101 protein-coding genes and 1 tRNA gene (2 of these 102 cut by a window edge) are annotated in these 114837 nt (G+C 57.7%); 53 read left to right on the top strand and 49 right to left on the bottom strand.

The features are described 5' to 3' along the window. From yidC to WF513_RS17465, 20 genes are all read left to right on the top strand, one after another. Positions 1 to 1700, top strand: partial view of a membrane protein insertase YidC gene (gene yidC, locus WF513_RS17560; protein ID WP_339080696.1) — the 3' portion only. 52 nt of this gene lie to the left of the window's left edge; the window shows 1700 of its 1752 coding nt (coding positions 53-1752); the start codon falls outside the window, past its left edge; its stop codon occupies positions 1698 to 1700. A gap of 75 nt (positions 1701 to 1775) precedes the next feature. After that, positions 1776 to 3143, top strand: coding sequence for a tRNA uridine-5-carboxymethylaminomethyl(34) synthesis GTPase MnmE (gene mnmE / locus WF513_RS17555; RefSeq protein ID WP_339080695.1), 1368 nt, complete (start codon positions 1776 to 1778; stop codon positions 3141 to 3143). Between the two features lie 641 nt (positions 3144 to 3784). Next, positions 3785 to 5677, top strand: coding sequence for a tRNA uridine-5-carboxymethylaminomethyl(34) synthesis enzyme MnmG (mnmG, locus tag WF513_RS17550; protein ID WP_339080694.1), 1893 nt, complete (start codon positions 3785 to 3787; stop codon positions 5675 to 5677). Continuing rightward, complete coding sequence (rsmG, locus tag WF513_RS17545) at positions 5677 to 6324, top strand: 16S rRNA (guanine(527)-N(7))-methyltransferase RsmG (protein ID WP_339080693.1); 648 nt, start codon at positions 5677 to 5679, stop codon at positions 6322 to 6324. The genes mnmG and rsmG overlap by 1 nt, the downstream gene beginning before the upstream one ends. Positions 6325 to 6337: 13 nt before the next feature. Continuing rightward, positions 6338 to 7126 (top strand): ParA family protein, encoded by a 789-nt coding sequence (locus WF513_RS17540; RefSeq protein ID WP_339080692.1) that lies wholly within the window; start codon positions 6338 to 6340, stop codon positions 7124 to 7126. A gap of 10 nt (positions 7127 to 7136) precedes the next feature. Beyond that, a complete protein-coding gene (locus tag WF513_RS17535; protein ID WP_339080691.1) occupies positions 7137 to 8009 on the top strand; it encodes a ParB/RepB/Spo0J family partition protein in 873 nt (290 codons plus the stop codon). A 138-nt stretch (positions 8010 to 8147) separates the two neighbouring features. Further along, complete coding sequence (locus WF513_RS17530) at positions 8148 to 8537, top strand: F0F1 ATP synthase subunit I (RefSeq protein WP_339083651.1); 390 nt, start codon at positions 8148 to 8150, stop codon at positions 8535 to 8537. Positions 8538 to 8561: 24 nt separating this feature from the next. Next, a complete protein-coding gene (gene atpB / locus WF513_RS17525) occupies positions 8562 to 9380 on the top strand; it encodes a F0F1 ATP synthase subunit A (RefSeq protein ID WP_339080690.1) in 819 nt (272 codons plus the stop codon). 68 nt (positions 9381 to 9448) lie between these two features. Next, positions 9449 to 9688: a F0F1 ATP synthase subunit C gene (gene atpE, locus WF513_RS17520; RefSeq protein ID WP_339080689.1), complete on the top strand. Its 240-nt coding sequence runs from the start codon at positions 9449 to 9451 to the stop codon at positions 9686 to 9688. Positions 9689 to 9781: 93 nt separating this feature from the next. Continuing rightward, positions 9782 to 10252: a F0F1 ATP synthase subunit B gene (locus WF513_RS17515; RefSeq protein ID WP_339080688.1), complete on the top strand. Its 471-nt coding sequence runs from the start codon at positions 9782 to 9784 to the stop codon at positions 10250 to 10252. Positions 10253 to 10264: 12 nt separating this feature from the next. Then, positions 10265 to 10801: a F0F1 ATP synthase subunit delta gene (locus WF513_RS17510; RefSeq protein ID WP_339080687.1), complete on the top strand. Its 537-nt coding sequence runs from the start codon at positions 10265 to 10267 to the stop codon at positions 10799 to 10801. Positions 10802 to 10816: 15 nt separating this feature from the next. Beyond that, positions 10817 to 12361 carry a F0F1 ATP synthase subunit alpha gene (atpA, locus tag WF513_RS17505; protein WP_339080686.1) on the top strand — a complete coding sequence of 515 codons (1545 nt, stop codon included), beginning with the start codon at positions 10817 to 10819 and terminating at the stop codon, positions 12359 to 12361. Positions 12362 to 12411: 50 nt separating this feature from the next. Next, positions 12412 to 13275 carry a F0F1 ATP synthase subunit gamma gene (gene atpG / locus WF513_RS17500; RefSeq protein ID WP_339080685.1) on the top strand — a complete coding sequence of 288 codons (864 nt, stop codon included), beginning with the start codon at positions 12412 to 12414 and terminating at the stop codon, positions 13273 to 13275. A gap of 29 nt (positions 13276 to 13304) precedes the next feature. Continuing rightward, on the top strand, positions 13305 to 14681 hold the full coding sequence (atpD, locus tag WF513_RS17495; protein ID WP_339080684.1) for a F0F1 ATP synthase subunit beta: 1377 nt from the start codon (positions 13305 to 13307) through the stop codon (positions 14679 to 14681). 80 nt (positions 14682 to 14761) lie between these two features. Continuing rightward, on the top strand, positions 14762 to 15187 hold the full coding sequence (locus tag WF513_RS17490; RefSeq protein ID WP_339080683.1) for a F0F1 ATP synthase subunit epsilon: 426 nt from the start codon (positions 14762 to 14764) through the stop codon (positions 15185 to 15187). A 142-nt stretch (positions 15188 to 15329) separates the two neighbouring features. Further along, positions 15330 to 16694 (top strand): bifunctional UDP-N-acetylglucosamine diphosphorylase/glucosamine-1-phosphate N-acetyltransferase GlmU, encoded by a 1365-nt coding sequence (gene glmU, locus WF513_RS17485; protein ID WP_339080682.1) that lies wholly within the window; start codon positions 15330 to 15332, stop codon positions 16692 to 16694. Positions 16695 to 16867: 173 nt separating this feature from the next. Continuing rightward, positions 16868 to 17635 carry a DeoR family transcriptional regulator gene (locus WF513_RS17480; RefSeq protein WP_339080681.1) on the top strand — a complete coding sequence of 256 codons (768 nt, stop codon included), beginning with the start codon at positions 16868 to 16870 and terminating at the stop codon, positions 17633 to 17635. A 14-nt stretch (positions 17636 to 17649) separates the two neighbouring features. Beyond that, positions 17650 to 19485 (top strand): glutamine--fructose-6-phosphate transaminase (isomerizing), encoded by a 1836-nt coding sequence (glmS, locus tag WF513_RS17475; protein WP_339080680.1) that lies wholly within the window; start codon positions 17650 to 17652, stop codon positions 19483 to 19485. Positions 19486 to 19499: 14 nt separating this feature from the next. Beyond that, positions 19500 to 19730, top strand: coding sequence for a hypothetical protein (locus WF513_RS17470; RefSeq protein WP_339080679.1), 231 nt, complete (start codon positions 19500 to 19502; stop codon positions 19728 to 19730). 9 nt (positions 19731 to 19739) lie between these two features. Beyond that, positions 19740 to 20501 (top strand): YoaK family protein, encoded by a 762-nt coding sequence (locus tag WF513_RS17465; protein WP_339080678.1) that lies wholly within the window; start codon positions 19740 to 19742, stop codon positions 20499 to 20501. A gap of 112 nt (positions 20502 to 20613) precedes the next feature. On the opposite strand, the gene WF513_RS17460 is transcribed toward WF513_RS17465, so the two are convergent. Beyond that, on the bottom strand, positions 20614 to 21093 hold the full coding sequence (locus WF513_RS17460) for a DUF2314 domain-containing protein (RefSeq protein ID WP_339080677.1): 480 nt from the start codon (positions 21091 to 21093) through the stop codon (positions 20614 to 20616). A 560-nt stretch (positions 21094 to 21653) separates the two neighbouring features. Here WF513_RS17460 and WF513_RS17455 point away from each other — a divergent pair. Next, positions 21654 to 23321 carry a BCCT family transporter gene (locus WF513_RS17455; RefSeq protein ID WP_339080676.1) on the top strand — a complete coding sequence of 556 codons (1668 nt, stop codon included), beginning with the start codon at positions 21654 to 21656 and terminating at the stop codon, positions 23319 to 23321. A 165-nt stretch (positions 23322 to 23486) separates the two neighbouring features. Here the strand turns inward: WF513_RS17455 and WF513_RS17450 are convergent, their stop codons facing one another. Both WF513_RS17450 and WF513_RS17445 read right to left on the bottom strand, forming a co-directional pair. Further along, on the bottom strand, positions 23487 to 24206 hold the full coding sequence (locus WF513_RS17450; protein ID WP_339080675.1) for a 3'-5' exonuclease: 720 nt from the start codon (positions 24204 to 24206) through the stop codon (positions 23487 to 23489). Then, the gene (locus WF513_RS17445; RefSeq protein ID WP_339080674.1) at positions 24206 to 26077 is read right to left on the bottom strand and encodes a DUF294 nucleotidyltransferase-like domain-containing protein; all 1872 of its coding nucleotides are present in this window, start codon (positions 26075 to 26077) and stop codon (positions 24206 to 24208) included. Before WF513_RS17445 ends, WF513_RS17450 begins: the two co-directional genes overlap by 1 nt. A gap of 175 nt (positions 26078 to 26252) precedes the next feature. Between WF513_RS17445 and WF513_RS17440 the strand changes: the two genes are divergently transcribed. Both WF513_RS17440 and WF513_RS17435 read left to right on the top strand, forming a co-directional pair. After that, positions 26253 to 26816: a LemA family protein gene (locus tag WF513_RS17440; RefSeq protein WP_339080673.1), complete on the top strand. Its 564-nt coding sequence runs from the start codon at positions 26253 to 26255 to the stop codon at positions 26814 to 26816. 1 nt (position 26817) lies between these two features. Then, positions 26818 to 28731: a DUF2207 domain-containing protein gene (locus WF513_RS17435; protein ID WP_339080672.1), complete on the top strand. Its 1914-nt coding sequence runs from the start codon at positions 26818 to 26820 to the stop codon at positions 28729 to 28731. A 139-nt stretch (positions 28732 to 28870) separates the two neighbouring features. Here WF513_RS17435 and WF513_RS17430 read toward each other — a convergent pair whose 3' ends face one another. The 8 genes from WF513_RS17430 to folE2 form a co-directional block, all read right to left on the bottom strand. Beyond that, positions 28871 to 29107, bottom strand: coding sequence for a hypothetical protein (locus tag WF513_RS17430; RefSeq protein WP_339080671.1), 237 nt, complete (start codon positions 29105 to 29107; stop codon positions 28871 to 28873). Continuing rightward, positions 29104 to 29442 carry a GNAT family N-acetyltransferase gene (locus WF513_RS17425; protein ID WP_339080670.1) on the bottom strand — a complete coding sequence of 113 codons (339 nt, stop codon included), beginning with the start codon at positions 29440 to 29442 and terminating at the stop codon, positions 29104 to 29106. The genes WF513_RS17430 and WF513_RS17425 overlap by 4 nt, the downstream gene beginning before the upstream one ends. Positions 29443 to 29677: 235 nt before the next feature. After that, entirely contained in the window at positions 29678 to 29860 is a 183-nt protein-coding gene (locus tag WF513_RS17420; RefSeq protein ID WP_339080669.1) for a DUF1289 domain-containing protein, read from the bottom strand. A 3-nt stretch (positions 29861 to 29863) separates the two neighbouring features. Continuing rightward, positions 29864 to 30235 (bottom strand): hypothetical protein, encoded by a 372-nt coding sequence (locus WF513_RS17415; protein WP_339080668.1) that lies wholly within the window; start codon positions 30233 to 30235, stop codon positions 29864 to 29866. Between the two features lie 98 nt (positions 30236 to 30333). Next, positions 30334 to 31206, bottom strand: coding sequence for a metal ABC transporter substrate-binding protein (locus WF513_RS17410; RefSeq protein WP_339080667.1), 873 nt, complete (start codon positions 31204 to 31206; stop codon positions 30334 to 30336). Between the two features lie 10 nt (positions 31207 to 31216). Continuing rightward, positions 31217 to 32038, bottom strand: a complete 822-nt coding sequence (locus WF513_RS17405; protein WP_339083649.1) for a metal ABC transporter permease — start codon at positions 32036 to 32038, stop codon at positions 31217 to 31219. A gap of 41 nt (positions 32039 to 32079) precedes the next feature. After that, complete coding sequence (locus WF513_RS17400; RefSeq protein WP_339080666.1) at positions 32080 to 32751, bottom strand: ATP-binding cassette domain-containing protein; 672 nt, start codon at positions 32749 to 32751, stop codon at positions 32080 to 32082. Further along, positions 32748 to 33644 (bottom strand): GTP cyclohydrolase FolE2, encoded by an 897-nt coding sequence (gene folE2, locus WF513_RS17395; RefSeq protein ID WP_339080665.1) that lies wholly within the window; start codon positions 33642 to 33644, stop codon positions 32748 to 32750. Before folE2 ends, WF513_RS17400 begins: the two co-directional genes overlap by 4 nt. Positions 33645 to 33735: 91 nt before the next feature. Here folE2 and dksA point away from each other — a divergent pair, with 91 nt between their 5' ends. The 3 genes from dksA to WF513_RS17380 are packed head-to-tail and all read left to right on the top strand — an operon-like array spanning position 33736 to position 36010. Then, positions 33736 to 34146 (top strand): RNA polymerase-binding protein DksA, encoded by a 411-nt coding sequence (dksA, locus tag WF513_RS17390; protein ID WP_339083647.1) that lies wholly within the window; start codon positions 33736 to 33738, stop codon positions 34144 to 34146. A gap of 14 nt (positions 34147 to 34160) precedes the next feature. Then, positions 34161 to 35366 (top strand): zinc metallochaperone GTPase ZigA, encoded by a 1206-nt coding sequence (gene zigA, locus WF513_RS17385; protein WP_339080664.1) that lies wholly within the window; start codon positions 34161 to 34163, stop codon positions 35364 to 35366. Next, positions 35366 to 36010, top strand: coding sequence for a DUF1826 domain-containing protein (locus WF513_RS17380; RefSeq protein ID WP_339080663.1), 645 nt, complete (start codon positions 35366 to 35368; stop codon positions 36008 to 36010). The genes zigA and WF513_RS17380 overlap by 1 nt, the downstream gene beginning before the upstream one ends. Positions 36011 to 36111: 101 nt before the next feature. Here WF513_RS17380 and WF513_RS17375 read toward each other — a convergent pair whose 3' ends face one another. Next, positions 36112 to 36465: an NADH:ubiquinone oxidoreductase gene (locus tag WF513_RS17375; protein ID WP_339080662.1), complete on the bottom strand. Its 354-nt coding sequence runs from the start codon at positions 36463 to 36465 to the stop codon at positions 36112 to 36114. Positions 36466 to 36607: 142 nt separating this feature from the next. Here WF513_RS17375 and WF513_RS17370 point away from each other — a divergent pair, with 142 nt between their 5' ends. Both WF513_RS17370 and WF513_RS17365 read left to right on the top strand, forming a co-directional pair. Next, the gene (locus tag WF513_RS17370) at positions 36608 to 37618 is read left to right on the top strand and encodes a CobW-like GTP-binding protein (protein WP_339080661.1); all 1011 of its coding nucleotides are present in this window, start codon (positions 36608 to 36610) and stop codon (positions 37616 to 37618) included. Between the two features lie 56 nt (positions 37619 to 37674). Beyond that, a complete protein-coding gene (locus WF513_RS17365; RefSeq protein ID WP_339080660.1) occupies positions 37675 to 38553 on the top strand; it encodes an alpha/beta hydrolase in 879 nt (292 codons plus the stop codon). 29 nt (positions 38554 to 38582) lie between these two features. Here the strand turns inward: WF513_RS17365 and WF513_RS17360 are convergent, their stop codons facing one another. From WF513_RS17360 to WF513_RS17345, 4 genes are all read right to left on the bottom strand, one after another. Further along, the gene (locus WF513_RS17360) at positions 38583 to 38987 is read right to left on the bottom strand and encodes a DUF3301 domain-containing protein (protein ID WP_339080659.1); all 405 of its coding nucleotides are present in this window, start codon (positions 38985 to 38987) and stop codon (positions 38583 to 38585) included. 30 nt (positions 38988 to 39017) lie between these two features. After that, the gene (locus WF513_RS17355; RefSeq protein ID WP_339080658.1) at positions 39018 to 39503 is read right to left on the bottom strand and encodes an acyl-CoA thioesterase; all 486 of its coding nucleotides are present in this window, start codon (positions 39501 to 39503) and stop codon (positions 39018 to 39020) included. A gap of 128 nt (positions 39504 to 39631) precedes the next feature. After that, positions 39632 to 40999, bottom strand: a complete 1368-nt coding sequence (locus tag WF513_RS17350) for a glutamine synthetase family protein (protein ID WP_339080657.1) — start codon at positions 40997 to 40999, stop codon at positions 39632 to 39634. 205 nt (positions 41000 to 41204) lie between these two features. Next, a complete protein-coding gene (locus WF513_RS17345) occupies positions 41205 to 42596 on the bottom strand; it encodes an aspartate aminotransferase family protein (protein ID WP_339080656.1) in 1392 nt (463 codons plus the stop codon). A gap of 122 nt (positions 42597 to 42718) precedes the next feature. Between WF513_RS17345 and WF513_RS17340 the strand changes: the two genes are divergently transcribed. Together WF513_RS17340 and WF513_RS17335 are read left to right on the top strand one after the other, a co-directional pair. After that, a complete protein-coding gene (locus WF513_RS17340) occupies positions 42719 to 43489 on the top strand; it encodes an SDR family NAD(P)-dependent oxidoreductase (protein ID WP_339080655.1) in 771 nt (256 codons plus the stop codon). Between the two features lie 208 nt (positions 43490 to 43697). Further along, entirely contained in the window at positions 43698 to 44357 is a 660-nt protein-coding gene (locus WF513_RS17335; RefSeq protein ID WP_339080654.1) for a GntR family transcriptional regulator, read from the top strand. Between the two features lie 9 nt (positions 44358 to 44366). On the opposite strand, the gene WF513_RS17330 is transcribed toward WF513_RS17335, so the two are convergent. Further along, positions 44367 to 44777, bottom strand: a complete 411-nt coding sequence (locus WF513_RS17330; RefSeq protein WP_339080653.1) for an SMI1/KNR4 family protein — start codon at positions 44775 to 44777, stop codon at positions 44367 to 44369. A 132-nt stretch (positions 44778 to 44909) separates the two neighbouring features. Here WF513_RS17330 and WF513_RS17325 point away from each other — a divergent pair, with 132 nt between their 5' ends. Next, positions 44910 to 45503: a hypothetical protein gene (locus WF513_RS17325; protein ID WP_339080652.1), complete on the top strand. Its 594-nt coding sequence runs from the start codon at positions 44910 to 44912 to the stop codon at positions 45501 to 45503. A 4-nt stretch (positions 45504 to 45507) separates the two neighbouring features. Here WF513_RS17325 and WF513_RS17320 read toward each other — a convergent pair whose 3' ends face one another. The 4 genes from WF513_RS17320 to uvrD form a co-directional block, all read right to left on the bottom strand. After that, positions 45508 to 45876 carry a VOC family protein gene (locus tag WF513_RS17320; RefSeq protein WP_339080651.1) on the bottom strand — a complete coding sequence of 123 codons (369 nt, stop codon included), beginning with the start codon at positions 45874 to 45876 and terminating at the stop codon, positions 45508 to 45510. Positions 45877 to 46013: 137 nt separating this feature from the next. Beyond that, positions 46014 to 46862, bottom strand: a complete 849-nt coding sequence (locus WF513_RS17315) for a TIM44-like domain-containing protein (protein WP_339080650.1) — start codon at positions 46860 to 46862, stop codon at positions 46014 to 46016. A gap of 128 nt (positions 46863 to 46990) precedes the next feature. Continuing rightward, on the bottom strand, positions 46991 to 48079 hold the full coding sequence (locus WF513_RS17310; protein ID WP_339080649.1) for a TRAP transporter substrate-binding protein: 1089 nt from the start codon (positions 48077 to 48079) through the stop codon (positions 46991 to 46993). A gap of 440 nt (positions 48080 to 48519) precedes the next feature. Beyond that, positions 48520 to 50724 (bottom strand): DNA helicase II, encoded by a 2205-nt coding sequence (uvrD, locus tag WF513_RS17305; RefSeq protein WP_339080648.1) that lies wholly within the window; start codon positions 50722 to 50724, stop codon positions 48520 to 48522. 222 nt (positions 50725 to 50946) lie between these two features. Between uvrD and WF513_RS17300 the strand changes: the two genes are divergently transcribed. Continuing rightward, positions 50947 to 53826, top strand: a complete 2880-nt coding sequence (locus tag WF513_RS17300) for an EAL domain-containing protein (RefSeq protein WP_339080647.1) — start codon at positions 50947 to 50949, stop codon at positions 53824 to 53826. 147 nt (positions 53827 to 53973) lie between these two features. Further along, on the top strand, positions 53974 to 55206 hold the full coding sequence (locus tag WF513_RS17295) for an NADH:flavin oxidoreductase/NADH oxidase family protein (protein WP_339080646.1): 1233 nt from the start codon (positions 53974 to 53976) through the stop codon (positions 55204 to 55206). Here the strand turns inward: WF513_RS17295 and WF513_RS17290 are convergent. The 4 genes from WF513_RS17290 to WF513_RS17275 form a co-directional block, all read right to left on the bottom strand. Further along, the gene (locus WF513_RS17290) at positions 55203 to 55859 is read right to left on the bottom strand and encodes a cupin domain-containing protein (RefSeq protein ID WP_339080645.1); all 657 of its coding nucleotides are present in this window, start codon (positions 55857 to 55859) and stop codon (positions 55203 to 55205) included. The genes WF513_RS17295 and WF513_RS17290 overlap by 4 nt on opposite strands. 58 nt (positions 55860 to 55917) lie before the next feature. Beyond that, a complete protein-coding gene (locus tag WF513_RS17285; protein ID WP_339080644.1) occupies positions 55918 to 56601 on the bottom strand; it encodes a type 1 glutamine amidotransferase domain-containing protein in 684 nt (227 codons plus the stop codon). A gap of 242 nt (positions 56602 to 56843) precedes the next feature. After that, positions 56844 to 58415 carry a methyl-accepting chemotaxis protein gene (locus WF513_RS17280; protein ID WP_339080643.1) on the bottom strand — a complete coding sequence of 524 codons (1572 nt, stop codon included), beginning with the start codon at positions 58413 to 58415 and terminating at the stop codon, positions 56844 to 56846. Positions 58416 to 58698: 283 nt separating this feature from the next. Next, positions 58699 to 59814, bottom strand: a complete 1116-nt coding sequence (locus WF513_RS17275) for an FAD-dependent oxidoreductase (protein WP_339080642.1) — start codon at positions 59812 to 59814, stop codon at positions 58699 to 58701. 164 nt (positions 59815 to 59978) lie between these two features. Here WF513_RS17275 and WF513_RS17270 point away from each other — a divergent pair, with 164 nt between their 5' ends. Next, a complete protein-coding gene (locus tag WF513_RS17270; protein WP_339080641.1) occupies positions 59979 to 60443 on the top strand; it encodes an isoprenylcysteine carboxylmethyltransferase family protein in 465 nt (154 codons plus the stop codon). Here WF513_RS17270 and WF513_RS17265 read toward each other — a convergent pair. The 5 genes from WF513_RS17265 to arsS are packed head-to-tail and all read right to left on the bottom strand — an operon-like array spanning position 60440 to position 66622. Continuing rightward, the gene (locus WF513_RS17265; RefSeq protein WP_339080640.1) at positions 60440 to 61165 is read right to left on the bottom strand and encodes a DUF3047 domain-containing protein; all 726 of its coding nucleotides are present in this window, start codon (positions 61163 to 61165) and stop codon (positions 60440 to 60442) included. The two genes, WF513_RS17270 and WF513_RS17265, sit on opposite strands and share 4 nt — an antisense overlap. Then, the gene (locus WF513_RS17260; protein ID WP_339080639.1) at positions 61150 to 63291 is read right to left on the bottom strand and encodes an FAD-dependent oxidoreductase; all 2142 of its coding nucleotides are present in this window, start codon (positions 63289 to 63291) and stop codon (positions 61150 to 61152) included. Before WF513_RS17260 ends, WF513_RS17265 begins: the two co-directional genes overlap by 16 nt. After that, on the bottom strand, positions 63284 to 64252 hold the full coding sequence (locus WF513_RS17255; protein WP_339080638.1) for a hypothetical protein: 969 nt from the start codon (positions 64250 to 64252) through the stop codon (positions 63284 to 63286). Before WF513_RS17255 ends, WF513_RS17260 begins: the two co-directional genes overlap by 8 nt. Next, the gene (locus WF513_RS17250) at positions 64252 to 65643 is read right to left on the bottom strand and encodes a sodium:solute symporter (RefSeq protein ID WP_339080637.1); all 1392 of its coding nucleotides are present in this window, start codon (positions 65641 to 65643) and stop codon (positions 64252 to 64254) included. The genes WF513_RS17255 and WF513_RS17250 overlap by 1 nt, the downstream gene beginning before the upstream one ends. Positions 65644 to 65653: 10 nt before the next feature. Next, entirely contained in the window at positions 65654 to 66622 is a 969-nt protein-coding gene (gene arsS / locus WF513_RS17245) for an arsenosugar biosynthesis radical SAM (seleno)protein ArsS (RefSeq protein WP_339083645.1), read from the bottom strand. Positions 66623 to 66846: 224 nt separating this feature from the next. Between arsS and WF513_RS17240 the strand changes: the two genes are divergently transcribed. The 4 genes from WF513_RS17240 (at position 66847) to WF513_RS17225 (ending at position 71931) form a co-directional block, all read left to right on the top strand. Next, positions 66847 to 67263 (top strand): hypothetical protein, encoded by a 417-nt coding sequence (locus tag WF513_RS17240; protein ID WP_339080636.1) that lies wholly within the window; start codon positions 66847 to 66849, stop codon positions 67261 to 67263. Positions 67264 to 67295: 32 nt separating this feature from the next. Further along, the gene (locus tag WF513_RS17235; protein WP_339080635.1) at positions 67296 to 67730 is read left to right on the top strand and encodes a BLUF domain-containing protein; all 435 of its coding nucleotides are present in this window, start codon (positions 67296 to 67298) and stop codon (positions 67728 to 67730) included. Between the two features lie 85 nt (positions 67731 to 67815). Next, positions 67816 to 70704, top strand: a complete 2889-nt coding sequence (locus tag WF513_RS17230; protein ID WP_339080634.1) for an EAL domain-containing protein — start codon at positions 67816 to 67818, stop codon at positions 70702 to 70704. Between the two features lie 144 nt (positions 70705 to 70848). Continuing rightward, positions 70849 to 71931 carry a methyl-accepting chemotaxis protein gene (locus tag WF513_RS17225; protein ID WP_339080633.1) on the top strand — a complete coding sequence of 361 codons (1083 nt, stop codon included), beginning with the start codon at positions 70849 to 70851 and terminating at the stop codon, positions 71929 to 71931. A gap of 103 nt (positions 71932 to 72034) precedes the next feature. Here the strand turns inward: WF513_RS17225 and gabT are convergent, their stop codons facing one another. Further along, the gene (gene gabT / locus WF513_RS17220) at positions 72035 to 73315 is read right to left on the bottom strand and encodes a 4-aminobutyrate--2-oxoglutarate transaminase (RefSeq protein WP_339080632.1); all 1281 of its coding nucleotides are present in this window, start codon (positions 73313 to 73315) and stop codon (positions 72035 to 72037) included. Between the two features lie 325 nt (positions 73316 to 73640). Beyond that, positions 73641 to 75089 carry an NADP-dependent succinate-semialdehyde dehydrogenase gene (gene gabD / locus WF513_RS17215; protein WP_339080631.1) on the bottom strand — a complete coding sequence of 483 codons (1449 nt, stop codon included), beginning with the start codon at positions 75087 to 75089 and terminating at the stop codon, positions 73641 to 73643. Positions 75090 to 75435: 346 nt separating this feature from the next. Between gabD and WF513_RS17210 the strand changes: the two genes are divergently transcribed. Next, positions 75436 to 75512, top strand: a tRNA-Arg gene (locus WF513_RS17210). 166 nt (positions 75513 to 75678) lie between these two features. Beyond that, a complete protein-coding gene (locus WF513_RS17205; protein WP_339080630.1) occupies positions 75679 to 76914 on the top strand; it encodes a tyrosine-type recombinase/integrase in 1236 nt (411 codons plus the stop codon). Positions 76915 to 77118: 204 nt separating this feature from the next. Here the strand turns inward: WF513_RS17205 and WF513_RS17200 are convergent, their stop codons facing one another. Together WF513_RS17200 and WF513_RS17195 are read right to left on the bottom strand one after the other, a co-directional pair. Beyond that, positions 77119 to 77808 carry a hypothetical protein gene (locus tag WF513_RS17200; protein WP_339080629.1) on the bottom strand — a complete coding sequence of 230 codons (690 nt, stop codon included), beginning with the start codon at positions 77806 to 77808 and terminating at the stop codon, positions 77119 to 77121. Positions 77809 to 77888: 80 nt separating this feature from the next. Further along, positions 77889 to 80999, bottom strand: a complete 3111-nt coding sequence (locus WF513_RS17195; RefSeq protein WP_339080628.1) for an ATP-dependent helicase — start codon at positions 80997 to 80999, stop codon at positions 77889 to 77891. 11 nt (positions 81000 to 81010) lie between these two features. On the opposite strand from WF513_RS17195, the gene WF513_RS17190 reads away from it, so the two are divergent. Further along, positions 81011 to 82161, top strand: a protein-coding gene (locus WF513_RS17190) for an IS3 family transposase (RefSeq protein WP_339080610.1) whose coding sequence is annotated in 2 segments (ribosomal slippage) — positions 81011 to 81257 and positions 81257 to 82161 — 1152 coding nt in all. Because the reading frame shifts where the segments join, the coding sequence is not laid out codon by codon here. On the opposite strand, the gene WF513_RS17185 is transcribed toward WF513_RS17190, so the two are convergent. The 9 genes from WF513_RS17185 to WF513_RS17145 form a co-directional block, all read right to left on the bottom strand. Continuing rightward, positions 82158 to 82742 carry a hypothetical protein gene (locus WF513_RS17185; protein ID WP_339080627.1) on the bottom strand — a complete coding sequence of 195 codons (585 nt, stop codon included), beginning with the start codon at positions 82740 to 82742 and terminating at the stop codon, positions 82158 to 82160. The genes WF513_RS17190 and WF513_RS17185 overlap by 4 nt on opposite strands. A gap of 171 nt (positions 82743 to 82913) precedes the next feature. Further along, positions 82914 to 85964 carry an HsdR family type I site-specific deoxyribonuclease gene (locus WF513_RS17180; protein ID WP_339080626.1) on the bottom strand — a complete coding sequence of 1017 codons (3051 nt, stop codon included), beginning with the start codon at positions 85962 to 85964 and terminating at the stop codon, positions 82914 to 82916. Positions 85965 to 85967: 3 nt separating this feature from the next. Beyond that, positions 85968 to 87125 (bottom strand): restriction endonuclease subunit S, encoded by a 1158-nt coding sequence (locus tag WF513_RS17175; protein WP_339080625.1) that lies wholly within the window; start codon positions 87123 to 87125, stop codon positions 85968 to 85970. Next, a complete protein-coding gene (locus WF513_RS17170) occupies positions 87125 to 88648 on the bottom strand; it encodes a class I SAM-dependent DNA methyltransferase (protein ID WP_339080624.1) in 1524 nt (507 codons plus the stop codon). Before WF513_RS17170 ends, WF513_RS17175 begins: the two co-directional genes overlap by 1 nt. Further along, entirely contained in the window at positions 88641 to 89681 is a 1041-nt protein-coding gene (locus WF513_RS17165; RefSeq protein WP_339080623.1) for a virulence RhuM family protein, read from the bottom strand. The genes WF513_RS17170 and WF513_RS17165 overlap by 8 nt, the downstream gene beginning before the upstream one ends. Further along, a complete protein-coding gene (locus WF513_RS17160) occupies positions 89678 to 91177 on the bottom strand; it encodes a class I SAM-dependent DNA methyltransferase (protein WP_339080622.1) in 1500 nt (499 codons plus the stop codon). Before WF513_RS17160 ends, WF513_RS17165 begins: the two co-directional genes overlap by 4 nt. Before the next feature lie 417 nt (positions 91178 to 91594). After that, on the bottom strand, positions 91595 to 93181 hold the full coding sequence (locus WF513_RS17155) for a DUF927 domain-containing protein (protein WP_339080621.1): 1587 nt from the start codon (positions 93179 to 93181) through the stop codon (positions 91595 to 91597). 293 nt (positions 93182 to 93474) lie between these two features. Beyond that, entirely contained in the window at positions 93475 to 94338 is an 864-nt protein-coding gene (locus WF513_RS17150) for a toprim domain-containing protein (protein ID WP_339080620.1), read from the bottom strand. A 22-nt stretch (positions 94339 to 94360) separates the two neighbouring features. Next, positions 94361 to 94576 (bottom strand): AlpA family phage regulatory protein, encoded by a 216-nt coding sequence (locus WF513_RS17145; RefSeq protein ID WP_339080619.1) that lies wholly within the window; start codon positions 94574 to 94576, stop codon positions 94361 to 94363. A 414-nt stretch (positions 94577 to 94990) separates the two neighbouring features. On the opposite strand from WF513_RS17145, the gene WF513_RS17140 reads away from it, so the two are divergent. The 6 genes from WF513_RS17140 to WF513_RS17115 all read left to right on the top strand — a co-directional run bounded on the left by WF513_RS17140 (position 94991) and on the right by WF513_RS17115 (position 103801). After that, a complete protein-coding gene (locus WF513_RS17140; protein ID WP_339080618.1) occupies positions 94991 to 96019 on the top strand; it encodes an IS30 family transposase in 1029 nt (342 codons plus the stop codon). A gap of 485 nt (positions 96020 to 96504) precedes the next feature. Next, entirely contained in the window at positions 96505 to 97287 is a 783-nt protein-coding gene (locus tag WF513_RS17135) for a hypothetical protein (protein ID WP_339080617.1), read from the top strand. 233 nt (positions 97288 to 97520) lie between these two features. Further along, a complete protein-coding gene (locus WF513_RS17130; protein WP_339080616.1) occupies positions 97521 to 101123 on the top strand; it encodes an ATP-binding protein in 3603 nt (1200 codons plus the stop codon). After that, positions 101113 to 101733 carry a hypothetical protein gene (locus tag WF513_RS17125; protein ID WP_339080615.1) on the top strand — a complete coding sequence of 207 codons (621 nt, stop codon included), beginning with the start codon at positions 101113 to 101115 and terminating at the stop codon, positions 101731 to 101733. The genes WF513_RS17130 and WF513_RS17125 overlap by 11 nt, the downstream gene beginning before the upstream one ends. Further along, positions 101730 to 102959, top strand: coding sequence for a hypothetical protein (locus tag WF513_RS17120; protein ID WP_339080614.1), 1230 nt, complete (start codon positions 101730 to 101732; stop codon positions 102957 to 102959). Before WF513_RS17125 ends, WF513_RS17120 begins: the two co-directional genes overlap by 4 nt. Continuing rightward, positions 102944 to 103801, top strand: a complete 858-nt coding sequence (locus WF513_RS17115; protein WP_339080613.1) for a hypothetical protein — start codon at positions 102944 to 102946, stop codon at positions 103799 to 103801. Before WF513_RS17120 ends, WF513_RS17115 begins: the two co-directional genes overlap by 16 nt. 169 nt (positions 103802 to 103970) lie before the next feature. On the opposite strand, the gene WF513_RS17110 is transcribed toward WF513_RS17115, so the two are convergent. Beyond that, positions 103971 to 104504: a 3'-5' exonuclease gene (locus WF513_RS17110; protein ID WP_339080612.1), complete on the bottom strand. Its 534-nt coding sequence runs from the start codon at positions 104502 to 104504 to the stop codon at positions 103971 to 103973. A gap of 185 nt (positions 104505 to 104689) precedes the next feature. Continuing rightward, positions 104690 to 105295, bottom strand: a complete 606-nt coding sequence (locus tag WF513_RS17105) for an AAA family ATPase (RefSeq protein ID WP_339080611.1) — start codon at positions 105293 to 105295, stop codon at positions 104690 to 104692. An 85-nt stretch (positions 105296 to 105380) separates the two neighbouring features. On the opposite strand from WF513_RS17105, the gene WF513_RS17100 reads away from it, so the two are divergent. Next, positions 105381 to 106531, top strand: a protein-coding gene (locus WF513_RS17100; protein ID WP_339080610.1) for an IS3 family transposase whose coding sequence is annotated in 2 segments (ribosomal slippage) — positions 105381 to 105627 and positions 105627 to 106531 — 1152 coding nt in all. Because the reading frame shifts where the segments join, the coding sequence is not laid out codon by codon here. 15 nt (positions 106532 to 106546) lie between these two features. Here WF513_RS17100 and WF513_RS17095 read toward each other — a convergent pair. Next, the gene (locus WF513_RS17095; RefSeq protein ID WP_339080609.1) at positions 106547 to 107131 is read right to left on the bottom strand and encodes a hypothetical protein; all 585 of its coding nucleotides are present in this window, start codon (positions 107129 to 107131) and stop codon (positions 106547 to 106549) included. 105 nt (positions 107132 to 107236) lie between these two features. Between WF513_RS17095 and WF513_RS17090 the strand changes: the two genes are divergently transcribed. Both WF513_RS17090 and WF513_RS17085 read left to right on the top strand, forming a co-directional pair. Continuing rightward, on the top strand, positions 107237 to 107977 hold the full coding sequence (locus WF513_RS17090; RefSeq protein WP_339080608.1) for a hypothetical protein: 741 nt from the start codon (positions 107237 to 107239) through the stop codon (positions 107975 to 107977). 491 nt (positions 107978 to 108468) lie between these two features. Next, the gene (locus tag WF513_RS17085) at positions 108469 to 109725 is read left to right on the top strand and encodes an MFS transporter (protein ID WP_339080607.1); all 1257 of its coding nucleotides are present in this window, start codon (positions 108469 to 108471) and stop codon (positions 109723 to 109725) included. A 96-nt stretch (positions 109726 to 109821) separates the two neighbouring features. On the opposite strand, the gene zwf is transcribed toward WF513_RS17085, so the two are convergent. After that, positions 109822 to 111309: a glucose-6-phosphate dehydrogenase gene (gene zwf, locus WF513_RS17080; protein ID WP_339080606.1), complete on the bottom strand. Its 1488-nt coding sequence runs from the start codon at positions 111307 to 111309 to the stop codon at positions 109822 to 109824. Between the two features lie 111 nt (positions 111310 to 111420). Here zwf and hexR point away from each other — a divergent pair, with 111 nt between their 5' ends. After that, positions 111421 to 112287, top strand: coding sequence for a transcriptional regulator HexR (hexR, locus tag WF513_RS17075; protein WP_339080605.1), 867 nt, complete (start codon positions 111421 to 111423; stop codon positions 112285 to 112287). A 161-nt stretch (positions 112288 to 112448) separates the two neighbouring features. Here hexR and WF513_RS17070 read toward each other — a convergent pair whose 3' ends face one another. Beyond that, positions 112449 to 112646, bottom strand: a complete 198-nt coding sequence (locus WF513_RS17070) for a hypothetical protein (protein WP_339083675.1) — start codon at positions 112644 to 112646, stop codon at positions 112449 to 112451. On the opposite strand from WF513_RS17070, the gene WF513_RS17065 reads away from it, so the two are divergent. Next, a complete protein-coding gene (locus WF513_RS17065; RefSeq protein ID WP_339083643.1) occupies positions 112572 to 112733 on the top strand; it encodes a transcriptional regulator in 162 nt (53 codons plus the stop codon). The two genes, WF513_RS17070 and WF513_RS17065, sit on opposite strands and share 75 nt — an antisense overlap. Here WF513_RS17065 and WF513_RS17060 read toward each other — a convergent pair. Further along, positions 112675 to 113637, bottom strand: a complete 963-nt coding sequence (locus tag WF513_RS17060) for a LysR family transcriptional regulator (protein WP_339080604.1) — start codon at positions 113635 to 113637, stop codon at positions 112675 to 112677. The genes WF513_RS17065 and WF513_RS17060 overlap by 59 nt on opposite strands. A 190-nt stretch (positions 113638 to 113827) precedes the next feature. Between WF513_RS17060 and WF513_RS17055 the strand changes: the two genes are divergently transcribed. Next, positions 113828 to 114837, top strand: the 5' portion of a protein-coding gene (locus WF513_RS17055) for an acetyl-CoA carboxylase biotin carboxylase subunit (protein WP_339080603.1). The gene runs 409 nt beyond the window's last position; 1010 of the gene's 1419 nt are visible here — the first part of the coding sequence; it begins with the start codon at positions 113828 to 113830; the stop codon falls past the right edge of the window.

Raw genomic sequence — 114837 nt, 5'->3', positions numbered from 1 at the left:
TGATGGTTCTCCAGTGGAACCAGGATTACGGTCAAGCTGCCCTGCCGACAGAAATTGCCGCGACCAGCAGTACCGTGCCTGGGTTACCGGATACCACTGCTACGACCGCTTCCCCAGCGAGTAACGACGATATCCCGAGCGCCACATCTGCTGTTGAACCGAGCGCCATCAGTGCCGCCCCGGTAGCAGCCAGTGATGAGTTGATTCGGGTCAAAACTGATGTACTCGAATTGGCAATTGACCCGCGTGGTGGTGACGTCGTGCAACTGCGCTTGCCGCAGTACCCACGCCGACAGGATCGTCCTGACGTGCCGTTCCAGCTGTTCGACAATGGCGGTGAACGCACCTATTTGGCACAGAGTGGTTTGATCGGCGTCAATGCACCGGACAAATCAAGCGGTCGTGCCCTGTGGAGCAGTGCGCAACAGCGCTATGAATTAGCTGACGGCCAAGATCAACTTCAAGTTGACCTCACACTCAGCGAAGACGGCATCAACTACATCAAGCGCTTCACCTTCAAACGTGGCCTCAATGCTGAGTGTTCAGCTAAAGAGCAGCAGCAGAAGAAACCGGGTTGCGTGGATCCGTCGTCCTACCAGTTAACGGTCAGCTACCTGATCGATAACCAGAGCACTGCAACCTGGACCGGCAACATGTTTGCCCAGCTCAAGCGTGATGGCAGCGGCGATCCGTCCTCCACCACGGCGACTGGCACGGCGACCTACCTCGGTGGTGCGCTGTGGACAAGCGAAGAGCCGTATAAAAAAGTGTCGATGAAAGACATCGATAAACAAGCCTTCAAAGAAACTGTTCAAGGAGGCTGGGTTGCCTGGCTACAGCATTACTTCGTCACTGCCTGGATTCCAAGCAAAGACAGCACTAACCAAGTTCAGACCCGAAAAGACAGTCAAGGCAACTACATTGTCGGCTTTACCGGCCCGGCCATTCAGGTTGCTGCCGGCGCTCAGGGTGAAACCAGTGCAATTTTGTATGCCGGCCCGAAGCTACAAGGCCACCTGAAGACCCTATCCCCAGGTCTTGAGTTGACAGTTGATTACGGGATTTTGTGGTTCCTTGCGCAGCCTATTTTCTGGCTGCTGGAACATATCCATAGCCTGCTCGGTAACTGGGGCTGGTCGATCATCATGTTGACGGTGATCATCAAGCTGATCTTTTTCCCGTTGTCCGCCGCCAGCTACAAATCTATGGCCCGCATGCGCGCCGTAGCGCCTAAGTTGGCAGCGCTGAAAGAGCAGTTTGGCGAAGATCGCCAGAAAATGTCGCAGGCGATGATGGAGCTGTACAAAAAAGAGAAGATCAATCCCCTAGGTGGTTGCTTACCGATTTTGGTGCAGATGCCCGTGTTCCTCGCGCTTTACTGGACCTTGCTGGAAAGCGTAGAAATGCGCCAAGCGCCTTGGTTGCTGTGGATAACCGATCTGGCGATTAAAGATCCGTACTTCATCCTGCCGATCATCATGGGCGCCACCATGTTTATTCAGCAGCAGCTCAACCCAACACCGCCAGACCCGATGCAAGCTAAAGTGCTGAAGATGATGCCAATCATCTTTACCTTCTTCTTCCTCTGGTTCCCGGCTGGTCTGGTGCTGTACTGGGTGGTCAACAACGTCTTGTCCATCGCTCAGCAGTGGTACATTACGCGCAAGATTGAAGCCGCCGCCAGAGCCGCAGACGCTTAGGCAGTGATAGCTTCTACGCTGTAACAAACGCCCCTTTTCAGGGGCGTTTTGCTATGCCGCATTCAGGAGAACCGTATGCCAACCGTGACTGAAACCATTGCCGCTGTCGCCACCGCCCAAGGGCGCGGTGGTGTGGGGATCGTGCGTGTTTCCGGGCCTCTGGCAAATCAACTAGCACAAGCTATTTGCCAGCGTCGGTTAAAACCGCGTTACGCCCACTACGGACCGTTCTTTGCGGATGCCGAACAGGTCATCGATGAAGGCCTGGCGCTGTACTTCCCGGGGCCTAATTCTTTTACCGGTGAAGATGTGCTGGAATTGCAGGGCCACGGTGGGCCGGTGGTGCTCGATTTACTGCTGCGCCGCTGTGTACAACTGGGCGCCCGTTTAGCCCGACCGGGTGAATTCAGCGAGCGTGCGTTCCTCAATGACAAACTCGACCTGGCCCAAGCCGAGGCTATTGCCGATCTGATCGAAGCCAGCTCTGAGCAGGCCGCGCGCAATGCCTTGCGCTCGCTGCAGGGAGAATTTTCACGGCGCGTGCATGGCCTGACAGAACGTCTGATTAGCCTGCGGATCTATGTCGAAGCGGCCATCGACTTCCCGGAAGAAGAAATCGACTTTCTCGCGGATGGCCATGTTCTGAGTCTGCTTAATGGCGTTCGCGACGACTTGGCAGGCGTTATACGCGAAGCTGGGCAAGGTGCTTTGTTACGCGATGGCATGACCGTGGTGATAGCAGGTCGACCCAACGCCGGTAAGTCCAGCTTGCTCAATGCGTTGGCCGGTCGTGAAGCGGCCATCGTCACTGAGATCGCCGGCACTACGCGTGATGTACTGCGCGAGCATATCCACATAGACGGTATGCCACTGCACGTGGTCGATACCGCTGGCTTGCGTAATACCGATGATCAGGTTGAGCGTATCGGTGTGCAACGTGCGCTAAAAGCCATTGCAGAGGCGGATCGCATATTGCTGGTGGTGGATGCAACAGCGCCAGAAGCTGACGATCCTTTTGCCCTGTGGCCTGAGTTTCTTGATCTGCGTCCTGACCCGGCTAACGTCACCCTGATCCGCAACAAGGCAGACCTATCTGGTGAGTCGGTGATGCTGGAAGTGTGCAATGACCGCCACGTCACCATCAGCCTGTCAGCAAAATCCACTGAGGGCCTGGACCTACTGCGCGAACATCTAAAAGCCTGCATGGGCTATGAGCAGACCTCAGAGAGCAGCTTTAGCGCTCGTAGGCGTCACCTAGAGGCGCTGCAACAAGCCTCCACCCATCTCGAACATGGTCATGCACAGCTGACCCTAGCAGGGGCTGGTGAATTGCTCGCTGAAGACCTACGCATGGCTCAGCAAGCACTGGGCGAAATTACCGGAGCATTCAGCTCCGATGACCTGTTAGGTCGGATCTTCTCCAGCTTCTGTATCGGTAAATGACCGGTGTATGGGTTAGCGGTCAGAGCATTGAGCGTCTATTCAGTACAAATCTCACGTGCTGCGACACCCATCAATGTGCGATGAGTGTCGCGGCGCATTGAAACTTCCCCTGTCTTCAACATTTTCTCCCCGCGCCTGACCAATCCTACGTTTTGATATCTAACTTATGTCGTTCAGGCAGGTATCTGCCTGGGCGAAAAGCAGCTCGTCCACCTACATATATATCCACCTAAGCTCTGTGGAAAACCCAGCCTAAACCCTGCCCATAACCCGGTGATAAAACGGAGGATAACCACCCTTGTGGATAACTATCAGTTTAATCCACAGCTTGCGTACGGCAACTGAACAGGCAGATGGCAGGATTAGCACAGAGTTTTAAAACGCTACAGGCTCCGAATATAGTGGCTTGTAGCAATCTATCCACAGAAAGGTGCTGACACAGTAGTAATCATAAAAATAAAGATCTTTAAAGATTCTCTCTTTTAATCTTTGTTAACCAAAATACATAAAAGGCTTAAAAGCAGGCTGGCTATTTTTTGTGCAAAAGGCTTCTTTCACACCAGCTAACTCCCTATACTTGCCGCCTTTCCCGCTTTTCAACCCAAAAAGCCCCCCATTTCTCAACAGGCACGAGGTGCGTGGTGGATTTCCCTTCCCGTTTTCAGGTGATTGTCATCGGCGGCGGTCATGCCGGTACCGAAGCTGCATTGGCAGCTGCACGCATGGGGGTAAAAACCCTGCTGCTAACGCACAACGTGGAAACGCTGGGGCAAATGAGTTGCAACCCAGCGATTGGCGGGATCGGCAAAAGCCACTTGGTAAAAGAAATCGACGCGCTGGGCGGCGTGATGGCTGCAGCCACCGACAGAGGCGGTATCCAATTTCGTGTACTGAACAGCCGCAAAGGCCCAGCAGTCCGCGCCACTCGCGCCCAAGCTGATCGCGTGCTGTACAAAGCCGCGATACGCGAGACGTTGGAAAACCAAGCCAACCTGTGGATATTTCAACAAGCGGCTGATGATCTGATCGTCGAAAACGAGGAGGTCAAAGGCGTAGTCACCCAAATGGGTCTGCGTTTCCTCGCAGATTCTGTTGTGTTGACCACAGGCACCTTCCTCGGCGGACTTATCCACATAGGCATGCAGAACTACTCAGGGGGCCGTGCGGGTGATCCACCTTCAATCGCACTTGCACACCGATTACGAGAGTTACCACTGCGCGTCGGTCGTCTGAAAACCGGCACGCCGCCACGCATTGACGGCCGGTCTGTGGATTTTTCGCTAATGACCGAGCAGCCGGGCGATACGCCAACGCCGCTGATGTCTTTCCTCGGCCGCGCCGAGCAACAACCTCGTCAAATCAGTTGTTGGATCACCCACACTAACGCGCGAACCCATGAAATTATTGCTGCCAACCTTGATCGATCGCCGATGTATTCAGGCGTGATCGAAGGTGTCGGCCCGCGTTACTGCCCATCGATTGAAGATAAGATCCATCGTTTTGCAGACAAAGACAGCCATCAGGTATTTATCGAGCCAGAAGGCCTGAATACCCACGAACTGTACCCCAATGGCATTTCCACTTCGTTGCCGTTTGATGTGCAGTTACAACTGGTACGCAGCATTCGCGGGATGGAAAACGCCCACATCGTTCGACCTGGCTATGCCATCGAATACGACTACTTCGACCCCCGCGACCTCAAGTACAGCCTAGAAACCAAGGTGATAGCCGGGCTGTTTTTCGCCGGGCAGATCAACGGCACCACAGGCTACGAAGAAGCTGGCGCCCAAGGTTTACTGGCGGGTTGTAACGCCGCATTGCGCGCCCAAGGCAAAGACGGCTGGTGCCCGCGCCGCGATGAAGCCTATATCGGCGTGCTGGTGGACGACCTGATTACCCTGGGCACCCAAGAGCCGTATCGCATGTTCACTTCGCGGGCCGAATACCGCTTGATCCTGCGCGAAGACAACGCCGACCTGCGCTTGACCGAGAAAGGGCGTGAGCTGGGTTTAGTCGATGACGTGCGTTGGGCCGCTTTTGAAATCAAGCGCGAAGCCATCGTGCAAGAAGAACAGCGCCTGAAAAATACGTGGGTACGCCCCGGCACAACTCAGGGTGATGCGATTGCCGCCCACTTCGGCACGCCCCTGACTCATGAATACAATCTGCTTAATTTGCTCGCCCGCCCCGAGATCGATTACGCCGGGTTAGTGGGTATTATCGGTGGCGGTGCGCCTGATACGCAGGTGGCCGAGCAAGTCGAGATCAAAACCAAATACGCCGGCTATATCGACCGCCAGCAGGATGAGATCGCCCGTTTGCGCGCCAGTGAAAACACCAAATTACCGATTGATATCGACTACTTCGGGATTTCTGGCTTGTCCAAGGAAATCCAGCACAAGCTCGGCAATACCCGACCGGAAACCTTGGGTCAGGCTTCTCGAGTTCCTGGGGTCACGCCTGCTGCGATTTCTTTGTTGCTGATTCACCTGAAAAAACGCACTGCCGGTCTGCAGTTGGAGCACAGCGCCTGATGTCCTCGGTCACCGCACGTCATGCCGAAGAACTGAGCCTGGGCGCTGTTGAGCTGGGTGTTGAACTCAGCCCACAGCAGCACGAACAGTTGCTGGCTTATCTGGCTCTGCTGATCAAGTGGAACAAGGCCTACAACCTCACCGCTGTGCGGGACCCGAATGAAATGGTTTCACGGCATCTGCTCGACAGCTTGTCCGTGGTGCCTTTCGTCGTCGAGGCTGGGGATAACTGGCTGGATGTCGGCAGTGGCGGCGGTATGCCGGGGATTCCCCTGGCCATTCTGTTTCCCGAGCGGCAGTTCACCCTACTGGACTCCAACGGCAAGAAGACTCGCTTCCTGACTCAGGTGAAGCTGGAGTTAAAACTGGCCAACCTAAACGTTATCCACAGCCGCGTAGAGGAATTCACCCCGGCTGAGCCATTCAGTGGGATTTGCTCACGGGCTTTCAGTTCATTGGAAGACTTCAGCAACTGGACCCGTCATCTGGGTGACATGCACACAGCGTGGCTGGCGATGAAAGGTGTTCACCCCAATGACGAGCTGCAGGCTTTGCCAGCGGACTTTCATCTCAGCGCCACCCATGTACTCAAGGTTCCTGGTTGCCAAGGTCAGCGCCATCTGCTGATACTGCGTCGCTCGGTTTAGGGAGAACGGCAGCATGGCTAAGGTATTCGCAATCGCTAACCAGAAAGGCGGTGTCGGCAAAACCACCACCTGCATCAACCTGGCCGCTTCGCTGGTGGCGACCAAACGCCGTGTATTGCTGATTGACCTTGACCCTCAAGGCAACGCGACCATGGGCAGCGGTGTGGATAAGCATGCGCTTGAACACTCGATTTACGACGTGCTGATTGGCGAGTGCAACCTAGTCGACGCCATGCAGTACTCAGAGCATGGCGGTTATCAGCTGCTCCCAGCCAACCGCGATCTAACCGCTGCCGAAGTCTCACTGTTGGAAATGAAAATGAAGGAAAGCCGCCTGCGTTATGCGTTGGCGCCGATCCGTGAGAATTACGATTACATTTTGATTGATTGCCCGCCGGCGCTGTCGATGCTGACCATCAACGCCCTCGTGGCAGCCGATGGTGTGATTATCCCGATGCAATGCGAGTACTACGCATTGGAAGGCTTGTCTGACTTGATCAACAGCATTCAGCGGATTGCCGAAATCCTCAATCCCAAGCTCAAAATCGAAGGGCTGCTGCGCACCATGTATGACCCACGCATGGGCCTGACTAACGATGTCAGTGCTCAGCTCAAACAACATTTTGGCGACAAGCTCTACGATGTGGTGATCCCGCGTAACGTCCGCTTAGCCGAAGCACCGAGCTACGGTATGCCGGCGCTGGTATATGACAAGCAATCGCGTGGCGCCATCGCCTACCTCGCGTTCGCGGGTGAACTGGTCCGTCGCCAGCGCGCCACTGCCCACACCGTAACCGCATAAGGAAATACCCATGGCTGTGAAAAAACGAGGATTGGGACGCGGTTTAGATGCCCTATTGGGCGGTACCAGCGTCAATGCCTTGCAGGAAGAGGCCGCACAGGCCGACAGCCGTGAACTGCAATACGTACCGCTTGATTTGATCCAGCGCGGCAAATACCAACCGCGCCGCGATATGGATGCGACCGCCTTGGAAGAACTGGCACTGTCGATCAAGGCCCACGGCGTCATGCAACCGATCGTGGTGCGACCAATTGGTGACGGGAGTTTTGAAATCGTCGCTGGTGAGCGTCGCTGGCGTGCCAGTCAGCAAGCGGGTCTGGATAAAATTCCCGCGATGGTTCGCGAGTTGCCAGATGAAGCCGCAATTGCCATGGCGCTGATTGAGAATATTCAACGTGAAGATCTCAACCCCATCGAAGAAGCCATGGCCCTGCAGCGGCTGCAGCAAGAGTTTCAGCTGACTCAACAGCAAGTAGCCGATGCAGTGGGTAAATCACGCGTCACCATCAGTAACTTGTTGCGCCTGATTGCCCTGCCGGAAGAAATCAAAACCTTGCTGTGCCACGGCGATCTGGAAATGGGCCACGCCCGCGCCCTGCTGGGTTTGCCCGCGGAACAGCAAACCGAAGGTGCGCGGCATGTTGTCGCACGAAGCCTTACGGTGCGCCAAACAGAAGCACTGGTGCGCCAGTGGCTGAACAGCAAAGAAAAGCCGGCAGCGGTGGTTAAAGCCGACCCGGACATTACCCGCCTGGAACAGCGCCTGGCTGAGCGACTAGGCTCACCGGTGCAGATCAAGCACGGGCAGAAAGGTAAAGGCCAGTTGGTGATCAGCTACAGCTCACTGGATGAACTGCAAGGCGTACTGGCCCACATTCGCTGAAACAATTGCCCATGTAGTAATGCGCACACCAGCACTACAGCACGGTTGATCGATATCAACGCTGCACCTATACTCGCCGCGCTGTTTTTGTGCTTCAAGTTAGTTATTTTTTGCAGCTTGAATCGGAGCGTTGCTGGCTTGGCTATTCGTAACAAGACGCCGTTCACTCAGCAACCTGGCTTTCCTGTTCTACTTTTACAGGCGGGTGTTGGCTTGCTGGTGAGCATGCTGTTTGTTATCAGCAAGGGCCAAACAGCAGGTTACTCTGCACTACTGGGCGGTTTGATCGCCCTGCTACCGAACGCGTTTTTTGCATACAAAGCCTTTCGTTATTTTGGTGCGCGTTCGACGAAAGACATTGTTCTGTCCATCTGGTCTGGAGCGATGGGTAAGTGGATTTTGACAGCAGTGCTATTTGCACTGGTGTTTGTGGGCATCAGGCAGTTGGATATGGCGGTGCTGTTCGTCGCGTACCTACTGGCCGTGGCGGCAGCCGCCAGCGCACCACTGCTGATAAAAAATTTCTGAAGCATTAGAGCGTTTGAGGCGTTTATGGCAAACACCCCGTCAGAGTACATCCAGCACCACCTGCAAAACCTTGTCTATGGCGAGCATCCGGAAAAAGGCTGGATACTGGCCCAAACTCCAGAAGATGTAGCGCAAATGGGCTTTTGGGCTGTCCATGTGGACACCTTGGGCTGGTCGATATTCATGGGTCTGATTTTCCTTGGATTGTTCCGCCTCGCGGCGACTAAGGCCACTACCGGTGTTCCCAGTGGTCTACAAAACGTCGCGGAAATGGCCATCGAATTCGTTCAAGGCATTGTCAAAGATACCTTCCACGGCCGTAACAATCTGGTTGCACCACTGGCACTGACCATCTTTGTGTGGGTGCTGCTGATGAACAGCTTGAAGTGGATTCCAGTGGATTACATCCCTGGGGTCGCCTCGCTGCTGGGCCTTGAATACTTCAAGATTGTGCCGACAGCGGACCCGAACGGTACGTTTGGCATTGCTCTGGGCGTGTTCATCTTGATTATCTTCTACAGCATTAAGGTAAAAGGTGCGGGTGGCTTCACCAAGGAGCTTGCGTTCACGCCGTTCAATCACTGGGCGCTGATCCCCTTCAACCTTTTTCTCGAAATCATTGGCCTGCTGACTAAGCCTTTGAGTTTGGCCCTGCGACTGTTCGGCAACATGTATGCCGGCGAAGTGGTGTTCATCCTGATCGCGTTGCTGCCCTTCTATCTGCAATTCGGGCTCAATGTGCCATGGGCGATCTTCCATATTCTGGTGATCCCGCTGCAGGCATTCATTTTCATGGTGCTGTCGGTGGTGTATCTGAGTGCTGCGCACGAAGACCATCATTAATAGCAATGTGATGCCAGTAACCTGTTCAACACTAAACCTTTAACTTCTGAAACTCTGGAGCTTTATTTATGGAACTCGTCTATATCGCTGCTTCCCTCATGATCGGTCTGGGCGCACTTGGCACTGGCATCGGTTTCGCACTGCTGGGCGGCAAGCTGTTGGAATCCACTGCTCGTCAACCTGAGCTGGCTCCGATGCTGCAAACCAAAACCTTCCTGATGGCCGGTCTGCTCGACGCCGTTCCGATGATCGGTGTTGGTATCGCGATGTACCTGATCTTCGTTGTTGCTCCGGCTGCTGGTGCTTAATCACTTTCCAGTGTGATGCGGGATTTGCCTGTGCGAATCCCCATGGCTGCGAAATTGACACCGCTCTAACGAGATAGCACGAGGTAAATCGCTGTGAACATAAACCTGACTTTGTTCGGTCAAACGATTTCCTTCGCTATTTTCGTCTGGTTTTGCATGAAGTTCGTATGGCCGCCGTTAACCAGCGCCATGCAAGAACGCCAGAAGAAAATCGCCGAAGGTCTGGACGCTGCAGGACGCGCTGAGCGTGATCTGCACCTTGCCCAGGAACGCGCGGCTAAATTACTGCGTGAAAGTAAAGAGCAGGCCAGCGCCATCATCGATCGTGCGAATAAAACCGCCAATGTGATCGTTGAAGAAGCCAAGACTCAGGCTCGCACCGAAGGTGAGAAACTGATTATCGGTGCTAAGGCCGAGATTGATCTGGAAGTGAACCGTGCCAAAGATCAACTGCGTGCCCAAGTAGCTGCATTGGCGCTAGTGGGTGCTGAGAAGATTCTTGAATCTTCGATTGATGGCGCAGCGCACAATGAATTGGTCGCAAAACTGGCCTCCCAACTCTAAGCGAGGCAAGCGATGATCAATACCATTACGCTTGGTCGGCCTTACGCCAAAGCCGCTTTTGAGTTTGCCAGTACCGCTGGCCAAGCTGATGCTTGGTTGGCGATGTTGTCGTTTTCCGCTGCCGCCGTGCAGACCCCGGAAGTGGCGCAACAACTGGGTAACCCAGCGCTGACCAGCGAGCAGAAGGTCAAAATGCTTGCCCAAATGTGCAGTGGTTATGTTGATGACACATTCATCAGCTTCCTCTCCACGCTGAGCAGCAACGACCGTCTGTCGCTACTTCCGGTCGTGCTTAAGCAATTCACCGTTTTGAAAGCTGAAGCTGAAAGTACCCTCGATGTTGAGGTGCAAACAGCCTTTGAGCTCACTGCGGAACAACTACAAACCTTGGCTGCCGCGCTTTCCAAGCGGCTTGCTCGGACTGTCCAACCCAAGCCGGTTGTCAATGCTGCCCTTATTGGCGGTTTGTTGATCCGCGCAGGTGACCTGGTCATCGACAGTTCGGTACGCGGCAAATTGAACAAGCTGGCCGAAGCGTTGAAATCCTGATTTGAGGGAACTGGCATGCAGCAACTGAATCCTTCCGAAATTAGCGAAATCATCAAGCAGCGCATTGGCGCGCTGGATGTGACCGCTCAAGCCCGTAATGAAGGCACCATCGTCAGTATTTCTGACGGTATCGTGCGCATTTACGGCCTCGCTGACGTGATGTACGGCGAGATGATTGAATTCCCTGGTGGCGTTTTTGGCATGGCACTGAACCTGGAGCAAGACTCCGTGGGTGCAGTTGTTTTGGGTGCTTACACCACCCTGGCTGAAGGCATGAGCGCCAAGTGCACCGGCCGTATCCTTGAGGTTCCGGTTGGTCCGGAATTGCTCGGTCGCGTTGTTGATGCATTGGGTAACCCGATTGATGGCAAAGGCCCAATCAACGCTCAAGCTACCGATGCCGTTGAGAAAGTTGCTCCGGGCGTGATCTGGCGTAAGTCGGTCGATCAGCCAGTGCAAACCGGTTACAAATCGGTCGATGCCATGATTCCGGTTGGCCGCGGCCAGCGTGAGCTGATCATCGGTGACCGTCAGATCGGTAAAACCGCTCTGGCCATCGACGCCATCATCAACCAGAAGAACAGCGGCATTAAGTGCGTCTACGTAGCCATTGGTCAGAAGCAGTCGACCATCGCTAACGTGGTGCGCAAGCTGGAAGAAAACGGCGCGTTGGCTAACACCATCGTCGTTGCGGCTTCCGCGTCCGAATCCGCTGCGCTGCAGTTCATTGCACCGTACGCCGGTTGCACCATGGGCGAATACTTCCGCGACCGCGGTGAAGACGCGCTGATCGTTTATGACGATCTGTCCAAGCAAGCCGTGGCTTACCGCCAGATTTCCCTGCTGCTGCGCCGTCCGCCAGGCCGTGAAGCCTACCCAGGCGACGTGTTCTATCTCCACAGCCGTCTGTTGGAGCGTGCATCACGCGTATCCGAAGAGTACGTAGAGAAGTTCACTAACGGCGCCGTTACCGGTAAAACTGGTTCGCTGACCGCTCTGCCGATCATCGAAACTCAGGGCGGTGACGTTTCCGCATTTGTTCCAACCAACGTGATCTCGATCACCGACGGTCAGATCTTCTTGGAATCGGCCATGTTCAACTCGGGCATCCGTCCTGCGGTGAACGCCGGTATTTCGGTATCCCGCGTAGGTGGTGCTGCCCAAACCAAGATCATCAAGAAGCTGTCCGGTGGTATTCGTACCGCTCTTGCTCAGTACCGTGAATTGGCTGCATTTGCCCAGTTCGCCTCTGACCTGGACGAAGCTACGCGTAAACAGCTTGAGCATGGTCAGCGCGTTACCGAGCTGATGAAGCAGAAGCAATATGCGCCGATGTCCATCGCCGACATGTCTGTGTCCCTGTATGCCGCCGAGCGTGGTTTTCTGCAGGACGTAGAAGTGAAGAAGGTAGGCACTTTTGAAGCAGCGCTGCTTGCCTACTTCAACCGTGATCACGCCGCTTTGATGGCGAAGATCAACGAGAAGGGTGACTTTAACGACGAGATCGATGCGGGCCTCAAAGCCGGTATCGAGAACTTCAAAGCCACCCAAACCTGGTAACCGCAGCGGGGGTTGATTAACCCCCGCCTGCTTGAACCAAAAGGTGTGAAATGGCAGGCGCAAAAGAGATTCGCAGTAAGATCGCGAGCATCAAAAGCACGCAGAAGATCACGAGCGCCATGGAGAAAGTGGCGGTCAGCAAGATGCGCAGGGCTCAATCGCGCATGGCTTCTGGTCGTCCCTATGCCGAGCGTATCCGTCAGGTTATTGGCCATTTAGCCAACGCCAACCCGGAGTACCGCCACCCATTTATGGTGGAGCGCGAAGTTAAGCGCATCGGTTATATCGTGGTTTCGAGTGACCGTGGTCTGTGTGGTGGTTTGAACACTAACCTGTTCAAGGCATTACTGAAAAATATGGCCGAATGGCGTGAAGCCAAGGTGCAAACAGATTTCTGCGTAGTGGGTGGCAAGGGCGCAAGCTTCTTCCGCAGCTACGGCGGTAATGTGGTTGCAGCAATTAGCAAATTGGGTGAAGAGCCTTCACTCAATGACCTGATCGGCAGTGTCAAAGTCATGCTTGACGCCTATGGCGACGGCCGCATTGATCGCCTTTATCTGGTGTCGAACAAATTCGTCAACACCATGACGCAAAGGCCGGAAGTGCAGCAATTGCTGCCGCTGGCCGCGACCGAAGAAGAAGGCATGCAAAAGGGGCTGTGGGATTATCTCTACGAGCCTGATGCGCAGTCACTGCTGGATAGCTTGATGGTTCGCTTTATCGAATCCCAGGTGTATCAGGCCGTACTGGAAAACAATGCGTGCGAACAGGCAGCCCGGATGATCGCCATGAAGAATGCCACCGACAACGCCGGTGACCTGATCAGTGGTTTGCAGCTGGTCTACAACAAGGCGCGTCAGGCAGCGATCACCCAGGAAATTTCGGAAATCGTCGGCGGCGCTGCCGCGGTTTAAGAACGGTTCAAATATTCGAGGAACCAAAGATGAGTAGCGGACGTATCGTTCAAATCATCGGCGCCGTTATCGACGTGGAATTTCCGCGTGATCAAGTGCCGAATATTTATGAAGCGCTGAAAGTAATTGGCGCTGAAACCACCCTCGAAGTTCAGCAGCAGCTGGGCGACGGCGTGGTCCGTACCATTGCGATGGGTTCGACCGAAGGCCTCAAGCGTGGCCTGAACGTCGATAGCACTGGCGCAGGCATCCAAGTGCCGGTCGGAGTGAAAACTCTGGGCCGTATTATGGATGTACTGGGCAACCCGATCGACGAAGCGGGCCCGATTGGCGAAGAAGAGCGTTGGGGCATTCACCGTCCTGCGCCGTCCTACGCTGAGCAGGCCAGCTCCAACGAACTGCTGGAAACAGGCATCAAGGTTATCGACTTGGTTTGCCCGTTCGCCAAGGGCGGTAAGGTTGGTCTGTTCGGTGGTGCCGGTGTCGGTAAAACCGTAAACATGATGGAACTGATCCGTAACATCGCTATCGAGCACAGTGGTTATTCTGTGTTCGCCGGTGTGGGTGAGCGTACTCGTGAGGGTAACGACTTCTACCACGAGATGAAGGATTCCAACGTTCTCGACAAGGTAGCGCTGGTTTACGGTCAGATGAACGAGCCACCAGGCAACCGTCTGCGCGTCGCACTGACCGGCCTGACTATGGCCGAGAAGTTCCGCGACGAAGGCCGCGATGTGTTGTTCTTCGTGGACAACATCTACCGCTACACCTTGGCCGGTACTGAAGTATCCGCACTGCTCGGCCGTATGCCGTCGGCAGTGGGTTACCAGCCGACTCTGGCCGAAGAAATGGGCGTTCTGCAAGAGCGTATTACGTCGACTAAGACCGGCTCGATCACTTCGATCCAGGCTGTATACGTACCTGCGGACGACCTGACTGACCCAAGCCCGGCGACCACCTTCGCCCACTTGGACGCCACCGTTGTACTGTCCCGTGACATCGCCTCCCTGGGTATCTACCCAGCAGTTGATCCACTCGACTCGACGTCGCGCCAGTTGGACCCAATGGTGATTGGTCAAGAGCACTACGACACCGCCCGCGGCGTGCAGTATGTGCTGCAGCGCTACAAAGAGCTGAAAGACATCATCGCAATCCTGGGTATGGATGAGCTGTCTGAAGAAGACAAGCTGCTAGTAGCCCGTGCCCGTAAGATCCAGCGCTTCCTGTCCCAGCCGTTCTTCGTGGCCGAAGTCTTTACCGGTTCGCCGGGTAAGTACGTCTCCCTGAAGGACACTATTGCTGGTTTCAGCGGCATTCTTAACGGCGACTATGACCACCTGCCAGAGCAGGCGTTCTACATGGTCGGCGCGATTGAAGAAGCCGTCGAAAAAGCCAAGAAGCTGTAATCGGTGCGCCCGGTGACGGGCGCTCACGGTCTTTTTGAACACTTAAGAGTGTGCGATCAGGCCGAAACGTGAGGTTAGATATGGCCATGACAGTCCATTGCGATATCGTCAGCGCTGAGGGAGAAATCTTCTCCGGCCTGGTGGAAATGGTGATCGCACACGGCAACTTGGGCGACCTGGGTATTGCGCCCGGTCACGCGCCTTTGTTGACCGACCTTAAGCCAGGTCCGATTCGCTTGATCAAGCTGGGCGGTGAAGCTGAGGTATTTTACATCTCCGGCGGCTTCCTTGAAGTTCAGCCGAGCCTGGTAAAAGTGCTTGCCGATACCGTGCAGCGTGCTGCCGATATCGACGAAGCTGCTGCTCAAGAAGCCCTCAAGGCTGCTGAGAAAGCATTGCACGAGAAGGGTGCGGAATTCGACTACGGTTCTGCCGCTGCTCATCTTGCTGAGGTTGCAGCCCAGCTGCGTACCGTCCAGCAACTGCGTAAGAAGTTCGGCGGGTAACACCGACACTTCATCGCCAGCGAGTAAAAGGGTAGCCTTGGCTACCCTTTTTCTTTGCCTGTCATTTAGCAGGTATCCCGGATGTAATTCGGGACGATCACCCCCGGATTTAATCCGGGCTACTCAATAGGATCTGCCCTCCATGTCGCTCGATATCGTTATTCTCGCCGCCGGCCAAGGCACCCGCATGCGCTCAGCCTTACCCAAGGTTCTGCACTCGGTTGCCGGTAAAGCCATGCTCGGCCATGTGATCGACACCGCCCGTCTGCTGAAACCGCAGGGCATTCATGTAGTAATCGGGCATGGTGCAGAGTTAGTGCGTGAGCGCCTTGCGGCAGATGACCTGAATTTCGTGCTGCAGAGCGAGCAGCTTGGTACGGGTCATGCTGTGGCTCAAGCGTTGCCAGCGTTGATGGCCGAGCGTGTGCTGATTCTCTACGGTGATGTGCCGTTGATCGAAGTGGAAACCCTGCAGCGTCTGCTGCAACAGGTCAGCGAGCAGCAGCTGGGGTTGTTGACGGTCAACCTGCAAGACCCGACGGGCTATGGCCGCATCGTCCGCGATGAGCTAGGCGTGGTGAAGGCCATCGTTGAGCACAAAGATGCCAGCGCCGAGCAGCGGCTGATCAGTGAAGGCAACACCGGTATTCTTGCCGTACCGGGCAAGCGCCTGGCTGACTGGCTCGGCCGCTTGTCCAACAGCAACGCCCAGGGTGAGTATTACCTGACTGACGTGATTGCCATGGCCGTGGCTGACGGTCTGGTTGTGGCCACCGAGCAGGCGGCTGATGAGCTGGAAGTGTTGGGTGCCAACGACCGCATTCAGCTGGCGCAACTGGAGCGGCATTATCAATACCGCGCCGCGCGCAAGTTGATGGTGCAGGGCGTCACGTTGGTTGACCCCGCCCGTTTCGATCAGCGCGGCGAGGTCACCGTTGGCCGCGACATATCGATTGATATCAACGTGATTCTCGAAGGCCGGGTGGTCATCGAAGATGGGGTACAGATTGGGCCGAACTGCGTGATCATTAACAGCACCCTGCGTAAGGGCGCGATCATCAAAGCCAATAGCCATTTGGAAGGCGCTGATGTGGGTGAGGGTGCGGATTGCGGTCCATTTGCGCGGCTGCGACCTGGCTCGGTGTTAAGTGCCAAGGCCCATGTGGGTAACTTTGTTGAGTTGAAGAACACCACCTTGGGCGAAGGCGCTAAAGCTGGCCATCTGAGCTACCTGGGCGACGCTCAGGTCGGCGCACGGAGCAACATCGGCGCCGGCACCATCACCTGTAATTACGACGGTGCCAACAAGTTTAAAACCGTGCTCGGTGAGGATGTATTTATCGGCTCCAACAGTGCTTTGGTTGCACCCGTGGCCCTCGGTGACCGTGCGACCACCGGCGCCGGCTCGGTGATCACCGGTGACGTACCGGCTAACACCTTAGCGGTCGGCCGCGCTAAACAGCGCAATATTGAAGGCTGGAAGCGCCCGGTAAAGATTAACAAGTGATGCCGTAGATGGGCTGAGCGTGGCGATACCCATGCTTACGAGCGCTGGGTTTCGCCGCTTCGCGATTCGCCTACGCGGCCCGCCCATCCTACACATTCCATCGGTTTTCCTCTTGACGAAGACGTCTCGTTAGGTTTTGATTCGCACCTGTATCTTTCGAATCGAAACTTAGCATGTCGAAACGCAACACCCCGCAACGACGCCATAGCATTCTTGCCCTGCTCGCTGAGCAAGGTGAGGTGAGTGTGGATGCCTTGTCGAAAGCTTTCGCCACCTCTGAAGTAACCATTCGCAAAGACCTCGCCGCATTGGAAAAGAGCGGCCTGCTGCTGCGTCGCTACGGCGGTGCGGTGCCGATGCCCCAGGAACTGATCAGCGATATCCAGCCGATTTCACAGTACAAATACGCCATCGCTCGCGCCGGTGTGGCGCTTATCCGCGAGCACGCACGGATCATCATCGACAGCGGTACCACTACAGCGGCGATGATTCCTCAGCTCGGCTATAAGCCCGGCTTGGTAGTCATGACCAATTCGATGAACGTGGCCCGCGCCATCAGCGAACTGGAACATGAGCCGGTGCTGCTGATGACTGGCGGTACGTGGGATCCGCATTCCGAATCCTTCCAGGGCCAGGTGGCTGAGCAGGTGCTGCGCTCGTATGACTTTGATCAGTTGTTTATCGGTGCCGATGGCATCGACCTAAGCCGAGGCACCACCACTTTTAATGAATTGCTCGGCCTAAGCCGGGTTATGGCAGACGTGGCCCGTGAAGTGGTGGTGATGGTTGAGAGCGACAAAATAGGCCGCAAAATTCCTAATTTGGAGCTGCCTTGGAGCGGTATCCATACCCTGATAACCGACGAGCGCCTCGATAACGAGGCCCGTGACCAATTGACCAAGCGCGGCATCAAGCTGATCTGCGCTGCTGTAGAAGCCTGAGCTGAGGAGAATATATGTGTGGGATCGTAGGTGCAGTCGCCGAACGTAATATCACGGCCGTGTTGGTTGAAGGCCTTAAACGCCTGGAATACCGCGGTTACGACAGCGCCGGCGTGGCGTTATTGAACGACCAAGGCGTGCTGCAACGCAGCCGTCGGGTCGGTAAAGTCAGCGAATTAGCCGCTGCGCTAAGCGAAGCACCGCTGGCCGGTCGCTTGGGCATTGCGCACACCCGCTGGGCGACGCACGGCGTGCCCAGCGAGCGTAATGCGCACCCGCATTTCTCCGGTGACGAGCTCGCCGTGGTGCACAACGGCATCATCGAAAACTATGAAGAACTGCGTGCTCAACTGCAGGGCTTAGGTTACGTGTTCAGCTCGGATACCGACACGGAAGTGATCGTGCATCTGCTCGCTGAGATTCAGAAAACTCAGCCAGACTTGACCCTCGCTCTCAAACAAGCGGTCAAGCAACTGCAGGGTGCCTATGGCCTGGCCGTGATTTGCGCCAAGCAACCGGACCGTTTGCTCGCTGCGCGCAGTGGCAGCCCGTTGGTGATCGGCTTGGGCTTAGGTGAGAATTTCCTCGCGTCCGACCAGCTGGCTCTGAGGCAAGTCACCGACCGTTTTATGTACTTAGAAGAAGGCGACATTGCTGAAATTCGTCGTGACAGCGTACAGATATGGGATGTATCGGGTCAGCCGATTGAGCGCGAAAGCGTGCAATACCATGAAGGTGCTGAGGCCGCTGAAAAAGGCGAGTACCGGCACTTTATGCTCAAGGAAATCCATGAGCAGCCCAAAGTCGTGCAACGCACCCTCGAAGGCCGCTTAGGCACTGACCACGTTCTGGTACAGGCCTTCGGCCCGCAGGCCGCCGAGCTGTTTGCCAAGGTGCGTAACGTGCAAATCGTTGCCTGCGGTACCAGCTATCATGCCGGTATGGTGGCGCGTTACTGGCTAGAAGGCGTAGCGGGGATTCCCTGTCAGGTCGAAGTGGCCAGCGAGTTTCGCTACCGCAAGGTGGTGGTGCAGCCGGATACATTGTTTATCAGCATCTCGCAATCCGGTGAAACAGCCGACACTTTGGCGGCTCTGCGTAACGGTAAAGCGCTGGGTTACTTAGCCAGCCTGGCGATTTGTAACGTCGGCATCAGCTCGCTGGTGCGCGAATCTGACCTGTGCCTGCTGACCCTGGCTGGCCCGGAAATCGGTGTGGCTTCGACCAAGGCGTTCACCACTCAGCTGGTTGCGCTGATGCTGTTGACCCTGTCTCTCGGTCACGTGCGCGGCACACTAGATAAAGCCCTAGAAGCCGAGTTGGTGGAAGAGCTGCGCCGCCTGCCGACCCGCCTCGGTGAAGCGTTGGCCATGGACAGCGTGGTGGAGAAGGTGTCCGAGCTGTTCGCTGAAAAGCATCACAGCCTGTTTCTTGGCCGTGGTGCGATGTACCCGGTGGCCATGGAAGGTGCGCTTAAACTTAAGGAAATTTCCTATATCCATGCCGAAGCCTACCCAGCCGGCGAGCTTAAACATGGCCCGTTAGCGTTGGTGGACAGCGATATGCCGGTGGTCACCGTCGCGCCCAATAACGAGCTGCTGGAAAAACTCAAATCGAACCTGCAAGAAGTGCGCGCCCGCGGCGGCGAACTGCTGGTGTTTGCCGATGAGCAAGCGGGTATGCGCAACGGCGAGGGCACCCATGTGGTGAACATGCCGCACATCCACGACGCGTTAGCGCCGATTCTGTACACCATTCCGCTGCAATTGCTGTCTTACTACGTGGCCGTGCTCAAAGGTACCGATGTTGATCAACCCCGTAACTTGGCTAAGAGCGTAACCGTTGAATAAACAAGGGCTGGCGCATGCAGCGTGAAGAGATAAAAGTTAAACAGTCGCAAGGCGCGTTTTTTGATACTCACATCATCGTCAACCCAGCCAATACTCGGGAGTGGATCGTGCTGTTGAAGAAAGGCGCAGGCACCAGTTTTTTCTTAGTCGACCAGCAGGAGCAGGTGGAGTCCTTCGCTGATCTAAATGGCCTGATCGAAGAACTGCGGCTACTTGGCATCAAAGGCGCAGAGATTCATCTCTGAGGATCAACGATGTCCATTCATTATGCGAGAAGCCTGACCGGTCGTGAGCGCACTGCTGCGGCCAACCGGCATCTGGGGTTTACCCTGGCCTTTGTCGCCGGGGCGATTAACGCGGGTGGTTTTCTCGCGGTGCAGCAATACACCTCGCACATGACCGGCATCGTTTCGGCCATGGCCGACAACATTGTTCTGGGTACGTATGACCTGGTGTTGGGTGGTCTTGGTGGCCTGCTGTCGTTTGTCTTGGGCGCTGCATGTTCGACGGTGATGGTCAATTACTCGCGCCGCCGCCAGTTGCACAGCGAATACGCGTTACCGCTCATGCTGGAGGCGCTGCTGCTGCTGTGTTTCGGCTTTCTTGGGGCGACGCTGGCGACGATCACAGGTCTGTTTGTGCCGCTCACAGTGATGCTGTTGTGTTTCATCATGGGCCTGCAAAATGCGCTGATTACCAAACTCTCCAAGGCCGAAATCCGTACCACGCATATCACCGGCATCATCACTGACATCGGTATTGAACTGGGCAAGATGCTGTACTGGAATCATAGCCGTAACCCCGATATTGGCCGGGTAATATCCGATCGCCAACGCTTGCGGGTATTGAGCCTGCTGACCTGCTTTTTTTTCTCAGGTGCTGTGATCGGCGCGCTGGGTTTTAACTACCTGGGGTACATCTCCACCGTACCACTGGCCCTGCTGCTGGTGCTGCTAGCAGCCATGCCGGCGCTGGACGATGCGCGGGTGTTAATACGCTGGCTGTTGCGCAGGTAGATCAGCCAACAGCCGCCGCTGTTAGTTCGTTAAAGAATCGCAACCGGCAGCGGTGTGTGTCGCTGACTGGACAAGTAAGATTAAAGGATGAGGACGTTACCCAGCTGGCGGTTCAGCAGTCAAAGCCATGCTCGCGGCGGTAAAACTCCACCTGTTCGGCAGGCATTTCTTTAAACAGCGCGCAGACAGTAAAGCTTCCGACTTGGCGGTCGTTCTTGAGGTAACCCCAGTCCGTGATTTGCTCACGGTTAAAGCGCAGTTGTTGTCCCCAGCTGACGCTTTTAACAATGCGTGGCTCGTTGGCCACTTCACCGATAAAGCCTCGGTCAATGGGGCGAAAATGGATGATCCAGAAGGTTTCAATACCATTACTGTCCTCGACCATGACCTGCACTTTGAAGTCACGGGTATTGGCGGGTGGCTTGGCAGCTAGGGTGAGAAACTCGCTCAGACCCGCCTGAGCTTGGCGCACAGCCGCTGAGACGGTTGGGTTTTGGCGATCGGAGGTGACCACTTCATCGGCATCACGCGCGCCGGCGTTAAACGCAGTCATAGCCAGCGCGAGCGAAGCAATCAGAGTGGCCCTAGGCATATTCATCCTTGGTAGCCATAGCCGAGCCTCAGGTTCTCAGGTACAGCGCGTGACAGGGACCGTCACCTTAGTGATTCACTGTTGAACTAGACAAGCCAAGCTTGCTTAGGCTGTCGATTGATCGGCTATTCAGCGGGCTTGTATACCCAATAACGCCTCTAAACCTGACCCAAGTGGTTAACCCGAGCGTTGATTTTCTGCTGCAGCAAAGCGCAGTGCCAGTAACGGCTCCTCTGACTGTTTACGCTGATGCCGCTATCCGCAGTTCGTCGAGCACGACACGTGCAACGCGAGGGCCGCTTGCCTCTCAGCACTGGCGCAAGGGCAGCAGCGTCTACCCAGTCGAGCGGTAAGGTCCTCGGGGCGTCAAAAAATCTGACTTAGGGGATTTAAAAAACCGTAAAGCCAACGGTTATGTCCGCCAACATTGGGGCATCGCCGGCACGTATGGGTGATGGCTGCTACCCTATAGCCCGACAATTGCCGGTTTGGTGGTTGTTCGAGTAGGGCAATCCTGTCCTTGTGCGCGCTACGCGTGCCACACGTCAAAGGAGTCCCTAATGGGTCAGAACTCTCCACCTGAAACGCCTGCGCAACCAGCAACGGCATCTTACGACGGCATTCCGGCCCCTTCCGGCGAAGCCAATCTGATCGATACCGATTATGTGATTGGTCAAGACAACATCAAAGGTCAGTTCTTATTTGCCTTGGATATCCACGGCAAGGTTTTCACTATTTCGGCACTCACGGTGTTGCTGTTCGTGGTGCTTACCTTGGCCCTGCAGAACCATGTGGAGCCTTTGTTTAGTGCCATTCGTGGCTGGATCACCGGCAACCTGTCTTGGTTCTTTATTGGTTCGGCGAATATCTTTGTCCTGCTGTGCCTCGGCCTGATCGTCTCGCCATTGGGCAAGGTCCGGCTCGGCGGTAAGGACGCCACAGCGGATTACAGCTACACCGGCTGGTTTTCCATGTTGTTTGCGGCGGGAATGGGCATCGGCCTGATGTTCTATGGCGTGGCCGAGCCGATGTCGCACTTCTCGGCGGCCATGGATGGTGTCAGCGTGGGTGCCGACGGAGTTCGCACCGATTGGGCACCCCTGGCTGGCGCTGCCGGTGATGCTGAGGCGGCAGCGCGCCTGGGCATGGCGGCGACCATTTTCCATTGGGGCCTGCACCCTTGGGCGATTTACGCGATTGTAGCGCTGGCGCTGGCGTTGTTCTCGTTTAACAAAGGCTTACCGCTGTCGATGCGCTCGATCTTCTACCCGATCCTCGGGGAGCGGGTGTGGGGCTGGCCTGGGCATATCATCGATATTCTCGCCGTATTCGCCACCCTGTTCGGCCTCACGACATCCCTTGGTCTGGGTGCCGAACAAGCGGCGGCAGGTTTGGATCAACTGTTCGGCATTGCCGCCACAGACCTGAGCAAGGTCTTGCTGATTATCGGCATCACCGGCATCGCCCTGTTGTCAGTGCTGGTTGGCTTGGATAAAGGCGTTAAGCGCCTGTCTGAACTGAACATGGGCCTGGCGATCCTGCTGTTGTTGTTTGTCATCATCGCCGGCCCGACGCTGGCCATCATTACTGGCTTCTTCGACAACCTCGGCGCCTACCTGCAATACCTGCCGGCGCTGTCTAACCCGATTGCCCGTGAAGACGCCAATTTCAGCCAAGGCTGGACGGCTTTCTACTGGGCATGGTGGATCAGCTGGTCACCGTTTGTGGGCATGTTTATCGCGCGGGTCAGCCGTGGCCGTACGGTGCGTGAGTTCCTGATTGCGGTGCTGCTGGTGCCTTGCTTAGTGTCGGTGTTGTGGATGACAGCCTTTGGCGGAACTGGCATTAGCCAGCTAGTCGGCGACGGCTTTACCGGCGTGCAGGAGGCCGCCCTGGAGCTGAAGTTGTTTGCCATGCTGGCGCAGTTACCGTTGGCGCAGATCAGCTCGTTTGTCGGCATTGTGCTGGTGATCGTGTTCTTCATCACCTCGTCGGACTCCGGTTCGCTGGTGATCGACACCATCACCGCCGGCGGCAAGGTCAATGCACCGGTACCGCAGCGGGTATTCTGGGTGATTACCGAGGGTGTGGTGGCCATTGCCTTGCTGCTGGGTGGCGGACTGGTCGCCTTGCAGGCCATGGCAGTGTCGACCGGTTTACCGTTCACCCTTGTGTTGTTGGTGGGCTGTATCTCGATCGTCAAAGGCTTGATGAGCGAACCGCGCTGATACCCGTTGTTAAGCATGACAAGAGCGCGCCTTCGGGCGCGTTTTTTTAGGTCCGTATGGTTGGTGTGCAGCAACAGGCACCTTTAAGGCGCAGGCTCGCCGGCGATACGTTGCCTCCCTCACCTTCTTGCGGCAGAGCCTAGCAAAGCGGCTACCGCTGCTGCCTTAACTCCACAACTCACCCACCGGCGTTTGCGCCGAGTAGTGCGTGGCCACTTGTGCTTGCAGTAACTCAGCGGTGGCCAGCGCATCAGTCAATGCGTGGTGCGCGCCATACAGCGGTAGGCCGTAACGCAAACGGCTGTCGGCCAGACGAATCGATACCGGCTCGCGCCGCAGCAAGCGCTCCCACCAGCTCGGCTGGCGATGCAGGCGAGCCTCCAGTTGCATGGTATCGATCACCGGGAACTGCAAACCGTCGCCGAGGTGCTGGCGCACTGCCTGATCGAGAAAATTACGTTCGATAGTGCGGTAATGCACCACCATAACCTTACCGGCCATGGCTGTGAGCAGTTCGTCGAGGATCTGCCCCAAGCGCGGCGCGTGGCGGATGTCTGAGTGGGTGATGTGGTGAAAGGTCACCGACTCACTGCTCAGCTCACTGGCCGGTTTAACCACCCAATACAGCGCGTCGCCACAACGGATGCGGCGCAGGGTGCACGGCACTAGGCCGAGGCTGACGATGGCGTGTTGGTGGGCGTCAAGGCCGGTGGTTTCCACATCCAGGGCCATCAGCGGCACGTGTTCCAGCGGCGTGTCGGGGCTGACTACGCCGGCCTTGTAGAACGCCTGCAAGCGAGGGTTTTGCGTGATGCTGGCAAGCCGGGCGAACTGTTCAGCCCAGTCGAACGGGGCGTTGGCGGCTGACGCGGTAGGGCGCGTCATCAAAGCTTGCCCGGCTGCGCGGGGTAGCGGAAGCGTAGAAACTTTTGCGCGTTGCTCAATACCTGAAAGGCTTCCTTGAGGTTGTGTCGATCACTGGCCGAGACTTTCTCTGGCTCGATGTAGTTGCCCGGCTCGCGGCCTTCGCTCAGCGCATTGGCCTGATGGCGGATGCGCACTCGGCTGAGAAACTCCAGGGCGTAGCGCAGTTGGCTGATGGCCTCGGGTTGCAGCAGTTTGGTTTTGGCGATGGCGTCGAGGCGCTCCAGCGAGTTCTGTGCCTTGCTGCCGCACGCCAGCGCGTGCACGCGGATCAAGTCGGTGAGCGGTGCGGTGCCGCGGCCCTTGAGGTTGATGATGTGTTTCTGCTGGCCGTCAGTTTCCATCACGAAGGTGCGAAAGAAGCCCAGTGGCGGTGTGCGATTCAACGCGTTGCGGGCCAGGGCGGCGAGGAAGGCTGGGGCGTTGCTGGCTTTTTCCGCGAGCAGATCTTTGAGGTTTTCCGCCAGCTCGATTTCACCGTGCACGCCGTCGAGGTCAAAGAAGATGCAGCTATTGAGCAGGGTTTGCGGGTTGGGCCGGTCGATCCACTGGCTGAAATAACCGCGCCAGACCTTGAGCGGCTGCCGCCACTGCCGATTAGTGGCCATGATCCCGCCCTTGCAATAGGTGTAGCCGCAGGCAGCGAGGCCGTCGCTGACAAAGGTGGCCAGCTCGGCAAAGTAGCCGTCATGCAGGTCAGGGTCGAAGCGGTCATCGAGAATCAGCGCATTGTCTTGGTCGGTCACCACCAGTTGTTCATCGCGGGCCATGGAACCGGCGGCGAGGAAGCAATAAGGCACCGGCGGTGGGCCGAGTTTTTGTTCGGCCAATTCCAGCAGGCGCTGAGTGAAAGCCCGGCCGATGCCTGCCATGGCGCTGCCGATCATGTGCGCGGTGGCCTGTTCGTTGGCCATGCGCACGAAGGTGCCGCGCAGGTCGGGCAGCAGGCTTTGCAGACCGGCGACATCGGGTTGGTTGAAGATCGAATTGACCAGATACAGGCTGCTCTGCGACTCGTAGCGGATGATGTCGGAGAGGTTGATCATGCCCACGGGGCGGCGGCGCTGAATCACCGGCAGGTAGTGGATGTTGTGACGCAACATGCTCAACATGGCTTCGAACACGCTGTCATCAGGCTGGATCGTGATGGGGTTGGGCGACATCACCTGGCTCACTGGGGTTGCTGTGTCCAGCCCAATTGCCAGCACGCGCGTGCGCAGGTCGCGGTCGGTGAGGATACCGACCATGGCAGAGCCGGCCTCAGCACCATCGAGGATCACCAACGACGATACGCTTTGCTCAGTCATCAGTTGCGCGGCTTGTTGCACCGGCGTGTCTTGGCTGGTGCAAACGGGCTGACGAGAGATCAGGGTGCGCACTTTCACCTGCATCAGGTCGCTGGCCTTACCCTGGCTTTCCACGGCGGACTTGAGCCGTGACTGCCCCTCGGCCTCGACGAAGTCGGCAAAGCTGTCGTGTTGCTCACACAGCTGGGCGAACAGCGCGGCGGGGATAAAGTAGATTAAACAGTCTTCGATGGCGCGTGCCGGGAAGCGCACTTTATTGCTGCGCAGCAAGCCGGACTGGCCGAAAATGTCGCCTTCACTCAGGCGGTTGTACAGCTCACCGTTGCGCCGGTAGATTTCCACCGCGCCGCTGCGCACGTAATGCAGCTCGTGGATGGCCGCGCCATACAAAAGGATGTCGGTGCCCGCTTTGAAATAGGCCACCTCGACCTGGCGGGTGATGCTGTCGAGGCTGTCCTCGGGCAGGGCATCGAAGGGCGGGAAGCGCTGCAGGTGGTCGCGGATCTCCAGTAACTCGATCTGCATGGGGTGCCTCGCGGTTGGCTGGCGTTGCAGGATACGGCCATCGCGGCAGGATGTCCGCCTTGCTGGCGTTACTGGGTGTGCCTGCATGCGCACTCAGCGCGGGCTACTGTCAGGGGCAGCCGAGTGATGCGCGTGATCAAGTGGGTTTTAACGGCCGGGTTAACGAGGAGTGACGATGCAAGGTACGGGGCTTTGGTGGGGCGCAGCGCTGCTGCTGTTGGCGGGGGTGACGATTTATTACTACAACCGCCTGGTATTTAACCGTGCGCGGGTGGCCGAGGCGTGGAGCGGCATCGATGTGCAGCTCAAGCGCCGCGCCAGCTTGATTCCGGCGTTGGTCGAGTGCGTGCGCCAGTACATGGACTACGAGCAGGCCACCTTGCAGGCGCTGGTGCAGGAGCGTGTGCGTGCGCTGCAACTGGCTGATTCACCGCTGGACCAGCGCGCGCCGGTGGAGGCGCACGTGAGCAGCCAGCTGCGCCAGCTGTTCGCATTGGTCGAAAATTACCCAGCGCTCAAGGCTGACGGCCAATTTCTTGACCTGCAACGTACCCTCACGGAGGTCGAAAATCATATTCAGATGGCCAGGCGTTACTACAACGGCGCCGTACGTGAACTGAATGTGCGGGTCGAGTCGGTGCCGAGCAACCTAGTGGCGCGCACGTTTGCTTTTACCTCGGCCGAGTACTTTAGCCTGGATGACCCACTTGACGCCCAGTCGCCAAAAATGGAGTTTTGACATGCTGCGCGTCATACGTTTAGCGCTGTTAAGCCTATGCCTGCTGCCAGTGTGGGCGACTGCCGCCGAGGTGATTGAGGACTTTGCCGTCACCCTTCAGGTGCAGCCGGACGGCACTCTGCTGGTGATTGAGCGCATTACCGTGCAGGCCGAGGGTGAGCAGATCAAGCGGGGGATCTACCGTGATCTGCCGGTCAGCTATGAACGGTCTCTGGGCTTGCATACGAGTGGACCCATTACGTTGCTTGGCGTCACCCGTGATGGCACGCCAGAGCGTGTCCGCACCGAGCGCAACGGTGCGTGGGTGCGTTATTACCTGGGTTCCGCAGACCACGTGTTGAAGTCGGGGCGCTATCGATACGAGCTGCGTTACCGAGTTGAGCGGCAGTTGCTGCATCACGTCGATAGGGACGAGCTGTACTGGAACGTCACCGGTAATCAATGGGTGTTGCCGATTCTTCGGGCCTCGGTCGAGGTTAAGTTGCCGCCGGGTGCGCGGATCGGCGATCTGGCGGCCTACACCGGAGCCGACGGTGAGCAGGGTAAGGCCTACGAGGTGCTTCAGCAGCGCAACGACACCCTGCGTCTGGCGACCACGCAAGCCTTGCCGGCCTACCACGGTTTGACGGTGGCGGTGGATTGGCCGGCGGGCTGGGTGGTGCGCCCTAGCATGCTGCAGCGCGGTAGCGATGTGCTCTGGGATAACCTCGGCCTTTGCCTGGGCGTGCTGCTGTTAGTCGGCCTGGTGATTTTTTATCTGCGTGCTTGGGTTCGGGTCGGCCGCGACCCCGAGGAAGGCCTGATCATTCCGCTGTTCGAGGCTCCACGGGGCATGAGCGCGGTGCAGGCCGGCTATCTCTGGCATCGCGGGCTGAAGGGCCGCTATCAGGATGCGCGGGCATTCAGTGTGTGGCTCACCGATATGGCCATCCGCAAGCACCTGCATATCGAAGACCAGCCGCGCGGCGACGGGTTTACCTTAGCCCGTGGCACGGGTGAGCGGGACGACTTCAGCGCGGCTGATCGTGACCTGCGTAAACGCCTGTTCCCGGCCAACAAAGCAGGCATCGCGCTGCACATTGGCAGCGACTACGAGCCGCGCCTAGCGGATGCCGTGGTCGGGCTTAAAACCCAGCTGCAAAACCAGGGTAAGGCGTGGTTCAGCAATAACCGCGGCATCTGGACTTGGGGGCTGGTGTGGGCGGTTGTCGGCTGCTTGGTCATGGTGCTGACCGGCGCGCGCGGTGAAAGCGACATGGCCGTCGGTTTAGCCGGTGTGGTGTTCACCCTGGGCTTTGGTGTGCCGTCGTGCTTTGTGTTGCACATGGCCTGGCATCAGCCGAGTTTGGGCAAGCAGATCGGTTTGGGCCTGGTCGGCTTGATGTTTGTCTGGCCGGTGCCGGTTGGCCTGTGGATGCTCAGTGATGCCGCGTCGGTGCCGGCCTTGCTGCTGCTCTGTGTGTATGTGCTGGTGGTGGTGCTGTTCTATTACCTGCTGCCGGCGCCATCACTCGAAGGGCGGCGTTTGCTCGATCAACTGGAGGGCTATCGCGACTATCTGCAATTGGCGGAACGTGATGCGCTGGCCCTGGCCGGCAATGCCTCGGCGATGAGCATCGCGCTGTACGAAAAACACCTACCCTACGCCATGGCGTTGGGCGTGGAGGATAAGTGGAGTGCACGCTTTAGCACTGCATTGGCCAGCGGGTTGATCGACCCGGCGCAGCGTGACTATCAACCCGACTGGTACCACAGCCGCAGCAGCTTCAGCACACCGCTAGCGATGAGTGCCGCCTTGGCTGCTGGGCTAAGCAGTGCTACGGCGCTGGCCTCATCACCGCCGTCGAGCAGTTCATCGGGTGGCGGAGGCTCATCCGGTGGCGGTTCGTCTGGCGGTGGCGGCGGTGGTTGGTAGGGCGCGGGTTAGCTTTTGTAGGCGCGGGGGCGACCAGTTATTGCCCGCGATGCTTTTGATCAGCAAATGTCGCCAGATCGCCAGCGAGCTGGGTCCTACTTGGGCTGGATTCGCGTCGTCCACGACCAACCTTAGGGACCTAAGGCTTTCGAGTTTCCTGCAGCTTGGCCAGCAAGGCTTCACTTTTTGCCAACTGCTCGGCTTCGCTGAGCTGCGGGTTCTCCAAGACGCTGTCGAGCTGTTCGATCAACTCGCTCTGCCGGTTGATGCGTTCATCCAACTTCTCTAGTTTGCGCTGGTTGCGCCAGCTCCACAGCGCCAAGGCGCAAGCGGCCAGCACCACGGCGGTCAGCACGATCATCGTCAGGGTATTCATAACGGCTCCAGAGTTTTTCCCATCAGCATGCGCGGCAAAATAACAGCGTCGCGCACCACCGTCTGTGCCTGCTCCGCAGAAAATCCCTGGCCAGCAAAAAACGCCTGAGCCACCAGGCGGGCTTCGGTATGCAGCTCGCGCACACCCGTCGCCCGCAGACGCTGCTCTGCAGTGGCATACAAGGTGCTGGCGACCCCTTGGCGGGCACAGCCCGGTGCGGTAAACAGCAGATCAATATGCCCATCCAGGCTAAAGCCGATAAAGCCGGCGATAGTCTGGTCTTCTTCTGCGATAAACAGCTCAAGTGACGCCAAACGTGTTTGCCAGGCGGGCATGTCCGCAACCTTGGTAGACCAGGCCTGACGCTGCGCTGCGTCGTAGTGTCTCGGTGGTCAACTGGCTCACCGAGGCCTGAAACAGCGTGACGATGGCGGGCAGGTCGTGAGGTTGGTAGGGCCGCAGATAGATCAAAGGGGTTCGGCGCCTCTGTCGATGTGAATGCTCAGTATTGTCAGCGTGCGGCGGCGCATTGCTCAAGGTGATTGAGTCGCTCTGGATTGCAGAACCCGCTCAGGGTTTCTTCTTGTTCAGACTTTTCAGGCGTTGGCTGGCGCGTTGCACGGCGGCCATCTTTTCCGGGCGCTTCATGCGCTTCCACTGTTTGATCTCAGCCTTGCTGCGCCCGCAGCTCAGGCAGAGGTCGCCGCTCAACTGGCAGACGGAAATACAGGGGTTCCCAATCTCTTTAGCCATGCTTCAGCGCTTGCTCGAACGTTGGCGTGTCAGGCGTTGTTGCCAGTTGCCGCCATCGACCCTCAGGCACTGTTGTTCGTTGTCGAAGTGCACGTGGGTTGGGAGCGTTTCGAGTTGAATCGCCGCTGCTTCTAAAGCACCAGCGGTGAGTGTCTGCATCAGGCGATCCTGTCCCTTGGCGATGGCGGCGTCCTGTTCCGCCTGCCCGGCGAAGACCCAGATCACCCGCAGGCTTTCTGGGAAGCGCTGGTAATCGACGTCATGGGTCAGCCACTGGAAGCCGACAATTTCTACCTTGCCGGCTTCGCAGGCGTCGGTGAGGGCCGCGGCCAGTGTCCGTTCGATTCGGCTTTGCTCGCGCTTGGTAAGGCTCATGGGCTTCCTTGGTGGTGTGGGCGTGCAGGATAACGACTAAATGGGCTGATCAGCGGACGAATGTCGCCCCGCTGGCCCGATCTGTTTCAACCATAGGTTCATGGCTTTAGTGCGGCCAGCAGGGTGTCGAGGTTGTACTTGAACATGCCCAGGTAGGTGCTGGCCGGTCCCTCGCTGGCCAGCGCATCGGAGTACAGCGTGCCGCCGACTGTGGCCCCAGCCTCGCTGGCGATTTGCTGGATCAGGCGTTGGTCGCGGATGTTTTCAACAAACACGGCTTTTACCCCGTCGCCGCGAATCTGCCGGATCAGCCCGGCCACGTCGGCGGCGGACGGTTCATCGGCGGTGCTCAAGCCCTGCGGCGCGACAAATTTCAGGCCGTAGGCCTGACCCAGGTAGGCGAAGGCGTCATGGCTGGTGATGATCGTGCGCTGTGCCGGTGGCAGTTTGCCCAGGCTGGCGCGGGCTTCACTCAGCAGGGCGCGAATCTGGCTGATATAGGCCTCGCTGCGGTAGGCATAAAACTCTGCGTTGGCCGGATCGATCTGGCTCAGCGCCTTGGTGATGTTGCGTACGTAAATCTCGGCATTGGCCAGGTTCTGCCAGGCGTGCGGATCGGCCACCTGCTGGCCGTCTTCATCGAGCATCAGCGGCAGTACGCCGGTGCTGGCATCGATGCGTGTACCGGGTGCCTCGCTGCTGGCTATCAAGCGCGCCAGCCAAGGTTCAAAGCCCAGGCCGTTGGCGATGATCAGGTCGGCGGCGAATACCGCTTTGGCATCCTCAGCGCTGGGCTGATAGACATGCGCATCGGCGTCGGCACCCACCAGGTTGCGAACTTCGAGCTTATCTCCGGCAATTTGCTGGGTAATGTCGGCCAAAATGCTAAAGCTGGTAACAACTTTGAGCTTCTCTTCAGCGTGGGCGAACAGGGCAAAACTTAAGGTCAGCAGGGCAATCAGGGTGCGCATGGTGGATTCCTTAGGGTGCGTGAGATAAATGCGGAGGACGACGCAGCAGGCCGTTTAGTGGGCCAAATGCAACGGAGCCGATGTAAGCCAGGCCGGCGAGCAGCACGATGCACGGACCGCTGGGCAGGTTGGCGTAGTAGGAGAGCAGCAGGCCGAGCCAGACGCAGGTTGCGCCGGTCAGGGCGGCGAGCAGTAACATGCGCGGCAGGCGGCGGCTCCAGAACCGTGCGGCGGCGGCCGGTAACATCATCAAACCGACCACCATCAGCGCGCCGATGGCCTGAAAGCCGACCACTAAATTGAGCACCACCAAACCCAGAAACAGCCCGTAGGCCAGCGGGCCGAAGCGGCTGACCCCGCCGAGAAACAGCGGGTCGAGGCTGTCCATCAGCAGCCAGCGGTAAATCAGGGCGAGCAGCAACAGGCTGCCGATGGACACCAGCAACATGCCGTTCAGGGTGGGTGGGTCCACGGCCAGCACCGAGCCGAACAGCAAGTGCAGCAGGTCGAGTTGATTGCCGGCCAGGCCCAGCAGCAACACGCCGCTGGCCAGCGAAATCGGATAAATCGCGGCCAGGCTGGCGTCTTCACGCAGGCCGGTGCGCCGCGTCACCCAGGCGGCGATTCCGGCCATGCCAAGGCCAGCGACCAGCCCGCCAAGCGTCAACGCTGGCAGGCTCAGGCCAAACAACCAGAAGCCCACTGCCGCGCCAGGCAAGATGCCGTGGGCAATCGCATCGCCCATCAGGCTCAAACGACGCAACACCAGAAACACTCCCAGTGGTGCGGCACTCATCGCCAGCGCCACGCCGCCCAACAACGCGCGGCGCATAAAGGCGAACTCGACGAAAGGCGTCCACAGCAGCTCCAGGCTCACGCCACGTGCTCCAGCGGCGAGCGTTGGCCCATCAGCTCACGAATCGGCGCGAAGATGCAGCCGCTGCGCGACACCAGCAGCGCATTGTCCAAGTGCTGGCTCATGTGGCTAAGGGAATGGCTGACGACCATTTGTGTGCGGCCTTCTGCCTGCCAGCGTGCGATGTGCTGCCAAAGCAGGGTCAGGCCGTGTTCATCCAGTGCGGCCTCTGGCTCATCGAGCAAGAGCACCTGCGCCTCGGTCAGGCTCAGGCGGGCAAGCAGGGCGCGTTGCAATTCACCGCCGGACAACGCTTGCAGGCTGTGCTGTTGCAACTCGCTCAGGCCCCAGTCGGCCAATGCCTGCTCTAACCGCGCCTGACGTTGCGGGCGACTCAGGCGGCTGCGCCATAACCCGGCGCTGACCAGATCCTGCAGGGTGATCGGGAATTGCCGGTCCAGTGCCTGCTGTTGCACTAGGTAGCCCACGCCACCCAAGCGCGGTACGGTCAGTTCGACCTGCCCGCGCAAAGGTTGAGCGATGCCGGCGATGACCTTGAGCAGGCTACTTTTGCCACAGCCGTTGCTGCCGATCACCCCGGTCAGGCTGGCGCGGGGCAAGTGCAGGTTCAAGGGTGGGGTCAGTGGGTGTCCGGCAGGGCCCCATTGCAGGTTGTGGCAGTGGATCATGCCGGGCTCCAGTTCCAACGGCTGATGGCAACCGCATCATGGGCGTGCAGGCTTTCCGCGTGCACCACGCGCAGGTGAAAGGCGCTGAAGGCCGGTTGTTCGCGCAAGGCACTGTGCAAGCGGCGGGCAGCGTCTTCGCAGAACATCAGGTTTTGCCCGTTGGCCAGGGCGAAGGCCTGCTCATCGGCGCGCTTTACCGCCGTCTGCACGGCAGTGCCGAGGGCCTGTTCGGCGGCGTCGATCAGCTCAACCAGTGGCAACTCTGTGCTGTCGGCCTGCAGGCGCACCTGCAAGGTGGCGTAGCTGCGCTGGCTGTGCGGTGTGGCGACGATGCCGTGAGGCGAAACGAGCCATGCCAGCACCTGTGCATGGCTGAGCGGCTGGTCGGCGAAGTCGTGGGAAAACTGCTGCTGAATTAACTGGCGGGCCAGTGCGGCTGAGCAGGGGCACGTCGAGGAATAGGCCACCTGCACCTGTAGTTCCACGTGAAACCCCCATGAATCCTGGCGTGCACGCACTTCGAAGGGGTAGGACTTCCACCCCGACAATGGGCTGACCAGCGCCGGACGACTTAACAAGGCGTCGCCGTTAAGGGTCACGCTGGCCGCTTGCGACAGGCCTTCGTGGCTGCGCAAAAAACTGTTGAGCAACTCTTGCAGCACGGCCGGAGTCAGGGGGTGCGCTTCCAGCGCATGCAGCGCTAGGTACAGCCGCGACATATGAATGCCACGGGCATTGCCATCGTCGAGGCTGACGCCGGCACTGGCGCGGGCATTGATGCGCTGGTCGGCCAGCAACACAGGCAGGGCAATGTCGCCCATGCCCACCCAGTCCAGGCGCTGTGCATGGTGGCTCGCCTGGCTGGCGATGTCCGGCAGGGTGAGTGCATTCATCTGAAAATCCGAGGTGGCGGCGGGTGATAAATGTTATGTTATAACAATTAAAGCCATATACCAGTGAATTCGCATCATGAGCACGAGCCTGATTAGCCAGGAACAACTGCTGGCCCAGCCAGCTGATCACTACATGAACAACACCCAGCTGCAGTTCTTCCGCGCCTTGCTAATCGTCCAGCGCGACGAGCTGCAAGCGCGAATTAGCGAAGAGTTCGAAGGCCTGCGCGAGCGCGAAACCAGCAGCGACCCCGCCGATATCGGCAGCGCCGAAGAGCAGCGCCAATGGCAGCTGCGCCTGTTGGAGCGGGAGAAAAAGCTGCTCGACAAGATCAACCAAGCCCTTAGTCGCCTATCCCGGGGTGAGTTTGGCTGGTGCATTGAGACCGGTGAGCCCATCGGCCTTAAGCGCCTTCTGCTGCGGCCCACCGCCAGCCTGTGCATCGAAGCCAAAGAACGCCAAGAGCAACGCGAAAAACACCTACGCCATACCGAACAATGATGGAGCCTGAAATCATGACCAATCGTCTTCCTGTAACCGTGCTGTCCGGCTTTCTCGGTGCCGGTAAAAGCACCTTGCTTAACGCCATCCTGAAAAACCGTCAGGGGCTGAAAGTCGCGGTAATCGTTAACGACATGAGCGAGATCAACATCGATGGCAGCGAAGTTCAGCGCGATGTCAGCCTGAGCCGTGGCGAAGAAAAGCTCGTGGAAATGAGCAACGGCTGCATCTGCTGCACGTTGCGCGAAGACCTGCTGGAAGAAGTCGGCCGTCTGGCCCGTGATGGTCGCTTCGACTACTTGCTGATCGAGTCCACCGGTATTTCCGAACCGCTGCCGGTGGCCGAGACCTTCACCTTCCGCGGCGAAGACGGCCAGAGCCTGGCCGATGTCGCGCGTCTGGACACCATGGTGACGGTGGTCGATGGGGTGAACTTTCTGCGCGACTTCCATGAAGCCGAGAGCCTGGCCAGCCGGGGCGAAACCCTCGGTGAAGACGACGAGCGCTCGATTACCGACCTGCTGATTGAACAAGTGGAGTTCGCCGATGTACTGCTGGTGAGCAAGATCGACCTGATCAGCAGCCGCGAGCGCGAAGAGCTGATGGCCATCCTCAAGGGGCTCAACACCCACGCCGAGATCATCCCCATGGCCATGGGCGCGGTGCCGCTCAACAAAATCCTCAACACCGGTCGTTTTGATTTCGAGCGCGCGGCCCAAGCGCCGGGCTGGCTCAAAGAACTGCGCGGTGAGCACATTCCGGAAACCGAGGAATACGGCATCGCCTCCACGGCGTACCGGGCGCGTCGGCCGTTGCATCCTGAGCGCTTCTTCACCTTCATCAACCGTGAGTGGACCAACGGCCGCCTGCTGCGCAGCAAGGGCTTCTTCTGGCTGGCCAGCAAGCACCAAGAGGCTGGTAGTTGGTCGCAGGCGGGCGGACTGATGCGCCATGGTTTTGCCGGGCGCTGGTGGCGGTTTGTGCCGAAAGATCAGTGGCCGACCGACGACGAAGGGCTGCAGGCGATCATGAAAAACTGGGAGGCGCAAAGTGGCGATTGCCGTCAGGAGCTGGTGTTTATTGGCCAGAACATCGACTTCGCGCAACTGCATGCCGAGCTGAATGCCTGCCTGCTGACCGATGCCGAAATGGCTCAGGGCGTGGGCGCTTGGTTGGCGCTGCCGGACCCGTTCGGCCCTTGGCAGGAGGAGGCCGTCTGATGCTGGCGCCAGTTTTGCGTCAACCGTTGCAGCAGGTCAGCCGCGAGCAGATCGAGGTGCTCGGTGAGGTGCTGCGTGACGAGGTCAACCTGGCCGTCTGGCAGCGTCAATTACCGGCGCAGGTCAGTGGTTTTGCCAGCGCCTTGCTGGCCCAAGGCAGGCCATTGGGGCACTCCAGCGTGCTAGAGCTGCCCAGCCCGGAGAGCGAGCCGAACCTGAGTGGGCTGGTCGATACTTACAGCGATCTCCCCGGGCAGGCGGCTTTTTTGCAGGATGTCAGCTGGCTGATCAGCGCATTTGCTTGCCTGTTCGATGCCCAGCGCATCGGCGTGCGCCTGCGCATTCTCGACAAGGCCATGTGCCCGCGCTTTCACGTTGATCAAGTGCCGGTCAGGCTGATCACCAGCTACGCCGGCGTTGGCAGTGAGTGGCTGGCTGAAGGTGTTATGGCGCGGCGTCGTCTGGGTGATCCGACCGCCGAGCCCACTGATGCGGCGCTGATCGAGCGCGCCAAGACGGGTGACGTGCTGCTGGCCAAGGGTGAAAAATGGATCGGTAATGAGGGCGGCGGCTTGATCCATAGGTCGCCGCAACTGCCGGTTGGCCAACAGCGGCTGCTCTTGACCCTAGACTGGTTGGCGTAATCGCTTGCCAAAAAAATAGGCGGCGGTGCAGGTCGCCTTAGTGTCCGGACGGCACGTCGGTACTTGAGTCGGCATGCCGGGATAAGGCATCCACGGCGCTGCTAACGCGCCATCCACACACCCCTGCTCTGCTTCTCGCAAAAAGGTTTGAGGTAATTGGCGTCGCTGGCCACACCGTAATAGTGCACATCCTGCTTATAGGGCGTGCCGCCCACCGTGGCGTTGCGGCACACGCCGAAGGAGCCCTGCGGGCACTGTTCGACAAACTCGACCGCGACCTTTTGCCCCTTTAGCTGCGGTTGGCAGAAGCCAGTGCGGAACAGGTTGGGCGGGATGCTACGGTTCTGCTGGCAGACCTTCACATCCAACCGCTCAGCTTGGCTATGCACCACACAGGCTTCGCCCCAGGCTAAACCAGACAGGCTAAACAGGCTCAGCAGCAGAAAAGCGCGCATCAATAAACCCTCAAAAAATATGCCGGCGACTCTAGCATGCAGGGTTTAATCAGTCTGCCAGCGGCGTTGGGGGCAGGGTGTTAGGCCGTTAGAATGGCCCGGTAAATTCTCCTTCTCTACGGACACTAAATAAGCGCCGCTCATGCTGAAAAATATCCCCACCCATGTCATTACCGGGCCGCTGGGTGCTGGTAAGACCAGCCTAATCCGCCATCTACTCGCCCAGCGTCCCGCGCACGAACGCTGGGCGGTGTTGATCAACGAGTTCGGTTTGGTGGGGCTTGATGCTGCGCTGCTGGCCACTGACGACGAGGGTATTACCCTGGGCGAGGTAACTGGCGGCTGTTTATGCTGCGTCAACGGCGTGCCCTTTCAGGTCGGCCTTACGCGCTTACTGCGCCACGCTAAACCGGACCGGCTGTTTATTGAGCCGTCCGGCCTGGGTCATCCGCTGCAACTGCTCCAGCAATTACGCGCAGCACCTTGGGCTGGGGTGCTGGCGGTGCAGGCACCCTTGTTGGTGCTCGACGCGCAGGCGCTGGCCGCCGGTGACGCACCGCCGGACAGTCAGCAGGCGGTGCTCAGCCAAGCCGGGCTGCTCCTGCTGAATAAGGCCGAAAATCTGGATCAGGCCGCCCGAGCGCTCATCCAGGACCAACTGCCGGCGCGACCGCTTTACTGGACCCGCCAAGGCGCACTGCCACTGGCGCAACTGCCCGGCTTTAGCGCCCAGGCTCATGTTGGCGATGCGTTGGTCGACCTGCCCGTCGTTCTGGCTTCTTTGCCCCAGCTCTGGCGCAGCCCGGATGAGCCGATCTGCCAAATGCAGCAGCAAGCCGAAGGCTGGAGTATTGGCTGGCGCTGGCACCCCAGCCAACAATTTGAGCTGATGCGCGTGCAGCAGTGGCTGAGCAGCCTGCCTTGGCGGCGCGCCAAGCTGGTGCTGCACAGCAACGCCGGCTGGCTGTCCGCCAATACCCTGCACGGCCAGCCGCTGGACAGCCGGCCTCTGGATGGCCAGCCCCTGGATAGCCAGCCTCTGCACTGGCAAACCAGCGAATGGCGCAAGGATTCGCGGCTGGAGCTGATCTTCACCGAGGCGCAAGACAGCGCAGCCTTGCAGCGAGCGTTTGCTGAGTGCCGCATGCAGTGAGAGGCAAGGCCTGCGGGTATTGATAAACTGCGGCGACTTTTTTCTGGATAGCGCTTATGCAACTGCTTCCTTGGTCCCACGATTGTTCCGCTGGCTTCACTCTACGCGGCTGGTATACGCCGCCTTCAGGTAAGCCGTTGCTGCATTTTCTGCATGGCAATGGCTACTGTGGACGGGTGTATACACCGTTGTTGCAGGCGCTCAGCGAAGACTTCGACCTGTGGTTGTGTGATGTGCAGGGCCATGGCGAGAGTGACCATGGCGGACGCTTTCACGGTTGGAACCGCAGTGCCGAGCTGGCGCTGGAAGCCTTTGCCATCGGCCGTGAACGCTTTGGCGAGGTGCCAGTTTTTGCCCTTGGGCACAGTTTTGGTGGGGTGCTGACCAGCTTGATGCTAGCCCAGCAGCCGCAGCTTTTTCAGCGTGCGGTGTTGCTCGATCCGGTGCTGTTCGGCCCAGCCATGATTGGGGTGATGGCGCTGTCCGATGTGGTCGGCTTGAGCCGGCGCACCACCTTGGCCAGTAAGGCACTGAAACGCCGCAGCAGTTGGCCGGACCGTACCGCTGCCTATGCGGCCTTGCATGGTCGCGGCATGTTTCGCGGCTGGACCGAAGAGGCGTTTGCGGCCTACATCGAGCACGCGTTGAAAGACAGCGAGCAGGGTGTCGAGCTGAAGTGCCGGACGAGCCGTGAAGCGGATATTTTCAGCTCTTTCCCTAAGCGCTTGTGGCCATCCTTGGCCAAGGTGACAACGCCGACCCAGGTGCTTTACGGCCAACACAGCTACCCCTTTGTGGCCAAGTCAGTGGCGCGTTGGTGCGCCAGCAATGGCCATGTCAGCGCGCATGTGATGCCGGGTGGGCACTGCTTTATGCAGGAACAGCCGGCCGACAGCGCCGCCCGCGTGGTGCACTTTCTGTTGCAGCGTGATTAGCGACCCGTCGCGGCGAGGGTGACGCGCTCTTAGTGACGTGGTGTGTTGTCGTCAGCGTCGTGCCGCTGGCTGCGCCACTGCTGCATTTCGATCACCTGAGCGCTGGGCGCTGGCGGCTCCCGAAAAGGGTGGGGTGCCAGCTCAATACGCCCCAGCTGTTTGCCAAACAGGGTAATGCTGCCGATATGCCGTTGTTCGCCTGTGACCGTGAACTCAAAGCCATACACCCGCGCCATACGCTTACGCCCGCGCGCATCGGGCAACAGGGCGAGCCGGCGCAGGGCAACGTTACCATCGAGCAATTCGACGTCAGCTTTGGCGCAGTGCTGTTGCACCAGCGTTAGCGCTCGCTCGCGCAAACCATGGGCGTGCCACAGCCACGCGCAGGCGGTGGCGAACAGCATCAGTAGAAACACATCAAACAGGTCAATCATGGTGGCTCCGGCAGCAGCACATCGGGGTGCTCAGCCTTCTGCTAGGTTAAGCGCTTGGTAGCGCTGTTGCAGTTCGTGACGTATCTGCCGGCGTTGCAGGCCTTGGCGCTGGCGGCGCAGGCCATCCGGCGTGTCAGGCGTCAGGGTGGGAATGGCGGCGGGTTTGCCTGTTTCATCCACCGCAACCATGGTGAAGAAGCAGCTGTTGGTATGCCGCACCGAACGTTCGCGGATATTTTCCGTGATGACCTTGATACCGATCTCCATGGACGTACGCCCCGTATGGTTGACCGAGGCGAGGAAGGTCACCAACTCACCGACATGCACCGGCTCGCGGAAAATCACTTGGTCCACCGACAGGGTCACCACGTAGCAGCCGGCATAGCGGCTGGCGCAGGCGTAAGCAACTTCATCGAGGTATTTGAGCAACGTGCCGCCGTGGACATTGCCGGAGAAATTGGCCATATCCGGGGTCATCAGGACGGTCATCGACAGCTGGGCGGTTCCGGCTTGCATAGGGCACTCTGAGGCAGGTTGATCGAGCGTATAAACGGCTGTGACGCTCGATTAGCCTGCCACGGTACGGGTTGTGGCAAACCATAAGCAAGCGGCTGGCGCACTCGGCGCTAGCCGGCTTGTCCCGATCAGGCGTGGCTTAGGTACCAGCGCCAGTCCTGCTCACCGACCTCGCCCATAAACTGACGGAACTCGGCCCACTTGATGGCCAGGAATACCTTGAGGAAGTCCTCGCCCAGCGCTTCTTTGGCCCAGGTCGATTGCTCCAACGCCCGCAAGGCGGTTAGCCAGTCGGTGGGCAAGGTTTCGCAGGCTTGCTCATAGCCGTTACCGATGGTGGCCTCGCCCGGATCAATCTGGTGTTGGATGCCGTGGTGGATGCCGGCAAGAATCGCCGCTGCAGCCAGATAGGGATTGGCGTCGGCGCCACAGATGCGGTGCTCAACATGCCGGCTCTTGGCCGGGCCGCCGGGGACACGGAACGACACGGTGCGGTTATTCACGCCCCAGCTCTTCGCCAATGGCGCGTAACTATTGGCCTGGAAGCGGCGGTAGGAGTTGGCGTTGGGGCAGAAGATCGCCAGGGTGTCATTCAGCGTCGTCAGCATGCCGCCGATGGCGTGGCGCAACAGCGGCGTACCCTGCGGGTCGTTGCTGGCCATCAGGTTGTTGCCCTCGGCATCGGCCAGGCTGACATGCATGTGCATGCCGCTGCCGGCTTGGTCGCCGAACGGCTTGGCCATAAAGCAGGCCTGCAGCCCGTGCTTGCCTGCCACACCCTTGACCAAACGCTTGTAGCGCACGCCTTCATCAATGGCCTGCAGGGCGTCGAAACGGTGTTCGAGAGTCAGTTCAAGCTGGCCCGGCGCGTATTCAGAAATCGCGGTGCGCACCGGCAGGCCCTGCACCTCGCAGGCGACATAGAGGTCATCAAGGAACGGCTGCAGTTGTTCCAGTTCGTACACGCCATACACCTGCGGTGCCTGCGGGCGCACGCCATTGGTCTGCAGCGCGGGTTGCGGCCGACCGTTAACATCGCGTTGCTTATCCAGCAGGTAAAACTCCAATTCCACCGCCATCACCGGGTGGTAACCATCAGCCTTGAGCCGGTCGATGGCGCGAATCAGCACATGCCGTGGATCGGCCGGCGCAGCGGGCAGGCCCTGAGTGGGGTGCATGCTCACCTGCAGCTGGCCGGTGGGGCTGTTGCGCCAGGGTTGCAGGGTCAGACTGCCGGGGATTGGATAGGTCCAGCAATCGGCGTCAGCGACTTCCCAAACCAGACCGCTCTCTTCCACGTCCTCGCCTTGAATGGTCAGCGACAGGATCGAACTGGGCAGCGGTCGGCCGTTCTCATAGACGGCCAGCAGCTCGTCACGGTGCAGCAGCTTGCCACGCGGAATGCCGTTGGCGTCGATCAACATCAGTTCAATCAAACGCACCTCGGGGTGCAGGGCAAGGAAGTCGTGTGCTTCCTGAATATCGGCGAATTGCATGGTGGCTATCTCGTTATTGGCCGGGACAGGCGGCTTTTGTAGGAGCGGGCTTGCCCGCGAAGGGCGGTAAAAAAGCATCGCGGCCAAGGCCGCTCCCACAGTGGCGTAGGGTGGATCGGGGCGCGTAGCTCGCGCTTATCCATCCACCAGGGGTGCCTATTGGTGGATGGATAAAGCGTCATCCACCCTACGTTCTGATGTGCATTTATTCGCGGGCGCCGGGGATGGCCAGCAACTCGGTTAGGGCTTGGTCGAGCATGCCGATCAGCTGATCCACATCATTCGCCGTGGTACTCGGGCAGCACAGGGTCATGTTGTGGAATGGAGTGATCAAGATGCCGCGGTTGATCAGGTACAGGTGCAGGGCCATTTGCAGTTCGTCATGGAAGGCGGCTTCGGCCTCGGCGCCGGTCTTTGGCGACAACGGGCAGAACTGAAATTCGCAGCGCGCGCCCAGCTCGGTCACTGACCAGTGCAGGTCGTGCTTAGCGATCAGCGAGCGGAAGCCATCGGCCAGGCGTTTAGCCAGCGGCAGCATGTGTGCGTAGGCGGCTTCGGTCATGACGTGTTCTAAATTGGCACGCATGCAGTGCATGGCCAGGGCATTGGCCGACAGCGTGGTGCCCATGCCGCTGTGGCCATGACCGTGGCTGTCTGCACTGGCGCGTTGGTGCGCGGCAGTCATGGCTTCAGCCATCGCCGCGCTACAGCCGAAGATGCCGCACGGCACGCCGCCAGCAATCGGTTTGCCGACCACAAAGAAGTCTGGCTCAAGGTTCCACAGCTTCGTGCAGCCCCCCATGCCCGTCGAGATGGTGTGGGTTTCATCGATGATCAGCAGGCTGCCATATTTTTGCGTCAGCTCACGGCACTGCTGCATAAAGCCCGGTTCGGGCAACACCATGCCGATATTGGTCATCGCCGGTTCGCAGAGCAGCGCACACACATCACCTTGGGCCAAGGCGGCTTCCAGCGCGGCGACATCGTTAAAAGGAATTGAGCGGCTGTATTGGGTCAGGTCATAGGCCTGGCCGACCAAGCCACTGCGCGGCACGGTGGCACCGTCGCGGCAGCGCACCATCACATCATCAAGCGTGCCGTGGTAGCAGCCGTCGAACACCAGCAGGGTTTTACGTTGGGTGATGGCCCGCGCCCAACGCAGCACGTAGCGGTTTGAATCGGTGGCAGTGGCGGTGACCTGCCAGAACGGCAAGCCAAAGCGTGCGGCCAGCAGTTCGCCGCACACCACCGCGTCTTCGCCGGGCAGCATGGTGGTCAGGCCATTATGACCCTGCTCAGCAATGGCGTTGGCAATCGGCTCGGGTGAATGGCCGAACATGCTGCCGGTGTCACCCAAGCAGAAGTCGATGTATTCATGGCCGTCGATGTCATAGAAACGCGCGCCCTTGGCTCGCTCGACAAACAGGGGCGCGGGGGTCGACCAGTCCGCCATCCAGTGCATCGGCACGCCGCCATACAGTGAGTGGCGCGCACGCTCGGCCAGGGCCACAGACTTCGGGTTGCGCGCGATAAAATGCTCCCGCTCACGGCTGACGAATGTTGTTACGGCGGCGGGATGGATACCACTTGCAGTCATATTGAACACCTCGTTCGATTCTCTGCACATGCTATTTTGTGATCACAGAAAACTCAAGCGTTGGTTTTGCAGCAGGTTATTGCTAGATTATTGGCATATTTGTGATCACAGGATGATGGGTAATGGTATTTCAACACCACGTGGCGTTGGTCAGCGGTGCCGGCAGTGAGTCAGGGATCGGCCTGGCCATTGCCCGCCGTCTGGGGCGTGCCGGTGCGCGAGTATTACTGACGGCCAGCAGTGCGCGGGTTGAGCAGCGTGCTGCCGAGTTGTGTGCCGAAGGTATCGACGCACGGGCCAAAGCGGCTGATTTGACGGACGAGCAGCAGGTGGCTGAACTGCTGAAATGGGCGCAGGCGCAGTGGGGCCAGATCGACATTCTGGTGAACAACGCGGGCATGGCCATGCAAGGCAGTCCCGAGCCCTTCGCCGAGCTGGCTGACATGGACTGGGCGACGTGGAACCTCTCCATCGCACGTAACCTTGGCACGGCTTTTTTGCTTACCCGCGCGGTGCTGCCGGGCATGCGCGCGCGCGGCTACGGACGCATCGTCAATATCAGCTCAACCACTGGCACCCGGGGCAGCAACCCCGGTGAGACCGCCTACAGCGCGGCCAAGGCGGGCATGCTTGGCTTGTCTATGGGCCTGGCGCTGGAAGTAGCCAAGCAAGGCATCACGGTCAATAGCGTGGCGCCAGGCTGGATCGCCACGGGCTCAAGCACCGAAGAAGAACAGCATGCTGCGCTTTATACGCCACTGGGTCGCGCGGGTCGGCCGGAAGAAGTGGCGGCGGCAGTGGCCTTTTTAGCGTCCCCCGAAGCCAGCTACATCACTGGTGAAGTGATCGTGGTGGACGGTGGCAATTGCCTGATCGAAAACAAAGCCCCCTGAGCGCTTCTGCGTCGGTCAGGCGTTGTTGCAGGGATACTCGAAAATGCTCATTGACTGCAGTCAACTGCGCTTTTCAAGCACCCCAGCGCCTAGCCTGCCTCTAGCAGAACCACTCAGGCCAATTTGCTGAACTCCGGAGAATCCCATGCATAACTGCTCGCTGACCCTCGCTCAACTCCCCGCGCCGCCGCTACGGGGCTGAACGACCATGGCCGACAACCTGCAAGATCAACTCTACCAACGTATCCGTGAGGGCCTGCTGGCTGGACGCTTCCAGCCCGGCGAGCGGTTGAAAATCCGCGATCTGGCCGCCGAATGGGGCACCAGCCCGATGCCGGTACGCGCCGCGTTGCAGCGCCTCGTCGCTGAGGGTGCGCTGGAAGGTGAGCCGCAACGCTCGGTGCGCGTCCCGCCAATGACCCGCGAGCGCTACCAGCAGATCTTCCAGGTGCGCCTGAGCCTTGAAGGCTTAGCTGTGGAGCTGGCCACACCGCGCCTGACGCCGGCCGACCTGGCGGAGCTGCGCGACTGCGTGGCGCGCATGGACGTCGCCATCGAGCAGCGGCAGATCCAAGCCTATCTAGATGCCAACAGCCAGTTTCACCTGCACCTCTACAGTGCCTGCGGCAACCCAGTTCTGTTGCGCTCAATCGAATCGCTGTGGCTGCAGGTCGGGCCGTTTTTCAACCGGCTATTCACCGAAGCCGACCTATCGCTGCGTCTCAATGATTTCCATGAAAACGCATTTGCCGCCATCGAAGCCGGTGACGCCAAAGCCGCCCGGCAGGCCATGGAGCAAGACCTCAGCTACTTCGCGCGGTTTTTGCTGAACCTGCTGGAACTGGAGCAGGCGGCCAAGCGCAGCTAGCGGCAAGTTTCAGCTTTCCAGCCACACGTCGCGCACCCAATGCCAGACCGATTCCCAGGTTTCGTCTTCGTTGATTTCAGTGGTGTCGGCTTCCCAGAGCAGCACGGTGCCGTCGTCTTCGACCACGTAATAGTTACCGCGGTCTTCGCACAGGGGCACGAACTCGCGGGGCACGCCGAGGGACCAGGCCGTAGCAGCGACTTCGGGCAGGTAGGTGTGGGATTGCGGATCGGCGGCGGTGACCGGCTCCAGGCGACCATAGACCACATCACTGACCTGCAGCAGGTATTCGCGCAGGGCGAAAGGCAGGTGGATAAGGATTTGCTCCTGAATATCCACTAGCGTTTCTTCTTCCGGTAACTCCAGCGGGACGGGCACCGGCTCGTTGAGTTCGCGCAACTGTTCGATGACTTCTTCCACGGGGTGGCCTCTTTATGCAGGTAATACGGGAGCGTCTTATACCTTAGACGGGGCTGAGCAAAAAGCTGGCAAAGTGCTATCGTTCAGTTTAACTGAGGCGTCAGTTTTTTAACGTCATAAACTGGTCACATTATGAAGAGCCAAGCGCAAGAGTCTGAAGACGGTGTGCTAAGCGAGGAACAGCGGCTGCAGTTGCTGACCACGGCAGGCAAACGCAATCGGTTGTTTATCATCGGTTTGGCCGTGTTGCTCGGCAGCCTGATGCTGGCATCGGTGGGGTTGAACATTTACAGCCTGTTCAGTGTCAGCGAAGACCCGCGCATCGCGGTGCTGGAAAAGCAGGTGCTTAAGCTTGAGCAGCGGTTAGTGGTGCAGCAGAGCGCACTGAGTCATCAAGAAGCGTTATTGGCCAGTCAGCAGGCATCACAATTGACCGGGCTGTTCGAGCGGGTGGAAAACCCCGATACCATCGGCCAAGTCAGCAAGGTGCTGCAGGATCAAGAACACGATTACCAACAAGTGATGCAGGGCTTGAGGGTAGGCATGCGTGATCTGGCCAATATGCTGCCGGGCTCGCGCAGTTGGTTGGCGCAATACGAGGAAGCCATTGATCGCGCGCAACTCAACAGCCGTAAACGCAGCGAAGAGACACAGGCATGGAGCGAAAAAGCCCAGCAGCCGGTCCCGGCGGCCAAGCCGCCGGGCACAACTGTCGATCCGGGTTAATGCGTTAGCCCATATGGAAGAAGGCCAATTTGTTGCCATCGTGGTCGCGGAAATAAGCGCCGTAGAAGCCGGGCATGCGCTCGCCGGGTTCGCCTTCGCTTACTGCGCCGAGTTCGATGGCCTTGGCATACAGCTTGTCGACGCCTTCGCGGGAGCCGCCGGGTAGAGCCACCATGTTGCCGTTACCCGGGTTAGGCGCTTGCTTGTCGTAAGGCAGGCACAGGGCAAACATTGGCTGACCTTTGGCAGCGCCGTAGAAAGCGACGCGGCCGATGTCCATGACGATCTTGGCGCCCATTTCAGCCAGCAGGGGCGTGTAAAAGGCTTTGGCCTTTTCCATGTCGGCGGTGCCGATCATTGTGTATCCGATCATTGTTCAATCCTCAGGAGGGTAGTGTTGGCAGCATTAAGCTTGCCCGCAGAGTGTATCGGGCGCCAGCGCATACGTTTACTGAATGATGGATAAAGAAAAACCCGAGCATGCCCGGGTTTTCGAGGGTGCAGCGGGTATTAACCGTTCTGGCGGATACCGGCAACCAGCCACGGCTGGTTGTCACCGGCCGCACGTTCCATGCGCCAGCTTTCGCTGAACGCTTCGCCTTGGTCAAAGCGTGAGGTCTTGGCCACGCCGGTGAACGTTAGGGTGGCGACGGTCTTGTCGCTGAGGTCATCGACGCCATCCAGCTGCACGTCGAGATCGTCGACATAGGTGGACTGGAAGCCATCACCCAAATCGGCACGTTCGCGGCTAAGGAAGTCCAGCAGCTGTGGGGTGACGAATTCGGCAATCTTGCCCATTTCATTAGCATCCCAGTGCTGTTGCAAACTGAGGAAATGCTCACGGCCAGCGCTGACAAAGCTCTGCTCGTTAAACCAGGCCGGTGCATTGATCACCGGCTTGATGGCGGCGGCGCTGCTGCCACCGAAGATTGAGTGGGGTGCAGCTTGGGTCGGCATTTCCCGCTGGTAGGGCGCACCACCGGCAGCAGCAGGCTGAGCCTGACGACGACGGGCCGCGAGGAAGCGGAACAGCAGGAAGGCGATCAGGCCGAAGATCAGCATGTCCATGATCTGCAGGCCTTCAAAGCCATCGCCCATAAACATTGAGGCCAGTAAGCCACCTGCCGCGAGGCCGGCCAACGGGCCTAACCAGCGAGATGCGCCACTGGCGGCAGCGGTTTGACGACCGCCTGCAGCCGGTGCGGCCTGTTGCTGTTGGGCCGGCGCCTGACGGGCTTGGTGGCTGGGCGCCGAGCCGAAGGATTTGCCGCCGCCCATCCGCTTGGCTTCGGCGTCGAAACTCATGGTCAGGCCGAGGCTGAGGCACATGGCCAGGGCAATGCTAAGGAAACGCTGCATGATTAGCTGTCTCTTGGTTATTGGATCTATGCGCGGCATCTTGCCCGGCGAAACGGCTGCTGGCTAGGCATAGAATGTTTCCGGCTTTTGCCCGGTGTAACGCTGTGCACCGGCTGTGTGACGCTGGATTAGCGCCAGTTGTAGAGTTCTTTCTCAGACAGCTCGTGCATCAGGCGCGCGTGTGCCTGAAATGCCTGCATCGACGCCCAGATACGACCATTGAGCTCGGTTTGCCCGGCCAGCTCGCCAAGCACAACTTCTGACTCGCGCTGCAGCGCCTCAAGCACCTCGTCGGGGAAGCGTTTGAGCAGGGTGCCTTGCTGCTTGAGCTGATCGAGTGCCAGGGCGTTGTGGTAAACGTAATCGTCGAGTAAGTCTTGGTTGGCGGCCCGCGCGGCTTCGGTAAGGATGGCCTGCAAATCAGCCGGCAGGCTGTCGAGCGCTTGCTGGTTGATCAGCAACTCGAGCACCGCCTGCGGCTCTTGCCAGCCCGGGTAGTAGTAGAACTTGGCCGCTTTGTGCAGGCCGAACGCCAGGTCGTTGTAAGGGCTGACCCAGTCGGTGGCGTCGATGGCGTTGGTTTGCAGCGCGGTGAACACCTCACCGCCGGGCAGGTTGACGGTGGTGGCGCCGAGCCTGCTGAGCACTTCGCCGCCGAGGCCGGGCATACGGATTTTCAGGCCTTTAAGATCATCCAGTGAGTTGATTTCTTTGTTGTACCAGCCACCCATTTGCATGCCGGTATTACCCACTGCTAAGGGTTTTACGCCGAACGGTTGATAGGCTTCTTCCCACAACGCTTGGCCGCCGCCCTTGCTCAGCCAGGCATTCATTTCGCTGGCGGATAGGCCAAAGGGTACGGCAGTGAAGAACTGCGCGGCCGGCACCTTGCCCTTCCAGTAATACGCCGCGCCATGGCCCAGCTCGGCGGTACCGCGCGAGACCGCATCAAAGACTTCCAGTGGCGGCACCAGCTCGCCACCGGCGTACACCTTGATCGTCAGGCGCCCGGCGCTCATGGCCGCGACCCGCTCGGCCAGGCGCTCGGCAGCGGTGCCCAAGCCGGGGTAGTTCTTCGGCCAGGCGGTGACCATCTTCCATTGGAAGGTCTGCACCGGCTCAGCGCTGGCTTGTGGGGCGGCAGGTTCTTCCTTGCAACCGCTCAGGCCGAGAGCGGCGAGCAGGGCGCTGGCGAGCAGCAAAGGACGGCGGATCATGGAGGCTCCTTATTATTCGCAGGTTGATTCCGTAGCCCGGATCCAGTCCGGGATAAATCTTGAAGTGGCCCCGGATGGCGCTGCGCTTATCCGGGCTACGGTGTTGTCGCCGGTGTTGGCTAACGGTGGATAAGGCTACGCCATCGCCGCCTTGCTTGTGCAATAGCCATAACCTTTGGCATCACAACCTCGTAGCCCGGATGCAATCCGGGACAACCCTTGAGGCCGCCCCGGATTGTGCTGCGTTTATCCGGGCTACGGTGTTGTCGCTGGTGTTGGCTAACGGTGGATAAGGCTACGCCATCGCCGCTTTGCTTGTGCAATAGCCATAACCTTTGGCATCACAACCTCGTAGCCCGGATGCAATCCGGGACCACCCTTGAGGCCGCCCCGGATTGTGCTGCGTTTATCCGGGCTACGGTGTTGTTGCCGGGCTGTTATTAAAGCGCCTGCAGCTTGGCATAGCTCAGCATCAGCCACTTGCTGCCTTCGTTCTCAAAATTCACCTGCACCCGTGCCTGGGCGCCTGCGCCTTCGAAGTTGAGGATGGTGCCTTCGCCAAACAATGAATGCTGCACGCGCTGGCCGAGGTTGAAGCCGGTGTCCGGCACGGCGCTGCCGGCGAACAGGCTGTCGCCGCTCATGCTGTTGCTGCCCATGTTGCGGCTCACCGCGCCGAACGGCCGGCTGACGCTGTTGGACAGGCGCACTTCCTGAATCAGCTGCGGTGGAATCTCACGGACGAAGCGCGACACCTTGTTGTAGGTTTCGCTGCCATACAACCGGCGCGTTTCGGCATAGGTGATCACCAGCTTGCTCATGGCGCGGGTGATGCCGACGTACGCCAGGCGGCGTTCCTCCTCCAAACGGCCGGGTTCTTCTAGGCTCATCTTGTGCGGGAACAGGCCTTCTTCCATGCCCACCAGAAACACTTGGGGGAACTCCAAACCCTTGGCGCTGTGCAGGGTCATCAGCTGGATGCTGTCTTCGTTTTCCGCCGCTTGGGTGTCGCCGGCTTCCAGCGAGGCGTGGCTGAGGAAGGCTTGCAGCGGGCTCAGCTCGTCGTCTTCGTTGTTCTCGAAGGTGCGTGCGGCGCTGACCAGCTCTTCCAAGTTTTCGATGCGCGCTTGGGCTTTTTCGCCTTTCTCAGCTTTGTGATAGGCGATCAGCCCGCTCTGCTCGATGACTGTCTGGGTTAACAGGTGCAGGGACATGTCCTGCGCTTTGGCAGTTAAGGTGTTGATCAGCTCGACAAACCCGGCCAGGGCACCCGAAGCGCGGGCTGGCAGGGCCTTGGCCGCGACCATCAGGTTGATCGCGCCCCACATCGACACATCATGTTCGCGGGCGTATTCGCGAATGGTTTCGACGCTTTTTTCGCCAATACCGCGCGCCGGCACGTTGATCACCCGCTCCAGCGCCGCATCGTTGCCACGGCCATCGAGCAGGCGCAGGTAGGCCATGGCGTTCTTGATTTCGGCCCGCTCGAAGAAGCGCTGGCCGCCATAGATGCGGTACGGAATCTTCTCGCGCAGCAGCGCTTCTTCGAGTACCCGTGATTGCGCGTTAGAGCGGTAAAGGATGGCGATGTCGCTGCGCTTGAGGCCGTCTTTGCGCAGGGCGTCCTCGATCGTCTCGACCACGTAACGCGCTTCGTCGTGCTCGTTAAACGCCGAGTACAGGTTGATCGGCTCGCCGTCAGCGTCTTCGGTCCACAGTTCTTTGCCTAGGCGGCCCTGGTTGTTGGCAATCAGTGCGTTAGCGGCCTTGAGGATGCCGGCGGTGGAGCGGTAGTTCTGCTCCAGGCGGATCACTTCGGCGTCGGCAAAGTCAGCGGAGAACTGTTGGATATTCTCGATCTTCGCCCCGCGCCAGCCATAAATCGACTGGTCGTCATCACCCACCACCATCAGGCTGTCGCCACCTTTGGCGAGCAGGCGCAGCCAGGCGTACTGCACCGCGTTGGTGTCTTGGAACTCATCCACCAACACATGGCGGAAGCGCCGCTGGTAGTGCTCCAGCAGGCCCGGTTTATCGCGCCACAAATCAAGCGCACGCAGCAGCAACTCGGAGAAGTCGATCACCCCAGCACGTGCGCAAGCAGCCTCATAGTCTTCGTAGATTTTCAGCATGGTGGCGAGGAACAGGTCACCGCCGGGCTGGATATTCTTCGGCCGCAGGCCTTCATCCTTCTGCCCGTTGATAAACCACTGCGCCTGCTTGGGCGGCCAGCGTTGTTCGTCCAGGCCGAGGTCGCGGATCACCCGTTTAACGATGCGCTGCTGGTCGTCGGAATCGAGAATCTGGAAGTTCTCGGCCAGGCCGGCTTCCTGCCAGTGCGCGCGCAACAGGCGATGGGCTAAACCGTGGAAGGTGCCGACCCACATGCCGGCCGGGCTCTGCCCAAGCATCTGTTCGATGCGGTGGCGCATTTCGGCGGCGGCTTTATTGGTGAACGTCACCGACAAAATACTGTGCGGCGAGGCGTTCTCGATCTGGATCAACCAGGCGATACGGTGCACCAGCACGCGGGTTTTACCGGAGCCGGCACCGGCCAGCACCAGTTGGCGGCCCACACGCGCGGCAACTGCCTGGCGTTGGGCATCGTTAAGGGAGGCAATCAGCAGTTCAGGGTCATTTTGCATCGCGGCATTCTAGGGGGCTGCGTCAGGCAGGGCAAACCAGGCCGTTGCGCAGATTTTAATGGACGACTGGCCAGTCAGCTTGGTGGCCCTCGATGAGGGCTGGCTGCGGGTACTCAGCATCAGGTATTTACCGGGTGAATTAACCCCTTTGTTGCTTGGGCGAAGCCTCTAGCTCGCGTATGCTGGCGCGCTAGTTAGGCAACCATTACAAGAAAATCGCCTATGACCGCCTCACTTTTATCTGCCATACCCGATGGCCTCAAACCGACCTCTGGGCAGGATGTTGCTGAGCTGTTTGCAACCGACATCGCCGCCGAGCGCACCCGTATGCTTTATCAGGGCTCGGAAGTGCCTACCCTGTTTATGCTGCTCTGCGGCGTAGCCTGTGCGTTCTTATTATGGGCGCCGCTGCCGCCGGCGTTGTTGGTCAGCTGGTCGATTTGGCTGGTGATCCTCGCCGTGCTGCGCCTGGTGCAGGTGCATACCTTTAACAAGGCCTTGCCCAGCCGACAGGCTGAGCGCCATTGGTTGCTGCTGTTTTTACTAGGCGCTGGAGCCTCTGGGCTGACATTGGCATTTGCGGTCATCGCGCTGGTGCCCGCTGATGTGTTTTACCTGCAAGCGCTGGTCTATGGCCTTATTTCAGCGGTAATCCTCTCTGCCAGCGTGGCCTATGCGATAAGCTTTTCGGCGTTTCTGGCCTTTGCCTTGCCTTGTCTGTTGCCCTCTGTGGGCTACTTGCTGATCAGCGACAATACACTGCAACAGGGCTGGGGCCTGCTCGGCAGTATCTTGATGCTGGCCTTGCTGGTGGTCGCTTGGCAGGTCAATCGTCTGGTGCAGCGCAGCTTGCTGCAGCGTTTTCACAATCAAATGCTGATTAACAACCTGGAACATGCCAAGCAGCAGGCGGATGGGCTTAACAGCGAGCTGGCCCATGAAGTGGAACAGCGCCGGCGCGCCGAGGGTGAGCTGCGTCAGGCCCACAGCGAGCTGGAAATACGCGTGATCGAGCGCACCCTCGAGCTGGATAAAACCAGTGTCGCCCTAGGCAAAAGTCGTGCGCGCCTGACCTTGGCTGTTGAGGCCAGTGAACTGGGCCTGTGGGACTGGGACCTGCAAAGTGATGCCGTGCACCATTCGCGACTCAAAGAAATATTCGGCCTAGAGCCCGACGATGTGCAGGTGATGCTGCGCGACCTGACCCCACGCCTGCACCCTGATGATCTGCCGGCGCTGCGCCACGCCCTTGTCGAGCATATGAAGGGGCGTAGCGACGATTATCAGGTTGAGTACCGTATCAAACACGCCAACGGTCACTGGGTGTGGGTTGAAGACCGTGGCCGCGCGGTGGAGCGTGATGCCGAGGGCCGCGTGCTGCGCATGCTTGGCACCCGTCGCGACATCAGCGCACGGAAGGTGCAGGAGCAGCAACAGCAATTAGCCGCCACGGTGTTCGAGGCGACGCGCGAAGGCATCGTGATTCTTGATCCGCATTATCGCCTGCTGTCGGTCAACCAGGCTTTTTGTGAACTCACCGGTTATCGCCAAGATGAAGTGCTCGGTAAAAGTGCAATCAGCCTTACTAGCAGCGACGACTCTCGACGCCAGTACCAGCGGATCCGTCAGGAGCTGGAGAAAAGCGACACTTGGTGCGGCGAGTTGACTGAGGCGCGTAAAAATGGCGAGTTTTATCCGCAGTGGCTGCAGCTCAACGTGGTGCGTGATGCGCGAGGCCACCTCAGCCACATCGTCGGTTTCTTTGCCGACCTGTCCTCTCGGCGCGAGGCCGAGGAGCGCCTGCGTTACCTATCAGATTATGACGAGCTGACCGGTTTAGTTAATCGCAGCCTGTTTAAGCAGCGCCTGCACGAAGCTGCTCAGCGGGCGCGACAGCGCGGACGTAGCATTGCCCTGCTGCATATCAACCTAGACCGCTTCAAGTTACTCAACGACAGCCTCGGTCATGAAGTGGCCGACCAGCTATTACGCCAGATCAGCCTGCGCTTAACCCAAGCGATGCCTGCGGCCGATACCTTGGCGCGGTTGTCCGGTGACGAGTTCGCTATTTTGCTCGACTCATGCGACAGCCTCTCCAGCCTGTCCCAGCTGGCCAGTCATTTGCTAAGCCAGCTGCACCTGCCAATCACCGTGGACGGTCACGAATTGGTGGTCAGCGCCTCGCTGGGTATTAGCGTGCTGCCTGACAACGCGCGGGAAGTCTCCGCATTGGTCAGCCAGGCCAATATGGCCATGCAACATGCCAAGCACTTGGGTGGCAACACCTTCCAGTTCTACACCGACAACCTGCAGGCCTGCACGTTGGAGCGTTTGCAGCTGGAAAATCAGTTGCGAAAAGGCATCGAAGAAGGCCAGCTGGAGGTGTTCTATCAGCCCAAACTGTGCCTGGCCACCGACAGCCTCAACGCTGCAGAAGCGTTGGTGCGCTGGCGACACCCAGAGCGAGGCTTGGTAGCGCCGAGCGACTTTATCGGCCTGGCCGAAGAAACCGGCTTAATTGGTGCGATTGGTGAATTTGTTCTGCGTCAGGCCTGCTATCAAGCGCGTGCTTGGCAGGTTGCAGGCTTGGCCCAGATACGCGTCTCGGTGAACCTTTCGGGGCATCAGCTGCGCCAAGGCAACTTGCTCAGCCTGGTACGCCAAGTGCTGGACGAAACCGGCTTGGCCGCGCCATTTCTTGAGTTGGAACTGACCGAAAGTCAGCTTCTAGAGAACGTTGAAAGCGTGATCAGCACTTTCCAACAGCTGCGTGATCTGGGGGTGAAGCTGGCGATTGATGACTTCGGCACCGGTTATTCTTCGCTCAGCTACCTCAAACGCTTCCCGGTGGATTACGTCAAGATCGACCAAACCTTTATTCGTGATCTCACGCATGGCAGCGAAGACGCTGCGATCACCCGCGCAATTATCGTCATGGCTCACAGCTTGGAGCTGAAAGTGGTCGCCGAGGGCGTCGAAACCCAAGCGCAGATGGATTTCCTCAAAAGCCAACGCTGCGATGAAATTCAGGGCTACTTGATCAGCAAGCCGGTGCCAGCCGAACAGTTTGCGCAGCTGCTGCGCGAGCAAATGGAACCGTGACGAAGGCCGGGCCGTGCTGCGGGTCAAGCGCTGCACGGCTGCCTTGGGCAACGTGAAACAGATCGGCGGTGAGTGCCCAAGCCTTCGCGGTTACTGCCGATGCTGTCGCAGAGTCTAATTACCCCATCAGCCATCCCGGAGTCCTTTATGAGCCCGTTCGAAGCCCTGCACCTGCCCAACGGCAGCGTCATCCCCAATCGTATTGCCAAGGCGGCGATGGAAGAAAACCTGGCCGACCTCACGCAGGGCCCGTCTGCCGAGCTGTTGCGCTTGTATCAGGCGTGGGCTGAAGGCGGCACCGGTTTGCTCCTGACCGGTAATGTGATGATCGACCGGCACGCCATGACCGGCCCCGGCGGGGTGGTGTTGGAAGACGAGCGTCAGCTGGATAAATTCCGCGAGTGGGCACGTATTGGCCGCTGCCAAGGCGCGCAGATCTGGATGCAACTCAATCATCCGGGGCGGCAGATGCAGGCCAATCTTGGCCAGCAAACCGTCGCGCCCTCGGCCGTGGCGCTGGAGTTGGGCGGTTTGTCGAAGATGTTCCCGCTGCCCAAGGCGCTGGATGAGGCCGAGATTGCAGATTTGATTCAGCGCTTTGCGCGCAGTGCGCAACTGGCTGAGGAGGCTGGTTTTAATGGCGTGCAGATTCATGCTGCGCATGGCTATCTAATTAGCCAATTTCTTTCGCCGTTGAGCAATAAGCGCACCGACAGCTGGGGCGGTTCGCTGGAGAACCGCGCCCGGCTGCTGCTGGAAGTGATCAAGGCGGTGCGTGCACGGGTCACGCCGGGTTTCAGCGTGGCGGTCAAACTCAATTCGGCGGACTTTCAGCGCGGCGGCTTTGCCGAAGCGGACGCTAAGCAGGTGGTGTTGCTGCTTAATGGGTTGGCGGTAGACATGGTCGAATTGTCGGGTGGCAGCTACGAAGCACCGGCGATGCAGGGTGATGCGCGCGACGGTCGGACCTTGGCGCGCGAGGCCTATTTTCTGGAGTTCGCCGGCGAGATTGCCGCTGTGGCGAAGATGCCGATCATGGTCACCGGCGGCATTCGCCGCTTGCCGGTCGTCGAGCAAGTATTGGCCAGCGGTGTGGCCATGGCGGGCATCGGCACGGCGCTGGCGATTGAGCCGGCATTGCCGAAACAATGGCAGGCCGGGCAGCGCGAAGCGCGTGCCGAGTTGCCGCCGATTCGCTGGAAGAACAAGGCCTTTGCCTCGCTGGCGTACATGGCCACGGTGAAGTTTCAACTGCGCCGGCTCAGTAACGGTAAACGCACTGATGCGCAGGTGTCGCCGTTGCGCGCGTTGCTGCTGGAGCAACTGAAAACCGCGCGCCGCACCCGTGTTTATAAGCGGTTGATGGCCAGCCTGGGTTAATCGGGCAGGTGCCCGGTTTTCACCCAAATCAGGCAGCCCTGTTCGCTGAACGGGGTGTGCTGTGACAGGTGCGGGCTGCGCAGCCAGCTCCCGGCCGGGTAGTCACCGAACTCATCTTGAAAGGTGCCTTCAAGGACAAAAATTTCCTCACCGCCCCAATGCCGGTGCGCGTTGAAATAAGTGCCGGGCGCCCAGCGCACCAGGGCCACGTTTTCGCTGCCATGTTGATGCAGCGGCAATACCTGCAGGCCCGGGACTAAACCTTGACGCCATTCGGCGCGGCGGCTGTCGATCACCACATGTTCGCGGTCATCTTCGGCAAATTGCATCAGTTTGACCAAGATTGTGCAGCCCTCTCGGCTGAAGGGTGCGTGCTGGCTGCCGATGGGGTTGCGCACGTAGGTGCCGGCCGGGTAATCGCCGCGCTCATCGGAAAAGACGCCGTCGAGCACCAAAAACTCTTCACCGCCCGGATGCTGATGGGCGCTGAAGTGAGAGTCTGCGGCATAGCGCACGATGGAGGTGGCGCGGGCCACCTCTTCGCCAATGCGGTCGAGCATGCGCCGTTCCACCCCCGGCATCGGCGATGCGCGCCAAGGGCTGTCGTCCGGGCGCACCAGCGCACGTTGGCTGAAATCGGCATTCAGTTGCATGGTCGAAATTTCCTCTGGCGGTCAAACGGCGTGGCGCACGGCGTGTGCTGAGTGCGGGTTAGTGGTGCTTGAGCAGCGTCAGCAAGGCTTCGGCTGTCGCCTCCGAGGACGCCGGATTTTGCCCCGTGATAAGCAGGCCATCGACCTTCACATGGCTCTGCCAGTCGTTGACGCTGGAGTAATGCCCACCGTTAGCGATCAGCATGTCCTGCAGCAAAAACGGCACCACCGTGGTCAGCTGCACAGCGGCTTCTTCGCTGTTGCTAAAGCCGGTCACCTTTTTGCCGCTGACTAAGGGCTGGCCGTCAGCGGCCTTCACATGGCGCAGCACCCCCGGTGCATGGCAGACCGCTGCCACGGGTTTGTTTTGTCTGTGGAAGTGCTCGATCAGGGCGATGGAGGTGCGGTCCTCGGCCAAATCCCACAGCGGGCCATGGCCACCTGGGTAAAACACGGCGTCAAAGTCGTCGGCTTTTACCTGGTTCAGCGGCACGGTGTTGGCCAGCGCGTGTTGTGCGGCGGGGTCAGCCTTAAAGCGCTCGGTGGCCGCTGTTTGTGCATCGGCGTCGTCACTTTTGGGATCAAGCGGCGGCTGGCCACCCTTGGGTGATGCCAGGGTCAGCTGCGCGCCAGCATCTTTAAAGACGTAGTAGGGTGAGGCGAATTCCTCCAGCCAGAAGCCGGTCTTTTTCCCGGTGTCGCCGAGTTGGTCGTGCGATGTCAGTACTAACAGAATCTTCATGGCGTATTCCTTGGGCCACAGCCCGTAATGGTATGAATGGCGTGCAGGTTAAGCGGGTTGTGCCGTCTCGATAACTGAAAAGGCTTAATGATGAGTATCGAGTGTATGCATAACCCAGCCCTTGCAGCGTTAAGACCGCAAGCAGGCTAAGCGCTGGAGTGTCCATAGGGCACCGCGCATAGCCACGGCGCAGGTCGCTGCGCCGGGCCGGATTAAGGCGCCGGGCGCTGGGCGTTTAGGCGTTATGGCTGCGGCTTGTAGCCCAAACGCAGGCCGCCCCAATGCCGGCCCTGAATCATGATCGGCACAGACAAGTCGTGCATCAGCTCGCCGGTGTCGCGCATGTAGGTTTGCAGCAGCAAAGGCTTCTGATGGCTGCCGCAGCGGATGCCGGTGCGGTCGTTGAACAGGCGTTTGCTGCGGCTCTTCAGGCTGTCCACGGCGCGGTCGCCGGTTTGTGCATGGTTGAAGGCGCTGTTGTGGGTCGGTACATAGCCTTCCGGCGTGCAGGCGATGACGAATACCAAGCCTTCGTGCTGGCTGAGCAGCGGTTCCTGAATGGCAGGCAGCACGCCGTCGGCATAGCGGTCAAAGCGGGTGCTGTATTTGGCCGGGAAGCTACCCGCAATCGGCTGGTAATGGCGGTCGAACAAATCATTTGCGCTGATTCTGCCTTGGCTTATATCGGTTTCAAACTGCACGGCAATTTGCTTGGCGGCGCTAAGCGCCAGGTCAAAAATACGCTGGTGATAGTCATCCAAGCCGACTTCGGCGAGCTGCTCGCTGATGCGTTCGGCCTGACCGACTAAGCGCTCAGCCGCGCTGCTGAGCTGGCGGGTTTGGCCCTCGCTGTCGCTGACATCGTTGCGCAGTTGGCCGACGGCAACGGACAACTCCGCTAGGCGTTCATGGTTGTGTCGGGTGCCGGTGTCGATGTGCCCGACCTGCACTTCAACCTCCTCGGCCAGGCTGGCGATACCCTGTAATTGCTCGCCGGTGTGCTCAACCTGCTGTGCGGCCAAGGTCAGCTGCTCGGCTTGTTGTTGCATATGGCTGACCACTGCGGCGCTCTGCTGGCGGATGTCGCTGACCATTTGCGTAACCTCTTCGGTGGCGCTGCTGGTGCGTCCAGCGAGGTTGCGCACTTCATCGGCGACCACGGCAAAGCCGCGGCCGAGGTCACCGGCGCGGGCGGCCTCGATGGCCGCATTGAGCGCCAGCAAGTTAGTTTGGCTGGCGATAGATTGGATCACCTGAGTGACTTTTTCGATCTGCTCAGTGCGCGCACTGAGGCCATCAATCAGCTCGCGGCTGGTGCTGGTTTGTGCGCTCAGGTGCTGCATGGTGGTGATGGCTTGACGCAGTTCCTGCTGCCCGCTGTTGCTGCTCTGCCGCACGCTTTGCGCCGCCAGCAAGGTGTGCTCGGCGCGCTGGGCGTTGTCCTGTTCGGTGTGAGTGATGGCTTCGGCGGCGTGGTCGATTTGCTCGGTCGCGGCCAGCTGCGAGGTCAGTTTGCCGGCTAAATGTTGCGCCGCATGGGCCACCTCAGCGGCCGCGAGGGCGTTGTGGCAGGTTTGCCGTGACAAATTTTGGCTAAGGCTGCTGAACGGACTTTGCTGCGCATCGGTGTGCAGCGGTTGTTCTTCATGTTGGCGCTGCCATGGCCCTAACCACGGCCACAGGGCCAACAGAAGAAAAGATGGAATGCTGATAAACCAAGGCAGCTGAATTTGCTGGTAGACCGCCATCAATCCGGCCAGGCCGATGGCGTGCAGCAGGCAGGCCTTGGGGTAGGTAATAAACGCAGAACGCATGACAAACCTCATTATTTTTGTTCTGGCCGGGCTCACACCAGAGCCTTTCTGCGCCGTGCCGCTATGGCCATGGGCCTGGCGTAGGCGGGTCGAGCCTGTTGCTGCTGTTTGCTTGGCCTGGGTAGGCAATCGGCTGTTGTCGTCGATTCTGTAGACCATAGTGGGTGATGCTCCTGCGGCCAACCTTAACCGTAAGGCTGATTCGAGCACCCATGACGGTCATGGGCCATGGCACTTTGGTCGCACGTACGCTTATCGCTTCGCTTGGTGAAGCGCCCAGAGGCTAAAAACGATGACGCTGGATAAAGCCCTTATCAAGGTAGTCCTTCCACCGGCCATAGAGTTGGCCGTCGGCGCTGTAGCCATGCCAGTCCAGCAGTGCGCCGCCATCGCCAGTGGCCAGCAAGGCCAAGCTTTGTGGTTGTGGGCGGTAGCGTTTAAGCGCCAAGCCGCGCAGCGCGGCATTCAAATTGGCTGCTAGCACCGGGCCTTGGCGCACGGCATAGACGCCGCTTTTGCGTGCGCCGGGTAGGCTGGCGCAGTCACCCACGGCAAAAATAGTGGGGTGGGTGTAACTTTGCAGCGTGGGTGCAATCAGGACAAAACCGCGTTCATCGCAGCCTAGGCCGCTGTGTGTTGGCCACGCAAATGCCTTGGCGCCGCTGGCCAGTAACAAGCGCTGGCCACGCCACACGGGCTCATTACCGCTGAGTAGGCAGTCGTTTTCGATGCGGCTGATCGGGCAGTCCTCGCGCACCTCCACGGCGTGTTGACGCAGATGCCCCAGCGCACGCAAACGCACCCCCGGCGACAAGCCATCAAGCAGATGACCGGCGCTGAACAACGCCACGTGCGGCACTTTACCGGCCAAGGCCAGCGCCAACTCAACCCCTGCTGCGCCGCCACCAAGAATCGCCATAGGTTGTGGTGCAGCCTGCCAGCGTTGCCAGCCGGCAAAGAAGGTGTCGAAGGGTTTGACGGCCAGCAGTTGCATGCCCTCGCCACGCTGGGGTGGTAGGCCGATTTGTGCGCCAACATTGAGCGACAACCAGTCCGCATTAAGGCTGCGACCATCACTCAACTGCACTTGCTGTTGAGCCGCAGACAGGCCTTCAACCGGGCTGATGATCAGCTCGACCTTGGCCGCGCGACAGAGCGCCGGCAGCTCCACTTGGCAATCTGCGGCGCTGTGCCGCCCTGCCAGCAGACCCGGCAACATGCCGGAATACCAGGCCGCAGGGCCAGGGCTAATCAGAGCAATACGCCCCGGCGGGCGGTCGACCAATGCCCAGCGGCGCAGCACGCCGAGGTGGGCGTGACCGGCGCCGATCAGTAGCAGGTCGTAGTGGTCAGTCAATGTGAGGCGTCCCTGATTGTCGAAGAGGTTGATGCGCAGCAATACGCGGGTCGTAACGGGTGGCCAATCTATGCAACGCTTGCGATCGCACACACAAGCGTGGCCCGCATTACCCAAGTCGAACCGGCCACAGTGTCTATCCAGGCGCTTGGGCAATAGACAACATACAGCAGACCACAGTCACCAGAAGCGAAGGACATGTCCACATGAATGGGTTAAACAACCGTATTCCCCCACCTCTGATCGCCTTTCTTTGCGCGCTGCTGATGTGGCTGGGAGCACAGCAATGGTCATTCAACCTTCAGGTGGCCTTTCCATGGCGGCTGGGCATTGCCCTGCCGATTATGCTGTTGGGGGTTCTGTTGTCCATGGCTGGGATGCGCTTATTTAAGCAAGTGCGCACCACATTTAGCCCGTTGAAGCCGCAGAAGGCCTCGGCATTGGTCACCTCTGGGGTCTATCAGTACACGCGCAACCCCATGTATTTAGGCATCGCCGTGGTGCTGTTGGCGTGGACGCTGCTGCTGGCCTGGCCACCGGCTCTGCTCGGGGTGGTCGGTTTTGTGCTGTACATGAACCGCTTCCAGATCAGTGCGGAGGAGCGCGCACTGCACGCGCTGTTTGGGCAGGACTTTGCCCAATACTGCGCGCGGGTGCGGCGTTGGGTTTAAGGGGCGCGACGCACCTGCGGCGCGGCAAAGTAGCTTTCGGCGGACTCGCCGGTGTTGTCGCTGTCCGCTGCAAACACCACACCGAGGATCTTGCGCGGCGCGCTGCCGAAGGCAGCGATGGCATCGGCGCGCAGGTCGCGCGACTCGGTTAACCATTGCCCGAGCGGCGCTTGCGGGCCGCGCAGCACAACCATCTCGACCGTTTCGGTGTAGGCGCTACGGGCATGTGTGCCCGGCGCTTCGCGGTTGTCCCAGACGTAACTGAGGGTTGCCGCCGGCAGGTCGGGATCAAAAAAGGTGCGCGCTAAGCGCAGCTTTTGCCGGGTGACAAAGCTCAGCGAGTCCAGCGGATAATCCAGCAACACATACACTCGCGCGGCGTAATCGTCGCCCTCGCGGGTGGCGAAGCGGGCCTTGTCTAGGCGCTGCTCAGTGCGCCATTGCCAGCTGAGTTGCCAGGCTTGATCGCCGGGCAGGCTCAGCGGATGCAGCAGACCACCGGCGGCGGCATCGGCGTTGATGCGCAGGGCACGTTTGCCGCCCATGTCCACCAGCGTGCGTTCAGATGGCTTGAGCTTGGGAATGTCCGCCCGCTTCCACGGCGTGGACCATTCGCCGGCCGGCGGGCCAGCTGTCCACGCTGTCAGCAGGTTGTCGGCTTGAGCCAGCGGTGCCGCCAGCAGCAGGCTCAGCGCCAAGTAACGCATCAGCTGCGCCGCCATGTGTGGAAGCGTTCAACCAATCGCAACAGTCCTTGCGGGGCATGCGCACGCTTCCATTCACCCGCTGCATACTTGTTCGCTTCGGCCATGGTCGGGTACGTGTGAATGGTGCCGAGAATCTTATTCAGGCCCAAGTTGTGCTTCATCGCCAACACGTACTCGGCGAGGAGTTCGCCCGCGTGCTCGCCGACAATAGTGGCCCCAAGAATCTTATCTTTGCCCGGCACGGTCAGCACTTTTACATAACCGTGGGCGGCTTCGTCGGCGATGGCGCGATCAAGATCGTCAATGCCATAGCGGGTCACCTCATACGGGATGTTCTGCGCTTTGGCTTCGCCTTCGGAGAGGCCGACCCGCGCCACTTCCGGGTCGGTAAAGGTGCAAGCGGGGATCACCCGGTAATCCACTTTGAAGCGCTTGAAACCGCTAAACAGTGCATTGACTGCAGCAAACCAGGCTTGATGCGCCGCGACATGGGTGAACTGGTAAGGCCCGGTGACATCGCCCACGGCATAGATATTGGGGAAGCGCGTGGCGAGGTATTCATCGGTTTCCAAGGTGCCGTTGGGCCGCACCGTCAGGCCCAGCTCTTCGACGCCGTAACCGCTGACATTGGCCACCCGACCGAGGGCCAGCAGCAGGCCATCGAACGCGATGGTGACTTCCTCACCCGTATCTTGGCGACGGGCGATCATGCGTTGCTCGCCGTTGATCACTTCAAAGCGCTCAGCGCGGTGTTGCAGGCGCACATCGACGCCGTCAGCGCGCAGGCTGTTGAGCACCAGCTCGCTGGCGTCAGCGTCCTCGCGCGGCAGCAGGCGCTCGGCCAGTTCGACCTGAATCACTTGGCTGCCAAGGCGCTGGAAGGCCTGGGCTAACTCGCAGCCAATCGGCCCGCCCCCCAGCACCAGCAACCAGCGCGGTTGTTCGCGTAGGCCCCAGATGGTGTCCGAGGTGTAGGCGCGAACTTGATCCAGGCCGGGAATATTCGGCACCAGTGGCCGTGCGCCGGCCGCGATGATCAAGTTGCGGCTGGTCAGGGTTTGGCCATTAACTGCAACTGACCAAGGCGAGAGGATTTTCGCCTCACCCTGAATCACCTCAACACCTAGCCCGGTGTAACGTTCCACCGAATCGTGCGGCTCGATATCAGCAATAACCCGCTGAATGCGCGCCATGACGGCGGGGAAGTCCACTTGTCCCTGCACGCCGGTGAAGCCCAGGGCCTCACCTTTCTTCAATTCGTTAGCCAGTTTGGCTGAGCGCAGCAGCGCCTTGGAAGGTACGCAGCCGGTGTTCAGGCAGTCGCCACCCATTTGGTGTTTTTCGATCAGGCTGACCTTGGCCTTCACCGCTGCAGCGATATAGGCGCTGACCAAGCCGCCGGCACCGGCGCCAATCACCAGCAGGTTGCGATCAAAGCTTTTTGGTTTGTGCCAGCCGGCGTAAACCCGACGAGCCTGAATCAGCCCGAGCAGCTTACGGGCGATCAGCGGGAACACGCCGAGCAGCACGAAGGCGCCGAGCAGGCCCGGCGAGAGGATGCCGGAAAGCGACTCCAGCTGGCCCAGCTCACGGCCGGCGTTCACGAACACCAAGGTACCCGGCAGCATGCCCAGCTGGCTGACCCACCAATAGGTGCGAACCGGCAGCCGCGTCAGGCCCATGGCCAGGTTGATCAGGAAGAATGGGAAAGCCGGCACCAGGCGCAGGGCGAACAGATAGAAAGGACCTTCGCGCTCTATGCCGGCGTCGATCTTGGCCAGCCGTTGACCAAAACGCCCCTGTACCCAGTCACGCAGCAGGAAACGACTGCTGAGCATGGCCAGCGTGGCCCCGGCGGTGGAGGCAAATGACACCAGTACAAAGCCTTCAAGCAGGCCAAACAGTGCGCCAGCAAGCAGGGTCATCAACGCTGCGCCAGGCAGCGACAGCGCCGTAACCGCAACGTAGGCGAGGAAGAACACCCCAGCAGCCAGCCAGGGCTGATCGGCGACGTGAGCATTCAGCGCCGTCTGCTGAGCCTTGAGTGCATCAAGGTTCAGGTATTGGCCAATATCAAAAATAAAGAAGCTGCCCAGCAGGGCCAAAATCACGCCCATCAAGGCAAGTTTGCGGCTATTCATCAGTCAGCGCCTCCAGAGCGCAAAGGCTTTGGCACAGGCTAAAACCGGCCAGTAGGGCGAGCTGCGGCTGATCCGCAACAGCCCCTAAAATACGTGAGCGATAAGATAACGCCGCCGGGCTGGATGCAGGCCAATGGCGGTCGAAGTCGGCGAGAAAAGCAGGGTGATCGTAGTTCAGCGCCAAGGCCTCGATAAATAGCCCGTCACGCTGACAGCGGTACAGCGCCGCCGGATGTGGCGTGGTGGCGATGCGGCTGAGCAGGCCATAGTAGCCGCCGGCAAAATTGGGCAGGCCGGCGGCACCGTTATTGATCACCGCGCCGTGCGTAAGGTTCAACGCGGCGGCCGCGCAGCTATGGCTGGTGGCCAATACCTGAAGGTTTTGCGCCTGCAGCCAAGCGTCCAGCTGCTGCTGGCGGGGCTTGTCAGTCAGGGCTTCACGCGAGCACGCCCAGCCAGCCAGGGATTGCTCGTCACCATGGCTGATGGCAACGCGTTGGCCGCCTACGTTGACCAGCGCGGTGCTGGGTCGCGCGGCCAAGCGTTCGGCCATACCGGGCAGGCTCTGCACGGTGTGGTTTAACGCCAGCTGGATCGCATTGGAGCGTTCGACCACGCCGTCGTCCACGCTTGCGGGGTAAGCGCAGCCACAGCCGGCGCCGCTGTCATCGGCACGGCCCAGCTCCGTTTCGACATTGCCACGCAGCGCCAGATGAGCGCTTAGACCGTGTTCGATCTGCTGAAAAATCTCGGCATCGCGATCAAACCAGTGGGCATCACCGTTAAACACCACGCGCGCGCCCGGTTCAGTGATCAAACGTTTCTCTAACGCGCTCAGGGCCTGACGATTGCCGTACAAGCCACCGACCACGTAGAGGGCTTCACAATCGAAAAGTGGCTCGCCGGCGAAGGCATCTCGCGCTAGGCGATAGTCCAGCGGGCAATCGCGGCCTGCACGCATCAAGCGATACCTTGCGGGCGAGTGCGTAACCAGCCGGGAATCAGGTAGCCCAGCACACAGAGGCCCAAGCCATACAGGTTGGTGCCCAGCAGCACGGCGTATTTGCCATCACCGATGGCCCAGCTTTGTGGAATCCAGTTCAGGGTCAGGCCCACGCCGAGGCCGATGCCGGTCCAGAAACTCAGGTGAAAGCCCAAACGCGTGGGCGTGGTCAGGCCATGCAGAATAAACACGGGGGCCAGGCCGATGACCATGGTGCCGCTAATCGTGGTGGCCTTGAGAATGTCGGTGCCGGCAATCATCGGCAAGTTGCCGAGCAGGGCGAACACCACCATCACGGCCATGCCCACGCCAATGGCTTTCTGCCCCAAGTCGCGCCCGGCCAGCTTGGGTAGCTCACGCCCGGCCAGTTTGGCCAGGCTAGAGAAGGTGGAGTCCAGGGTTGAGCCGGCGGCGGAAACCATCACCACGGTCATCACCATCAGCGCGCCAATGCCCATGGTTTTAGCCAAGGCGGCGGGTACGTTGTCTGAGGCGGCGAGGCCGGTGAGTTGCGCATGCACACCGATCAGGCTGAACGCCAAGATGGCGATAAAGCCCAGCACACCGGCAATGACGAAGGAGCGGCGCATGGCTTTTTCTTCACTGATAAAGCCGCGATCGGTCAGCACCGGGTCATGGAAGCCATAACTAAAGGCTTGCAGACCGGCCACCAGCAGCAGATCAACCCCCGCATTCAGCGCCCAGTTGCTGGTGCTGGCCAGCTCGCTGGGGGAATGCTGCGGCAAGACCAAACCCAGCACCCAGACCAGCGCGACGACAAAGATCGCCGCCTGCGCGGCATCGGTAAGGATCGAGCTGCGCAAGCCGCCGCGTAGGCTGTAGGCCAGGGTTACCGCGGTGAATAACAACGCTGAGGCAATAAACTCAAGGCTGCCCGAGTCGCCGTAGTAACCGCCGACCACGGCGGTGTTGCTCCATACCTCATTGAACAGGCGGATTAAAATCGCGGCCGAGAATGCCAGCGCCGCGCCACGGCCGTAATGACTGCTGAGAAAGCTGACCAAACCCGTGGCCGCAAAACGTCGGCGCAGGCGATAGATGACAAAACCGGTCAGCGGAATCGACAACCAATACATGGCATAGGCTAGGCCACCGACCAAACCATACGTCGCGCCAAGGTTAGCCGCGTTGGTTACCGACTTGGCGAAGATCCAGCTGATAAAAATACTCGAGGTGATCAGCCAAGGGCTGGCGCTGCGGCCGCGGCTGTCCTCACCATTGAAGAAACCACCAAGGGTCACGGCGCGTGGCGATAAGGCCAGCATTAACGCGCCGTAGACCAGCAAAAAGCCCCAGAAAAAAAGCCCGGTAAGACTGGTCGGTTGCATGAATCGATCCTTAGGAAGTGAGACTGCCCGCGCAGCTGGAGCCTTGCCCGGCCGTGCAGGCGTAACAGTGGTCACGGGTGACGATAGCGTTGCCGTCTAGGTTCGCGTTAAGCAGGTCACGCAAATGCGCCCGCTCACGGCCGATCAGCTGGCTTTGCAACTGTAGCGGCAGATCGAGCATCTGGTTGAAGTCGCAGTCATACAAGTAACCCTGCCAGTCGACGCTGACCAGCGAGCGGCACATCAGCGGCTCAAGGTTTTCCGGGCGGTAACTGTCGCGCAGCAACTGCATATAGTCATTGAACTGGCCCTTGCTGACCAAGGTGCTACCAAAGCGTGCAATCGGCTGGTTGGTGATGGTCAGCAGGTGATTAAAGACGATGCCAAAATCTTCAGCCAAGTGGCGTTTGTACTCCGCTTCCAGCGCGGCTTGCGGGGGCGGTAGGCTGGCGCCTTGGGGGTTGAACACCAGATTCAGGATCAGACCGCTGCCAGGCTGGCCATAACCCAATGCGTTGAGCTGTTGCAGGCCTTTGATGCTGGCATCGAATACGCCATCGCCACGTTGTTTATCCACATTGTCGCGCGAGTAGCAGGGCAGTGAGGCACTGACCTCCACGCCCTGATCCGCGAGGAACTGGGCCAAGTCGGCATAACCCGGTTCGCTAAGAATGGTCAGGTTGCAGCGGTCAATGACCCGCAAGCCTGCACGGCGGGCATGGCTGACCAGTTCGCGAAAGCGTGGGTGCATTTCTGGCGCGCCGCCGGTGAGGTCGAGGGTTTGCACCGAGTGCGCGTCGATCACCTGATGCACCAAGGCCAGACTCTCGTCGGTCATGGCCTCGGTGCGGGTCGGCCCGGCATTCACATGGCAATGCAGGCAACGTTGGTTGCACAGGTAAGTCAGGTTGATTTGCAGCGCTTCCAGTCGACCTCGTTGAATAGAGGGAAACGCGAGCTGGTCGAGCAGCGGGAGCATGGCGAGCAAATGTGACTCCTTGGCCAATCGTGAGCGGTTGGGCAGCACTCGATGAGCCTGCGGGGTGGGGCGTAAGTCTGCGGTGCCGCAGGTTATCTTTCCATAGCAACCTAGAGTGCGGCCGCAGGCATTTGTTACAAAGCTTCAATACTTATGTGTTTATTTGTACAAATCTTGTACAGGTAAGGCAAAATCGACACTAATATTCAAATGAGAGTCGTCCAATGCTGCGTATTTGCCTGTTCTTTGTTGCGGGTTTCCTAGCCGTACCGTTCTTCCATCAACCGGTGCTGGGTCTGTTAAACGCCTTGGCTATTGTGCCGGTTGCGCCCTTCAATTTAAGCCCAACCTTACCGTTTGGGGTGCCTTCGTTGGTGTCTGCATCCTTCTGGGGCGGTATCTGGGCGGTGATTATGCTGCTGGTGCTGCGCTGGGAGCCGAGCAAGCCGCAGCCTTGGATCAAAGCGCTGCTGTTTGGCGGTATTGCCTTGACTGCCGTGGCCTTGGTCATCGTGTTCCCGCTCAAGGGCATGGGCTTTGACGTGGCAAAACTGCCGGGCCGTATGTTGATTGGCTTTTTGGTCAATGCGGCATGGGGCGTCGGTACGCTGATTTTCGCACGCAGCTTGTTTGCCCGCTGATCCTGCTCACACCATCTGTAATGGAGCCTTCTATGCTTGTTCGTCTTACCTATGCCAGCCGCGCCAGTCATTCGGTATCTGCGGAGCTGATCCGCGAAATTCTCGACAGTTCGCAGCGCAATAACCCGCGCAAAGGGCTCACTGGGCTGCTGTGCTGCAATGCTGATATCTTTTTGCAGGCGCTGGAAGGTCCGCGTGCTGAGGTCAATGCCTTGTACAACCGGCTCGCCGATGACAGCCGCCACAAGGACTTAACCATCCTCGACTACGCCGAGATAAACGTGCGTCGTTACAGCAGCTGGAGCATGGGCTGGGCTGGCGCCAAGCAGATCAACCGTGGGTTGTTCCTGAAGTACTCCAGCAGCGACTGTTTTGACCCCTTCAACATGAGTGCCGAGCAAATCAACGGCTTGTTGTTAGAGCTGAGTGAGACTGTCAGCGCAATCAAATCACCGGTTCTCAGCTAGACTGAGCAGGCGTCATCCCGCCTTAATTGGCGGGCTGTGTTCAGCCTGAACCTTGGCGCACCTCGCAGTTTATTGAGGCGCCAGGATGACCCGACTGTTCAACCTTCCTCTGCTGGCCCTGCTGCTCGGTTTAGTACTGGGCAGTGCCCCGGTATGTGCTGATGTGCCAACCCTGGTGCTCAATAATGAGCAGCTCAAACAGCCTGTGGATGTGCCCGTCAGCCTGGTCTTGGAAGACCCCAGTGGCGACCTGGCCGCGAGTGAAGTGCGGCAGTTGATCGCACAAAACGGCCAGCTGGTGCGCGGCACGCCGCACATGGGCTACTCGGACAGTGCGTGGTGGTTAGCGTTTCGCTTGGATGCGCCGGGCGCCGCGAGTCTCGACTTAATCATCGACCGGCCGCTGCTCGACGATATTGAAGTCTGGTTGTACGACCGCGAGCGGCTGATCGCGCCTCTTTATAGCGGTGATCATCGGCCTTTTTTGCAGCGTGGCGCTCCGTCACCGCACATTTTGCTCAACCTGCCGCGCCTTGGCGAAGGGCCGCACACCCTATTACTTCGCGTGCAAAGCGGCTCGGCGGTGAGCATGCCGATGCAGCTGGTGGCAGCTGAGCAAAGCTCCTTATTGCTGGCTGAACAATGGATGCACAGCGGTCTGTTGCTGGGGGCCTTACTCAGTTTGGCCCTGTTTTTTTGGGTGAGGTTTAGCACCCTGCGTGAAACGTCGCTGTTATGGTTTTGCCTAACGGCAGCTAGCGTGGCGTTGTATAACGCTAGCCTGCATGGAGTCACTGGCTTGCTGTGGCCACAGTGGGTGTGGTTGTCGGCCCAGCTGGCCAATCTGGCGAACCCTGGCATGCTGATTTTTAGTAGCCTGTTTCTTATCCGCGCACTCAAGTTAGAACTCGGTCGTCTGCGTTTGCTGCGCAATGGCTTGTTTATGCTGATCCTGCTTGTGTGCGGCTGGACCATTGGCAGTTACGGTGATTACCGCGCCTACCAGACGTTAAATATGCTGATCCTGCTGACCGGCGGATTCCAGTTAGTGCTACTGATTCTCGGTGTACGACAGCGTCGCCCTTACGCTTTTGGCTACTTACTGTGCTGGAGTTCGGTGCTGCTATTGATGCTGTTGACACCGTTGGGACGCAGTGGAGTGATTCCGTTGCCGTCGAGCTTTGATTACATGCACACCTATCTGCCAGTGCTGAGCATGCTGCTGTTTGGCGTCATCCTCGATAAACAGCTGGAGCGTGTTCGTCGCGCCTTGCTGCACAGCAATGCTCAGGCACTGGGCAACCTTGAGCAATACCAAGCATTGTTTAGCAGCAGCGGTGAGGGGATTTTCCGTTGTACCGGCAACGGTACGCTGATTGAAGCCAACCCCAGCTTTACAGCCCTGTTAGGCCTTGGGCCGAACGTTAACCAGCTGTCCATGCCGCAACTATTGGGCGCGGCGCAATGGGCTGAGCACGTGGCGCAGTTGCATCGTAATCAGGTAGCCATCAGCCAGGAATGCCAGATGCAGGGCCTCGACGGACAGCCGTACTGGGTGTACTTGTCCCTGCATCTGCGCCCTAATCAGGATTGCATCGAAGGCATTATTGTCGACCTCAGTGAGCGCCGTGCACTGGAGGAGCGCCTGCAATACCTAGCCGCCCATGACTCGCTGACCGGGTTGCTCAATCGCCGTGAGCTGGAGCGCTTGTTGCGTGAAACCCTAAAAGGCGAGAGCCAGTTGGGCTTCAGCCATTTGCTCAGTATCGATCTTGACCAGTTCAAACAGGTCAACGACCTCTGCGGGCACGTTGCTGGCGATCAGCTGCTGCGCCAGCTTGCCAATCACCTGCAGCATCACCTGCCGGCAAAGGCTGAACTGGCCCGCATCGGCGGCGATGAATTTGCCGTGCTGCTGCGGGAAATCAACACTCAAGCGGCGCTGGTGCAGGCGGAAAGCTTGCGCCACTGTGTCGAGCAGTTTGTCTTTAGTTGGCAGGGCCGGCCGTTCAGGGTGCAGGCCAGCATTGGCCTGCTGGAATTGGGCGACGATGTCAGCGATTGGGAAACCGCGCTGAGCTGGTCAGACAGCGCCAGCCAGCTGGCCAAACAGCTGGGGCGTAATCAGGTGCAGCAGTTCAACCCGGCTGATGGCGTGTTGCTCGAACATCAACGCCAGCTGCAATGGATTACTCGCTTGCGTGACGCTATTGAGCACGGGCATTTCGAGCTGTTCTACCAGCCCGTGCTGGCGTTAAAGGGGCAAAGCGAGGGCCTGCGCTATGAAGTATTACTGCGCTATCACGACCCGCACAACGGTGAGTGGGTCAGTCCCGGCCAGTTCCTCGGCGCCGCTGAGCGCTATGGCTTCCTCGGCGCGATTGACCGCTGGGTGGTGATGCGCCTGCTGCAGTGGTTGGCGGACAACCCGCGGCATGTGCAGCAATTGGCTCAGGTGAATTTCAACCTGACCGCCAGCTCGCTGCTTAACGCGCACTTTCACGACATGCTCCACAGCGAGTTACTGCGCCATAAGCTGCCGGCGCATAAGCTGTGCATTGAAGTCACGGAGATGGTTGCCCTTGGCGAATTGGGCGTCTCTGCGCAGTGGATCAAACAGCTGCGCAGCCTGGGCCTGAAAGTGGCGCTGGATGATTTTGGCAGCGGCTTCGCGTCCTATGCCTACCTGCGCCATCTGCCGCTGGATATCGTCAAGATCGACGGCAGCTTTATTCGCGGTATCGAGGCCGACCCGATCAACCAGGCCATGGTCGGCTCAATGCAGCAGATTGCCCGCCAACTGGGCTTGAGTACTGTGGCGGAATTTGTCGAAAGCCAAGCGACGCTTGAATGTGTGCGAGCGCTGGGGTTGGATTACGCCCAAGGCTACTGCATTGGCCATCCGCAGCCACTGACGCAATTGGCCGATAGCACCCTAGATAACGCGCAGATGCACCTAGTGCGCGGCGCCTAGAATGGCGGTTAGCGAGGTCGCAACACGGCGGCTAGTGCGGCGGCCAGTAATGCCCCTCAACCTTTATACAAGGCCGCCGACACAAGCTGTGCACCCGGTGTGCCGGATAACCTCTGCTGCTGTTCCTTTGGAGTAATACGCATCATGTTCGACAGTAAGTGGCGTTTGCGTTGTGAGAGTCTGGAGCAGGAAGTCAGTCGCCTTAACCAAGAAAAACTAGCCATGCAGCGTGAGCTGGATGCCTTGCGTAGCCAGAACCAACAGGACCAGCAGGCGCGCAGCGACCTTAATGGGGTCACCCGTTATCAGCATGACTTGCACGGCAAACTCTCACAGTTTGAAGATTCGCTTTCGCAGACCCGCGATGGTGTCGTGGCGCAGGCTGAGCAGCTGAGCCGTGAAGTGACCAAGCTGGAGCAAAACAGCGGCATCTTCCAGCAGACTTCAGCCCTGCTGGGTGGCTTCTCCGATTCGTTGAGCGGTATGGCAGTGCAGGGCGTAAGCAGTGTGCAAAGCGTCGGTTTGCTGCAGCAACGCGTCAGTGAAATCAGCCGTATCGTCGAGCTGATCAAAGCCATCTCCGACCAAACTAACTTGCTGGCACTGAATGCCGCCATTGAGGCGGCCCGCGCCGGTGAACAAGGCCGCGGCTTTGCCGTGGTTGCTGATGAGGTTCGTGCGCTGGCGCAACGTACCAGTCAGGCCACTCAAGAGATCAGTGCGCTGGTGGGCAGCATCAACCAGGAAACTGACAGCGCCAGCCGCTCTATCGGCAGCCTCTCAAATGAGGCCACGCGCTTGTCTGCTGATGTTTCACGGTCGGCGCAGACGCTTAATGAGATGGTGGTATTGGGCGAGCACATGACGCGGTTGATCGAAGGCATTGCGCTCGGCTCATTCTGTGAGGCGGTCAAACTCGATCACCTGCTGTTTAAGCTGACGGTGTACCAGCGCTTGTTTATGCACGACAGTAATACCCAGCTCAGCACCCACACCACATGCCGTCTGGGGCAGTGGTACCAGAACAGCGAGACTAAGTCCCGCTATGGCGTGCAGCGGAGCTTTCAGCAACTGGAACACCCGCACCGTGTGGTGCACGACAGCGCGCATGACGCCTTGCAGGCGGCTCAGGCGAAGGAGTGGAGCAAGGTCTTGCGCGCCGTAACGGATATGGAGAAGGCCAGCATGCAAGTCAATTCACTGATCGCCGAGCTGGCAGGCAGCTAAGCCGTTATCAGGCGTCGCAGTTCAAGTCTGTTTCGATGCACCGCAGCAAACGCAAAAGACCCGCAAAGCGGGTCTTTTTTGCTGCCAACTTAATACTTCGTGATTACGCCAGTTCGTCAAAGCATTCGGCGATGATCGCCAAACCACGATCCAGCAGTTCATCTTCGGCAGTCAGAGGCACCAGCACGCGCAAGACGTTGCCGTAGGTGCCGCACGACAGCAGGATCAACCCTTTATCGCGAGCCTTGGCCACAATCTGGCCAACCAACGCAGCTGCGGGTTTGTGGTGATCGCCACCCTCAAACAATTCAATGGCGATCATCGCACCGAGGGCGCGTACTTCACCGATGACCTTGTGCTTGGCTTGAATAGCCTTGAGGCCGGTGACCAAATGCTCACCGACAACCTTGCAACGCTCCAGCAGGTTTTCTTCTTCAAATACTTCGATGACCGCCAGGGCTGCCGCGCAGGCAATCGGGCTGCCAGCATAGGTGCCGCCCAAACCGCCCGGAGCGATGGCATCCATGTATTCGGCTTTGCCGCACACGCCAGCCACCGGGAAACCGCCAGCGATAGATTTAGCGAAGGTGGTCAAGTCAGCACTGACCCCCATCTGCTCCATGGCGAAGAAGGTGCCGGTGCGACCCGCGCCGGTTTGCACTTCGTCAGCGATCAGCAGAATGCCGTGCTGATCGCACAGTGCACGCAGGCGCAGCATGAAGTCTTTCGGCGCAACGTAAAAACCACCTTCGCCCTGCACCGGCTCAATGATGATCGCGGCGATGTCTTTAGGCTCAGCATCGTTCTTGAAAATACGCTCAATGCTGGCGATCGAGTCGTCTGTGCTGACGCCGTGCAGCGCGCATGGGTACTGCGCACGGAAGATGCCACCGGGCATTAGGCCCATGCCGGCGGAGTAGGGCACCACTTTGCCCGTCAACCCTAGGGTCATCATGGTGCGGCCGTGGTAGCCGCCAGTGAAGGCAATCACTCCGGCACGACCGGTCGCAGCGCGGGCGATTTTCACGGCGTTTTCCACCGCTTCTGAGCCTGTTGTAACCAGCAGGGTCTTCTTGACGAAGTCGCCCGGCACCCGTGCATTGATTTTTTCGCACAGCTCAACGTAAGGCTCGTACGCCAATACTTGGAAGCAGGTGTGGGTCAGCTTGGTCAGCTGTTTCTGCACGGCCGCAATCACTTTAGGGTGCAGGTGGCCGGTGTTGAGCACCGCGATACCGCCAGCGAAGTCGATAAATTCACGACCTTCGACGTCAGTTACGGTGGCGTTTTTTGCCGACTCAGCAAAAATCGGGTGAATCTGACCCACGCCGCGTGGAACAGCAGCGGCGCGACGTTGCATTAAAGATTCGTTGGTCTTGCTCATACAGTCCTCATTCACCGCTCATCGGCCGGTGTGGTTCAAGGATGAATGCAATCGGGGAAAGGCGTGTGCAGCATTCGATGATCGACTGCCACGCCCTGCCGGTTGCTCAGGTTCTTTATTACGCTGCTGCAAACCCAGGTGGCCGACTCGTTGGTTAAACCTGGGGTATTTCAATCTTTGAGTAACGGGTCAGCGAATTTTCGGAGCGTAGCGAGCGAAGGTCAGGCCAGGCGGCGGGGTTGGGAAAAAGCGGAGTTGGCTGTTGCCAATGAGCATTTTTACCAAATCCGCCAACGCAGCATCACCGAAGCGCAGTAGCGACTACCTAGATGCCGAGGCAGAGGTACTTAATTTCCAGATAATCCTCAATGCCGTACTTCGAGCCTTCACGGCCGAGACCGGAGGCTTTAACGCCGCCAAACGGCGCGACTTCATTGGAGATCAGCCCGGTGTTAACGCCTACCATGCCGTATTCCAGCGCTTCGGCAACCCGGAACACGCGGCCAAGGTCACGTGCATAAAAATACGAAGCCAGGCCAAATTCAGTGTCGTTGGCCATGGCGATCACATCGGCCTCGTCCTTGAAACGGAACAGCGGCGCCAGTGGGCCGAAGGTCTCTTCTTTAGCCACCGCGGCGGTCTTCGGTACGTCAACCAAGATGGTCGGCTCGAAGAAGCTGCCGCCCAGCGCGTGCGGCTTGCCGCCCATAAGCAGGCGCGCGCCTTTACTCAGCGCATCATCGATATGTTCCTGAACTTTGGCCACGGCTTTGTCGTCAATCAGCGGGCCGGTGGTGGTGCCTTCATCCAGACCATTACCGATTTGCAGCTTGGCTACTGCCGCAACCAGCTTCTCGGCAAAGGCGTCATACACGCTGTCTTGAATATATAAACGGTTAGCACAGACGCAGGTTTGGCCATTGTTGCGGTACTTGGAAATCAGTGCGCCTTCAACGGCTTTATCCAAGTCGGCATCATCGAACACGATAAACGGCGCGTTGCCGCCCAACTCCAATGAGACCTTTTTGACGTCTTTGGCGCATTCAGCCATTAGCTGACGACCAATTTCGGTGGAGCCGGTAAAGCTCAACTTACGCACGATCGGGTTGCTGGTCAGCTCGCTGCCGATATCGCCGGCGCTGCCCGTGACCACGCTAAGCACACCTTTAGGGATGCCCGCACGATGTGCCAGCTCAACCAGCGCTAATGCCGAAAACGGCGTTTGCGAAGCCGGCTTGATGACCATAGTGCAGCCCGCGGCCAGAGCTGGGCCGGCTTTACGGGTGATCATCGCCGCCGGGAAGTTCCACGGGGTAATCGCGGCGGTCACGCCGATGGGCTGCTTGATTACAATCAGGCGCTTGTCTGGTTGATGACCGGGAATCACATCGCCATAGACGCGCTTAGCTTCTTCAGCGAACCATTCAATAAAGGAGGCCGCGTAAACAATCTCGCCCTTGGCTTCGGCCAGCGGTTTGCCTTGCTCCAGCGTCATTAGGCGGCCAAGGTCATCTTGATTCTCGATCAGCAACTCGAACCAGCGGCGCAGCTTGTTCGAGCGTTCTTTGGCGGTTAGGGCGCGCCAAGCAGGCAGTGCACGGTCGGCTGCTTCAATCGCGCGGCGAGTTTCTGCGGCACCCATCTTCGGTACGGTTCCGATGATTTCACCGGTCGCTGGGTTGTTAACCTTAATGGTCTGGCCGCTGTCAGCATCCAGCCAGACGCCATCGATATAGGCCTGCTGACGGAACAGCTGGGTGTCTTTGAGTTGCATGGCAGTCTCCTAAATTCCGACACCCAGGTATCGGATCATTAATGCGGTCTGAGGCGCGCAATCGGGCATGGCCCTGATGCGACTCTTGAACAGCCCCAGCGCATACGCACGAATTGATTGTGCTACATGATGAAGCGCTGTGGCCAAGAGCGTTTGAAATCTCAAACGAATGCTAGGGTTAAGAGGGGTAAAGGGCAAGCGTCTGTTCGAAAAATTTAACGAAATGCCGTCTGTGTCTGAGGTCTTTCTATGAATTGTCAGTTTGAAGCTGATTGCCGTGCAGAATCACGAACAAAGTACCAGCATGGACGCCCATCAGCGACATGCGTATGATTGCGCCCGCACTGCACCAGTAGCTCAGCTGGATAGAGTACTGCCCTCCGAAGGCAGTGGTCATGGGTTCGAATCCCGTCTGGTGCACCAAATAACTGTTCACTGCTGTCTCTAGCAGTCTACGAAACACCCCAGTAAGCCCGCCCCGTGCGGGCTTTCTTGTATCTGGCTGTTTATCTCTGCCTGCCACTATATCTTCCCTTCGTGTATGCCAGCTTGTATGCTGGCGAAAAATTAGAACCGGAGGCATACAGGCATGAAACGCAGTGAGATCAAGCGCCGCCCGTTAGCAGACACCACTCTGTCGGGTTTAGAGCCAGAAAAAGCGACCTACAGGGAGCAAGACGGCCAAGGTCTGTACTTTCGTGTGAAGCCCAACGGCGGCAAATCTTGGGAACTGCGTTACAAGAAGCCAGACGGTAAGTGGTCATGGCTTGGCCTTGGCAGTTACCCCGAAGTGAGTGGAGCAGGCGCTAGGCAAAAGGCTGCCGAGCTGCGCACTGACGCCGTGGATGGTGTTAGCCCCCTGACGGCTAAGCACGCTCGCAAGGCTTCTGAGTTGGAAGCTGCCAACAACACTTTTGATGCACTGGCACGGGAGTGGATAGAGATACGCCGACCCGGCTGGGCACCCAGCACCGCCACTCGCAACATCGGGGCACTAGAGCTGCATGTATTCCCGATATTCGGTAAGCGCTTGTATGCCAGCATCCTGCCGATTGAGTGGATGGAGTTTCTGCGGGGTATGGAGCAGCAAGGCATTATTGAGCAGATGAGCCGGGTGCGCCGATCCTGTAAAGAAATCTACGACCTTGCCCGCGTCACTGGCCGTGCCGTGCATAACCCACTTGAAGGGTTGAGCCGCTTTCTGCAAACCAAGTCTGCCGAGAACTATGCCCACGTTACCGCCAAAGAGTTGCCCACTCTGCTGCGGGCCATTGCTGCTTACCCTCACGCCCATGATGTGCGCCTTGGTTTGCGCATGCTGATGCTTACGGGTGTACGCCCCAGCGAACTACGCGAAGCCCGCTGGGATGAGTTCGACCGCAAAGCAGGTTTGTGGATGATCCCCGCCGAACGAATGAAGAAGCGCCGCCCGCACACCGTGCCGCTCTCGCGCCAAGTGCTTGATGCTCTTGAGCAGTTACACAAGATGAGTGGGGCTTACCCGCTGCTGTTTCCTGGGCGCAACGACCGTACTCAACCGCGCAGCAACATGGTTTTCAATATGGCTCTGCGCCGTATGGGCTATGCAGGTCGGCAAACGGGCCACGGCTTCCGCCATATCGCGTCCACTACCCTGCGCGAGAAGGGTTTCGCCAAGGATCATGTAGAAGCTCAGCTCTCCCACGTTGAAGATGGCGTATCAGGTGTTTACAACAAGGCCACCTACCTGGAACAGCGCCGAACCATGATGCAGTGGTACGCCGATCACCTAGACAGACTAGAGACACAGACAGCAGTAAATCCCCCGCTCAATCAGAAATCGTAACGGAGTGCTTTAGGCTTTACGCGGTTCATTTTTTCAACACCTTAGTGAAGGCCTGCACTGGCTAAATGCAAAACTGCATCTAGCTTAGCCACCAATTGCATTGCACCTGACCAGTAAAGCGCACTTGCCTTAACCGGCGATACTCCAGGCTTGACCCAATGCAACAGAGATTCGATGGGCTAGTTTCGGCCAAGAGCGGACTAATCAAAACTTGCAACTGAAATTGTTGAGGCCTCCACCGTACTGACTTGCCCGAACAACAAACGACTCAGGGATATCTATACCGTCACCACTATCGCGCAGAAAGTCTCTGACAGCACACAGCGCATGCATCTTCAGGTACTCCCATTCCCGGTAGAGCTTGTCCTGCAGATCGCTGGCCGCTTTGGCAGCGCTAGGCTTTCGCTTCGGCAGCAGCTGAGTGTAGTCAGGCATTGGCGTGAACTCGTGGACGAACGTCGCCTGTCCGTAAGCCCATTGCGCGTCCGAGGATGGGCGCCATTGGTAGCGAACGGTGACTTTTAGCGGAGAGCTGAATCTGGACGGTGCCAAAATCTGGTCGTCCACGACAAACAGCTGAGCCTGTTCCTGCGCCGTTCTGACACGTTCCTGCATCTGCTCCACGGCATGAACTAGGTTGCTCCCTGCACGCAACACATCAGCCCTGGTTTGCTCTCGCTTGGCATGAGCCTTCGCTTTGCTGTGGGCAGTCAAAGCTCGCTCGAACGCACGGTATTCGGCGGCGATGAACTCGCCGCAACCACTCAGGCCAAGGGAATAGATCGGTGTTATCAGCTCGTCCCTCTCACATTTTTCCAACGCCGCTCGAAGCGCTCTTACGTCGATCGCAGCAATTTCACGCTGCTGATCCGGGGGTAGGTTGATGTAGCTCATGTCCAAAACTGTCCTTATGTCATGTCAACTTGAGCGCCCCGGGGCTGCGACGTGGAGTCCCAGAAGCGCTCCGATAAATATCAAAACCGCTGTCCGCAAATGCTTGAGTAAGCGCATCGATTGCAGTGCCTCCCCCGACTGGCGGAGCGCTCGCCGGCCCGCAACGCCGTGATCGCCTTGAACATACTCGTGCCGCTCGCCCTACTGGAGGGAACCGCGTCTTCCGAACATCCAGTGACAAGTGAGTGGGTGGAGATGCTGCTACAGCGCCTGCCGCCGAGGTTTTCCAAGATGGGTCGGACATGCCTAGAAACCTCGGATAGTCCGATACCCGTGCGTAGCCAAACCAGATCACCGTTAGTGTCACGAAGCATCCAGGGCATGGTAATGACCTGGCCATTCACAATGGCGGTGGTTTCTGGGACGTACTGCTCGATATCAGGTAGCAAAGCGGTACCGCGAGAGAAAGCGATCCGGGCGTGCTCCACCAGTGTTTTGTCTTCAAACTCAGTTGGCAGCGGCCTCTCGCCCCAGGCCTGCTCGAATGCCGCCTGGGGGTTCACACCATCTCGATAAACATACTCAAGGCCGGCGAGCACTGATCGACGAGCCCGAATCGAGATGTCCTGCTCTTGATCAGGTGGCAGGTTCAGCTCGTGAGCATAGTGATACTGAAGCGAGCAGGATATGAACCCGTTGAGTGCTGAGAAGCTGATTGCGGCGGGCGCGCTTAGTGGAACGCGAGCCAGGAAAGTCGGTGCCGGCAACGCCGCGGCGGTTCCACGACTTGGGGTGAAGATCAACGGGTCACACAGAGGGGTTGGGATCCTAGACGCATCGGTGCCGCAATAGACGTTGAGCCTGCTTTTCGCCCTGGAGACCCCGACGTAGAGCAGGTTGTTACGCTCGATAGCCTCATCTTCGGCCCGCATCTGAGACGTACTGTTGAGCGCCTCAGGGGGCAACAATAAAGCTTTGTGGTCGTCATCAAAACGTGGTGAAGCATCTGCGCCGAACCGAGACTTCTCGACGTTGGCCATATGCACCACGTCAAATTCGAGCCCTTTGCTACCGTGAACCGTCATGAGCCTTACGGCGTCGATTACAGCGGCCTCAGGCGGCAGTGAGCGATCCATCGAGGGCTGACCGATATAGCGTCGGAAATCTTCCCTCTCCAGATATTTGGACAGCGTCGCCTGGCTACCAACCCCATCGCTGTTGCGCACAGCGTAGAGGAATTGCCGCAGGGCCAGACGCCGGATCTGGGCATTCGCAGACTGGTCGCTCAGCGAGTCAAGGCCAAAGCCTTTTTCAAACATTAGATCACACACAAAAGCCCAGGGCCGGGAATTGCGGGTCGATGTGCCAAGCAGATCACTCAGCGCCTGGACGACCTCTTGCCCCTTAGGCGACAGCCCCGGTAATGGCTGCTTGAGCCAGCCGCCGCGCTGAAAATCAGGATCTAACTTGGACAGGTTCGTGAGCAGGTCTATGTCCGAGGCTGGCATACTGAGGTTACTGAACCGGAGCAAGCCCATGAGCGCGCCCGGTATTCGCTGAGTCAGGAGCTGCATCAAGCACAGGAATTCTTTGACTTCAGCGCGCTGACTCAGATCACCGATGTGCAGCACGGGAATCCCCGTCTGCTCGATGTCTTGGGCCAACTTATCCAACTGGGCGTTGGTGGAGCTGATGATGCCTTGGCTGCCGAGGGGGTGGCCGGACACCCGGCATTGCTCAATCTGGGCAACGATAGTGCCGCTCTGTGCATCTTTCTCCGCATGGATCAAAGCCGGATAGACACCGACCGCAGAGCGAGAAGGTGAGACAGGATCGAGGGGCACCTGGGGCTGCAGGACGTGATCAGTGCCGGCCCGTTCAATAGCACGCAGAATTTCCGGCGAACTACGGCGATTGATGTCCAGGCTATACCGCTTGATCGACGCTGCCTGGCCCCTCGCGACGTACGCCTCATCGAACTTGAGCAAACTCTGGATCGATGCGCCACGCCAATGGTGAATTGCTTGGCGAATGTCGCCGACCACCCACAAATGACGCTGTGATGCCCCGATCTTTTTAACGAGCTCGATCATGACGTGGTTGACGTCCTGATACTCGTCCACCAGGACATGGTCGTACTGCTCAAGGAAAGCGGCTATAGACGGGCGATCATCACGCGCCTTGAGGACGGGACGAACCAATAGGTCTGGATAGTCGACCCAACCCTCCCTGCGCAGGACGCCCTCGTAGGCCCGGTATAGAGTGATGATGTCCTCGCGCTCCAGGGCAACCTCTGGATCGACAGCTGGAAGCGTTCGAAGGATTGCTGCGTAGTCGTCAGGAAAGACCAGCTCTTCCTTAAGCCGGTGAATAATCTTCAGGACGTCAGGAAGCCAATCGTACGGATTGCGCAGCCTGAAAAAATACTTGAGCTCCAGATTGGGCAGCTCGTTGACCATCATCCTGACCTGCTGGAGTAGATCCGCAATCTTGATCTGAGGGGTTAACTCAAAGTGATGATGATGCTTTCGAAGTAGCTCTAACCCGAACGAGTGAAATGTGCCCGCCCATATTTGGGAAACACTCGGGACATTGGCCGCAGTCAGCCGCTCAACAAGCTCCTGTGCTGCAAGGTTGGTGAACGTCATGACCAGGATTTTACTGGCAGGCACGCCACTGGAAATTAGGTGGGCTACACGGTGCACCAAGGTAGTGGTCTTGCCCGTGCCTGGCCCTGCTACGACATTGACGTATCTCTCGGGAGCTTGTGCAGCACGCCACTGCGCATCGCTTGGTGGGTGCGTCGCAGAGGGTGCTACTGGAGCAACATCCGGGAGCAGTAACGCGTCAGCCAATTGCTGCCGTACCACCTCTAGAGGCAACTGGAACGTTGTAGCGATATGCCGGGAGCGCCATCCGTTTTGCCACAGAGCTCTGGCCGCAGGCTTGGGCAACAGCAGCTCTCGCGCAAAGACGTTGGCTTGAAGCTCTTGGCGCTCCCATGCGCCATACCCTTCAACCACTGCGTAGCCGGGCGTTTGCCCAGACTCTTCGGAGATAAATGGTGTTGAGGTCGTTCCATTTACGGGCTCTGAAGAGTCGAGATACCAATGGCCGAGCTCATGTGCCAGAAGGTAGATTGAATCGCCCCTAGTTTCGTAGACACCTCCACGCCTCATAATAAGGCCCATCAGGAGGTGCCATGAGCAACCCGCGTTTTTCCGAAGAGTTCAAAATTGAAGCAGCTAGGCAGGTTACCGAACGGGGCCTGCCGGTCGCTGAGGTGTCCGCTCGTCTGGGCATGTCGACACACAGCCTGTATGCCTGGGTGAAGCGCTACAGCAAGCCTGCGGAGCAACGCCTGCAAGAGGATGATCAGCACGCTGAGTTACGGCGCCTGCGCGCCGAACTCAAGCGTGTAACTGAAGAGCGAGACATCCTAAAAAAGGCCGCCGCGTACTTTGCCAAGGAGTGCGGCTGAAGTACGCCTTCATTAATCAGATGTCAGCGAGTTACTCGATTCGCCGTCTGTGCCTGACGTTGAAAGTACACGTCAGCGGTTACTACGCATGGCGGGCTGAGCCCAAGTCGGCGCGCGCTAAGGATGACCTGCGACTGCTTGGCTTGATAAAGCACTCTTGGTTAGAGAGCGGCGGCGTCTACGGCTACCGTAAAATTCATGACGACCTGCGCGAGCTTGGAGAGGTCTGCGGTCGGCATCGTGTTGCTCGACTGATGCGTAAAGAGGGGCTGCGTTCGCAGACGGGCTATCGACGACGCCCGGGACGTTACGGTGGTAAGCCGCCAGTTGCCTCTCCAAACTATTTGGAACGTCGCTTCAATGTCACAGAGCCCAATAAAGTATGGGTGACCGACATTACGTACATCCGAACTTACGAGGGCTGGCTGTACTTGGCAGTGGTGCTCGATCTGTTTTCGCGTCAGGTCATTGGCTGGTCAATGAAACCGAACATGACCAGCGACTTGGCAATAGATGCGTTACTGATGGCGGTCTGGCGACGTAAGCCGAAGCAGGAAGTCATGATTCACTCAGATCAGGGGAGCCAGTACAGCAGCTCAGACTGGCAAAGCTTCCTGAAGGCCAACAACTTGCTAGGAAGCATGAGCAGGCGCGGTAACTGTCATGACAACGCTGTGGCTGAGAGCTTTTTCCAGTTACTGAAACGAGAACGAATCAAGCGGAAAGTCTATGGTTCTCGGCAGGAAGCACGCAGTGACGTGTTCGACTACATCGAGATGTTTTACAACCCGAAACGGCGTCATGGTTTCAATGATCAGCTGTCACCGGTAGAGTTTGAAAAGCGATATTTCCAGAGGCTGGCCGGTGTCTAGAAAACCCGGGGCGATTCAGAGCGCATCGCCTTGATGCCACCATCGCGCCATTCGCGAAAGGGCCTGAGGTAAGGCTTGAAGGAGCCAAGTGCCCACGTGTTGATCTCGTCATGCCGGTTACGGCGCAGGCGGCTGCCAAAGACGTTACTGCTTAGCTGCTTGTCGAAGAGGCCGCCGACTTCCATCATCCATAGCGATGACAGCACGTGAAAGTCGATGCTGCAGCGGGCCATGAGGCGGAATATGGCGGTGGGGTGGTTACCGGCTTCAGTCGCGCTTAGCCACTCGGCTTCCGGTGAGGCGAAGATCAGGCTTTGATCCTTCTCTGTCTTCTCTGCCTTCTCTGGCTGGATTTCTTTGGGTGCCAGCGTCCAAGTGCCGAGAAATGCGGGGTCTTTCACCCAGTCCTCGCTCGCGGCTTCGATCCGATCTTTCAGGCGAGTGAGGTTTTGGCTCAGGTCGTCTTCATAGTTGGCGATGTCGAACAGCGAGGGGTTAGTTGAGTAGTAGAGGTCAACCTTAGCCTTGCGGTAGGCAAGGCCAAGATCGTGCAGCGATACCGATATTTGGGCGACGTCCATTTCTTAGCCTTCAGCAATCCTGAGATATCCCGGATATTACCGAAAGTAAGCAGCAGTGGGCGAAAGCATTGCCAAGTGCTCTAGCTCAGCCACTGTGAGTCATCGATCACTGAAGACTCCAGTTTAAAACTGGAGCGCTCCAGCGGGTTGTTCTGATCGCGCGCATGCACATTAGTAGTGCTCTTCAATGTACGCGTATGCCTTTTCAAACAGGTCCTTGTCTTTGCTTAGGCCAAACTGCGCCAGGGTTAGCATGAGTGCTTTCTGGATTTCACGCGGGCCGCTGTTCGAGTTCTGCCAGCCCTCAAAACGAGTCGCCTTCACAATCTTGTCGATCTGTTCGACTACATCACCAATCAGTTTCGGCGTGGTTTCCGGGCGGGTTTCCAGGAAGAGCGTGGTCAGCGCTTGCTTGTTGTCTTCCTCTGTCACCACCTTCTCGCCGGTTTCGCGCTCGGCCTGCACCGTATCTTTGGCCGCTTGAAGCAAACCTTTGAGCCAGTCGATGGCCTTGATTACACCAGCCTCATAGTCGCGGCGTAGCTTCTCTAAGCGTTCACCAAGCTCAACGAATGTAGGTTCGCCACTGCCGCGCAGCCGCCCCATCAGGTCGATTTCCAGGCGACGGGCGCGCTTCTCCTGCTCTTTCTCGGTGAGGGTGAAGATCGCGTGTTCATCCATGATCAGCTCATCGATGTCATCGCGGATGCGTTTGATATCGGTGTGCTCGTGAATCATTTTGATGGTCTCAGGCCCCAGTGCGGCCCAGACCAGCGCGCCTGTTTGGCCAACCGGGCGTACGGACTCATAAATTTGCGCCAGCCATTTGTAATCCTGGCGGTAGGGCGACAGGAACGGGTCGGGGTTGATGGCTGACCAAAGCTTGGCTAGCACCCCAAAGGCTGCGGCAAACTCATCACGCTTCTTGTTGTTCGGCAAGCACTCTTGAGCGGCCATGATGCCGTCGAAGCCTTCCAGCGTGCGGTCCACGTTCGGGAAAAAGGCCAGACACTGCTTCAGCTGTTCCGGCAGCAGTTCCTTGAATTTTTCGATGCCCTCGACAATCCCGTCGATCTCTTCTGGGTTGTAAGCCAGCGCCGTGCGCAGGTTTTCGAATACGCCCAGGTAATCGATAATCAGACCCATACGCTTGACCACTCCATCCGCCTCATACAGGCGGTTGGTGCGGCACATGGCCTGCAGCAGGGTGTGATCGCGTAGCGGCTTGTCCAAGTACATGCAGTAACAGATGGGCGCATCGAAACCGGTGAGTAGCTTGGCGGTAACGATCAGCAGTTGCAGTGGTTGCTTCGGGTCTTTATAAGTTTCCAACAGGTTCTTCTGGGCCTGCTCGTCACCATCAAATTTCTGCCAGCGCTCAAAGTCAGCCTGCTTGATTGGCAACTCAAGCTCTTCATGCCAACGGTTCCAGTCCTTGTTGAGCTTGCCGCTCTCATCCTTCACCAGGGCTTGGTCAACGTTCATCACCACTTCTAAAGCGTCGAAACCGAGTTTGCTGCCGAGCAGGTCGTACATCTGCACGCAGGCCTCGCGGTCATAGACCACCAACATGGCTTTCATCTTCTTCGGCAGCACATGGCTGGTGAAGTGCTCGGCAATGTCTGCGCTGATGGCCTCCATGCGTTTCGGGGCCTTGAGCATGACGGAGAGCTTGCCGGCGCGCTTGGACAGCGCGGCCTTTTCGTCATCGTCTAGGTTGTTGTCTTTAACCAGTTGCTCGAACTCCTGGTTGATCGCCTCGCGGTCGACCCGCAGTTCGGCCAGGCGTGGTTCGAACTTCACCGGGTTGGTGGCACCGTCGCGGATCGACTGCTTGTAGCTGTAACGGTTCATGTAGCGGCCAGGGTCTTCATCGGCGCCAAACAGCTTGAAGGTGTTGCGCTCGATACCGGATATCGGTGTACCCGTCAGGCCGTAGAAGTGGGCGTTGGGCAGAGCCCAGCGCATCTTCTCGCCCAAGCCGCCTTCTTGAGTGCGGTGGGCTTCATCCACCAGCACGATGATGTTGTCGCGAGGGTTCAGGCCATCAAGGTTGTGCTCATCAACCTCGACATCCTTGAACTTGAAAATGGTGGTGATCAGGATGCCGCGACTGTCCTGCTCGATATGTTCGCCAAGCTTTTTGCAGCTCTGTACCTTGATCAGGTTTTTTACATCGGCACCGCCGAAGGTCTCGCTGATCTGGCTGTCGAGATCGCGGCGATCCACCACGATCAGCACGGTAGGGTTTTTCAGTTCGTTGTCGGTGCGTAGCATCTTGGCCGCGTAGAGCATCAGCAGCGACTTGCCCGAGCCTTGGAAGTGCCAGATCAGGCCCTTTTTCGGGTAGCCATGCTTGACCCGCTCGACGATCTGTTTGGCAGCTTCGAACTGCGGGTAGCGCGGCAGTAACTTGATGCGTTTGGGCGCAGTGTCTTTGCCCGTTTTGTGGGTGGAGAACAGGGCAAAGGAGGCCAGCAGTTGCAGTAGGGTTTGCGGGTTCAACAACCCAGCTGCGCTTTCCAGCACGGATGCCAGTGTGGCGGAAATATCCTCGCGCTGATCGGTGTGGTGCCAAGGGCCCCAGTCTTTAACCCGCGCATTGATCGCGCCATAGGCAAAGGTTTTACCCTCGCTAGCAAAGCACAGCAGGTTGGGAACAAAGAAGGGCTGCACGTTGTGCCAGTAATGCTTCTTGCCGCCCATAAAGTCAGCGGCACCGTCCTGCCAACTGACGCTGGGGCGGGTGGCGCTTTTCACTTCACCGACTACCAACGGGATGCCGTTCACGTAGAGCACGATATCGAAATACACCTCGCTGGCCGCTAGGTAATGCACCTGCTGGGCCACCACGAAGTGGTTGTTCTCGATGTTGTCGAAGTCGACTAGGTTGATGGTGACATGGTCGCCGTTCTCGCCAAAGGGCAAGGTCTTTTCGGCCAGCAGCCATGCCTGGAAATTCTCATTGGCCCGGACTAGGCCACTGTGCGGCGCCTCCAGCAGAACCCCGCGCAGCTTATGGACCACCTCATCGGCGTAATCCGGCTGCTTGGCGATAGCTGGGTTTAACGAACATAACGCGTCTTTTAGCCACTCATCGACAAAGATATTCTGCGCTTGTTTTGGCAGGTTCTCGCCGTGACAGTAAGTCCACTTTATCCCGCTCAAATTCTTTAAGCAGTCGATAATTCCATTTTCGGTGACGGTTTGTTCGTTAAACATTAATTAAGTCTCCATAAGCCCCGCGGACATAGCTCGTCTAAAACTATTTTTACTAGTCAGCCCCGTCCTTAAGTTGTTAACTATTTCGTTGGCGGCGCTTAGCCTTTCTACAATTCCTCTCTGCTTTTCTATTGATGGTATGGATAATTTTATTGCGCCAAATCTGCCGACTCCTAAATGCGCTACAGTCGTTACATTTGCCGCATATGCAAAAATCCGCTTGTAATATGCGCAACGAAACAGATACAAAGCAAATTCTGGGATTATTAGGGGGCCGCACCTGAATCTAATTAGGGTGTTCTGGATGCAGCAGTTGTCTATCTCGCCATTATACATGGCGGATCGGCCGACATTAAAAATGCTAGTTATGTCACCTTCGGTGATCAGGATGTCTTTGGGTAGTAATTTGTGGTTCTCATAATCTTTTTCATTGAAGTCCATTTGCTCTACATCGTCAAAATCCAACTCCCCGTCTAGTACATTAACAACTCTTAGGTAAGGCTTTGAATTTAGACCTTTCGTATATTTTGGAGATCTTTGTCGCCCAAGCTTAATTTCACCTAAAGCTTCAATTTTGTACTCTCGCAAAGAGCTGTCAGTCTTCCATATCTCCTTGAACATGAGTGTGCAGAACATTTTTTCTGCAGAGCTCAAGCAGTGCTCTTTCAATGAAAAAGTCTGATCAACACGGTCTAAAATATTCACCACTGCTGACTGACGGTTCAGATTGGCTATTGTAAGTTGTAAGTCTTTTAAAGCGGAAAATTTAGTTCTGGGCGACAGTGATCCTGAGGAGGTTTTAATGGCCCAGTCCCAAAAGTAATCCGTATGAATAATTCTGGATAAATAGTCAGTGCTGACTGTGTTTTCTTTAGGCTCTAGCACCAGAATGTCGCCAGAGCATATTCCATCAAATTCAGCGAGGGCTGCTTTTTTTAAGTATGATCGCCGCTTTCCAAACAAAATATGTCCTTTCTTAAAAACACGTGTGAAACTCGGGTTGTCCTTAGCTATTATTCCCCATCTATTAATTTTTAAAGAGCCGGAATCTAGATGTTCTAAACCTATATAGCGTTCATATCCATCAATAATGGGGTTTTTAGTGGAGAGGTTAACTTCGCGGCAAATTTCACCAAACTTAGTCTTGTGCCATATACTCATCAGCTCAGATCCTCGCCGTGAACACGGTAACCCGCATCGTTCAAGCACTTTATTAATATGCTGTTTTTCTTATGTAGCTGTATGCGTTCGACTTTCCACATTTCTACCGCATGCTCAATCCCTTGTACTTCTTTATTCCCACTGGCAGCCACATAGAGTGGGATAGACAAATTGTGCAGGTTCTCACGAATAGCCGCCATATCCACAAGTGCGGTAATGGCTGAGTGCTTGTCCGGAGCTGTATAGGCTTCGATTAGCACAGTAAGGTCGTCATCCGAGAGCCGGCTGTTGGCGCGCTCGCGGCTGACATGCTCGACGCCATTGATAAACAGAATCTTGCCTCTGCGCTCGACTGGCTTGTTGCAGTTGAGCACCACCACGCAGGATTCCATCGGCGAGTTGTAGAACAGGTTGGGACCGAGCCCGATCACCGCCTCGATAATGTCCGACTCGATGACCTGCTTACGAATGGCCTGCTCGGAATCACGGAACAGTACGCCATGGGGCCAGAGCATCGCGGCGCGGCCTGTGTCGGGCTTCAGGCTTTTGATGATATGGGTATAGAAACCGTAATCAGCGCAGCCCTGGGGCGGTGCGCCGAAGAGGTTGCGCCCGTAGGGGTCGGCGGCGAACTTGTCGCGGTTCCATTTTTTGATGGAGTACGGCGGGTTGGCGAAGATCACGTCGAACTGCTTGAGCTGATCGCCCTCGATAAATTTAGGCTCAGCCAATGTGTCGCCGCGAAGCACCTCGAACTCTTCGATCTCGTGCAGAAACATGTTCATACGGGCGATGGCGGAGGTGAGTAGGTTCACTTCCTGGCCATAGAGTTTGACGCTGCGCCATTCCTTACCTTCATCGCGCAGGTCCATCACCGCATTGAGCAGCATGCCGCCAGTGCCGCAGGTGGGGTCGTAGGCGGTTTCACCTGGCTTCAAACCCATGATGCGGGTCATCAGGTGCACCACGGTGCGGTTGGTATAGAACTCGGCGGCGGTATGACCGGAGTCGTCGGCAAATTTCTTGATCAAGTACTCGTAGGCTTCGCCCAAGTCGTCTTGGGCCACTGATTTGATGCCTAGGGGGATTTTGCTGAAGTGCTGGATCAGATCGGCCAGTAGGTGATCGGGCAGGCGCTCCTTGTTGGTCCACTGGGCATCGCCGAATACGCCGTGCAAGCGTTCGTTGTGGGTCTCGATTAGGCGCAGTGCATTCTGGATCGCCTCGCCGATGTTTTTGCTGGTGTGGCGCACCTTTTCCCAGCGCGCTTCCTGGGGAATATGGAAGCGGTGAAACATGGGCATAACCGCGTAGTCCGCGTCGCCTTCGCTGACCTCCAGGGCCTCGACATACTCTTCGAGGTAAACGTCGGACAGGCGTTTGTAAAACAGCAGCGGAAACACGTACTGCTTGTAGTCGGAAGCATCGATCTGCCCACGCAGAAACTCGGCGGCCCCCCAAAGCAGGTCTTCGAGTTTCTTTTTGCCGAGGCGCGAAGCCTGGTGTTTTTGTTGCTCAATCATTTTTGCGGGTCTTGTCTGATAGCTGGTGAGTAAGCTGGCTCAAGTCGGCAAGGCGATTATCCGCGTTAGCGGTATCGAGCTGCTGGCGCTGCTGATGAAACAGCTCGTACTGCGTCTCGGCATGCTGTTTGGCCATGTCGTGGGAGATCTTGCCGGCGTTGTCGAGAATGTCGCGGTCGTTCAGGGTCAGAAAACCATCGAGCTTTTTCACCCAGTCGATCATGGACATGGGGATACGGCGCATGGCCTGGCCTTCGGCAAATACTAGGTACTGCTCGACTAGGTTGTTGAGGGCGCTGAGTTCGTCTGCCGTGAGGTAGTTCTTGGCATTGGCGATATCTTGTTTGCGCACCTTGGCGCCGCGCCAGTTGGTCAGGCCCATATGCGGTTTGCTGCTGTCCGCGCGGCTGTGAATAAGCTCGGCTGCGGTTTGCCCAGTAATTGCCCAGTGCACTTTGTTCTGCACGGTTTTGAAGAAACCGATGCTGGCGTCCTGGGTGGGGTCGTAATCGACGCTGGTGGCGTAGATATCGGTGATCTTCTGGTAGAAGCGTTTTTCACTGGTGCGAATATCCTGAATGCGCCGCGTCAGCTCTTCGAAGTAGTCGAAGGGCTGGTCGGGGTTCTTCAGACGCTCATCATCGAGAACAAAACCTTTGACGATGTATTCACGCAGCTGGCGGGTAGCCCATTGGCGGAAGCGCGTTGCCGTATGGCTTTGCACGCGGTAACCCACGGAAATGATGGCATCTAGGTTGTAGTGCTTGAGGCTGCGTTTTACCTGGCGGTTGCCTTCCTGGCGAACTACTAAGAAATCCTTAGTGGTTGCGTTTTGATCAAGCTCGCCATCGCTGAAGATGTTCTTCAGGTGCATTAGCACGTTCTCTGGCGTGGTGCTGAACAGCTCTGCCATAAGAGCTTGGGTCAGCCATACCGTCTCGTCGACAAAGCGCACATCCAAACGGGTTTGCCCGTCTTCGCTCTGATAAATGATGAATTGTGAGGCGTTGCTGTCGGCATCATCCGTGCTCATAGTTCAAAACCCTCCTTGATCAGCAGCTCTTCAAGTTCCTGTTCGGCCTGCTCCAGCGCTGCCAGTTTCTGCTGGAAGTCCTTCAACGCCTCTTCGACGCTGATGGTCTCTTCTTCCAGTGGCTTTTGCACATAGCGGGCAATGTTCAGATTGAAGTCGTTCTCTGCGATTTCGCTCAGTGGCACCCAGCGCGCCACCCCTTCCAGTGCAGTCGCACTAGGGCCCTGCTGGTATTGATCCGCGTATGTCTGATAAATCTCATCCGCCTGGGTGTTGCTCAGGGTGTTTTGCGCACGACCCTTGGTGAAGATTTCTTCGGCATTGATGATCAGTACATGGTCGCGGTGCTCATCAGGGCGCTGCTTGCGCAGTAGCAAAATGCACGCAGGGATAGAGGTGCCGTAAAACAGGTTTTGGGCTACACCGATAACCGCTTCGATGCGGTTTTCCTTGAGCAGGCTAGTGCGGATTCTGCCCTCTGCTGCACCGCGAAACAGCACGCCATGCGGCAGCACAACCGCCATGCGCCCATTATCATTGAGCGAAGCAAACATATGCTGCACCCAGGCAAAGTCGCCATTGGTCTTCGGCGCGAGCCCGTATTTGTTGCGACTGTAAGCGTCCGCTGCCCACTGCTCACGGCCCCACTCGCTAAGGCTGAATGGTGGGTTGGCGATCACGCAGTCAAAGGTTTCGAGCCGGTCGTAAATGAGGAACTTGGGTTCGCGCAGGGTATCGCCGCGCACGATCTCGAAATCTTCCTGGCCATGGAGAAACAGGTTCATGCGGGCAATGGCTTCGGTGGTCAGGTTTTTTTCCTGACCTTTGAGCTTCAGTAAGCGGGGGTCGCCATTGTTTTCACGAACGTGATGAATGGTCTCCAGCAACATGCCGCCCGTACCGCAGGCCGGGTCATAAACACTTTCACCTGCTTTGGGATCGAGGATGTTGACCATCAACCGCACGATGGTGCGCGGGGTATAGAACTCACCGGCTTTCTTGTTGGCTTTGTCGGCGAAACGCTTGATCAGGTATTCGTAAGCGCGGCCCATATCGTCGTTACGAACACTGGCAACGCCGAGATTGACCTTATTGAAGTGATTGAGCAGCGTGGCCAGCAACTCATCAGGCAAGCGCTCTTTATTCGTCCAACTGGCATCGCCGAAGATACCGTGTAATCGAGGGTTGGCGAGCTCTACTCCGCGAAAGGCATCCTTGAGCGCTTGACCAACATCATGCGACTTGGCGAATACGTCATCCCAATGGCAGCCAACTGGTACCTGGATTCGATGGAACATTTTATCGCGCGCTAGCTTCTCGCTGCCGACCTTGGCCAGCACATCCTCGAACTCTTCCTCATAGACATCGCAGATCCGCTTAAAGAACAGGATCGGGAATATGTAGGTTTTGTAGTCGGATGCGTCAATGGGGCCGGTGATGATATGCGCGGCATGCCATAGGTGGGCTTCCAGGTCTTTTAACTTTATTAAGGTCATTTTTACTCGGGGAAATCTTGAACAGCAGTTCGGGTAGCCTGCTCTGGTGGCAGGATATAGATGGGTGCAAGTGTACTGGAGATCATTGAGCAGGAGGCCCCTCTGTCGCGGTGACGAGGGGCAATAGCGGGGTTCAGTGCCAGCTGTATCAGTTGTATATGTCCCCACACGGCCAGGGCACAAATATCGATACCGTCTAAGCATCATGTGGCTTGCCAGTGCTCGTTGTATCGGCAGATCTTCTGGGGGGGAGTTGGCCGGAATCTCGATTCTGCTAACCACGCTCCCTCAATCAGCAACATTTAAAATAGACACCCGGACGGCACCGGCAGAACCGGCGGAACCATCGGCAATGCCTTGGTTTGTAACGGTTCCGTGAGTTGCGATGCTGACGGAACCGGCGGAACCAGAGGGCAATCATGAACTCGCATTACTCGATTGTCCTTCCTCTTTAAGGATCAGGTGGTACAGCCAGATTGATCGGCCTGCGACCTTGACCTTTTTTGCGCGCTCTTTGTAGCTCCTTGCGGCAATCCAGCCGGCCGTTTCTAGCGCGGTGAGAATGCGCGTCATCTCATAGCCCTGCACTGCACGACGCAAGCCTTCAGCAGTGAACAACCAGGTGCGCGTGTCGCCATCATCCCTCCACCAACCCACGCGATCTTTCACCACAGCATCACTTCTTAATGCGGAAAACAACGCATCCCCATGACGGCTCAGGAAATCACTCAGACTGCGAAGGATCGTGACGTCCTCGCTCTGGCCATGTCCTCGCCCGATGCGCCAGGACTCGAATAGCTCCAGCATTGCTGCCTGAGCTGTGCCGGTGGGGACAGGCAAAATACCCCACTTGATGGCCAGTTCTCCGGCCAGTCCCAGCAGAGCAAAGCGCTCAGCCGCTCGACCCTCTTGACCGCTGTTATGGGGATACTGCGCAACCAACGCCGCGGACATTGCGGACAGACCTTCTACCTCGCCGGACTCCAACAATCGGCGAATGAACAATGGGCCAGCGTGACCGTAATGAGTCACGCTGGCTTTCTGCAGGGCATCGGAAAATTCCCGACCTCCAGACATGCCATGCAGCTCATCCCACGCGCCGAATGTGCGTTGTGCTGGTATATCCAGTAAGCGGATTTCCTGGCCTGCACGACTGGTTTTACCACCCTCGGCCATATGCGCGGATAAACCGAGCTCGCCCGAAGAAAAGACAACCGTCCGCCATCGCCTCGTCGCACGAGCTGCCCCCGTTCGGTCAGCACGTTGTCTGCCCACGCCATTAGCGATTGCATAGACAACGGCTCCGATTTCGGCCGGATCAGCCTCACCGATTTCGTCCAATGCCAGCAGGGTGTCATTACGCTGTTCAGCAATGCCTTCCAGACCATTGCCGGTTGATCGCCACGACCGTTTAAACTGCTCGCCATTGCCCCACACTGAGGCGGCGGCCTGGATAGAGCTGCTTTTTCCGGTCGAACTGTCACCGACTATATGAAACCCGCCGCTCTGCCGATTCAGGTGATAAAGCAGCGGCCCAGCCAGCCCGGCGCATACACCGAGCATCAGAATGGGGTTGCCTGCGCAGCGGGCACCTATTTCTGCTTGCCAACCCTCCAGCGTTCCGGACTGGCGGTATTCCTCCAGATTTGCGGTTTCGCTTTGGTAAATGGCATCGCCTTTTCCGATATTGAGGTTGGGCATTACAAACAGCTCGGGAGACTGCCAGCCTGTGGCGGCCGCCGAAATTACCTCACGCCTCGGACGCTGGCTCTGAATATATTGGTTCAGCAATCGAAATGAGTTGAGATCAATTTCTAGCCCCAAGTTCAGCAATTCACCGCGCAACTCCTCACCGCTGCCCTTGAGCATTCGCATCGGCATCGCCCAATCTCGCCAACGGCCCAAACTATTACGAAAACGCAGGAGACGGCCGAACTCGCCATTGTTGCAACTGGTGATAGCATCGACATGCAACGGCGAGCAGATCCAACGATCGCGTGGCACTGAACCATCTTTACTATCACGCGATTCAAGCCACCAAACCCCAGGCAAATAGGTTCTCGTTGGACACCTCGCAGGATGATCGTAAGCCTGGAATCCTGGCCGCCTCGGCTCTGGGTGCGCCGCCGCTGGGATGAGAGTTAACTGTTCACTCGATGCGGTTCCGTCGGTTCCGTCGGTTCCGTCACCGACTTCGGTTACGGAACCGGCGTAGGACCCATGAAAGCTGCCAGTTCCGTGGGTTCTGTCAGTTCCGCCACTAGGCTCGAGCACGTCACTATTGTCCTGGGCCCCGGTCATATGCCGGCCTCCTGCCACTGGCGCAGATCATTAAAATCGGTCAGATGAAGCGGTGCATCCACCGGCCAGGGCGGAAAAACCAAACCGCAACCGAGTTTCTGGGCCGCGATTTGAGCCAATCTACGGCCCGGATTTCCCTCGGTCTGGCGATCGTCGTCGCCGGCTACAATCAGGATGCTATTCGGATGCTGGTTACGTAAATGCGTGCCAACCTCAAGCAGGTTGTTGGCACTCATCGCGCAGGCTACAGCAGCGCCAGTTGCCGCATGGATAGTGCTGCCTGTCGCCCAGCCCTCACAGATATACAGTGGTTCTCCAGCATTAATTGTGCCCAGCATTGCCGCTGCCCCCGTGGTCCTACCGCCCGCTAAAAAAAGTTTTTTACCATTAGGCCCTATGCGCTGCATGCTGACGATTTCACCTCCGAGAAACAGCGGCACTAGCAACCAATTTTCACATTGCCGCAGCCCAGTTGGAGGGCATTGCTTTTCAAGCAGGTACGGATGATGTGGGTCAGCGCTAACAGCTGCATCCCATAACTGACGCGCAGATGCGGCAACACTCGCCTGGCGCTGCAGCCGCTCAGTCTCCCCCTTCCGACGGGCCTGATCGATACGCTCGCGCATCAAAGCGTGCTCAAGGGGGACGCCCGTCGTTCTGCTACTCCAGTACGTGGTCACACCGGTTTTCCAACTGCCAAAACACCCTGCCGAAATATCGCCACTGAAAACTAAATACCAACCGTTTTTAGACCCCGGCCTGTCGCCGGGAGCGTGAAACCTTTGGATGCCGCCATCAGCTATGGGCCACCAATCGAGACGGCCAAATACCGACTGTAGTGCGGAGTGAAAATCGCTCATGTCCTGGCTAACTCGGCGCATTTTATTTGCCCTCACGTTTAGAGATTCTGGATTCGATCCACAGAAGAACCTCGCCGAGAACGAACCCGATGGGCGCTCCTCGGGCGGTGCTGTCACTCAGCTGAATTGGCCGTGGAAACGTGGAGTCGGTGTGTAGTTTTTTATATATGGTCGAGCGCCGTAGGGTTGTTATCCGCTGGACATCCGCTATGCGAATAATCTGTAAGTTTGAGTTCATGTAGAGCCTATTTTATTGAATTTGGTTGATCTGGATTGCTGCGCGCAAACAAATTAAAAGCTCAAACAAACAGCATAAGCAAATTTTATTTTTATCTCTCTTTAATTAAGAACTTTATATGTTGTGCTATCGCAATTGCATAAGAATAAAGTTATTTCACGCATATGTTGTGCTATCGCAACTACCAAAGCATACGAGGCCTGCAGCGCCATCCATCCTATTTTTTAAGCAATCAACCTGTCATATTGCTCACGAAGTAAATAATTTGATTAATAATATATTTTTGGTGCATGCTGCCTGTAGGCACGCAGAAGACAGCAAGCATTTTGAGCCAACTATTACCTCGAATTAATAAATCTGGCGGCCGCAAAATCTGAGTGCAACACCTGACCTTTCCGGTACGGTGCTGCCCCTATGTCTTATACCGAACTCAGCGTTGAAGAGCGCGCCACCATTCAAATCGGTCGTGCCCAGGGCTTCAGCCTGCGCGAGATTGCCTGCTTGATCACTCGATCCCCTTCGACCATCAGCCGGGAGTTGCGGCGTAATCAAGGTGCCTGTGGCGGCTACTCGGCCCGGGTGGCACAACAGCAGATGCAAGCCCGCCGGCAGGTGTGTCGACCGATGCGAAAGCTGTTGCCGGGTAGCGAGCGCTTCGCGTTGGTGACCCATATGCTGCGTGAGCGTTTGTCTCCCGAGCAGATTGCCGGCAAGCTGCGCAGCATGAATATTCCCAGCCTCAGAGAGGCCTACGTCTGTCGCGAGACGATCTATAACGCGATTTATGCCCTGCCGGTCGGCGAGCTGCGTAAGGAGTTGATCATCTGCTTGCGCCAAAGCAAGACGACGCGCAGACCGCGCTCTGGCGGCGTGGATCGGCGCGGCCAGATCCCTGAAATGGTCAGCATTCACGTGCGCCCCCCTGAAATCGAAGACCGGCTTATGCCGGGGCATTGGGAAGGCGACTTGATCAAGGGTAAAGCCAACGCCTCATCTGTAGGCACGTTGGTGGAGCGCACCAGTGGTTACTTGATGCTGGTGAAGATGAACGACGCGACGGCGACCTCGGCGATGGAGGGCTTCAGTGCAGCGCTCAATGGCATGCCGTTTGCGATGCGCAAGAGCATGACCTACGACCAAGGACGGGAGATGGCGCGGCACGCTGAGATCACCCAGAAAACGGGTGTAGCGATCTTCTTCTGTGACCCTCATAGCCCTTGGCAGCGAGGTAGCAACGAAAACATCAATGGCCTGATCCGCCAGTACCTGCCCAAAGGCACAGACCTGTCGGTACACAGCCAGGCAGAGTTGGATGCCATCGCTCTGCAACTGAACATGCGGCCGCGTAAGCGCTTCGACTTCAAGTGCCCCATCGAAGTTATGGGCGAGGTGATGCAAGCAGCCATGACAATGCGGCATGATGCTCCGACTTCAATTCATTAACCGTGTTGCACTCAGCTCCTGCAACCGCCTCTTTTATATATACGAACGCATAGCAGAGCGCCTTGTTTAATGTCAGACAAATCGAATAGGGCGCGTGCTAACCCGAGAATTATTTACCCATTTTTGGCGGCCAGAATGGCGGCCAAAAATGGGAGGGCAAGCAATATTTGTGCGGCAATTGCGGCTGGCGGAGCGCAGCGTAGAAAGAGACGCAATCGGGGTAATCAGGAGGATTTATGAGGCGACCAGCTAAAAATGTAGACAGCTCAACAAAGAACTCTGCGACCCCCGTTGCGCCGTCAGACAGAGGTGAACTCCGAGCAATCGCCAATCCGATTTTAGACCGATATAGCGGTCTAGCTGACTCCACCAAGGCTGAATATCGACGCATTATGCTGCGCCTAGATGGTGCTCACTGGCATGATTACGCGACGGCTCGACAGTTACGCAACCCAGCTACATTGAGGGCTGCCTGGCGCGTGTCGATGGCTTATTGGTTGTCCGAGGCATTACGCGAATCAGAGTACGCCCCCACAGCCGAGGATCGCGCAGCCGCACGAGTGCTGGCTAGAAACTATGCAGCTCAACTGCTGAGTCAGGAGCAATACAATCTCCCCCAAAAGCAACGTGAAAACTCAAAGGCTAAACGGCGTTCGCTAGCCGGATTGCCCAGCAATTGGCGCAACCAGTTATTAGAGGCCATTGCATCTAAACATCAACTGCATTGCGCAATAATGGTGCTTACCGGCGCCAGGCCAGAGGAGCTAGGAAAGCCGGTTGAGCTACGAGCTCTGCCGGACAGTAGCCTGGAGATATTAATTCAGGGGGCCAAAGTTAGCGATAACACTGATGCAGGCCAAGCGTGGCGGCGCCTAACCCTCCGAGGCGGAATTGCCGAAAAACTTCGCCAAGCGGTTGTGAGTAAAGGCGGGCAAATTTCAGTGGCGCCCAAACAGGGCCTTGGCCTTCAAAAAGCTATTGCTGCAGCCGCTCAGAAACTGGGGTTTCAAGGCGTTAGTGCATACAGCCTGCGGCATGCATTTGCGGGGGATTTGAAAGCGCAAAAAGCCGATCCTGACTCAATCTCTCTAGCGCTAGGCCATGTCAGTCGTGCAAGCAAAAGCCGGTACGGTTCGGCGCGAAATGGGCACGCTGGGCGAACCACTTTGCTGGCAGTAGAGGCGGACCGTGCACTGCGCGGAGAGGTGCGAGACCCGAAGCATCTTTTTGCAAATGAGTCCCCTGCCTTAAAAACTAAACGTCGGTAACCTGTAGGCGCGGCACTGGCAGTGCATGGACTGTGATTTCATCCGAGCCTCGGATGATCAAGTATTGATAATTAGGCATGCCTCAGCAGTAGCTGCGCGCCACCATTCAGATAGGGATATTTATGACAGATTCCACGACGGGCACTATGCAAACTGGCAGCGTCTCGGGCCTAGGCTCGAGACTGCTTCGGCTTATCCTCGTGGACTCACTGAGCCCCGGCCGGATCGTCGAAATGCGCCTTGACGGTGGCGCAGTGCTGACCGGGATCAATGGCCGTGGCAAAACCTCGTACTTGCAGCTCCTGCCGTTGTTCTACGGGGAAAGCCCAAGTGAAATCGTGAAGGTGAACGCAGGTAAAGACAGCTTTATCGATTACTACCTGCCAAGGACGACCTCTTACATCTGTTTCGAGTATTCCCGAGCTGATGGATCGCTGCGACTTGTGGTCTGTTACTCAACGGGGAGCGGGGAGAAACTGAGCTACAGGTTTGTACGGGGAGGCTTTAATGAGTCGATGTTCAAAACGTCCGACACCGATCTTGTGACAGCACAGAACCTGAAGGCCCACCTCAAGCTTTCCGGCGTTATTTTTGCAGATCGCCAAATTGAAACGATTTCTGAATATCGCGCAATCATCCAGGGCGCGGTATTCCCTACTTCTGACCGGCAGCGCCAGCGCGAGATCAAGCAGTTGGTGCAGGACTACTCCTTTTCGCAACAGCCCTTGCGGCAGATCGAAAAGATTGTCACAGGCATGTTCCGCAGAGAAACCAACTTTTCAGACCTTCAGAGCATGGTCGTCAATTGTGTTTCCGATGGGCACGCTGGCTTCGATAGCGGGGCTGGCAGCATCTCGATCTCACAGGATCGGAGCAAGATCGAAGGATGGACTAGTGATTACAACGCTTATGTTGCGGTAATGAAGCTGGAGCCTCGAATGGCTGCCGTTGAAGAATCCGAATCAGACCTTATGGCTATTGACGATGCGCTTGCAGAGATTCGCGCAAAATATGCCAGTTTGAAAAATCATCTTGAGGGGAAGGTGGTAGAAGCCAATGCTGCGCTAGTTCACCTGACGAAAACCCTCCATAACGAGCGAGATCAATACGATCAGGCCCGAACCAACTTGCGCGACAAGCACGGTGATGCGAACCAGGCTGCCAGCGCAGCTGAAGCCGCAGCGGCACAACTTAATAAGCGCTTTATTGACTACGAGTCTTCTGAAATACAAGACAAAGCACGATGCGTAGATGGGCTCCAAGACCAGAAATCAAATCTAGACAGCTTGAAAGAGCGTCACGGAATTCTTATTGGCGAGTCTAGGGAGGTCACTGAGCGTTATGACCGGCTGAAGAACGAAGATCAGGCCGAGTTCAATATCGCAAAAGAAGTTGCCATGACCCGCGAGAAAGAACTGCTTGCGGCTTGCGATAAGGCCATTGAACGCATTAACGAAGCCCAGATGCAGGCGGATGACGCCGCGCGCGCTGAGGCGGATGTTAAGCGAATGGTGCTGGACGAGCGCCTACAGTCCGCAATCGAAGAGTTTGCCCGGCGCGAGGTTGCAGAGAAAAGTCCGCAGGCTGATCCCGAGCTGGTTGAGCTTCTTGAACAGAAGCGAGAAGCACTGGAAGTCGCCCGCGAGACAGTCCGATTAGGACAGGAAACACTCACGGCGCTTGAAAAAAGCTATCTCACAGTCCGGACTCACTTCAGTGATCAGGAGCGCAAGATTGGTGTTCTTGATCGGGCGGTTATCGAGGCGAACGCCTACATGGAGGACTGCAAGCGCCAGCTCAATCCTGGCGATGGAACTTTGTTACGGTTTTTGCGGGACGAATGCCCGGCAGCATGGTCATCGTCAATCGCTAAAGTCATTCGCGGTGACATCCTTGAGCGAACCGATCTGGCCCCATCCGTCTCCGATTACGTCAATGGTGTGTACGGGCTGTCTCTCAACCTCGATTATTTGGAAGCTCACCCATCAGCAGACGTGACGGTGGCTCAACAGGCCTTAGAGCGAGCGCAGGCAGCTGCCGGCGCTGCTACCGAGACGCACAGGCTTGCCGTAATTGAACTGAAGCGCATCGGTGATGCACTCAAAGAAGCTGAAACAGCAAGGGACAAGCAGAAGCGTCATGTGCAAACGCTTGGTTTGACTGTTACTGCCGCCGATGCTGACAGGCAGGCCGCAGGCGCTCTTGTTGCCAAAAGCAAAACCGAGGCACATGACAGCGCAAAAGAGCATCTGCGTGTAGCGAGGCAGGCCCGCAGCGATGCTACTGCTGCTCTGATTCAGCATAAAGGCGACACAGAGCGAGAGCGAAAATCCATTATTGCTGATTTTTCTGCCAAAAAGGATGCTCTGAAGGCTGAATGCAGCCACGATGTTAAATCGATTTTGAACGGCCTTACACTTGTTGAAAACTCGCTTCAGGCCAAGTTCGCCGGATATGACAGTGACCGGGATCAGCTACTGAGCGCGCAAGGTGTGGATACTTCAGCGCTTGCTGCGATCGAGGCCCAGATTGAAACCGCCAAAACGGCTATTCGTAATGCTGAAACTTGGGCTAGAGATGTTGGTTATTGGCGGCACTGGTGCCGCGATGAATGGCCTAAACATAAAGAGCATGTTCGCGAAGGTGAGCGCCTGCGCGTCTTGCAAACCGAAATTGCTGCCAAGCTTCAGGATGAGAAAGAGGCTTGGGATATTCGCTCAACCGAACTTGGTGTCAGCATCACCAAGCGAGAGAAAGAGCTGAAAGCGCTGAATGGCGCCGTAGAGACTGCTGGACGCCGCATAAGCGATTTAGAGAACCGCCCAAGCGCTCTAACGCCTGCTTATGATCCCGCGTGGACGCTCGACATGCTTAACGCGCAAGCCAATAGGCAGCTTCATAAAGAAATCGACCTAGAAGCCGCAGTGGCGCGCGGCGTAAGAGAGGTTTACGAGGGTTTCAAGGGTCGGGCACCCAAACAGTACATCGAGCAAGCCATACCAACCGACTACCCAAGGCCATGCAGGGAATGGGTGGCGCCATTATCTGCATGGTACGCGGGAGCCCACACTGAATATCGGCGTCTACTGATATCCGAATCATCAATGATTGCTGGCGAGATAAAGGGTTTCCACGCCAAGATGTCCAGCTTCCATCGGCGTGTGAATCAGTTCAACCGTGAGCTGCAAACTGGCCTCGACCGCAGCCTTGCGTTTGAAAGCATTTCTCATGTCGGCGTTGAAATCATCTCGACAATCGCAGAGAAAGAATACTGGAGTGTTGTTGAAGAGATGTTCCAGTCTCGCGAGGCACTATCCCTTGGTGATTCATCCGAACTTCCATCCGCTGAGTTCGCGCAAAATGTCGAACGGCTGCTGGGCTTCTGGGATGTTAAAACAGGCATCCGTGCCGACTTCAATAGCTTGATCCGAATACAAGGGGAGGTTGTAGAGAACGGCAACAGGCGGTTCTTCAAGAAGGCATCCGACCTCAAAGAGGTATCGTCTAATGGGCTTTCGTACTTGGTTCTGACAACCATCTTCATCGGCTTCATTAACCGTATTCGAGGCGATTCCAATACCTTGAATATCACCTGGGCGCTGGATGAATTGAAGGATTTATCTGCAGGTAATGTGTTTCAACTGCTGGCACTGCTGAAGCGCAACAACATCACCCTTGTCAGTGCATTCCCTGATCCAGACCCCGACACGCTGTCGCTCTTCGCGCACCGCTACACAGTTGAGCCAGACCGTCGATTGTCTTCGGTGATCATTGACGATGACAGGCTGTATACGGAACCAGCAGCCCTCAGGAAGGAATTCGCCCATGTTCAGTGAGGTTGTGCGCGGCCTATTAGCAGGTGAGGTTATCTGCGCCATATCCAATCCTGATGGACATACTTTCCTGAGCGATCCTGCCAACGCACAGGATGTCAGCGCCCACCTTCAGCGAATTAATCTAAAGCTGGCGCAAACGCAAAGACGTAGCGCCTTCTATGCCGCCTGTATGGCTGGATCCACAGAGACACGTAAGGTGGCGAAGGAGGTCTTCAAAGAAATCAAACAGGTTGATCGGCCGCTGGTTTACTTCATGGACTTACTGATGCGCGCCATGCGCAACGATGACTACCTGATGCCAGGCTCCGTAATTGAAGCCAGCAAGTTGATGGCAGCCATCGACGCCAGCCCCAGCTTCCGCAATGAGTTGCAGACTCTTGCCACCATGCTTTCACCGTCCAATGACGGTACTGACCGAGCAAGGCTGACGAAGATTCTCAAGCACTTCGTTTCCCATGGGTATTTGTATCTGAGCAACCCAGAGCGGGAGCTGTATCAGGTCACCGGCAAGATCGAGCTGTTCAGGGAAACTATCGACTTCCTGATGGAGCATGATTCAGTCGCAGCAATAGATGATGGCGTGCCAGTCAGTGAGCCCAGCCTGTTATGAGTGCCGCAGATGACATCGCCGGCTACATCGGCCTGCTCAGCTCGAACCGTGCTTTGATTGCGGAGGCATATTGCAATGGCGGCGTGCTGCGCACGGACGATAACAAGGCGGCAATACAGCGTCTTCAGAATGCCAGGGTGTTAAAGCCGAAAATCCATGGCGAGTTCCGGCTAAACACCAGCCTTAAACGCCATCTAGATGACTATTCCCAGCGTCAGCGGCGCTATGAAATTGGCGCAAATTATACGGATCAGATCGACCGGCTTAAAATCCTGATCGAGGGATTCACTAACGCCAGCTCGGAAGGACGTATTGCCGAGATCGATGAGTACGAAACGGATTTTGATGAGGCTGTTTTTGAGCTGGCTGAACAGCTATCAAACGACTTGCTTGGCTTGCGTGCCGTCGCTGAAAACAAATTTGCCGATGTCAGGACAGTCGCCGAGAAGCAGCGCCAGAACGAATTTTACTTGACCCGTACAGAGAGGGTGCAATCGGTCATCGAAACGCTTGCTGGTGATGCTATTACCGGCCTGCTAGATGACAGCCCCATGCTGACCTCTCTACACACGTCCTATCAGCAACAGGTGCTGGCGTTGGTAACCGGCTGGCGCTCAACCTGTCTTGAAGTAACCGACATCCTCAAGAAGTTCCTGTTTAGCTTTCGCGACATCGATGCCGCAGCGGGGCGGATACGCACATTCGCCTACTTCATGCGCTCTAACCCAGACTGGACACCGCCTGATGAAGAGGGGCTTCGGGTGCTTCCTGAATGGGCTCTGCGGATACCGGGGTCGCGCATCAAGTCGCTACCAGACCTGTCTTGCCCGCAAACAAGAGCTGCGCTGGTGGATATAGCGCTTTCAATACCTGCAAGCACGCCAATCGCCACCCCAAGCGGGCGCACCGCTGGCACCCTTCAGCCTGACGGCCCAGCAAAAGAGGTTCATCTTGAGGTTCCACCGGCTAGGGCAGCATTCGAACGCTTCTATCGCGTAGCCATGGCATCAGGCACTCCAATGTCGGCACTGGCATGGAAGCGCCAGCACGCCGAGTTCTCTGCCATCGAAGACGCCGGTTGGTTGATCTATCTGCTCGATGCTGCGCAATCCAAGATTGTGCGTGGCGCTAAACGGCTGCAAGTCCGCAGGGAAGAAGGCCCAGCCGCTTATAGCCTGTCAGGGAATATCACGATCAAGGACGTGCATCTGTGGACAAAAGCCTAATTCAAACGCTGGTGCGTATTTGCACCAGCAGCGATGAGCGCTTCCAGTCACCATCAAAAGGCCTGAAGCGCTTCTGTGAGGAATACAACATTGGTCGGCCTTCCGGGGCCGCCATGATCATCTCAGCGCAGGATAAGGGGAGGGTTGACGCCATCCTGAAAGCTGAAGGGATAGATGCCGAGATGATAAATGGCGTTGATTTGAACTCGATTTCTCGCGCCGAGGCGTTGAAGTATGCCCAGAACGAGAAAATTACGGATGCTCCTGTGCGAACGGCCAGGGTTGCAGTCAAGAGCTTACCTGGGCGACCGCTGCTGATCGGCGGCGAGGCAATCATCCTGCCCGCTGGCGCCAACCTTGATGTTGCGTGGGCGCAAGTAGTAGAGCTGTGCGCTCACGAATCAGTCTTGCTTGTTGAGAACTGGGAAGCCTTCGAGGCTATTCACCGTGTAACGCTTGACCTGTCTCGCGCTGGCGATAACCCGCTGGTTCTGTTCCGAGGGAGCCCGGTATACCAGCAAGACTCGACATCAAGGTTGCTGGAGGCGCTTGCGGTGCCTGTAATAGCTTTTGTGGATTTTGACCCTGCTGGACTATTGATAGCGCTGGGATTACCGCACTTTGCCGGGCTCATCTGGCCTGAAGAGTCTGTGCTTATTCCGAGCTTTCAGGATGCACTCAATCACGAACGTTATCAGAAGCAGTTGATTCAAACTAAAGCCACTCTGGATCGCACGACAAATGCTGAGATATCAGAGTGCTGGGCGTTGCTTAGGCGCTATGGGGCCGCGCTGCCTCAGGAGTATTTCATTCACGACAGCCTTAGCTATTTCACAACCTAATTTTCATGGTTTATCGACCAGTAGCGCTTCAAAGTTGACCGCATAAACGAACAGCTCGCCTGGCGGACGCAGGTTTACTCCCGCTTGGTGCGAAAAGCTTCGTCGAGGCGAGGTACGCCGTCGAAATCGAGGAACAGAATCATGTAACTTCTGAGTCAGTGTTTGACGCTCACTTTTGCGTTGCGGCAAGGAGTTTGGCGATATTCATTACATCTGGCAGCGCACGGTGATGCGCTCCCTCCAGCACAATCCCCATGATTTTTAGCGCACGAGCCATGCCGACCTGTTTAATTTTTCGCTGCTTTGCGAACTCAGCTTTCAGATTACGATGCACCCAGCCGTCTATGGGGCTTTTAATGCCGTGGTAGGCGCAGTCGAATGCAAGCGCCCTGAGGTCTGAACCCCCCCAGCTACCCCAAGTGTTACTTGGGTAACGACCCGCAAACTCGGCGAGAGCCTCGCAGGCCTCTGCGAAAGTAGCGCCTCCGTCGGACTCCGACTGAGTGATCGTGGTTAGCTCTGTGCAATACCCACTGATCGGCAGGTTTGCCTGAACTAACTGCTCGAACTGGTCTAACACTTGGCCGTTGGGCGACACCCACACTGCGCCGATTTCAATGATTTGGTTGTGATAGCCGTCGCCTGGCACCTGCCCTTTTTCGCACGTGCTCTCTAGATCAACGATCAGGATGTTATTGCCCACCGCTATATGTCCTTTTGCGCAACAACCTACTGGCCGCGACACGCCTTTAATCAAGTGTCTACTGCTAGTCGTGAGCGAATAGCCGTCGCTTAGAATTGACTGGTCCAGCTACGCAACGTGGAAAGCCACCGGATCAGCAGCGCACGAATCCAATCTTTTCGAACGTAATTGCTTCCTCTGCATGATCATGGACTAGCAATGAAGCCAAAGACTTTAGGTTTTTCGGGAGTTTGAATTTTTAGGTCTTCAGGCTGGATACAGGACCTTCCTGAGCGTGCAGCGGCGCCGAAGGCACGCTGTAAAGTAATGCGAATTTTTCGAGGGGCAAGAGTCGACATGCGCTCAACTACTTCGTCGCACAAGGTGTCAGCGAAGTGTTGCCCCCAAGATGACTCGTCACGAGTCTGGTTATATAGGTTTCTTACGATGATGCTGACCTGATCAGCACTAGGTGCAGGAATGTGGAGCACTGAGAAACGTGACAGAATCGGTTTCGACAAACGCTCAAGATCATTTGCCGTGGCCAGCCAATTAACGTGACTTGCGTTAATAGCCAGATCACGTACTGAAAGATCCACAAAATTTCGGGCAGCAGCAGGCTCCAGAAGCGTATGAAGTGCAGCTAATGGATCAAAGCGTTCGTCACCACCTGCTTTATCCAACTCATCCAGCATGACCATCGGATTTGCATTTTGCTGACTTGCCAGCAAATTAAAAAGTTGACCAGGCTGGCTATTGCCCCAAAAACTTTCACTCCCCGCTAATGCCGCGCCTGATTGCGCGCACGCCATATCGATAAGTGTGAATGGCAGTTTGAATCGCCCCTAGTTTCGTAGACACCTCCACGCCTCATAATAAGGCCCATCAGGAGGTGCCATGAGCAACCCGCGTTTTTCCGAAGAGTTCAAAATTGAAGCAGCTAGGCAGGTTACCGAACGGGGCCTGCCGGTCGCTGAGGTGTCCGCTCGTCTGGGCATGTCGACACACAGCCTGTATGCCTGGGTGAAGCGCTACAGCAAGCCTGCGGAGCAACGCCTGCAAGAGGATGATCAGCACGCTGAGTTACGGCGCCTGCGCGCCGAACTCAAGCGTGTAACTGAAGAGCGAGACATCCTAAAAAAGGCCGCCGCGTACTTTGCCAAGGAGTGCGGCTGAAGTACGCCTTCATTAATCAGATGTCAGCGAGTTACTCGATTCGCCGTCTGTGCCTGACGTTGAAAGTACACGTCAGCGGTTACTACGCATGGCGGGCTGAGCCCAAGTCGGCGCGCGCTAAGGATGACCTGCGACTGCTTGGCTTGATAAAGCACTCTTGGTTAGAGAGCGGCGGCGTCTACGGCTACCGTAAAATTCATGACGACCTGCGCGAGCTTGGAGAGGTCTGCGGTCGGCATCGTGTTGCTCGACTGATGCGTAAAGAGGGGCTGCGTTCGCAGACGGGCTATCGACGACGCCCGGGACGTTACGGTGGTAAGCCGCCAGTTGCCTCTCCAAACTATTTGGAACGTCGCTTCAATGTCACAGAGCCCAATAAAGTATGGGTGACCGACATTACGTACATCCGAACTTACGAGGGCTGGCTGTACTTGGCAGTGGTGCTCGATCTGTTTTCGCGTCAGGTCATTGGCTGGTCAATGAAACCGAACATGACCAGCGACTTGGCAATAGATGCGTTACTGATGGCGGTCTGGCGACGTAAGCCGAAGCAGGAAGTCATGATTCACTCAGATCAGGGGAGCCAGTACAGCAGCTCAGACTGGCAAAGCTTCCTGAAGGCCAACAACTTGCTAGGAAGCATGAGCAGGCGCGGTAACTGTCATGACAACGCTGTGGCTGAGAGCTTTTTCCAGTTACTGAAACGAGAACGAATCAAGCGGAAAGTCTATGGTTCTCGGCAGGAAGCACGCAGTGACGTGTTCGACTACATCGAGATGTTTTACAACCCGAAACGGCGTCATGGTTTCAATGATCAGCTGTCACCGGTAGAGTTTGAAAAGCGATATTTCCAGAGGCTGGCCGGTGTCTAGAAAACCCGGGGCGATTCAGAACATTACATAAGGTGTAAATACCGCGGGCGACTCATCGTGGGTCTCCGCAGATTTTTCTGGCTGATCAGACTGTACCGAAGTCTTTTTTGGCTCTAGTTGAACCGACTCCCTATTAAGATTGCGCCTGAGCTCTTCAGCAAAAACCCCGTCCCTTTTGTGATGAACACTGCAACGCCCATCCCATAGGCGATTTGCATCATCCGTTTGCCGTTTAACGCCACAGACGCTGCAAACGTTTCTCGCGTTAAGTACACACGACGTTTTTACTGCCTCTAAAGCCGCTGATCGCGCCTTGCTCACCGTGTGCAATTCCATGTTAATCGTTAGAACGTTACAGGCCGTTGTAATCGATAGAAAGGCAAGATCAGCCATGTCTTCAAGGGGAATTACCGTTTCGACCTGCCGCAAGAACTGCTCGGTTGCAATCAGGTGTCCTGGTGCAGGGCTTAGAAGGTAATTGTTCATCCATGGATGGTTTGCTCGCAATGTGAGCACCAGGCGCTCATACCGTGCACGAGTCATCGGTCGAGGATGTGTAAACGGACGGAATTCTTTAGACGAGCCGATTGGCAGACGCATAGTAGTCACCTCGCAGGATTCATTACTATAATCTATGACAGTGCAAGGTTTCTGTGCCTCCCCAAACTTGTTATAGTTATTTACAGTCATTTCTCGGTAATCGCGATGTCCTCAAGCACTCCGCAGCAGGCGGTTAGCCTCGCGTCAGCACTGATCCAGCTGCGCAGCGAAACGTTAACCAGCATTAGTAATGCCACAGGTATACGAGCCCCCAACCTATCTGTATGGCTGCGCGGAAAATCTCAAGTGATATCTGAGCCGCGCATAGTGAAGCTGCTTTATCACCTGGGAATCCAAGGTGCTGAGCTGCGTAAAGATATAGTGCATTCATGGCTGCTAAGGGGAGGCCTTGAAAATCTGACTACGGTGCTAGCAGCGCTGGTGGCGGCTCCCCAAAAAAAATCTACGAGGACGTATATCGACGAGACAGAGGGATTCACGCAGCAGCGCTTAATTTTGATACCACACAGTGAGGGTGGTCATATCGCTGTCCGGCTCGCTGCAGAGCCTGGACTAGGGCAGAATCCACATGTGGTTACCGAAAGCCTTGGTTTCCCCAAAGAGTTGTTGATCCCCTGCGTGCTTTCCAATTTGCCCGCCGACCTTGTGGAACTTGGAAAGTACCTGGCCGAGTGCAGCAGCTCGAAAACCGGTCTAAGTAAGGCGCAAGAGGAGGAAATCGACTTTTTATTCTTCCCCGATTTTTCTGATGAAAGCGACTGGTCGAAGCCGTTGTCAGGTGTCGACTGGCTTAGAGCTGAAATCCAGCGCTGCATCCACGCAGGCCTTTCATATGACGAGTTAGCCCACCTAATAGCGGAAGGATGCCCTCGTCAAAAAAATTAATCAGGTGAGTCTCGGCACTTGCTTACAATGAAGCTGACCATATCTGATGGCCAAAAGGATCATTTAGCAGCTCGCATTCTGTATGCCAGTCTGTATGCCTAGGAAATTTAGAAGAATTTATATCAATATAAATCAATAGCTTGCGTTTCTGGTTAGAGGCCCGTCTGGTGCACCATATAAAACAATGACTTACGCTAATTTTACGCGGTACAGACAGCGCCCGTGACAGCAGCGTGACAGCAATAATAGAAAAGCCCCGCACAGCATCACGCTGGCGGGGCTTTTTTGTGCTTGAACTGAAACGCCTAAGCGGTATGACTCTTTACCGGGCTCTCCGATGTTTCGATGCATACCCTCGATACTGCTACCTATGCCGATTTTTCTCAGGGGAACCGGTGGAGTTCTGAAAATATCCCGGCGTGAACAGTTAATGTTTTTTGCATAAAGTGAGGCTCGCAATTATTGCGCGCCCTGTGAGTTGAGAATTGCTGATGCTGCAGCCCGACCGACGCCCTGCTAATGCCACCCTTGTGCTGCTGGCCTCGCTGTATTGCGCTCAAGGCTTACCCTCTGGGCTGATCGCCCATTCGCTACCGGTGTTGTTGCGTCAGCAGGGGGTTGATCTGGCGCTGATCGGTTTGCTCAAGTTGTTGGCGTTGCCTTGGTTGCTCAAGGTGTTGTGGGCGCCGTGGGTGGATCGGCTCGCATCACCACGCTTGGGGCACCGGCGCGGCTGGATTCTGCCGTTGCAGTTAGGCGTTATTGCGGTGATTACGGGCTTGGCGCTGATGGAGCCTGCGCGGCTGTTCGACAGCCAGTTCCTGCTGCTGGTTGGCCTTTTGCTGCTGGTCAATCTGGCAGCCTCTACTCAGGATATCGCCACCGATGGCCTCGCCGTGCGGCTGTTGCCAGAGCGTTGGCGTGGGCTGGGCAACAGCCTGCAAGTGGGTGGTTACAAGATCGGCATGCTGGTCAGCGGCAGTGGCTTATTGCTGATGATGGACACGTTGGGCTGGAGCCTTGGCCTTGCGCTGGTGGCGGCATTGCTGGTGCTGATGACCGTGCCGATTTGGCGCTTTGCTGAAAAGCGCGAGCTGCCATTTCAGCCGGCGCAGGCAGAGCCGGCAGGCCCCGGATTATTATGGCGCCATTACCGCGGCCTGCTGATGCAGCCCGGCATGCTCGTGTGGCTGGCGGTGTTGGTCAGCTTCAAGCTGGGTGATGCGCTAGGTTCACCGATGATCAAGCCGATGTTGGTTGATCAAGGTTGGAGCAATACTGAGCTGGGCCAACTGACGTTGATCAGTAGCCTGGCCGGAATTGCTGGCGCGGTTATTGGTGGTCTGCTGTATGCGCGCATTGGCGCACTGCACGCGCTGATGGGTTTCGGCCTGCTGCAGGCTGGCGGGATTGCAGCCATGGCGTTGCTGGTGAGTGCCGGTAGCAACAGCCTGCTGGTTTACGCCGTGGCATTGTTTGAGCAAGCCGCCGATGGAATGTCCACGGTGGCGTTGTTTGCAGTGATGATGAGCCGCTGCCGGCCTGAGCATGAAGGCGCAGACTTCACCCTGCAGGCCAGCGTGCAGTTATTACTCGCCGGTTTAGTGGGCGCCACCAGCGGGTTGCTGGCCACGTGGCTGGGCTATGAAGTGTTGTTTGTGGCCGCTGGCGCTTTGGGCGTGCTGGCATTGCCGGTGGTACTGCTGTACTTCCGCCGAGAGTTGCCGGTGGCGTCCGTGCCGCGTTAGTCAGCTCAGCCTGGGTCGTTTGTAGTGCAGAGGCGTAACCCATTACGGCAATGACCATGACGGTCGGCGATGGCTATCGCGGTACTCAACCTGCAGCTATTCCATCCACTGCCGCTCATGGCGTTCGAGCAAGTTGCTGGCTTGCTCGGGGCCATCGCTGCCAGCCGGATAAGGACGTGGGCTTTGGTAGTGTTGGTGCCAGCCTTTGATGATTGGGTCGACCCAATTCCAAGCGGCCTCGACTTCATCGCGGCGCATAAACAGGGTGGAGTCGCCCTCGATCACATCGAGCAGCAAGCGCTCGTAAGCGTCCCAGCGGCGTTGCTTGTGGAAGGCATCGGCGAGGTTGAGGTCCAGTTCTACCGGCTGCAGGTGCATGCCCTTGCCTGGGCTTTTGCCCATCAGCTGCAGGCTGATGCGCTCTTCTGGTTGCAGGCGGATCAGCAGGCGATTGGCTTCGCCGCCGCCAAACAGCTGGTGCGGCACCGGCTTGAACTGGATAAGAATTTCCGAGGTTTTGTGCCCCAGGCGTTTGCCGGTACGCAGGTAGAACGGCACGCCAGCCCAGCGCCAGTTGTCGATCTCGGCTTGCACGGCGACAAAGGTTTCGGTGTCGCTGTCGTTGTCGACGTTCTTTTCGAAGTAATAGGCGGGGACTTCTTGGCCGCCGATTTTACCGGCGGTGTACTGGCCGCGCACGGTCTTGTCCTGCACATCGAGGCCGCTGATGGGCTTCAGTGCTTCGAGGATTTTCACCTTCTCGTTGCGTACCGATTCAGCGTCGAAACGCACCGGCACTTCCATGGCCACCAGGCAGAGCAACTGCAGCAGGTGGTTCTGGATCATGTCGCGCATGGCGCCGGCTTTTTCGTAGTAGGCGCCGCGGTTTTCCACACCGAGGGTTTCGCACACGCTGATCTGCACATGGTCGATATGCCCGGCGCGCCATACGGGTTCAAACAATGCGTTAGCGAAGCGCAAGGCCATGAGGTTTTGCACCGTCTCCTTGCCCAGGTAGTGATCAATGCGGAACACCCGCGACTCATCGAACACCGCGCCGATGGCGGCGTTGATTGCCTGCGCCGACTCCAGTGAGTGACCAATCGGCTTTTCCAGCACGATGCGCGCCTTGGGGCCGGCTAAGCTGGCGATCTTCAGGTGCGAGGCGATGTCTTCAAACAGGTCCGGCGCGGTGGCCAGGTAGTAAATCCGCACCCGCGCGTGATCCTCGCCTAAGCGCTTGCCCAAGCGGCCAAAGTCGGCGCTTTGACTGGCGTCCATGGCGAAGTAGTCGAGGCGCGCAGCAAAAGTCACCCAGCTGTCGTTATCGAAATTTGTTCGCGCCACTTGGGCGCGGCAGTGGCGTTCAGCCAAGGCTTGATAGGCGCTGCGGCTGTTGGCGCTGCGCGCAAGCGCAAGAATGCGCATATCGTCGTGCAGGCGACCCGCGCGGTGCAGGTGATAGAGCGCTGGTAGCAGTTTATGCAGGGCCAGGTCACCGGTGCCGCCAAACACCAGCATGTCGCAGGGAATGCTCAAGGTGGGAACTCCGACTCGGTATAGCAGTGCGGCGGTGGCGGTCATGTAGTATAACTACAAGACCACTACAAGCTGTCGTGCGCCGATCATAACCGAGTCATGACTCCGATGCGGTGTGCGTGATGGATTCGTTAGCCACATGCCGAGCCTAAATCTGTGAACCTGTTGCAACACATCGCCCAGTCGCGCCCTCTCCTGCGCAAGTCAGAACTCAAAGTCGCCGACCATGTTCTGCTCGACCCTACCTCGGTCATGCACAGCTCCATGGCCGAGTTGGCCCACAGCGTCGGCATCAGTGAGCCGACCATCGTGCGCTTCTGCCGAGCGATTGGCTGCACCGGCTTTCAGGACCTCAAGCTCAAGCTGGCGCAAAGCCTGGCCGCCGGTGCCAGTTTCGGTCAGTTCGCCATTCATGAAGACGATTCGGTGGCTGACTTCAGCCTGAAGATCTTCGACACCACGCTGCACACCCTGATCGAGGTGCGCGAAAAACTCGATACCCAGGCCTTGCAGCGAGCCATCGCGGCGATATCCAACGCCCAGCGCGTAGAGTTTTATGGCTTTGGCGCCTCCGGTGCGGTGGCGGCTGATGCGCAGCATAAGTTCTTCCGTCTGCTGCTTACTGCGGCGGCGTATTCCGACCCACACATGCAGGCGATGAGTGCGGTGACGCTCAAGCCCACCGATGTGGCCATCTGCATCTCCCAGTCCGGCCGCTCCAAGGACCTGCTGATCACCGCCAACTTGGTGCGTGAAACGGGCGCGACGTTGATTACCCTGTGCCCGAGCCAGACGCCGCTGGCTGATTTGGCCACGGTCAACCTGGCGATCGACGTGCAGGAAGACACCGAGATCTACACCCCGCTGACCTCGCGTATCGCTCACTTGGTGGTGATCGATGTGCTCGCCATGGGCGTGGCCATGGCCCGTGGGCCGGGACTGGTCAACCACCTCAAGAGCGTCAAGCGCAGTCTGCGCAGCCTGCGTTTGTCGCCGAAGGCGCACAAAAACGTCGAAGATTAAGCGCCGCCAAGCGTTGTAGCGCGAATAAGCCTTGGCGTAATCCGGGTGATCGGTTCCCGGATTGCGCTGCGCTTATCCGGGCTACGGCATTACGACATTACGACATTGCGGTACTTCGGCAGCGTCGCTGCTGATGTCTTCGTCGCGTTATCGCGTCGCCATCAAAGCGTCATCTCCACCGTCGATGCTGGCACTCCCTTATTCAGCTTGGGAGTTGCCCTATGTCTGGTTATCTGGATAAACAGCCGTCTTTTGAAAACACCGATGCCAAAGCCCGGCGCAAGTTGCTCGACCAACGCCGTATGGAATACCGCCGCGCCATTGAAGCGCATGCCGAGCGGCGTCAGTTGCAGCAGCAATTGGCTGACTTTCCTGAGTTGATTGCGGCTAGTTACCTGGCCGGGAAGCAGGCGTTGGCTCGGCGAAGCGCTCCGCCAGGGCGTTGATCAGGCTGCGCTGATCGCGCACAAACGCGAAAAACGCTTGGGCCACCGGCGACAGGTATTTGCCGCGCGGGTGCACCAGGCACCAACTGTGCAGCAGCGGCAGTTCACTCACCGGCAGTTCGCGCAGGGCGCAGCATTCCAGTTCGCGGCGCACTGCGTGGCGTGGCAGCAGGGCTAAACCGAGGCCGGCGATGACCCCTTCACGCTGTCCTTCTATGGAGCCGACCTCCAAGGTTTGCGGGAAGTGCGCGCGTTTTTGATGGCAATACTCTTCGCAGGCCTGGCGTGTGCCGGAGCCGGCCTCGCGGATCAGCAGTGGGAAGGCGGTGAGGTCTTGCAGGCTCAGTGGGCCCTGGTTGCACAGCGGATGTTCGGGCGGGGCCACGGCAATGATAGGGTTATTGAGGAAGGGCAAAAACTCCAAGTTCATGTCCGTCGGCACCCGCGACATGATCAACAAATCATCGCGGTTGGCGTTCAGGCGCTTGAGGGCTTGGGCGTGATTAGTCACCACCAACTGCAGGTTAATTTCCGGGTATTGCTGACGAAAAGCGGCGAACAAGTGCGGAACGAAGTACTTGACGCTGGATTCGACCGCTAAGCCGAGTTGCCCTTGCAGCGAACCTTGCAGGTCGGAAAGCTGCATGTCGAAGCTCTCCAAGCGACCAAAAATATCCGCGCTGGCGCGCTGCAGGGCCTCGGCGGCTTCGGTCAAGTAGAGCTTTTTGCCGACATAATCAAACAGCGGCTGGCCGATCAGCGCTTCCAGTTGGCGAATCTGCAGGCTAACGGCGGGCTGGGTCAGGGCCATCTCCTCGGCCGCGCGGCTGTAAGACAAGTGGCCGCACACCGAGCGGAACACCTGAAGTTGACGAAACGTCATACGCAGCAATGACTTACGCACGTTTATTACCTGTTGAACGGGTAGCCTGATGCTCAACTATAAGTCTTAGCTAATACTAAACCCAATAAATATTGATTTTGGTTAATCACCAAACCGGCGTAGTTTCAGCAGCCTGATCGCCGTCGCATTCGCGATCATCCGTCGACCGCTTTTGTCGGTTGTCTGCTCATGCAATCAAGGATGCCGGCTCGTGATCAAGAAAATCCTGATAGCTAACCGCGGTGAGATTGCCGTGCGCATCGTGCGGGCCTGCGCCGAGATGGATATTCGTTCGGTAGCGGTGTACTCCGATGCCGACCGGCAGGCCCTGCATGTTAAGCGCGCGGACGAGGCGCATGGCATTGGCGAGGACCCTCTGGCGGGTTATTTGAACCCGCGCAAGCTGGTCAATTTGGCCGTCGAAACCGGCTGCGACGCCCTGCATCCGGGCTACGGCTTTCTCTCGGAAAATGCTGAGCTGGCGGAAATTTGCGCCGAGCGCGGGATAAAGTTTATCGGCCCGAGCGCCGAAGTGATCCGCCGCATGGGCGACAAGACCGAAGCGCGGCGCAGCATGATAGCTGCCGGCGTGCCCTGCACCCCCGGCACCGAAGGTAACGTAGCGGACATCGCCGAAGCTCTGCGCGAGGGTGACCGTATCGGCTACCCGGTGATGCTCAAGGCCACCAACGGCGGTGGCGGCCGGGGTATTCGCCGCTGCAACAGCCGTGATGAGCTGGAGCAAGCGTACCCACGGGTGATCTCCGAGGCGACCAAGGCCTTTGGTCGCGCCGAGGTGTTTCTGGAGAAATGCATCGTCAACCCCAAGCATATCGAGGCACAGATTCTCGGTGACAGCTTCGGCAACGTGGTGCACCTGTTTGAGCGCGATTGCTCGATCCAGCGACGTAATCAGAAGCTGATTGAAATCGCCCCAAGCCCCCAACTAACGCCCGAGCAACGCGCCTATATCGGTGACCTCGCCGTGCGCGCGGCCAAGGCCGTAGGCTACGAGAACGCGGGGACTGTGGAGTTTTTGCTGGCCGAAGATGGCGAGCTGTACTTTATGGAGATGAACACGCGGGTGCAGGTGGAGCACACCATCACCGAAGAAATCACCGGTATCGACATTGTCCGCGAGCAGATCCGTATCGCCTCGGGCTTGGAGCTGTCGGTCAAGCAGGAAGACATCATTCACCGTGGTTTTGCTTTGCAGTTCCG

It is taken from the genome of Pseudomonas sp. TMP9, from assembly GCF_037943105.1.
GTDB lineage: Bacteria > Pseudomonadota > Gammaproteobacteria > Pseudomonadales > Pseudomonadaceae > Aquipseudomonas.
The sequence above is the reverse complement of the archived record's forward strand: the minus strand, read 5'-3'. Positions and strand labels throughout refer to the sequence as shown.

Excerpts from the sequence above, each read along its gene's own strand:
- mnmE (WP_339080695.1), top strand. The coding sequence starts at position 1,776 with ATGCCAACCGTGACTGAAACCATTGCCGCTGTCGCCACCGCCCAAGGG.
- rsmG (WP_339080693.1), top strand. The coding sequence starts at position 5,677 with ATGTCCTCGGTCACCGCACGTCATGCCGAAGAACTGAGCCTGGGCGCT.
- WF513_RS17540 (WP_339080692.1), top strand. The coding sequence starts at position 6,338 with ATGGCTAAGGTATTCGCAATCGCTAACCAGAAAGGCGGTGTCGGCAAA.
- WF513_RS17535 (WP_339080691.1), top strand. The coding sequence starts at position 7,137 with ATGGCTGTGAAAAAACGAGGATTGGGACGCGGTTTAGATGCCCTATTG.
- atpB (WP_339080690.1), top strand. The coding sequence starts at position 8,562 with ATGGCAAACACCCCGTCAGAGTACATCCAGCACCACCTGCAAAACCTT.
- atpE (WP_339080689.1), top strand. The coding sequence starts at position 9,449 with ATGGAACTCGTCTATATCGCTGCTTCCCTCATGATCGGTCTGGGCGCA.
- WF513_RS17510 (WP_339080687.1), top strand. The coding sequence starts at position 10,265 with ATGATCAATACCATTACGCTTGGTCGGCCTTACGCCAAAGCCGCTTTT.
- atpA (WP_339080686.1), top strand. The coding sequence starts at position 10,817 with ATGCAGCAACTGAATCCTTCCGAAATTAGCGAAATCATCAAGCAGCGC.
- atpG (WP_339080685.1), top strand. The coding sequence starts at position 12,412 with ATGGCAGGCGCAAAAGAGATTCGCAGTAAGATCGCGAGCATCAAAAGC.
- atpD (WP_339080684.1), top strand. The coding sequence starts at position 13,305 with ATGAGTAGCGGACGTATCGTTCAAATCATCGGCGCCGTTATCGACGTG.
- WF513_RS17490 (WP_339080683.1), top strand. The coding sequence starts at position 14,762 with ATGGCCATGACAGTCCATTGCGATATCGTCAGCGCTGAGGGAGAAATC.
- glmU (WP_339080682.1), top strand. The coding sequence starts at position 15,330 with ATGTCGCTCGATATCGTTATTCTCGCCGCCGGCCAAGGCACCCGCATG.
- WF513_RS17480 (WP_339080681.1), top strand. The coding sequence starts at position 16,868 with ATGTCGAAACGCAACACCCCGCAACGACGCCATAGCATTCTTGCCCTG.
- glmS (WP_339080680.1), top strand. The coding sequence starts at position 17,650 with ATGTGTGGGATCGTAGGTGCAGTCGCCGAACGTAATATCACGGCCGTG.
- WF513_RS17470 (WP_339080679.1), top strand. The coding sequence starts at position 19,500 with ATGCAGCGTGAAGAGATAAAAGTTAAACAGTCGCAAGGCGCGTTTTTT.
- WF513_RS17465 (WP_339080678.1), top strand. The coding sequence starts at position 19,740 with ATGTCCATTCATTATGCGAGAAGCCTGACCGGTCGTGAGCGCACTGCT.
- WF513_RS17460 (WP_339080677.1), bottom strand. The coding sequence starts at position 21,093 with ATGCCTAGGGCCACTCTGATTGCTTCGCTCGCGCTGGCTATGACTGCG.
- WF513_RS17455 (WP_339080676.1), top strand. The coding sequence starts at position 21,654 with ATGGGTCAGAACTCTCCACCTGAAACGCCTGCGCAACCAGCAACGGCA.
- WF513_RS17450 (WP_339080675.1), bottom strand. The coding sequence starts at position 24,206 with ATGACGCGCCCTACCGCGTCAGCCGCCAACGCCCCGTTCGACTGGGCT.
- WF513_RS17445 (WP_339080674.1), bottom strand. The coding sequence starts at position 26,077 with ATGCAGATCGAGTTACTGGAGATCCGCGACCACCTGCAGCGCTTCCCG.
- WF513_RS17440 (WP_339080673.1), top strand. The coding sequence starts at position 26,253 with ATGCAAGGTACGGGGCTTTGGTGGGGCGCAGCGCTGCTGCTGTTGGCG.
- WF513_RS17435 (WP_339080672.1), top strand. The coding sequence starts at position 26,818 with ATGCTGCGCGTCATACGTTTAGCGCTGTTAAGCCTATGCCTGCTGCCA.
- WF513_RS17430 (WP_339080671.1), bottom strand. The coding sequence starts at position 29,107 with ATGAATACCCTGACGATGATCGTGCTGACCGCCGTGGTGCTGGCCGCT.
- WF513_RS17425 (WP_339080670.1), bottom strand. The coding sequence starts at position 29,442 with ATGCCCGCCTGGCAAACACGTTTGGCGTCACTTGAGCTGTTTATCGCA.
- WF513_RS17420 (WP_339080669.1), bottom strand. The coding sequence starts at position 29,860 with ATGGCTAAAGAGATTGGGAACCCCTGTATTTCCGTCTGCCAGTTGAGC.
- WF513_RS17415 (WP_339080668.1), bottom strand. The coding sequence starts at position 30,235 with ATGAGCCTTACCAAGCGCGAGCAAAGCCGAATCGAACGGACACTGGCC.
- WF513_RS17410 (WP_339080667.1), bottom strand. The coding sequence starts at position 31,206 with ATGCGCACCCTGATTGCCCTGCTGACCTTAAGTTTTGCCCTGTTCGCC.
- WF513_RS17405 (WP_339083649.1), bottom strand. The coding sequence starts at position 32,038 with ATGCGCCGCGCGTTGTTGGGCGGCGTGGCGCTGGCGATGAGTGCCGCA.
- WF513_RS17400 (WP_339080666.1), bottom strand. The coding sequence starts at position 32,751 with ATGATCCACTGCCACAACCTGCAATGGGGCCCTGCCGGACACCCACTG.
- folE2 (WP_339080665.1), bottom strand. The coding sequence starts at position 33,644 with ATGAATGCACTCACCCTGCCGGACATCGCCAGCCAGGCGAGCCACCAT.
- zigA (WP_339080664.1), top strand. The coding sequence starts at position 34,161 with ATGACCAATCGTCTTCCTGTAACCGTGCTGTCCGGCTTTCTCGGTGCC.
- WF513_RS17380 (WP_339080663.1), top strand. The coding sequence starts at position 35,366 with ATGCTGGCGCCAGTTTTGCGTCAACCGTTGCAGCAGGTCAGCCGCGAG.
- WF513_RS17375 (WP_339080662.1), bottom strand. The coding sequence starts at position 36,465 with ATGCGCGCTTTTCTGCTGCTGAGCCTGTTTAGCCTGTCTGGTTTAGCC.
- WF513_RS17370 (WP_339080661.1), top strand. The coding sequence starts at position 36,608 with ATGCTGAAAAATATCCCCACCCATGTCATTACCGGGCCGCTGGGTGCT.
- WF513_RS17365 (WP_339080660.1), top strand. The coding sequence starts at position 37,675 with ATGCAACTGCTTCCTTGGTCCCACGATTGTTCCGCTGGCTTCACTCTA.
- WF513_RS17360 (WP_339080659.1), bottom strand. The coding sequence starts at position 38,987 with ATGATTGACCTGTTTGATGTGTTTCTACTGATGCTGTTCGCCACCGCC.
- WF513_RS17355 (WP_339080658.1), bottom strand. The coding sequence starts at position 39,503 with ATGCAAGCCGGAACCGCCCAGCTGTCGATGACCGTCCTGATGACCCCG.
- WF513_RS17350 (WP_339080657.1), bottom strand. The coding sequence starts at position 40,999 with ATGCAATTCGCCGATATTCAGGAAGCACACGACTTCCTTGCCCTGCAC.
- WF513_RS17345 (WP_339080656.1), bottom strand. The coding sequence starts at position 42,596 with ATGACTGCAAGTGGTATCCATCCCGCCGCCGTAACAACATTCGTCAGC.
- WF513_RS17340 (WP_339080655.1), top strand. The coding sequence starts at position 42,719 with ATGGTATTTCAACACCACGTGGCGTTGGTCAGCGGTGCCGGCAGTGAG.
- WF513_RS17335 (WP_339080654.1), top strand. The coding sequence starts at position 43,698 with ATGGCCGACAACCTGCAAGATCAACTCTACCAACGTATCCGTGAGGGC.
- WF513_RS17325 (WP_339080652.1), top strand. The coding sequence starts at position 44,910 with ATGAAGAGCCAAGCGCAAGAGTCTGAAGACGGTGTGCTAAGCGAGGAA.
- WF513_RS17320 (WP_339080651.1), bottom strand. The coding sequence starts at position 45,876 with ATGATCGGATACACAATGATCGGCACCGCCGACATGGAAAAGGCCAAA.
- WF513_RS17315 (WP_339080650.1), bottom strand. The coding sequence starts at position 46,862 with ATGCAGCGTTTCCTTAGCATTGCCCTGGCCATGTGCCTCAGCCTCGGC.
- WF513_RS17310 (WP_339080649.1), bottom strand. The coding sequence starts at position 48,079 with ATGATCCGCCGTCCTTTGCTGCTCGCCAGCGCCCTGCTCGCCGCTCTC.
- uvrD (WP_339080648.1), bottom strand. The coding sequence starts at position 50,724 with ATGCAAAATGACCCTGAACTGCTGATTGCCTCCCTTAACGATGCCCAA.
- WF513_RS17300 (WP_339080647.1), top strand. The coding sequence starts at position 50,947 with ATGACCGCCTCACTTTTATCTGCCATACCCGATGGCCTCAAACCGACC.
- WF513_RS17295 (WP_339080646.1), top strand. The coding sequence starts at position 53,974 with ATGAGCCCGTTCGAAGCCCTGCACCTGCCCAACGGCAGCGTCATCCCC.
- WF513_RS17290 (WP_339080645.1), bottom strand. The coding sequence starts at position 55,859 with ATGCAACTGAATGCCGATTTCAGCCAACGTGCGCTGGTGCGCCCGGAC.
- WF513_RS17285 (WP_339080644.1), bottom strand. The coding sequence starts at position 56,601 with ATGAAGATTCTGTTAGTACTGACATCGCACGACCAACTCGGCGACACC.
- WF513_RS17280 (WP_339080643.1), bottom strand. The coding sequence starts at position 58,415 with ATGCGTTCTGCGTTTATTACCTACCCCAAGGCCTGCCTGCTGCACGCC.
- WF513_RS17270 (WP_339080641.1), top strand. The coding sequence starts at position 59,979 with ATGAATGGGTTAAACAACCGTATTCCCCCACCTCTGATCGCCTTTCTT.
- WF513_RS17265 (WP_339080640.1), bottom strand. The coding sequence starts at position 61,165 with ATGGCGGCGCAGCTGATGCGTTACTTGGCGCTGAGCCTGCTGCTGGCG.
- WF513_RS17260 (WP_339080639.1), bottom strand. The coding sequence starts at position 63,291 with ATGAATAGCCGCAAACTTGCCTTGATGGGCGTGATTTTGGCCCTGCTG.
- WF513_RS17255 (WP_339080638.1), bottom strand. The coding sequence starts at position 64,252 with ATGCGTGCAGGCCGCGATTGCCCGCTGGACTATCGCCTAGCGCGAGAT.
- WF513_RS17250 (WP_339080637.1), bottom strand. The coding sequence starts at position 65,643 with ATGCAACCGACCAGTCTTACCGGGCTTTTTTTCTGGGGCTTTTTGCTG.
- arsS (WP_339083645.1), bottom strand. The coding sequence starts at position 66,622 with ATGCTCCCGCTGCTCGACCAGCTCGCGTTTCCCTCTATTCAACGAGGT.
- WF513_RS17240 (WP_339080636.1), top strand. The coding sequence starts at position 66,847 with ATGCTGCGTATTTGCCTGTTCTTTGTTGCGGGTTTCCTAGCCGTACCG.
- WF513_RS17235 (WP_339080635.1), top strand. The coding sequence starts at position 67,296 with ATGCTTGTTCGTCTTACCTATGCCAGCCGCGCCAGTCATTCGGTATCT.
- WF513_RS17230 (WP_339080634.1), top strand. The coding sequence starts at position 67,816 with ATGACCCGACTGTTCAACCTTCCTCTGCTGGCCCTGCTGCTCGGTTTA.
- WF513_RS17225 (WP_339080633.1), top strand. The coding sequence starts at position 70,849 with ATGTTCGACAGTAAGTGGCGTTTGCGTTGTGAGAGTCTGGAGCAGGAA.
- gabT (WP_339080632.1), bottom strand. The coding sequence starts at position 73,315 with ATGAGCAAGACCAACGAATCTTTAATGCAACGTCGCGCCGCTGCTGTT.
- gabD (WP_339080631.1), bottom strand. The coding sequence starts at position 75,089 with ATGCAACTCAAAGACACCCAGCTGTTCCGTCAGCAGGCCTATATCGAT.
- WF513_RS17205 (WP_339080630.1), top strand. The coding sequence starts at position 75,679 with ATGAAACGCAGTGAGATCAAGCGCCGCCCGTTAGCAGACACCACTCTG.
- WF513_RS17200 (WP_339080629.1), bottom strand. The coding sequence starts at position 77,808 with ATGAGCTACATCAACCTACCCCCGGATCAGCAGCGTGAAATTGCTGCG.
- WF513_RS17195 (WP_339080628.1), bottom strand. The coding sequence starts at position 80,999 with ATGGGCCTTATTATGAGGCGTGGAGGTGTCTACGAAACTAGGGGCGAT.
- WF513_RS17185 (WP_339080627.1), bottom strand. The coding sequence starts at position 82,742 with ATGGACGTCGCCCAAATATCGGTATCGCTGCACGATCTTGGCCTTGCC.
- WF513_RS17180 (WP_339080626.1), bottom strand. The coding sequence starts at position 85,964 with ATGTTTAACGAACAAACCGTCACCGAAAATGGAATTATCGACTGCTTA.
- WF513_RS17175 (WP_339080625.1), bottom strand. The coding sequence starts at position 87,125 with ATGAGTATATGGCACAAGACTAAGTTTGGTGAAATTTGCCGCGAAGTT.
- WF513_RS17170 (WP_339080624.1), bottom strand. The coding sequence starts at position 88,648 with ATGATTGAGCAACAAAAACACCAGGCTTCGCGCCTCGGCAAAAAGAAA.
- WF513_RS17165 (WP_339080623.1), bottom strand. The coding sequence starts at position 89,681 with ATGAGCACGGATGATGCCGACAGCAACGCCTCACAATTCATCATTTAT.
- WF513_RS17160 (WP_339080622.1), bottom strand. The coding sequence starts at position 91,177 with ATGACCTTAATAAAGTTAAAAGACCTGGAAGCCCACCTATGGCATGCC.
- WF513_RS17150 (WP_339080620.1), bottom strand. The coding sequence starts at position 94,338 with ATGAGCGATTTTCACTCCGCACTACAGTCGGTATTTGGCCGTCTCGAT.
- WF513_RS17145 (WP_339080619.1), bottom strand. The coding sequence starts at position 94,576 with ATGAACTCAAACTTACAGATTATTCGCATAGCGGATGTCCAGCGGATA.
- WF513_RS17140 (WP_339080618.1), top strand. The coding sequence starts at position 94,991 with ATGTCTTATACCGAACTCAGCGTTGAAGAGCGCGCCACCATTCAAATC.
- WF513_RS17135 (WP_339080617.1), top strand. The coding sequence starts at position 96,505 with ATGGCTTATTGGTTGTCCGAGGCATTACGCGAATCAGAGTACGCCCCC.
- WF513_RS17130 (WP_339080616.1), top strand. The coding sequence starts at position 97,521 with ATGCGCCTTGACGGTGGCGCAGTGCTGACCGGGATCAATGGCCGTGGC.
- WF513_RS17125 (WP_339080615.1), top strand. The coding sequence starts at position 101,113 with ATGTTCAGTGAGGTTGTGCGCGGCCTATTAGCAGGTGAGGTTATCTGC.
- WF513_RS17120 (WP_339080614.1), top strand. The coding sequence starts at position 101,730 with ATGAGTGCCGCAGATGACATCGCCGGCTACATCGGCCTGCTCAGCTCG.
- WF513_RS17105 (WP_339080611.1), bottom strand. The coding sequence starts at position 105,295 with ATGGCGTGCGCGCAATCAGGCGCGGCATTAGCGGGGAGTGAAAGTTTT.
- WF513_RS17095 (WP_339080609.1), bottom strand. The coding sequence starts at position 107,131 with ATGCGTCTGCCAATCGGCTCGTCTAAAGAATTCCGTCCGTTTACACAT.
- WF513_RS17090 (WP_339080608.1), top strand. The coding sequence starts at position 107,237 with ATGTCCTCAAGCACTCCGCAGCAGGCGGTTAGCCTCGCGTCAGCACTG.
- WF513_RS17085 (WP_339080607.1), top strand. The coding sequence starts at position 108,469 with ATGCTGCAGCCCGACCGACGCCCTGCTAATGCCACCCTTGTGCTGCTG.
- zwf (WP_339080606.1), bottom strand. The coding sequence starts at position 111,309 with ATGACCGCCACCGCCGCACTGCTATACCGAGTCGGAGTTCCCACCTTG.